We start from the raw sequence: 115,343 nt of genomic DNA on the forward strand, positions 1-115,343 counted from the left end.
TTTGCGCCAGGCGGCGGCGGATGATGGTGTCGTCCTTCTCGAGGCCCATCTCCTGCGCTTCGCGCGCCAGCAGTTTCTCGTTCAGCAGATCCCCAACAAGCCCCTTGAGTTCATCGGCGCTTGGCTCGCGCAGCCATTGGCTCGACCAGGTCTGTTTGAGCCAGCGCACGTCGCCTTCGCCGATCCGGACCGGCTCGGCGGCAGCGGTTTCGACATGCCTGTTGTTCAGCCAGGAATAGCCGCCAAACAGGATCGCACCGACGACAGCAAAATGCAGCAGAGGTTCCCTGAGCAGCGTCATATGATTTTCCCGCGCCCCGCTGTTGCATCCGTGGTTCGGCCTGGACGGCAGCACCTCTCATCAGACAGCTGCTACTCGGGCATTGCCAAATGCCGCGTTGCCTTCGACAATTACTTCCTGCACTCCTTGTGGATGGTACGTCCCAAAGGGCTGGGGGCGGAATGTAAGTTACGTGGGCAAGCATGTAACAGCGCTACAACAAAGCCGCTGCCGAGCTGCGAGAAGCCGCGCCAGAATTTGCGGTGAGCATCGATTACCCGCCAATCGCCTCCTCAGGCGAGGGTCGGCTCAGGCATCAGCTGGGCCATCTTCCTGAGATTCTGTGCAGCGGCTGCGAGGTAGAACCCGTCGCGCGTAGTCGCAGCCGATTGAGCGTCATGTCGCGGGTCGAGCATGGAATCCAGCGCAATGACGCGATGTGCCACAAGCCGACGTGACGTTATCTTACTCGTCAAGTGCCCCCGGTCGACCGGTTTGTCCGCCGAGTTCGCTCGGAATGCCACGTAGAAGCAGACCACCCCAGACGGCAAGAATTGCGTGAAATGCAACCGTGGGCCAAAGCATGACGCCGGTCATCTTCAGGACTGCACCCGCGTACATGAGGAGAATTGACGCGGCCGTATTGTAAATCAGAACGCCGATAAGCAATCCGAATAGTGAATGATTTAACTTGTCTTTCCTCGCCATCCAGCTTGCGACACCTATAGCAAGCAGCGCAGCGCCCGCAATGCGGCCGACAAAAAAAACTTCGACCGTGGCGCTTTCCAATCCAAGCAGGAGTGCAAATGCAACGGAGGGCAGCAAAAGAAGACCGAGACCTGTCGACGCTTCGACCGCCGCAATTACGATCAGGAATAGCTTTCGTGTCGCGTTCATTTGTTGAGTTTGTCCATCGCTGGGCTCGCCGATTGATGCTGGCAGTATCCGAGCGCACGAAACGCGACCGGTCGTTGCTTGGACGATCGTGTCGCCCAGCGCCGACTTGTTGTCGATCAGGTCTGGCCGGCAGCCATCCGCGCCCCAATCAGTTGACCTGCACCACACTGTTGTTCGTTGATGCAGATTTAGGATCTAAAAACGCATGACCAGTCCCATGATCGGTCCTTCTTCAGGATGTCGCTGAAATTCGCATCAACGTCGATGGAGGGCAGACCGAACTGCGCCACTTCCCCCGACATCCCAGCCGCCCAGAAATACGGCGCAACGGAGAACGTCCACCCTTGTTCGGTGACCACCGGCTTCAGGTCCGGCGTCACTGGTGAGACCGCATCCGCGGCTCCAGCGGGATGGGTAAGCCAAAGGAAGGAAAGAACGGCACAACCCAGGGCTGGTGTCCGATAGAAAGTCATCATGTCAGGGTCCCCTCCTGAGTTCGGCCACCATATGCGGATTTGTTGATCTGGGAAACGGGAGTGTTGGTATGTTTCCCGCACTTTCGGCCCGGCACTCATGGCTGTTCATCGTGGCGGCCATGGGTTGATACCCGATTTGCGGGCGGCATCGGTATTCAGCACTGCTGCTCCTACCTCTCCAACCAAGCGATCCACCAGTTCCTGCCATTCGGCTCGTCTGGCTTCGCGCAATGCCAGCGGGGCCTCGTCGACCTTCGAAAGCGCAAACTCTGCATCGGCGAGTTCCTCGCAAATGTCGCGAAAGCTCTCATTTCGATCCATCAGCCGATGGATCGTCAATTCAAACTGGGGGTATCGGCGTACTGCCGCCGAGACCGCTCGGTGTCTGTCAGACGATCCGTCTTTTGTGTTCATGACGCCAGTTCATCGACCTGATGCAATCGTATTGCAAAGAGACGGCAGCAGAAGGTAAGTTACGTGGATAAGCATGTAACCGCACGACAACAAAAACCGCGGTTGCAAGGGACCAAGGGAGGACATGGCGATCCAGGCGGAAACGCCGGCATCAGGGGAGCATGAGCTCCCCATCGAGGCTTGTCGCGCCCAACTTGCCCTTATCCTCGACAGTACGGACTTCGATGCCACCGGCCGCGAGCGCCGCTTCCTCAGCCATGTGGTGGAAGAGGCATTGTCGGGACGCGGCGACCGTATCAAGGCCTATTCCATCGCAGTCGAAGTATTCGGCCGCGGCGAGTCATTTGACCCGCAGACGGATCCGATCGTTCGCATCGAGGCTGGCCACCTCAGGCGTGCGCTCGAGCGCTATTATCTGACGGCCGGACATACAGACCCAATCCTGATCACGATTCCAAAGGGGGGGTATGTCCCTATCTTCCTGCTTCGTTCGCAAGCTTCGTTGCCGCTACCGCGGGTGGCCGTTGTTCCTCAACAAATCACCCACCATCCGGTCCGATGGATAGCGTTCCTCCTGCCGGTGATGCTTGCAGCCATTCTCGCGGCTGGAGCGTCGGTATTGGCGTGGTCGTGGACGTCTGTCAGGTCAAGCGCGCCAGAAACGCCCCGTGTGCTTGTTGAGCCGTTTGACGATCTGACCGGCACCGCCGCGGCGGCAGCCATTGCAAGCGGATTGAAGCAGGAAATTGTCAGCCAACTTTCGAAGTTCAAGGATATCGTGGTCATGGAGTCGGCGCCTGAGGACGACGATGCGTCGACCTCGCCACCACGATTTGCCCTTGCCGGAAGCGTCAGCCTGTCGGTCGATACCTTTCTGCTTCGGGTCAGATTGATCAACCGAGCCAACGGTTCGGTTCTGTGGGCAGACAACTATGATGGCCGGATGAACGTCACGGAACTTGTCGAGGCCCAGTCGGACATCGCGCGGAAAGTATCGACGAACTTGGCTCAAGCCTATGGCGTCATCTTCCAGGCGGATGCCAATCTCCATGTCGACAATCCGCCCGACGATTGGGTGGCATATTCGTGCACCTTGTCCTTCTATGCATATCGCGTCGACCTCAGCCCAGAAACCCGTGCATCCGTGCGTACGTGCCTCGAGAAGGCCGTACAGCGCTTCCCGAATTACGCCACCGCCTGGGGTCTTCTTTCACTTGTCTACATCGATGACTATCGGTTCGAATTTCCAAACGACCCCAAATTGTCCGCCACCACGCTCGAGCGCGCCCTGGCAGCCGCAAGGCAGGCGGTGGAAGTCGACCCACTCAATGTACGAGGGCTTCAGGGAGAAATGCTTGCGCTCTATTTCAGCAAGGAAATCAATCTGGCATTGGGAGTGGGCAAACGGGGTTTGGCCATCAATCCCAACGATACCGAGTTCATGGGTGAATACGGACAGCGCCTGGCGGTCTCCGGAAATTGGCGTGACGGCTGCGCGTTGATAACGGAGGCACGCCAAAAAAATCCGCGGTCGTTGGGCTACTATGAGGTGGAACTGGCTCTTTGCTCTTATTTCAGCGGCGATTATCCGCAGGCGGTCATGTGGATCAAGAAATCGCCGGTTCGATCGAACCCGATCTACCATATTGTCGCGGCTGCCATTCTGGGCGAAGGAGGTTACAAGATCGAGGCTGATCGCGAGCGCGCCTGGCTGGAGCAACATCAACCGGCTTGGGTGCACAACATGCGCCAGGTGGTTACGATGCGCCTAGCCCGTTCGCAAGACGTCGAATTTTTCATCCGTTCACTGAGGAAAGCCGGCTTCGACGTGGCGGACTGACCGCCTTGGCGTCACGACGGGCTTGAGGAGACCACAGGGTGGCACTGCTCGATGACGCGACATGTATGTTTTCGCTATCACCGAAAAAGCGAGACGGACTTCCAGCTCGGAGTTCGTGCTCTCCGAAGATCCAAGTGGTCCAAAGCCGTCGCGCACCGTCTCCTGCATTCTCAGATTGTTCACAAACCGCGGCGATACCCGGAAATGCCGCGCCGCCAGGTACGTTTTGGCCGTGCAAGGCATGGACCGAGTCGTACGGTTGATGATGCGCAAGCCGCTGCCTGGCGAACCGCGTGGCGAACCACCTTATAACCAGTTGAAAAATAACGATAATGGTGGGCCAGCATCGTAGGCGCTGGCCGCCGCCTAGACGATCCGACCGCGGCCTGATCGACTCGATGCGCCGTGCTCCTCAGCTTGGATGATCGAGGGCGCATAATGGCGAGCCACGAGGATGAGAGACTCATCCTGCTTTCGGCAATCTCGTGAGATTAGGCGATCAAGGAGCAGGTCCGAAATATCGCTTATGATGAGATGTGGGTCGTCCGAGCGCTCTGGTGAATATTAGCGCATTTGATAGTATCGCTCCCACTCCGCCGGCCAAGGCACCGTAGCATGTCGGAAAAGCCTCAAGTCGAGCCTCCAGTCGTGTCCCTTGCCAAGGGCGTTCTGAGCAAGGACGACAGTGGTGAGTCCGACGTTCGCAGCGAGCGGCGCGTTATGACAGCTCTCTGTTATGATCTGGTCGGATCAACCGGCCTGCTCGCAGTTCTGGATATCGAGGACTATGAAGAACTGATGTCGGCCTTTCGGCGTGAGGCAAGACAGGCAATCTCATCGTACTCGGGCGTTATCGTGAGCGAGGCCGGCGACGGCGGTGTCGCACTTTTTCCAGCAGAGATGGAGGCAAAGGACGCGGCTTCGCAAGCGATCCGGGCAGGACTCGAAATCATTGAAGCGTGCAAGCGGGTCGGGCTGGAGAAAGACCATACGGACCTGCATGTTCGGGTCGGGATTGCTACATCCATGATCCTCGTTCACGGGGACGGCGGTGACCCGGCGCATGCCAGCGTCACGGGCCCTGCTTTGGCCATGGCGACGCGGCTCCAGGCTATGGCTCAGCAGGATGCAGTATTGGTGTCCGATGAGACCCGAAATCTGGCGCGGCGGTCCCACGTTTTCAGTTTTCGTGGCATTCACGTTATTAAGGGTTTCGCGGAGCCGGAGCGGACTTGGCGTGCCATCAGTCACAAGCGGGACGTTGACCGCTTCTTCGCCTTCGGGCGCTTGAACAATACGTTTATAGGCCGTGGGGACGAACTGGCCACCATCACCGCATGTTGGCATGATGCCGTCGCCGGCAAGGGCGGCGTCATTTTAGTTCAGGGTGAGGCCGGTATCGGCAAGTCCCGCCTGCTTTATGAAGTCCGCAAGAGGACACGCTTTCAACGGGCAAAATTGCTGCTTTTTCAATGTCAGCCCGGCGGTTCCCACTCGGCCCTTTATCCTCTGCTGCAAAATGTTCGGAGTGACCTGGCTGGCAAAGAGGGTCGGCTGGAGACTTCAGACGTAGCGGAGGTCTTCGCGAATCAAAACGTTCACGATGACGAAGTGGTCGACATCTTCTCGTTTCTGCTTGGGGCTGAAGGATCGAGTCCCGCTCTGAAGGAGGCTGATCTCAAGGTCATCCGGGAGAAAGCCACCTGGGCAGTTCGTAGAAGCATCGAAGCCATATGCGAACGCGGACCACTCATCCTGGTGGTCGAAGACATACATTGGATCGACCTCACGTCGGGGCAATTGCTGGCGGAACTTGCACTCTTCATTCATCGGATGCCCGTGCTTCTCATAATGACCGCGCGACCTGGATCTGAGACTTATTCAGGGTTCCGGGACTTGCCACATATTACTCTGAAGCCGCTCGATCGCGAGGAAACGCGACAGGCAATCATGGCCATGCGGCCGGAAATCGGGTCAGCCGCGCATTCGGAACTCATTAGCATGGTGGAAGAGGTAACCGGGGGCGTACCTCTTTTCATCGAGGAAATCTGCCAATGGATCGCCGAGAATGCAGCCTCCATAACGGATCGCCTTGCGCCAGCCGGCTCATCAAGCCGAATATCGGTGTTTGAAGGCATCCTTGAAGCCAGGCTGGAAGCCTTAGGCCCTGCAAAGGATGTGGCGCGAGCGGCCGCCGTCGCCGGCAATCGTTTCAATCTGGAATTGCTCCGGAAGCTGTTGCCGCAATACAGTGACGAGACGATCGGGAATGCACTGGACACCCTCATCGAGGCGGGATTCCTGATCCGGGTCAGGCCTTCCGGCGAGCCCGACTATGGATTTCGTCACGCCCTGATCCGGGAGACAATCTACAACGCATTGCTGCGGAGGAGACGGCAGGCCCTCCATCAGTCGCTTTTCTCCGCTGTCGGCCGCGACCGAAATCTGGCGCCGTGGCTGGACACGGCTGAACTGGCAGAACATGCTGAACGCGCTGGCCTTATCGAGGAAGCGATCGATCAGTTCATCGCAGCCGGGCGGGAAAGTTACGTCCGCTCTGCAATGGCCGAAGCGAGACAGATTCTCGACCATGCCATGACCCTTTGCCAGCGCGTGAGAACGCCGGACAAGCAGGATGTTTTGCGCCTCGCCGCGATGATGCCGCTCGGGCCGATACTTACAGCCACGGAAGGTCCAAACTCGCTGCCGGCACGCAAACTTTACGAGGACGGGGTAGAGATCGCCAGGCGGCGGCCACTCGCCGAGCGTGCGAAGTGGTTTCCGATCTACTGGGGTTGGTGGTTCACCGGTCCCACCATCGACGGGGAACGCGCACGGACCGTCCTCGCCGACCTGAGGGATGTCGACGACCCCGAAGTGCAGTTTCAGGCCAGACACTGCGTTTGGGCAATCGAATTCAATCTTGGGCATCACACGAACTGCATCGCGGCGGTCGACGAAGGACTTGCGCTCTATGGGACGGGCCAAAGGCCAGGGAATGCCACTCTGTTCGGCGGCCACGACGCCAGGGTCTGCGGCCTGTCGCATAGGGGTCTCTCTCAATGGTTTACCGGCCGGGCCGCAAGCGCAGTCCGGTCGTTGGCCGAAGCCAGGCGCTGGGCAATGCAAACGGCGCATGTTGGTAGTATCGCCCATGTCTATATCAACGAAGCGATGCTTGATTGCTATCGCCGCGATTTCTCGGCGCTGCGAGGCGTCATCGCCGATATCCGCGAATTGACGAAGCGACACCATCTGCCCTCCCTTGCCGCCTTGGCGCAAATTCTCGAAGGCTGGTGCGAAGGAAATGCTGCTCGGGTAGAGCAAGGCAGGGACCAGATCAGGGAGGGTCTCGCGATCCACGGCGAACTCCAGACGCCGGAAGACTATCCTGTCTACTACGGCATGCTGGCGGAGCTTCTGGCCCGGACAGGCGAGACTGACGAGGCCCTTGCGCTTGTCTCTTCCGCGGCTGCGGAAGCCGAAGCAGGTGGCAGTCTTTCTTGGCTCGCCGAACTCTATCGGCGAAAGGCCCATCTCCTTCTACTTACAGGTTCCTCAGGCACGGATGTCGTTGCCGCGCTCTCCAAAAGCCTGGCTACTGCCGATGAGCAAAACGCGGTGCCAATCCTGCTCAATGCATACGAGATGCTCAGGACATGGGGCGTATCAGAGGACCTATCCCGGCAGTACCGCAGTCGCGTCAGCCTGGCGGAATCAGCCGTCGAGCAAGGCGCGGCGCTGTTCGTCAATCCAGAACCGAGCCTGCGCCACTAGCCCGCGCGGCGGGGAGATCAGGGAGCCTCCATGCTGGAACGATACGAGCGCTCGGGTCCTCCGCCGCGCGAAGCACTCATGCGGCTAATGACGATGCGCGAGCTCTTGGGCATCACACGGATTGCAGACATTACAGGTCTCGACGTGCTCGACATACCCGTGGTTCAGGCGGTCAGGCCTTTCTCCCTTTTAAATTCCGTTTCGCAAGGCAAGGGGCCGACCAGAACCGAAGCCGCGGTATCGGCCATTCTCGAGGCCGCAGAGTCCTACTTTGCCGAGCGCTTGGCGCACTACGACCCCATCGCGGCCTCCGCAGACTCCCTGAATATTCCGCCTGAAAGATTCGAAGCCCATCTCCAGCCTGGTGTCGACCCGGGCTGGCGCAGCAGGGAGATAGCTTGGATTCATGCCGAGAATATCCTCAAGGGCGGTCTGCAGGATTGGGTCCCATTCGAGCTTGTACACACTGCCTACGTGTTCCCGCCGCGGCCCCACGAGGAAATCTTCGCTTCATCGACGTCCGGCCTGGCGGCCTCCTTCGAGGAAACGGACTCTATCCTGCACGGGATAATGGAATGCATCGAGCGCGACGCACTCACGCGGGCGGAGCGAACCCATGGCTTTTTCCAGCGCCGTCGAATTGACCCGAGAACGATCGACGATCCAACAGTTGCGAGCCTTCTCGAAAGCCTGGAAGCCAAAGGCCTGCTGGTGGGGCTTTGGCACGCCCCCTCACCGCTGGGACTACCGGTGATCTGGTGCCATCTCATGGAGGATCGGCCGCGGGAAACTGCAATTCTTCACCATCCGGCAGAGGGCTCGGCTGCAGGTTTCGATGCCGCGTCCGCGATCGTTCACGCAATCTACGAGGCGGCGCAGTCGCGACTGACGGCGATCTCCGGCGCCCGTGATGACCTGACGCGTGCGTCCTATCCAAAATATCCCGATTGGCAAAAAATTGCGGCGCACCGACGCCTCCTGTCCGACGGCCCTCGCGACGTACATTTCCATGCGATTGCCGGGCAGAATTACACCAGCGCGGGAAATAGGATGTCCGCTCTTCTCGCACAGATCGAGGGCGCAGGAATCGATACAGTGTACATGATTCAGCTCGATACGAGACCGCTCGGCGACCTGTCGGTCGTCAGGATCGTCATACCGGCCTTAACGCCGCTGTTGCATGGCTAGGCAAATGCGCCCCAAGCTGGTCTTTGCCGGTCCCACCCTGTCACAGGGCGAAGTGCTGGAAGTGGTGGAGGCGATCTGCCTTCCGCCGGCTGTGCAGGGTTCGATCATTGTGGCTGTGCAGCATTTTGATCCGAGTGCGATAGTCATCATCGACGGCGGCTTTCAGTCGGAGCCGGCGGTCAGGCACAAGGAAATCCTTTGGGCAATAGCGAAAGGTGTTCCGGTAATAGGCGCAGCGAGCATGGGGGCTCTTCGAGCTGCGGAACTCTTTCCATACATGCAGGGAGTGGGGCTCATCTACCGGTGGTATCGTCGTTTTGCGTTTGCGCCTGACGATGCAGTGGCCGTGCTGCACGGACCATGGGAGGTAAACTCCACGCCCATAACCCACGCGCTGATCGATCTTCGCATGACGGTTCGCAGGGCCTGCCGTCGAGGCATCATTTCGGCTGAATACAGAACCAGCCTGGAGCGCGCCGCGCGAGCTCTCAATTTTCGCGAGCGCACGCTCGCCCGCATGGTCGATGACGCCTTGTCATGCGAAGGTGATCTCGTTGTCGAGAAATATCAGGAAATCCTCGCCGCAGCTTTCGTTCAGCAAAAGAAGCAGGATGCGCGCGATGCCCTCCGGCTATTGCATCACGGTTTATTCAAGGAGCCCGCACCCCTGCCGGATTTTCAATTGACGGCGGCTTTCTCAAGGGATCTCGACGAAGCCGGGTTAGAGATTTGAAAGCATCAGGGCGAGAATTCTCAATCTCAATTTACAATACATGAGATTTTGCTAATGTATGAAAATGAGAGGGGCTGAGCTACTAGGGACGCTCGATCGATCCAACGACCAGAGTCGCTCCGTCGGCACGCGCTTCCTGCTATTTCCCCAGGTGCCCCACCTTGCCGACTACGGCACACCCGAGACCGTCTGGATATCGACCCCGCCGGGCCGGTTAGGCCCCGGTCCGGAGGACCATCGCATCTATGTCCGCGATCCGCTCCTCGACAAGGAACCTTACGAGTATCCCTATCTGCCGCCCTTCGTTGGCGAGGTCTTCCCGCCGGCGGAACCCGCCTACGACGGTCACTTCGACCAGATTTCATTGAATTCACGTCAGTTCCTGGCGGCACACGCCTTCGGGGCAGCCAGCCGGGTCCTGGACATCTGGGAAAGCTACCTTGGGCGGCCGATTACCTGGTATTTCGCCGAAACCTATGAGCGGCTGGAGATCATTCCGTGGGTCGACTGGAACAACGCCCAGTCTGGCTACGGTTATCTGGAACTCGGCGCGGACAGGGCGCCCGACGGTCAGAATTATCCCTATGCCCTCAACTTCGATACGATTGCGCATGAGGTCGGCCATGCGATTCTGTTTTCCCTTTTTGGGGTGCCGGCAAATGGCTTGAAGACCGGCGACTTCGCGTCGTTCCATGAGGCGAGCGCCGACATAACGTCGCTTCTGTCCTTCCTGCACTTCGACAGCGGTCTCGACCGGCTGCTGCGCCACTGCAACGGCAACCTCCTCGTCCTGAACGAGCTCAACCGCATTGCCGAACTGATCGGCGACCGGCAGATTCGCCTTGCCAGCAATTCGCGCCGCATGTCTGAAGTCTCCGACGAGATCCATGACAGGTCGCGGCCCTTCACGGGGGCGGTATTCGATACGATCGTAGACACCTACCACGCGAATCTCGTGGGTGATGGACTAGCCGACGAGCGGCTTCTCGATATCGACATCAGGGATATCGACGAGGCCACCATGCACCGCATCTCGGATTTCACGGCGCTGGCCTTCCGTGCCAGGCCGTTCCTGTTCAAGAGCGCGCTTACCCGGGCGCGTGACGATGTGGCGCTGACCCTTGCCCAGGCTTGGCCCAGCCTCGACGCAGACGATCTGACATTTGAGAATGCCGCGATGGCCGTTGCCGAAGCCGGCAGCCGCATCGCGCCGACGCTGGGCGCTAAGTTCGAGGAAAACTTCAGGTGGCGAGAAATTTCATGAACTGAAATTTCATGAACTGAATTGTCAAAGCGAGGAGGACCAACATGAGCGACTGTCATCACCGGCCCACGCTGACTTTCCCAGGTGGTGCTTATAATGCGACGCAGGTTAGACTTTATGGAATAATTCAAAACACATGGGTTCTTAGCACCAGCGAGCCAAAGAAATCCAGGGTTATTGGCGGAAGTGTTGTGGTGAAAACAACGCTTGAAGCCACCCACCCACTTAGCAATGAAGCCGACGCAGAGGTGAAAAGACTAAGAAAGGGAAAGATGGTCGAAGAGGAGATATATAGAAGTCTACTAAATAAGTATAAAAATGATTTGGACGTGAGGCTTCCAATAGGATATTTAAGTGAAATTTTGATAGATACCAAACAGGCATTTGGAGACGTTTCGATAAGATCTTTCCAGCTGAGTAAAAAAGACGAGCTTTCGTGTGGAATTATTGTAGGGTACTCATATGAGGGCCATTGCTATGATCTTCCGAAGCCGAAGATCATGCTTCTTCCGACAGTTCCGCGTCCGATACCGACAGATGATTGCGGATATACGGAAAGGTATGACTCAAAGTCCGGGGACAAGTATGTGCTCTGGATCGTAGACAAACTCGATGAGTGTGTTGAATTTGAAATGAACCAGGGCTTTATCGAACAGCTTGTTCTCGAGGCCAACCTTCCCGGTAAACGTTCGCCGACCATGTACGCGGCCAGGCAGGCGCTTGGGCACCGCAGTGGCAGGCTGACCGAGTAGTGATAGATCCTGCTACTTCGCGGCCCGTCGAGGGGTTGTGTCAGCCGGCCCGAGCTTGGTGCGGTCGCAAACGATAATTTCGCGGAGCTTGGGGCGTCGAGTTGGCCGCGGCGCTGCCCAATCAACTTCGGGCTTGGCACCCGGGCTCGGTCCGGGTCGCTTGGCTGCAATTGTAGGAGGCGACGGGTTCGTCTTCGAGCTCGACGAAGCATCTCTTTACGAGCGCCTTCGACGGTCGAATATCCCGGTCCTCCCGACGCTAGATAGCGATCTGGCCCGTTGCGACGCCGTAGATCCCGAAAAGGCAGCCGGCTGCTGCGGCCGCAAAGACAATCCATTCCGCGCCGACCAACACCGGCTTGTTCTGCTCCCGTCTGACCTGAACAAAAAGTAAGGTGCCGGGTGCGTAGAGGATGGACGACAGCAAGAGGAATTTCAGGCCGCCTGCGTAGATCATGAACGCGGCATAGAGCGTTGCGGTACCGGCAACGATCAGGTCGCGAGATCGCTCCTGCGGTCTGGTGTCGTAAGTCTCATGGCGCACCGCGAGAAGGAGGCCGTATGCTGCAACGAGCAAGTAAGGAACCAGGATCATGGCGCTGCTCAGCTTCACCATCAGCGCGAATGCGTCTTCCGAGAAAAGAGTGCTGATCAGAAACAACTGAATCACGATATTGGTCAGCCAAAGGGCGGCGGCTGGCACTTTGTGGCGGTTCTCGCTTGCAAAAATCTTTGGCATGTCTCCGCTCTTTGCGGCTGCGAACAACACCTCCACGCAGATCAGTGACCAGGCCAGATAGGCCCCGAGCACCGAAACAATCAGTCCGATGCTGACGAAAATTCCTCCCCACGGTCCGACAAGGGACTCCAGCACGGATGCCATGGATGGCTGTCTCATAGCCGCGATTTCCGTCCGCGCGAGTACGGCGTAGGGCAGCAGCGTAACCAGGACCAGCAGGCACAACACGCCGACGAAACCCAAGATAGTAGCGGCGCCGACGTCCGAGCGTTTTTGTGCGTAGCGGGAATAGACGCTTGCGCCCTCGATTCCGATGAAAACAAATACGGTGATCAGCATGGTCGCGCGGATTTGCTGAAAGAGACTGCCCGCCGATGCGGGCTCTGCGTCCCAGAGGTTCGCGACGAAAAGGTCGGCGTTGAACGCGCTGATCAGAACCACAATGAAGGTAAGGATCGGAACAATTTTTGCGGCGGTGACAACGGTGTTTATGACGGCGGCCTCGCTGATACCCCGCAGGATCGTGAAATGGAACAGCCAGAGGCCGAGCGAAGAGACCAGGACAGCGGGAACCGTGTCGCCATTGCCGAAAAAGGGGAAGAAAGCGCCAAGCGTCGACTTGATCAGGACCCAGTAAGAGACGTCGGCGATACAGGCGACCAGCCAGTACCCAAAGGCAGAGAGAAACCCGGCATAATCACCGAAGCCGGCTTTCGCGTAGGCAAAGATGCCGGCATCGAGTTCGGGCTTGCGCTCCGCGAGCGCCTGAAAGACTCGGGCCAACATATACATCCCGGTCCCGGCGATACACCAGGCGATGATTGCGCCGACCGGTCCGGTGGCGTTGCCGAAGGTGCGAGGCAACGAAAATATGCCGGCCCCGATCATCGATCCGACAACCATCGCCGTCAGCGCGACGAGAGAGAGCTTCTGCGAGGTCTGGGACGCCATGGCCGCATCTCGAGTCGGTCGTCAACTGCACAAGCGAAATCCGTCCGCCAAGACGATCCGGCAGGTCGCTGCACTGGATGCTGCATCGGAGAAAGTCACAAGTCCAGCAGATGTAACTCCGCCGCCGCGATGTACTGCGTCGAAGCTCTGAAATAGAGACGCGGTGCATAGTCATGAGATTCTAAGCTAATTTCACGTCCAAAACGAAAGCATAGGATTTAGTCGCACAGAGGTTGCGGCCCACTTGTTGCTCACGGACTGATGATCTCAGATCGCTCTGGAGAGACACGTGACAAGTAAGTCCGAGCAGAAGCTCTCGCTCTTCGCGCTGACCGCGATGGTTGTCGGATCGATGATCGGGGCCGGCATCTTCAATCTGCCCGGCAGGTTCGCCACCGCGACGGGCCCGTTCGGCGCCATCATCGCTTGGGCGATAGCCGGAACCGGCATGTACATGCTGGCCCGGGTGTTCCAGGCGCTGGCCGAAAAGAAACCCGATATCGACTCCGGTGTCTTCGCCTATGCCAAGGCGGGATTCGGCGACTATATGGGCTTCCTCTCGGCGTTCGGCTATTGGCTCGGAAGCTGCCTCGGAAACGTCTTCTACTGGGTGCTGATCGGATCGACGCTCGGGCGCTTCTTCCCGGAGATTTTCGGGGATGGCAGCACCGCGACCGCGATCATCGTCTCGCTGGTTGGCATCTGGGCTTTCCATTTCATGATCCTGCGTGGCGTCGAGCAGGCCACCTTCATCAATAGCGTCGTGACGGTCGCCAAGATCGTACCGATCATCGTGGCGATCCTCGCCATGGTGTTCGCGTTCAACTACACGCAATTCTCCGAGAACTTCCTCGGCGGCGTGGGCATGCCGGAAAAGACCCTGCTGGCGCAGGTGCGCGACACCATGCTGATCACCATTTTCGTCTTCCTCGGCATCGAGGGGGCGAGCGTCTATTCGCGCTTTGCCGTGAAGCGTTCGGATGTCGGCACCGCCACCATTCTGGGTTTTGTCGGTGTCACCGGCCTGATGGTGGCCATCACCCTTCTGCCCTACGCCACGGCTCCCCGTGCGGCCATCGCCGGAGTCCAGCAGCCCTCGCTTGCCGGCGCGCTCGAACTGGTCGTGGGACATTGGGGCGCGGTGTTCATTTCCATCGGCGTGCTGGTATCAGTGCTCGGCGCCTATCTCGCCTGGTCGCTGATCTGCGCCGAGGTGCTGTTCGCCGCGGCGAAGTCGCAAGACATGCCGAAGCTTTTCGCGGCGCAGAACGGCAACCGGGTTCCCGCCAACGCGCTTTGGCTGACCAATATCGTCGTCTCGCTATTCGTCATCTCAACCTACTGGTCGCGTGACGCCTTCAACTTCATGCTCGACATGACAAGCGTGACGGCGCTGCTGCCCTACCTGCTGGTCGCGGGCTATGGCGTGCTGATCGCCCGCCGCGGCGAGGGGTACGAGACCACGCCTGGCGAGCGTGGGCGCGACCAGGTATTTGCCTGGATGGCCGTCGTCTACACGCTCATCATGTTTGTGGCCGCCGGCTTGAAATACGTACTGCTGGTGGCGGTGCTCTTCGTGCCGGGAACCGTCCTCTACCTCTGGGCGCGGCGCGAACAGAACGCCCGGTTCTTCACATCGGTTGAACTTATCATCTTCGCCGTCACCCTGGTCGCTGGCCTCGCCGGTTTCGTCGGCCTGCTGACCGGCGCCATTACACCTTGACGAGAAAGGCACAAGCCATGGCGATGGAAACGAAATTCGGCGTGCATTCCGAAGTCGGCCAGCTTCGCAAAGTCATGGTGTGCGCTCCCGGACGCGCTCACCAGCGGCTCACGCCGAGCAATTGCGACGCGCTTCTGTTTGATGATGTGCTCTGGGTCGACAACGCGAAACGCGATCATTTTGATTTCATGACCAAGATGCGCGACCGCGGTGTCGAGGTCGTCGAGATGCACAATCTGCTCGCCGAGACTGTCGCCATTCCGGAAGCGAAGAAATGGATCCTCGACAATCAGGTGGTGCCGAACCAGGTCGGCCTTGGCCTCGTCGACGAGGTGCGCTCCTATCTGGAGGGGCTCTCCAACCGCGATCTGGCGGAGACCCTGATCGGTGGCCTTTCGACCCACGAATTCCCCGAATCCATCGGCGGCGAACAGCTCGAGCTGATCCGCGACGCGGCCGGGGTGAACGAGTATCTACTGCCGCCGCTGCCGAACACGCTCTACACCCGCGACACCACCTGCTGGATCTATGGCGGCGTCACGCAGAACCCGCTCTACTGGCCGGCGCGGCATGAGGAGACCATCCTCACCACCTCGATCTACAAGTTCCACCCCGACTTCGCCGGCAAGGTGAACGTGTGGTGGGGCGACCCGACCAAGGATTGGGGCCTCGCCACGCTGGAAGGCGGCGACGTCATGCCGATCGGCAAGGGCAATGTGCTGATCGGCATGAGCGAGCGCACCTCGCGTCAGGCCATCAGCCAGCTCGCGGCGGCGCTGTTCGAGAAGGGCGCGGCCGAGCGCGTCATCGTCGCGGCGATGCCGAAGTTGCGCGCGGCGATGCATCTCGACACGGTGTTCACCTTCGCCGACCGCGACTGCGTGCTGCTCTACCCCGACATCGTCAATGGCATCGAGGCGTTCTCCTACCGGCCGGACGGCAAGGGCGGCGTCGAGTTGCACAAGGACAACGGTACCTTCGTCGAGACGGTGCGCGATTCGCTCGGTCTCAAGCAGATGCGCGTCGTGGAGACCGGCGGCAACGCCTATGTGCGCGAGCGCACCCAGTGGGACAGCGGAGCCAATCTGGTCTGCGCCTCGCCGGGCGTCGTGTTCGCCTATGACCGCAACACCTACACAAACACGCTGCTGCGCAAAGAGGGCATCGAGGTCATTACCATCATCGGTGCAGAACTGGGCCGCGGTCGTGGTGGCGGCCATTGCATGACCTGTCCGATAATCCGCGATCCGGTGGATTACTGACAAGAGAGCGTTCCCGGATATCAGAGATGGGCGCCGCTCATGCAGGAACTCTGGTTAGGCAATCGACAATGAGCGGCGTATCCACGAGCGGAACCGATCACCAGTATAGGGCGGCCTCCCTGCGTTCCAAATGGGGATGGTTTTTCGGGTTGGGTATGACCCTGGCGTCGGCTGGAGTGCTTGCCGTCGCGCTGCCCGCAGTTTCTACATTTGCGGCAAGCGTTGTCCTTGGAATTGTTCTTGCACTCGCGGGCGCCGTGAAGATGCTTCAATCCCTGCAAGTCAAGGAGTGGAGCGGATTCATCTGGCAAGAGTTGACCGGCGCGGTCGAGCTTGTCGGCGGTATCCTAATATATTTTAACCCGTTGAAAGGCGCTCTCGCGATCACTCTCGTGATCGCCCTGGTATTTCTTGTACAGGGCATTCTACAAGTCGCACTCGCGGTGCGGGTGCGGAAGCAAGCTGGTTGGCAGTGGTTCGGCGTTTCGGGCCTGGTCGCACTGGTCGCCAGTGCGACGCTCGCATTGAAGTTGCCGTACACCAGCATTTACACGCCCGGCACGATTGCCGGCATTTCCCTCCTTGTCGCGGGCGGCGCGTACATTGCCATTGCCCTCACTATGCGCAGGGCCGGGTCATGAAGATCTCGCGCAAAACATCTAGGCAACATCGTTCGGTTGAGAAGCCGAGATGATCAGACATTTCTCTTGTGCTTGCTTGTTGATTGCTTGTTTGGCGGGCGTCGCGACCCCTTACGTCAGTTCGACTTCCTTCGCCCAGCAGCCTGGAGCGAGGCAGGGACTTCCGCCGCCTGCTGTTGTCATCGAACAGATCAAGGTTCAGCAGGTGAGCAGCCCCGCGCAATTTACTGGTCGTGTGGAAGCGATCGCAGCAGTCGACATCCGCGCGCGCGTTACCGGCTTTCTGCACTCTGTCAAATTCAAGGATGGGCAAGCGGTAAAGGCTGGGGACGCGCTGTTTGAAATCGAGCCGGATCAACTCGATGCTCTGGTCGCGTCGGCGCGGGCCCAGGTGGCGCGTGCCGAGGCAACACGAATATCGGCCGAACGGACCCTGGCGCGCAACCGGGACCTGTTCGCCCGAAGAACGGTCTCGCAGGCCGCCCTGGACGAGGTTCAGGCCGCATTCGATGTCGCTGCCGCCGATGTGCAGGTTGCTCTGGCGGCCCTGGCCACCGCCGAACTCAACCTGTCCTATGCTCGTATCACAGCACCGATCTCCGGCAACATCGGCCGCGCGACGTTCACGACGGGCAATCTGGTCGGATCGGATTCCGGCTCGCTGGCACGAATAGTCGGCCTGGACACTGTCCGCGTCGCTTTCGCCGTGAAGGAGGGGTTGCTTGTGACGATCCGGCAACAGGAGGCGAGCGGCAGCAACCTCGATCCAAATACGCTGAAACTTTCGCTGCGTCTTGCCAACGGGACGGACTACGACACGCCCGGTCGAATCGAATTTATCGAGAACGAGATCGACCCGCAGACCGGGACGATCGCGGTCCGCGCAGTTTTCCCCAATCCTCGTCACATCCTTCTGCCGGGACAGTTCGTCACCCTCTACGTGCAGGAGAAAGACGTGCCCAGCTTGCCGGTAGTGCCTCAGACAGCGGTGCTGCAGGATCGCGAGGGGCGCTTCGTCTATCTGCTCAGCAAGAGCAACACCGTCTCGCAACGGCGCATCGATACCGGCGCACGCGTCGGCAATGGCTGGGCGGTCACCACAGGCCTGAACGGCGGCGAGCAGGTCGTCGTCCAGGGAATCCAGCGTCTCGCCGAAGGCATGACGGTTCAGCCGAGCGAAGGCCAGCCGGTCGGCGGCGGCTCATGATTTCCGATCTCTTCATCACCCGGACCCGGCTTGCGATCGTTATGTCAATCGTCATTTCGATTGCCGGCGCGATCGCCATTTTTTCGCTGCCGGTGCAGCAATACCCGGAGATCACGCCGCCGACCGTCAGCGTCTCGGCCACCTACCCCGGCGCCAGCGCGGAAGTGATTGCCGATGTGGTCGGTGGGCCTCTGGAGACAGCCATCAATGGCGTCCCCAATATGATGTACATGTCGTCGACGAGTTCGAATGCCGGGCAATATTCGCTGTCCGTGACGTTCGAAGTGGGGACAAATCCTGACATTGCGCAGGTCAATGTCCAGAACAGGGCGCAACTGGCGATTTCCCAGTTGCCGGCCGCGGTAACCCAGCAGGGCGTGTCGGTGCGGTCGCGCTCGCCCGACTTCGTGCTCGGCATCGCCTTCTATTCTCCGGACAGCAAGCTCGACGTGCTGCAGATCACCAATTTCACCTCGACGACAATCGCCGATGCGATCTCGCGCGTCGCTGGCGTCGGCGAGGCTTCCGTGATCGGCGCGTCCGAATACTCGATGCGTGTATGGATAGATCCGGCGCGCATGGATGCGCTCGGCATAACGGCCGATGACGTGGCGGCTGCCATTCAGCGGCAGAACATCCAAGCCTCGCTCGGCCAGGCCGGCGCCCCGCCGGCGCGGGAAGGCACCGAGCTACAATATACGCTCGTGGCCCGCGGCCGGCTCATGAGCACGGATGAATTCGGCGACATCGTCGTCCGCACTGGGGAGGCCGGAGCGATCGTACGACTGCGCGACATCGCCCGCATCGAACTTGGCGCCCGGAATTATTCATCGAGCGCGAGCTTCGCTGGGCATGAAACGGCGATGTTGCAGATAAACCAGGCACCTGGGGCCAACGCCATCCAGACCGCCAATGGCGTGCTCGCCGAGCTCCAGCGCCTTTCATCCGGGTTCCCGCCCGGCCTCCAATACCAGGTCGTCTACGATGCAACGCGTTTCGTCCGGACGAGCCTTTCGCTGATTGTGCGTATCCTCGGCGAGGCTTTCCTCATCGTGCTCGTCGTCACATACCTGTTCCTGCAGGACTGGCGCGCCACCTTGGTTTCGGCGCTGGCCATGCCCGTCTCGATGCTAGGCGCCATCGCCGTCCTGCTGGCGTTTGGATACTCGATAAACTCGATCTCGCTGCTCGCCTTGGTGCTGGCCATTGGACTGGTCGCGGATGACGCGATCCTTGTCGTCGAGAATGTCAAGCATGTCATGGAGGACGACCCCGCGATCGAGACCGCGGCGGCCGCCCGCAAGGCGATGGGGCAGATCACGGGTCCGATCATTTCCACCACGCTCGTGCTCCTTGCCGTGGTCACCCCGACGGCATTTCTGTCCGGCATAAGCGGGCAGCTCTACCGTCAGTTTGCGATCACGTTGTCGGCGGCGCTGGTTCTCTCGTCACTTGTCGGTCTGACGCTCAGCCCGGCACTCAGCGCGATCCTGCTGAAACGCGGACAGCGCGGATACAGGCGCGGTCCACTCGGCTGGTTCGCGCGACTCCTCGATGCGACACGCATCGCGTATGGCCGGGTGGTTGGGTTCTTGGTACGGCTGTGGATCATACCTCTCGCCGCGCTTGCCGCGTGCTTCCTAGGCGCCTACCTGCTGCTCAGCAACCTGCCCACCACCTTTCTCCCGGACGAGGACCAAGGCGCCCTGTTTGTGGACATCCAACTTCCGAACGCAGCCTCCCTTGATCGCACGAGGGCGGTTGTAGGCGAGGTTCAACAGACGCTGTCGGCGACGAAAGGCGTCGAAAACGTCATTTCGGTCGCCGGCTTCAGCATCGTGCAGGGGACGCAATCTCCCAACGGAGCGATGGTGGTCGCGGCGCTGGATCCCTGGGACCAGCGCAATACGCCGGAGCTGCGGCTGGACGCCATCCTCGCAAGATTGCGCGCGCAGTTCTCGACCATTCCGGGCGCAAATGTCGCTGTCTTTTCGCCGCCGGCCATTTCCGGCATCGGCGCGGTCGGCGGCCTCGACCTGCGCCTCCAGGCGTTGCAGGGGCAGTCGCCGGAGGAGATCGCGGAGGTGGTGCGCGGGTTCGTTACAGCGATCAACCAGGCACCGGAAATCGGTGGCGTGGCGACAACCTTCAGCGCCGATGTGCCGCAGATCTACGTCGACGTTGACCGGACCCGCGCAGAAGCGCTTGGCGTGAGCGTATCCGACATCTATTCGACAATCGGCGCCAACTTCGGGTCGCGTTACGTCAATGATTTCACGCTGCAGGGGCGGGTCTTCCAGGTCAATCTTCAGGCCGACGCCGAGCATCGCGGAGACGCCGAGGATATCCTCAATCTCCATGTGCGCAGCCGGACGGGCGCAATGGCGCCGCTCAGGGCGGTGGTGTCGACCAGCACCGTGCTCGCGCCCTTCGTCATCTCTCGCTACAACCTCTCGGTGGCGGCACCGATCAACGGGCAAGTCGCGCCTGGCGGCAGTTCCGGAGCGGCGATGGACGCCGTCGAACACGTGGCGGCTCAGGCACTGCCGGCCGGCTATGGATACGAATGGTCCGGCCTGTCATTCCAGGAGCGGCGCAGCAGCGGGCAGGAGACGATCATCTTCGGACTGGCCTTTCTGTTCGCCTATCTGTTCCTGGTAGCGCAGTACGAGAGCTGGACCTTGCCCATCGCCGTCATAGTGTCGCTCGGAGCCGCCTTGTTCGGCGCGACTGCGGCGCTCACGCTTTTCGGACTGCAAAACAGCCTCTACGCACAGATCGCCATCGTGCTGCTCATCGGGCTGGCGTCCAAGAACGCTATCCTTATCGTTGAGTTCGCTAAGGAGCGCCGTGAGGAGGGACGGCCGATCGCTGAGGCAGCCAGGCTTGGTGCAGAGCAGCGCTTCCGCGCCGTGATGATGACGGCTCTGTCCTTCATTTTGGGCATTGTGCCTCTGGCGATGTCCACCGGCGCCGGCGCCGGCGCGCGCCAAGCGGTGGGTGTCACGATCTTTGGCGGCATGCTGGCCGCAACAACCATCGGCCTTTTTATCATCCCGACCCTGTTCGCGGTGATCCAGCACATGGCGGAATGGGCCGCTTTCCGGCCGAAGGCAGAAATCGAACACCGATGAGGTAGTCACGCAATCAAGGAGGAAAACATGACCGCCTATGAGAATGGAACGGCATCGACTGTGCCACCCACTTCGGTTCGTCTTCTTCTTGGCCTTGTGCTGATTGTCGGGGGAGTGTTCGTTTTGGGGGATATAGCGCTGGCCACCATGATCAGCACCGTGGTCATTGGTGTCACCGCCATCGTCGTGGGTGCGTTCGAGATGATGCACGCCTTCTGGATGAAGGGATGGAGCGGCTTCATATGGCAATTCGTCCTTGGCATCCTCTACGTCGTTTTCGGGGCCATGGTGGTGAATCAGCCTGTGTCAGGCGCCCTTGTCCTGACCTACATCCTCGGACTGCTGCTCGCGGCCTCCGGCATCGTGCGCCTTTTTGTCGGCGTCAAGCACTGGAGCGACGTTGGCTGGACAATGGTTCTGTCCGGAGCATTCGGATTTCTGGCTGGGCTTGTCATCCTGACTGGATGGCCCACGACCGGTCTTTGGGTGCTTGGATTTTTGCTGGGTATTGACCTCATTTCGCATGGCATTGCCTGGCTGGCATACGGCTGGCTCCCGGCGGCCAAGACAGCGTGAATTCCTCGGCGGCCGGGCCCGTCGATTGGTCGCTGGGCAGTCTGTGTTGCCGGTGGGCAGATTGGCCCGTCAATACCAACGGCCATGCCTGGTCATTGCGCCTGTAACCGGTGAAGCAGCTGGTTCAACCGCTGGACAGGAGCGGCCGTCTGCACCTCGTCTGTGTGCCAGTTCGATGGTCCGCTCCTGACACCAGTTCTCACTTCGCTGGGGCAGTATCCGAACTCACGCCTGAAAGCGCGGCTGAACTCTGCGCCATCACAGAAGCCGTGTTCGTCGGCAATGTCGAGAATGCGACGGCGGTCGTTCGGATCACCGAGCGCTGCATGGGCCGCCAGGAGGCGCCGATGCTGGATGTAGTGGACGACCCCTCCGGAAGCGTCAAAAAGCCGGTAGAGCCGGGAACGCGATATCCCAAGCTCGCGCGTCATTTGCTCAATAGACAGATCAGGCTCGAAAAGATGGTGCTGTATGAATCGACGGGCGCGCTCGAGCAAGGTAGCGGAAATCGCGTCATGGGCTTCGGCGAGATAGTCAGGGCATGGTGCGATGCAACCCTGCAGCATGGCTCTGGTCGCATTGAGCAGGCCAGGAAGATCGCCAACATCCAGCGTAGGAAGCCTCTGGACAAGGCTGGTGAGATAGTCGGCAAGCAGCGGCCCCATGCCGCCACGAAGCACGGAGAACTCGACCGCGTCGAGACCCCACCCCATGTCGCGGCAGAAGTCGCGGGGTACGAACAGCAGCAGCATTTCGCTGTCTGTAACGCTTCCCTCGAAGACCCGGCCAAGCGGATGCACCTGCACCGATCCGGCGTCCCCGTCAAAAGACCTGGAGGGAGTAATCGTCTGCGATCTGCCTTCCCGGATAAGGGTCAGCAACCAATGATCGATGGGATCTCGGCGAATGTGCCCTGCCAGGCTGGTGAAGTCCAAGCCATTGGTGCTGACCTGGGCCAGGGCAAGATCGCCCAGATCCCAGGTAACCTGGGTGCCGGCGAAACCCGCCGCCGTATCGCTCGGCTCGGCAAAGTCGAGCATGGTCGCGAAGCTCTGGCGCCACGCGGCAAATTGATCCTTCGGAGGCAACTCGCGGGTCGAGAATTCGAAGCGGGGAACTGGAATTCGTTCCGGGACGACGGACGTAGGCTCGGCCATGATGCGAACCGCGGCTTCTCGGGTCGAATGCGCGTTCAACCCTGCCTGAACCGGCTTCACCGCGTGCGAGATCACCACGAAACCCTCGACGGCGCACACAATGGGCATAGGTTGAGAAGCCGGGACGGCAAGACAACTTCCCGGCTTGAGTCATTCAACAGCCTAACCGCCATGGCGCCATGCCGAAAGCTCTGATGCGTCAGCAGAGCGTCATATATATTTATATTCTTTACTGCGCAGCCAGCGTGCGCCAAAGGCGCAATAACACCCATCGGAGATATCTTTCCGCCAAAGAACATCTCCCCGCATACATATTATATAGCCTGAATTGTTTGGAAGCTCAAGTTGAATTGCCAGACCACTCGCTCTGACCGCAGGGGGGGGGTATAGTTAATGGCGCCGATAAACATCAAGTCGATGGCAGCCCCCGGACAGCAACGTTGCGATCCAGCCTGTTGACTGCTCGTGCGCGCACCATGTGACCACAACAATCAGGATCGGCACGCCCTGACGCGGCGAGTTCTTCGAAGTCGCCCACAAACCCTTCATGACGAAGGACCAGGCTCGGCCGAGGAGTCCCCAGCGGGCCAAACGGGCCATGCGTCGTTCGCGCCCTGCAAGCGTTGAGCAGGGCAAGCGATCACCTGCATCGCGCCTCGAAGATTCGCCCATTCCGATCCCGGTATCGACAGTATCCGCGGCGATCGGCCGACGCTCCGATCAAGGTGCCGGCGACGGCCCCGATTGCACCGCCTACGACCGCATTTCGCACGTCGTTACCGCCAGCTGCTGTTCCGAGCGCGGCACCGCCAACACCCCCGATCACAGCACCTTTTTCCGCGTTGGTGCAGCCCGCCAAACCTGAGGCGACTGCAAGCGCAAGAGCTAATTTCCTCATAATGTTCTCCTCGCCAGTTACTGCGGCAGCGCCCCGGATGGATGGGGCGGAAGGCGTCTGCGTGCGCCGGGCATCTTCTTCATTCGGAGCTGTCAGCCTCGTATGAGTGCCCCGACGAAACCGGCCAGCACAATCAGGACAAGACCTCCCAGCAGCCCTGCTATTCCGGCTCCGATCAACATAGTCGGCGTCAGGCCATCGGCGTGGTGACCGATGAGGCGCCCAACACCCGGAATACGCGCGGAGGGCCATACAAAAAGCACGCCGCCGATACCGCCGATCAAGCCGTCGGCTATCCTGCCAAGGCTGAAACTTGGCACCCAGCGGCCCAGCGCAATTCCGCTTGCTGCGCCGCAAACAAACTCTACGACCAGCATTATGCTTGCGACCGCCGGCATGGCTAAGCGAACTCCTCCATAGAATCCTACGTCGCTGCTTCTGCGGACGCTCGAGCGAGCGCATCGCGCAGGGTCTGTTCCTACAACGTACCGAGTTGTTGCACGCAAGCACTTTATCTGCAGGGACGCGCGAAGAAATTAGCCGAAAATCCCGTGGCTGGGCTCTGCGTCTCTTTGTGAATGGCAACAGCCCAGTGGTCATCCAGCTACGCTGACAGTTTTTCGAGCGGCTCGTGCCGCTTCGATTTCGAAGTTCGCTCGTAGCTCGGTATGAAATCTAGGCGAACTGCGAAGGCACTACACAAGAAGCCAGACGATGTCGCCGTTATAGATACAGGCGATTCCTAATTCTTCGGGCAGCTGACGCGCCGGTCCGCAGTTCGGCTCTTCGAGTTGATCGGACGCGCGATCGAACGACCGCCTCAGACAAGATTATGGCGAGCCCGAAGGGACAGAGTTTCGTATGGAAAATCAAATCTGTTAGCGGCTGGTTCGCCAACCCGTTTCCCTCGTATTCGCTCGTATGGTCTGGCGAACCTAAGAGCAAGAGAGGGACTAGCTTTCTGTCTCTGCCGACGTTTAGCAATTTGCACAGTCTGCTCATTGCAGCACCGCGTGGGCAAAGCCCGCCTCGTGAGTGGCTGCTCAATAAAGATTCCGGCCGTATACTGTGGATTTCTTGGCGAAAGCATTGCGATATTCCTGCGGGCTCGTCTGGAAAACCGCTAAGAAGGCCCTGTAGTACGCGGAGGGTGTCGTATAACCGCTAGCTAGGCCCGTCTCACGGATGCTCATGGAGCTGTAGAGTAGCAGCTCCTTGGCATGCTGAAGCCGCAAAGCGATATACCTCTTCTTGGGGCTGGTGTTCAGATGCCGCTGAAACAGGTACTGCAGCTCCCGAATGGAGATTCCGCACCTTTCAGCAACCGTATCGATATCCAACGGACTTTCCACGTTCTCCTGCATGATACGTTGCGCTCGGTTCAATAGCGGATTCGTCATGAACGGCTGAGGGTTGACGATCTCGCGTTGGCGTAATTCGGCGGACCGAGGCGCCGTGTAGATCAGCTCATTGCCGACGAGGTGGTAGAGCGCATCTCCACACATGTGTCTCAACATGGCCATCGAATAATCGAGGCTGGCTGCCTGTCCGGCGCATGTCGAGCGATTGCGATCGATCAAATAAAGCTGCTCGACGATGCGCGTGTTTGCGGAGATTTCCTTTAGAGAGGCCATGGCGGTCCAATGGCAGGTCGCGTCGTAGCCGTCGAGCAAACCGGCCTCGGCCAAGAGCAGCGGCCCGGTGTCCATCCCACAAAGGTGTGCTCCAGCAGCAGATTGCCTGCGAAGCCATCCGAACAATTTTCCCTTCGCCTCGTCGGCCACGTTGTATGAGACCAGCAAAATGACCAGGTCAAATTTCCGACCCTCATCAAATGTCGCCGTCATGGGAAATGTAATGTCCATGCTGGCGGGTGGAGTATCTGGGTCAGCCGACAAGAGATCTATACTGAAGAGTGTCGATTTGCTCACGCGGTTAGCCGCGCGGAACGGCTCGATGGCAAGGAACGCGCTGTGCAGCGACGGCTCGCGACCAACGACCAGCGCCACCAATCGCTTTCTATCGGCGTCGATCTCGACCTGCCGGGTTTTGCTATCGACCTGTTCCATGCTCCTGCTGACGCAGCTGGAATTGAAACATCGCTGCAAAAAGCTTCATTCGTAAATTGCACGATTGTCTTCGTTTTTGTCAACAATACGCGGCTCTTTCGGTGCCACTATCCTCTCGTCCAGCGAAAAAGAACGTTAGGGAACGTCGCTGCGAAAGCCCCCTTGAATGGCGGTATGGGAGAAAGATATGCAACCAAAACACCTCGATACCCGCGTCGTGGCCGCCCGTCGGCGTGCCGTGATAGTGGCAGCGACGATGCTGACCTCGATCGTCGCATTCCCGACATTGGGATCTACACAAAACGCCGGCAAGCCGATCGTGATTGCCCGCGACATGGATTTGAACTCGCTCGATCCATCACGAGCTTTCTGCGATACGTGCCAGATTTATCTCAGCTCGGTTTACGACCGCTTGGTCGATTTGTCGCCTGACAACAAATCAATTGTGCCGATGCTGGCGAAGGAATGGACTGCAAACAGCGATGCCACTGTTCTGACTTTCAAGCTCGACCCGAAGGCCACGTTCTCAGACGGTTCGCAAGTGGAAGCAAAGGACGTGAAATGGACCTTTGAACGGCTAAAGAACATCAAAGGCGGCATGGCCTATCTTCTCGACAACGTGAAATCCATCGAAACGCCGGACAAGGAAACGGTGGTGATTGCGTTGACGGCGCCGAACTCCGAATTCGTCGGCTCGCTGACGGCACCCTACGCCGGCATTATCAATTCGGATGCGGTGGCCGAACATGGCGGCGAAGCCGGGCCGGAAGCGAGCAGCAAGGACAATGCGGAACAATGGCTGCTTGCCAATTCAGCCGGCGCAGGTCCTTATGTTCTGGAAAGCTATAGCCCCAATCATGAGCTTCGTCTGAAGCGCAATGATAACTACTGGGGCAAGAAGCCGTCTGTCGAAGAATTCGTTTTCTTGCAAACCAAGGACGCGGTCAGCCAGACCCAACTTCTGGAAAATGGCAGCGCCGACATCGCCATGCAGGTGGATCCGACCACCGCGAAGGCCATCAACAACGAAAACGTTATTGTCGAGACCGCGCCTTCCTTCAACATGGTCTACGTCGCTGTCAGCCCCGGAGCAAAGAACCTGCCGCATCCGCTTGACGCGAAAATCCGCGAAGCGATTGCCAGCGCGATCGACTACGATGGCATCATCGACCTGACGGTGGATGGGAAAGGCAAGCGGCTGCCCGCGCCGATCCCCAATGGCTTCCCTGGCGGCGGCATCGGCGAGCCGATCAAGCACGACGTCGAAAAAGCCAAGGGGTTGATGAAGGAAGCCGGTGCCGCTGACGGCTTCACGCTGGCCGCCACATATCCAAACGTCAATCAGTACGGCGTCGACTACACGCTGATGATGCAGAAAATCCAGCAGGATCTGGCAGAGATCAACATCAAGCTCGAGCTCCAGCCAGTTGAATTCTCGGTCTGGCGCGAGAAAGTCAACGGCGACGGAATTCCACTGACCGCCGTCTTCTTCGCGCCGGACTATTACGGATCCTCGCAATATGCCCAATATTTCGCGATGATGGACGGCACGGTTTGGTACAAGCGCGCCGGCGGCAAGAACGACCCTAGCCTCGCCAATCCAGAAACGCCGAAGCTTCTCGCTGCGGCGTTGGCAGCCCAAGGGGAAAAAAGCGGCGAGTTGTTCGGGAAGCTGGCAGGCGTCTTGGCGAATGATCGTATCATTCTTCCGATCGTAAGTCCTGATGCTGTCTTTGTATCCCGCAAGGGCATCAGCGGCCTTCGTTTCAGCGCGTGCTGCAACATGGTGCTTTCAGACATCCAGGCGAAGTAGCGGCGCGCCCAAACTTTCGAGAGATAGACCGGAGGCGATAAGCCTCCGGTACTCGGTGACTCTACCAACAATCGGAACTTGTCATGAGCGAGAATGAGGTCGACGTCGTTGTCGTCGGGGCTGGGCTCTCGGGATCTTACACAGCCCTGCTGCTGAAGGATGCCCACCTTTCCGTGAAACTGCTGGAAGCGCGCGACCGTGTGGGCGGACTGACGTATTCGCCAGAAAGCAAGGCCTATGGTGGCCGGGTCGATCTGGGCGGCCAATGGGTCTCCCCCCAGCACAAGCGCATGAACGCGCTCATAGCCAAATACAAGGTGCCGCTCGTCAAGCAGTTCGTTGCCGGAAGACGCGCTTGCCTGCACGGGGCCGAGGTTTTCTACGGCGAGATGGGCACGGTACCCGGTCTGTCGCCTGAAGAGCAGGCCGACTACAAGGAGGCTTATAGCCGGCTTTATGCGGCTATGGATGGCTTGGCCGAAAATCCTTGGGAGAGCAAGGACGCCAAGGCCCTAGATTCGATCACCTATGCGAGCTGGGTGGACTCAATCTGCAAACCCGGTCGAGTGCATGCCTCGATGTGCCGCATGCCCGGGGCCTATTATGGCGCTCTGCCGGAGGAAATATCCGCGCTCGAATTGCTTCATAAACTCAGGAGTTGCGGCGGTCCGATTTTCATGTCGGACACGGCGACCGGTGGCCAAGCCTTTCACATGATGGGATCAGCCATGGTCTCGGAGGGAATGGCGGGAGAACTGGGTGACGCGCTGATCCTGTCATCACCGGTGCGCCGGGTCGAATGGGACGATAAGGGCGCCACGGTGATCAGCGATAAGATCTCGCTTCGGTGTCGCCATGTCGTCTTCGCCGCTCAGCCCGTCATGATCAGCCAGTTGCAATTCGATCCGCCGCTGCCGGCGAAACGGCGCCTGCTACACCAGCGTTTTCCCAGCGGTCGCAACACCAAGGCAGTGGTCGTCTACGACAAACCTTTCTGGCGCGAACGGAATCTCAACGGAAATATCATCGCCACGGACGGTTCGATGACGGCTGCTTTCGACCTCGGAGGCCAGGACACAGATAAGGGCATCCTAATCACGCTGTTTACCGGTCAGGCGGCCTACGGCGTTGACAGCCTCGCTCCTACCGACCGGCGGAATGTTGTCCTTTCCAAGCTCGCACAGGCTCTCGGCAACGAAGCTCATGAACCCCTCGAATATGTGGATCGCGTGTGGGCGGATGAGGAGTGGTCCGGTGGTGCGTCAAGCCCGTTTCTCGTACCCGGTGCGTTGACCACGATCGGCGCGGAAATTCGTGAGCCCGTCGGGCCGCTGCATTGGGCTGGTACCCACATGGCAACGCAGTACCGGGGATACATGGAAGGCGCTCTTGTGGCGGGAGAAGCGGCCGCGCAGCGTATCATAGTTTCGCCGCGCGCCTGAAGACTGAATGGTTTTCGACCGTCCATCGCAAAAGGCGAGACCGAGAACATCATGACCCAGTATGTGTTCCGACGATTGATCTCCATGCCCCTGCTACTGCTGGGCGTGGCGACGATGGCCTTCTTTCTCTCGCATTTCACCCAGGCGGACCCACTGTCGGCGCTGGTCAGCGAACGACAGATGGGCAATCCAGAGGTGGTCGCTGCGGCCAAGCAAAGATGGGGCCTCGACCGTAGCATGCCCGAGCAATACGCCATCTACGTGAAAAACCTGGTAACGGGCGATCTCGGCGTTTCTTTCCGCACACGCAGACCGGTCCTCACCGACATCGCCGAGCGGCTGCCTGCAACCCTCGAACTTGTGATCTTCGCCATGTTGTTCGGCACGACAAGCGGCATAGTGCTTGGCGTGGTGGCGTCACGCTTTCACGACCGGCCTGCTGACTACGCTGCGCGGTTTTTTGCACTTTTTGGCTCCACGGTGCCAGTCTTCTGGTCCGGATTGCTGCTGCTTTATTTGTTCACGGTGAAGTTCGGATTGATCCCCGGCCCGGGTCGGCTGGATGCACGCGCCGACCAACCACCGTTTGTCACCGGGATGTTTACGCTTGACGCACTCCTTTCCGGCCAGTTCGGCACATTCCTTGATGCGCTGCATCATCTGGTGCTGCCTGCATTCGTGCTGGGATGGTCGGTTACCGGAATCATCTCGCGGCTTGTCCGTGCCAGCATGCTCGACGTCCTTGGCCAAGATTACATCCTGGCCGCGCGGGCAAAAGGCGCGGGCGAAGCCAGAACGCTGCTTCGGCATGCGCTTCCCAACGCAATGATCCCCACGCTCACGATCGTCGGTTATTCTTTTGCCTATCTTATCACCGGTGCAGTGCTGACTGAGGCCGTCTTCGCTTGGCCAGGGATCGGGTCCTATGCGGTCGACTCGGCTCGAACACTGGACTACCCGGCAATCATCGGCGTTTCGCTCATTGGGGCCACTGCATTTCTACTGACGAACCTCGTGACCGACGTGGCTTACGCCTATGCCAACCCACGCATCAAACTGGGGTGATCTGATGTCCATGGTGTTGGGCGCAAAAGCGCAAGGAAAACCGAAGATCACTTTGAGGCCAGTGCTGATCGCCGGCCTGTTGATCGTTGGCTTCTGGATTGTCGTGGCACTGACCATCGATGTCTGGACCGTCTACGATCCCTTGAAACTCGTGGCGCGGAAGCTTCAGCCACCCTCGTTTGAACATTGGCTCGGCACGGACGCGCTTGGACGCGATGTGATGACCCGCACCTTGTACGGTGCACGCTACTCGATCGCCATTTCCATGATCGTTGTAGTCTGCTCAGTCGCCTTCGGCTCTCTCGTGGGCGCGATGGCAGGCTTTTTCGGCGGCTGGACGGACAGCGTCCTGATGCGGCTCGTGGACATCACCCTTTCCTTCCCGCCTGTGCTGTTGGCCATGGCCGTCGCGGCTTCGTTGGGGCCCGGGCTTCAAAATACTGCTATCGCCGTCATAGCCGTGTGGTGGCCGGTCTATGCCAGGCTTATGCGTGGCCAGGTCCTCGATGTGATTTCGCGCGACCATATCGAGGCGGCGCGAGCAGGCGGCGCGTCCTCCTATCGCTTGCTTACAAAGCACATCCTGCCGCTTTCCTGGACGCCGACGATCATCAGCGCAACGATGGATTTTGGCCAGGTCGTGCTGCTTGCGGCCTCGCTGAGCTTCATTGGCCTGGGCGCTCAACCGCCCAGCCCGGAATGGGGTTCGATGATCTCGGACGGGGCCGCGCATTTCTATTCATGGTGGATCGCATTCGGACCCGGCGTTGCCATTCTGTCGCTGGGCCTGGGTTTCAATTTCATCGGCGATGCGCTGCGCGACATTCTCGATCCGAGGGAGCTCTGATCGATGGGAACGAGCCAACAGCCATTGTTGAATGTGCGCAATTTGCGCGTAACACTTCGAAACGGTCTGGAGATTGTGCGCGGTGTCGATTTCGTTGCCGAAGCCGGCAAGGTGCTTGGCATCGTCGGCGAATCCGGCTCGGGCAAATCCATCATGATGCGCGCCGCGATGGGGCTATCACCTTCTCTGTCGACGGTGACGGGCTCGATCAGATTGCGCGGTGAGGAACTCGTCGGGGCGCACGAGCGCCGCATGCAGAAACTGCGCGGCAGCAAGATCGGTCTCGTCTTCCAAGATCCGATGTCTGCCCTCAATCCGGTGATCACCATCGGCAAGCTGATCGCGGAAGCCGTGCGCCTTCACAATCCAGACATGTCGGCAGCAGGCGTGCGGCGAAGAACCATCGAGCTTCTCGACCTGGTAGCTGTTCCACAGCCCGAACTGCGTGCGAACCAGTATGTGCACGAGTTTTCGGGCGGAATGCGGCAACGCGTGATGATTGCGATGGCTATTGCCAACAATCCGGAAGTATTAATCGCCGATGAGCCAACCACGGCTCTTGATGTCACGGTGCAGGCCCAGATTTTGGAGGTCTTGAAGAACCTGCAGACCAGGTTTTCGATCGGACTCATCCTCATCACGCATGATCTTGGCGTGGTCGCGGGGACAGCCGACACGGTGGTCGTCATGTATGCCGGCAAGGTCATGGAGAGCGGGGCGGTTCGAGATATCTTCTATCGTTCCCGGCATCCCTACACGCGTGGCTTACTGTCTTGCCTGCCGACGATTTCGGGCAATCGGTCTCGTCTCGAGCCGATCTCAGGCAGCCCGCCGCTGCTCAGTGCCCGACCTGTAGGCTGCCCCTTCCATCCGCGTTGCTCCATGGCGCAAAACACATGTCGCTCGGAGGAACCGAAACTCAGGCAAGTCGATGATGTGCTGACGGCGTGTCATTTCGCTGAGTCTTTGCGAGGCGTAGCCACCGGTCAATGGACTTCGCGGGCGGAGCACGCATGACGACGATCGCTCCCAAGGCGCAAGAGATCATCTTGTCGGTTCGCGACGTCACCAAGGAGTTCGCCATCAAGGGGGGACTGCCAGGATGGCGGTCCGATCGCAAGGTGAAGGCGGTTGGCGGTATTTCCTTCGATCTGGCAAGGGGGGAAACGCTCGGACTTGTTGGCGAATCCGGCTGCGGCAAGTCGACCCTGGGTCGCTGTCTGCTCAGACTTGTCGAGCCGACATCGGGTGCAGTGCGCTACAAGGACACAGATCTGGCCACACTTCCCGCGCGCGAAATGCGCCAATTCCGGCGTCATCTGCAGATCGTTTTCCAGGACCCCCTTGCTTCACTTCATCCGCGCATGCGGGTTCGTGAGATCATCGCGGAACCCCTGCGCCTCATCGACGTCAAGGGCAAGCCGGCCTTGGAGAGGGCTTCCGAACTTCTGGATCTGGTGGGGCTCGCCCCCGAGCACGGCGACCGGTATCCGCACGAACTGTCAGGCGGGCAAAGGCAGCGAGTGGGCATTGCACGTGCGCTCGTGCTGAATCCTGAAGTCCTGGTGCTGGACGAACCTGTGTCGGCGCTGGATGTGTCGGTGCAGGCAGGCGTGCTCAACCTTTTGGAAGAATTGCAGGCCAGACTTGGCATCGCCTACGTCTTCATCGCGCATGACCTTGCCGTTGTCCGGCATGTCTCCGACCGCGTCGCCGTCATGTATCTCGGCAAAATCGTCGAAATCGGACAGGCTTTCCAAATTTATGGCGCGCCTGCTCACCCCTACACGACAGCTCTGCTGTCAGCGGTACCCCTGCCGGATCCCGATGTCGAACACGCTCGTCAACGCATCACCTTGAAGGGAGACGTGCCAAGCCCCATCAACGTGCCGTCGGGCTGTCCGTTTCGCACCCGCTGCTGGAAGGCGCAGGACATCTGCGCGAAGGTGATCCCGCCACTTGCGGAAATCGAACCTGGGCACCAGGCGGCCTGTCATTTTCCAGAGCAGGCAAAAAGCCGCGTCACCAATCGCAGAAGTGCGACGTCGCAGGTGGTTGAATGACAACCGATCGTTCCGCACGGAAACGACTTGTGTTTGGCGCCATCGCCGACGATCTGACCGGGGGGCTCGAGTTGGCTTCCATGCTGATTGCACGCGGCGTGCCAACCACGCTTTCCATCGGGCCCGGAGCTAACGCACATCTCGGCGCTGCGCATGTCTTCGCACTCAAGTCGAGAGTAGCACCCGTCATGGACGCAGTACGCTCAGTCCTGGAAGCGCTAGAGATTTTGCTGGCGAACAAAGCGCAACAGATTTTCTTCAAATATTGCGCGACATTCGACTCGACGCCAGCGGGCAATATTGGTCCCTGCGCGGAGGCGATTATGGATCGCCTGGGAGCGCACCAGGCACTCTTCGTTCCGGCGCTGTGCGAAACGAGACGAACGGTCTACCAGGGTCATCTGTTTGGCGGCGCACAACTTTTGGCGGAGTCGCCGAAGCGCTTCGATCCCCTGACGCCAATGACGGACTCTAACATCGTCCGCGTCCTTCAGGCGCAAAGCGAGCGAACCGTCGGTCTGGTCGACTATGCGGTGGTGGACCAGGGTCCAGATGCCATACGCACTTACTGTGAGCATCAGCACGAATGTACATCCGAATCCCTTTTCGTCGCAGATACGCTTTATGAGCGTCACCTTGCGACCCTCGCTGCTGCCGCCGTCGATGCGCCGTTCCTGACAGGCAATTCATCCGTCGCCGCGCATTTGCCGCCACTTTGGTTGGAGCAGGGCCTGCTCGAACAGGCTTCCACGATCCGCCTTCGAGGCGTTGACGGGCCTGGCGCGGTTCTGGTGGGGAGCGTGGCATCGCAGACCCTGGCGCAGCTCGAACACTTCGCAGCAGAACATGACGTATGCGTCGTCGATATTGCGCGCGCCTATGCCGGCCACGATCTTGTCGCCGAAGCCCGGCGGTTTGCCGCGGCATCTGTTGCCGCAGGCAGAAGTTTCGCAATCAGCACCGCGCTGCCGCGGGAAAGCGTCGACGCCCTGCAATCCATTCACGGGCGGCTGGAACTTGCTGGCCGGGTAGAAGCGATCCTCTCCGACATCGCCAAATCTGTCGTCTTCGACCTCGGTGTCCGCCGCCTGGTCGTTGCGGGCGGCGAAACATCCGGATCGGTTGTCAGAGCGCTCGGTATCACAGAGCTTGAAGTTGGTCCCTATCGCGAGCCGGGCTTCTCACGTGCGGTCGCGGTTCATCCTTTCCCGATCGCACTACTGCTCAAATCCGGCAAGCTTGGCGGCATCGATATCTTTGCCTCCGCTTTGGACGATATGCGTCGTCCGATCCTCCAAGAGCCATGTCTCACCCGCTGGCCTCCGAAAGGTTAGTCCATGACCATGACCGTTGAAAATCCTCGCCAATCCCTTGTCACCGCAGCGCTCGATGCGGAAGCACAGCGCCTCAACATCGGAACGACCGGCAACATAAGTGCCCGGCTAAACGGCGGCATGCTGATTACGCCGAGCGGGATCCCACCAAAGAAGCTCAAGCCGGAACTCATCGTGGCGATGGACCTCGACGGAGCTTGGTCCGGAGACATTAAGCCATCCACTGAATGGGCACTGCATGCGGCCATTTACAAGAGCCGTCCAGAAGTGAGTGCAGTCATGCATGCCCACCCGGACCACTGCGTGGCCCTTTCCTGCGCGCGAGAGAACCTACCGGCCTTTCATTATATGGTCGCAGGCTTCGGCGGTGATGATGTCCGCTGCTCGAAGTATGCGTCCTTTGGTTCGCCCGAACTTGCCAAGTTCGCGGTCGAGGCGTTGGAAAACAGGACGGCCTGCCTGCTTGCAAACCATGGCATGGTAGCAATTGGCACCTCCGTGGCCGAGGCCTTTAACCGAACGGTAAAACTCGAGACTATGGTCAGGCAGTTTCTGCTTTGCCGCTCCTTCTCGGCGCCGGTTCTGCTGACGGTCAATGAAATGACCGAAGTCGAGCAACGTTACAGGGCGGGCTATGCCCGGCAGGCGGCGCCCGTGGCCTGAAAGACTGCCGCCACCCAATCAGCCGCGACCCCTGCACCGGAATTTCAAGGAGAAAGCCATGAACGACAGAGCGCCTGCCCAATCCTCGGAAAGCATTGCTCACTATCGATTGTCCGATCTTACGCCGGCGCCGTTCAGCCCTCGAGGGGCATCGACGAACGAACTCATGAACGCGGACACCGGAGCGCGCATAGCGAGCGGAATCGTTTATTTCAAAGACTGCGAAATCCCCTTCACCCTTTGGTATGACGAAGTGATGATCTGCCACGCCGTGGAAGAGGAATTCGAGATCATCGTCGGTGACGCCGCCTTTCCGATGAAGCCAGGCGACATGATGTGGATTCCTGCCGGGACATCACTTACCTGGCGCAGTAAGGGGACATCGACTGCTTTCTTTGCGGTCATTCCCGCCGACTGGGCGAAGAGGAAACCCCAGGCTTGAGAATCGAGAACGCTTGGTGATGCCCGCGTGAGGTCGCGGGCATGTCAATCAAGACGAAGCACGCAGCGGCCGTGCAATGAGCTTTCCCTTCGCTAGCAAGGACTTGGTGGTACTCAAATGGAACATAGCCTCATCAATAGCCACGATCATGCCCTGCTATCACGTGCCAGCCGAGTTGTGCCGAACGGCGTCTGGGGCCACATGGCAACCCGCGTCATCGGCCCTGGCTATCCGCAGTTCTTTTCCAAATCCGACGGATGCCGCGTCTGGGATGTCGATGGCAACGAATATATTGATTTCATGTGCGCCTGGGGTCCGAACGTGCTGGGCTACAGGCACGCGGAGGTGGATGCTGCGGCCATCGAACAGATCGGTAAAGGCGACGTCGGTAATGGCCCAACCGAGTTGATGGTCGAGCTTGCGGAAGCGCTCGTCGACACGATCGAATACGCGGACTGGGCTCTGTTCCAGAAAAATGGCACCGACGCGACAACGACCTGCGTCACGGTCGCGCGCGCGGCTACCGGAAAGCGCAAAATCCTGGTCGCCTGCGGCGCCTATCACGGAGCCGTGCCGTGGTGTTCACCCTCCCTCGTCGGCGTTACCGTGGAGGACCGTGCTCATCTCATAACCTTCGAATTCAACGATCTCGCAAGTCTTGACGAAGCCGTGGCGGCCGCCGGCGATGATCTGGCGGCCATTCTGATGACCGCCTACCGCCACGACGTCAATCGTGACCAGGAAATGCCGGATGCTGCATTTTTAAGGCATGCGCGCGCCATCTGCGACCGGTCTGGCGCCGCGCTCATCCTTGATGATGTTCGCGCCGGATTTCGACTGGATGTGCGCGGCAGTTGGGCCAAGTATGGCGTTAAGCCTGACCTTGGCGCTTACTCAAAGGCCATAGCCAACGGATGGCCGCTTGCGGCCGTTGCTGGCAGCCGCACCATGTTGGAGGGTGCTTCGAAAGTGTTCGTCACCGGTTCTTTCTGGTATGGCTCGGCCGCAATGGCCGCTGGTCTCAGGACCCTAAAAATCCTGCGCACCACGGATGCCTTGGCGCACATGGAGGCCATGGGCACGCGGCTTCGCAAAGGTCTTGCCGCCGCGGCGGAACGACATGGATTCCGTTTGAGCCAAACGGGTCCTGTCCAGATGCCGATGGTTCGATTCGAGAACGACCCCGAGCTCGAGACCGCCAATGTCTTCTGCGCTGCAGCGCTTCGTCACGGCATTTATCTACATCCTCGCCACAATATGTTCCTTTGTGCAGCACATCAGGCTGCTGACATTGATCGAGCGCTTGATGCCGCGGATGCCGCGATGCGCGATGCCGCAGCAGCTATCTAACAAGATACCGAATGCCGCTTCGATAATTTTTTGGTCCTGTGCACGTGGACTTAGAGACACAGAAGTTATACGCCGAAGATGAGCGTCTGTAGTTCAAGCTTGCCGTCTGTCGCTATCTTGATCGGCGCTGCCACCCCTCATTGAGGCGTCGACAGCCAATCGACCGCGCCAGTTCTGCCACTTCAACGCGGATTGCTGGGATTCGCGTCATCACCGGGATGCCTGCGAGGGACCAATATTTTGCTGCGCCCTCTTGCCGAGGTAGAGCTCCTGCATGACCGACGACTGTTTCAACTCTTCGATACTGCCTGACGCCACGATGCGCCCGGAATTCATCAGATAGCCTTGTTCGGCCACCGAGAGCGCAAGTCCGGCGTTTTGCTCGACCAGCAGCACCGCCGCGCGGAACTTCTCACGGACATTCATGATGATGCCTTGCAGCTCCGAAACCAGCAATGGCGACAGTCCGAGCGACGGTTCGTCAAGCAAAAGGATGCGCGGTCTTGCCATAAGTCCGCGCGCGATGGCCAGCATCTGCTGCTGGCCGCCGCTGAGTGTGCCGGCCTTGGCACCGCGCTTCTTTGCAAGGATCGTGAAGTAGCTTTCCATCAAGGCGATGTCGGCCTCGATCGCATCCCTGTCCTTGCGGCAATAGGCGCCAAGCAGCAGGTTTTCGCGCACGCTCATGTCGGCAAACACGCGGCGGCCCTCCGGCACCATGACGACGCCGAGCGTTGCCTTTTCGTCGGCGTGAAGCGCAGTGACGTCGCGGCCGTCGAAGAGCACCGTGCCGCGCCGCGGCTTCACGAGACCGGCAATGGAACGCAACAGCGTCGTCTTGCCGGCGCCGTTGGGACCCAGGATGGTGACGATCTGAGTTTGGGCGACCACAAGCGAGACGTCGCGATTGACCGCGACGGGTCCATAGCCGGTGTCAACATGCTCGACGGCAAGAAGGCTCATGGCGCGGCCGCCGTCTTGTCGGGGCCGAGATAGACTTCGCGGACCTTGGGGTCGGCAAGTACCTGGGCCGGCGGGCCTTCCGCGATTTTGGTGCCGAAGTCGAGCACGACAAGGCGGTCGCAAAGGTCGGCCATCATGTCCATGTCATGGTCGATGAGGCAAACGCCAATCCCTTGCGGCGGCAGTTGCGCAATAACTGCCGCGAACGCCTGAGCTTCGCTGTCGTTCAACCCGGCGCCCGGCTCGTCCAGCAGCAACAGTTCGGGCGATACGCCGAGCGCGACCGCCAGGCCAAGGCGCCTGAGGCTGCCGAAGGGCAGCGATCCTGCAATCGCCTTGCCAAGCGGAGCCAGGCCGACAAAGTCGAGGATCATGCCAGGAGAAGCCCACCGGCTGCCGCCTCTCCTGCCCTGCTCCCAGGCGATCTGAACGTTCTCGTTGACGGTCAGGCCCGGGAAGGACATCGCCTGCTGAAACGTCCGCACAAGCCGCTTTCGCGCAATGAGATGGGCGCCGATATTGGTTATGTCCTGCCCCTGCCAGCATACCGTGCCGCCGGTAGCTGGATGAACGCCGGTGACGACGTTGAACAAGGTGGTCTTGCCGGATCCGTTGGGACCGACGATGCCCACGACCCGGTCGGTGTCGATGTCGAGATCGATGCCGTTGAGCGCAACGACGCCGCCGAACTGCTTGCGCAGGCCCCTCACTTCAAGCGCGGCCATTCGAGCCTCCGCCTTGCCCCTCTGACCCACCGGCAATCGCGCAGTAGATGTTCTTGATGCCGGCGCTGACCCCGCCCGGAAGCAGAAGGATCACCAGCAGCAGGCAGACCCCGTAGGCGATGCGGGAATCGACCGGATCAAGGTTCAGCACTTCGGGCAGGAAGTTGACGATGATTGCACCGATCAGCGGCCCGTAGAGGTAGCGGGCACCGCCCAGCATGACCATCAGCGCAAGATAAAGGCTGGGAAAGGCGCCGAACAGGGTCGGTGAGATGTGGCGCAGGTAATAGAGCTGCAGCACGCCGGCCAGGCCTGCAAACAGGCCTGAAACCATGAGCACGCCAAGCTTGTGCAGGTCGACATTGATGCCAACCGAACGCGCCAGTTGTTCGTTCTCCCGGATTGCCCGCAACGTCCGGCCGTAGCGGGAAATGCCGATGAGATAGGTTGCGGCAAGCGCCAGGAAGAGAGCTGCCAGAACCAGGTAGTAATTGTTGGAGAGCTTGTCGAAATTGATGCCGGGCAATGGCGTCACCGATCCGACATCGAGGCCGGTTGCGGATCCGGTGAAGGTGCCGCCATTGGTGAGGACGATGACGAACAGGGCGCAGAAACAGAAGGTGATGATGATGTAATGCTGCCCGCCGACCCTCAGCGTCGGCAAACCGATGACGCCGCCGACGATCGCCGACATGGCCATGGCGAATGGCAGCGTCGTCCAGAAACCCCAGCCAAGCTGCACGGACAGGATTGCCGAGGTATAGGCGCCGATCCCCATCAGTGCCGCATGGCCCACCGACATGATGCCGGCCTGACCGAACTGCAGAGCGAGGCCATAGAGCCCGATTGCCGTATAGATCGTGGTGATGGCGATCGACAGGAACCGGTAGCCGAGGCCGAGCCAGGGCAAGGCTATCAGGAGTGCCGCGAGCAGGATTGCCGTTATCGCCTGAACGCTGGCCGGCAGGGGAACGGAGGCATTGTCCGCTGTCAAAAGCGCGAGGCGCTCCGAAGCTCTGGTGCCTTCTGTCGCGGCGCCCATCTTGCCGGCGCTGTTGTCGGTCGCGGGCATCGACATCTCACGATGCCTTGGGGCCGAGCGTGCCGCCAAGCAGACCCTGGGGGCGCAACACCAGGATCAGGATCATCACGACCAGCGAATAGGCATCGGTCCATTCCGGATAGCCGTAGCCGGCGCTCAGGCCGTCCACCAGGCCGAGCACGAGGCCGCCGACGACCGCGCCGCCGACATTGCCGAGACCGCCGATCAGGGAGACCGCGAAACCACGAATGATGATGACGCTGCCGGTGAAGGGCGTGATCGGAAACAGCGAAATCATCAGGGCGCCGCCGATGCCGGCAAGCAGGCTGCCATAGATGAAGACGCCGGTGACATAGCGGCGCACCGGAATTCCCATCAGCTCTGCGGTGTCGCGGTCCGACACGCTCGCCCGCAAGGCCATGCCATAGCGGCTGCGGGAGATGCCGAAATAGGTAATTGCTACGATAACAGCCGTAATCGCGACGACGATCGCGCGCATCGCGATGATGTCGACACCGCCGATCGTCCAGACTTGGCCGACCGGGTCGGCGATGCTTTTCTGGAATTCGTTGAAAACCCGGATAACCGCGTGCTGCAGGATCACGCTGAGGCCGATCGACATGATGAAGCCGTTCATCGGTCGGTTGAGCGTGAACCGGAACAGGCATCTTTCGGCGGCGAAGCCGAGCGCGCCGACCAGCAGGCCGGCAAAGACGAGCGCCAGGAAGAAGTTCATCCCGGCCCCGACCATGAACCAGGTCGCCATGCCGCCGACCATCAGGAACTCGCCATGCGCGAAATTGACGATCCCGGCCAGGCCGAAGATCAGCGTGATTCCGATGCCGATGAGAATGGTGACGCTGGCAACCGAGAGGCTGTTCACCAGCTGCTGCAGAAGAATGTCCATCATCAAATCCGGTGGCGAACCTACGGTGAGGATGGGCGGGACCGAAAATTTCGCCGCCCATCCTGACGTCAGATATTCTCGCGGGCTACCTCAGCCCCCGTTGTCGCCGGGCGGCGGAGCGGCCGGCGGCTGTTCGACCGCGCATTTGAACTGATCGGATGTGTTGGGCTGCACCATGCAGACCTCGGTCGCAAATGTGACCTGGTGGTGCTTGTTGAACACAAGCGGCACCGGCGACACGACGCCCTTGTAGTCGGACTTCAGGAGTTCGGCGACCACCGCGTCCGGATCGTCGATCTTGCCGACCGTCTCCAGCGCCTTGGCGTACCAGAAGAAGTAATCATAGTAGAGCAGCGAGACCGAGGACTGCGGACCTTTCGCAGCGCCGAGGCCGAAGTACTTGTCGAAATACTGCTTCACCTCGGGGAACGGCGAGGAACCCCAGCAAACCGGCACGCAACTGAGCGTCACTGGCACATCCGCCTTGAGGCTACGCTCCTGGTAGATGCCCGGATCGACGCCGAACAGAAAGTAGGACGGCGCCACACCAAGCTTGAGGGCCTGCGGAAAGGCGGTGAGCGTTGAATCGCCATTGTACCAGAAATGCACGATATCGGGCTTCATGCCCTTTATGCGGGTCAGCAGGGGCGAGAAGTCGGTCGTGTCCGGCGGATACCGCACCAGGTCAACTTTCTGGCCTTCCGCCTCGAGCGCCTTGACGTAGTGAGAGGACAGATACTGCCCGGTTGCGTCGTTGCCGACGAACACCACCGAGTGCTTTGGCGGCGACTTCAGCTGCGGCGTCAGCAAGGACAGCACACCCTTGGCGGTGCTGCCGCTGCGCTGCCATTCCTGCGGCTCGCTCTGGAACGCGTAATGGAGCCAGCCATCGTCGGCGACCGCCTTGTCGTCGAGCACGGCTCCGAGCGAGCTGTTGCCGGAAAACTGCAGCACCTTGGCCGGGCCTGTGATCTTGGCCATGGATACCGAGAAGTCATGCGTCTCCGTACCCCAGATTGCCTTGACGCCGATGTCGTTGACCAGCTCGCGCGCGGCCGCGATGCTGACGTTCACATCCGTTCTGTTATCGCGGATATAGAGCTTGATCTTGTAGGTCTTGTCGCCAACCTTGATGCCGCCGGCGTCGTTGATCTGCTGCGCCGCCAGGTTGGCGGCGCCGACAATGGTGTTGCCGGCCGAAACGAATGAGCCCGATTGCGCGGCGATCACGCCGATGGGCAGTTCCTCGTCGGCGCGGGCCGTCTGCAAAGCCATGGCGAGCCCAGCGGCCGCCACGGCCAACCCAAGTCCTAGCTGTCTCATGCACGTTCCTCCCTTACATGGCCAACTTGTCATACAACCCTATTACCATGTAACACAGCTGTCAATATGAACCCGGCCCGAAGGAACCTGGAGAGAGGCATCGTGTCGCCGCCTTCGTTCGTCCTCGCGGATCTCAGCCTGGGCGAGGAAATTCACGCAGGTTGGGGATCGGGTCCGGCAGAAGGGTCGGGCCGAAAGCCAGCCCCGGAGCCATGCGCCGTGATCAGCAGGGTCGTCTCTGATGCGCCCCGTGAGGGTGCGGTCGCCAAAGTCAGGAGACGGTCAGCGCCCTGTCACTATGAGGGCACGGACAAGCGATATGCTTCGACGGCGGAAGCGCCAAAAACCTGGGACCGTTCCTCCTCCGTCAGCCCGGAAAGACAATCGCTGAGGGTGCGTTTGACCGACTGATAGTCGGCAGCGACCAGGCAGACCGGCCAGTCCGAGCCGAACAGGCATCGCGACGGCCCGAAGATCGAAAGGACCTTGTCGACATAAGGCTGCAGATCCTGGCTTTTCCAATGCCGCCAGTCGGCTTCCGTGACCATCCCGGAGAGCTTGCACCAGACATGGTCACGATGGACCCTGAAGCCTTGCATGAGTTCGGCCCACGGCTCCATCGCGTGCTGCCGGATGCGCGGTTTTGCGATGTGGTCGACCACGAAACGCATGGTAGGATGCCGTTCCACCGTCCGCAAGGCCGCGGGAATCTGCGGCTCCTTCAAAAGCAGATCATAAGCGAGCCCCGCCGCGGCGACCGCGGCCAGCCCGCGCTGGACATCTTCGCGCAGCAGCCAGTTCGGATTCGCCTCGTTGTGGACAAGGTGACGGATGCCGACCAGGTAGCGGCCTTCCGGCCGTGCTTTCAGCTCCGCCAGCGTGACTCCGACCTGAGGATCCGTGAGGTCGACCCATCCGACGACGCCGGCGACGAAATCGGTCCGGCTTGCCGTGGCCAGGAACGCCAGCGTCTCGTCAAGCGAATGCCATGTCTGAACAAGGACAGTCCTGTCCACGCCGGCCTCTGCAAGCACCGGCCGCAGGTCGTTGGGCGAGAACACCCGTCGGATGGCGGCGTAATCCTCCGTCATCCAGCCGCAGGACCCATCCGCCGGATCCCAGAAATGCTGATGCCCGTCGATGACCAGGGGCCTACGGGCAACCAGGCGCTCACCAGTGCCCATGGCGCTCACCAGCGTTGATGCACGGCGGCCTTGATGCGCCGCTCGTAAATGTCGGCGATGCGCTCCATGATTTGCGGCGACAGCTGCGGCAGGTCGGACGCGGCGGCGTTTTCCTGCGCCTGCCGGACGGTCTTGGCGCCTGGGATGGTCACCGTCACAGCCGGGTTCATCAGGATCCAACGCAACGCCCATTGCGCCATCGTCGCCCCGGGCGGCAGCAGAGGCCGCAATTCCTCGACTGCCTGCAGGCCTTCCTCATAATTCACGCCGGAGAATGTCTCGCCGACGTCGAAGGCCTCGCCTTGCCGGTTGTAGTTGCGGTGGTCCTTGGCGCTGAAACTGGAATCGCTCCGGAACTTGCCGGACAAGAGGCCGCTGGCCAGCGGCACCCTGACGATGATCGCGACATCCTTCTGGCGCGCCATGTCGAAGAACAGCTCCGCCGGGCGCTGCCGGAACATGTTGTAGATGATCTGGACGCTGACGACGCCGGGATACTGCAGCGCCTTGATGCCTTCCTCGACCTTTTCGACGCTGACGCCGTAATGGCGGATCTTGCCTTCCTCGACCAGCTTCTCGAGTGCCTCGAATGTTTCGGGCTGGTAGAAGACCTCCGTCATGGGACAGTGCAGTTGCACCAGATCGAGGACGTCGACTTCAAGATAGCGCAAGCTGCGCTCGACGAAACTGGTCAGGTTCTTGCGATTGTAGCCGGAGGCAACATGCGGGTTGAGCCGCTTGCCGGCCTTGGTGGCGACGATCGGTCTCTCGCCGCCCCGCGCCTTGAGTGTCTTTGCGATCAGTTTCTCCGCCCGGCCATCGCCATAGACGTCGGCCGTATCGATCATGCTCACGCCTGCATCGAGCGCGGCGTTGAGCGCCGCGATCGCGTCTTTCTCCTCGACATCTCCCCAGTCGGCCCCGATCGCCCAACTGCCAAAGCCAATCTCCGACACTTGCCAGCCGGCGCGGCCAAATCGCCTTTGATGCATGCAAACCACTCCTCAAAGCCCCGTGTCATCTTGACGGGTCGTTCCGACAGGAATATCAGACGGAATAGTTGTATGACAACCCTGTAAGCATGCAAAAGGTTACGACGGATACCGCCGTCGGAGCGTTGTCGGGAGGTTGGATGGGCGACGAGATGTTGCCGGCATTCGTGCGTGGCGCCAATCGACGCCGGCATGGCCGTGAGGGCCCGGTGGCGGTGGCCGCAGCCGGACTGTCTGTCATTCGCGATCTGTCGTTGGATTTATTTCAGATGTCCAGCGCCGCCGCGAAGCTGCTCGAAGCGCTTGTAGGAACGGGTCAGGTGAAGCCGCATCGCGTGCTGCGCCGCCTTGGCATCGCCCGTCGCTATGGCCTCGTAGATTGCCCGGTGCTCGCGCCGCGTCCGCTCGAAATGCCGCTCGCGTTCGTCAGGCTCCAGGCGATCAAATTGCGTCCATTGGCGCGGGATCATGGCGGCGCCGAACGTGTCGAAGAGCCGGCTGAAATAGGCGTTGTGCGTGGCGAGCGAAATCGCGCGATGGAAACCCGCATCTTCAGTCGCGGCAAGGCCGGTCTCTGCAATCGCCCGGTCGATGGCGTCGAGCTGCTTGGCCATGAAGGCAAGGTCCCTGGCGGTGCGACGCATGGCGGCCAGCGCCGCCGCTTCCACTTCGACACCCATGCGCAGTTCCAGCACGGCCAGGATCTCGTCGATCGATTCGATATCTGTCGGCACGATCGAAAAGGTCTTGGGCGGAGGCTCCCGGGCCACGAAGGCGCCCAGGCCTTGTCTTGTCGTGATAAGCCCGCGCGCGCGCAAAGAGGCAAGCGCCTCGCGAACCACGGTCCGGCTCACACCGGTGGCGTTGACAATCTCCTGCTCGGTGGGAAGCCGCTGACCAGGCGCAAGATCGCCCGCTTCAATCTGCGCGGCAAACTTGTCCACCAGTTCGCCCCTCAGATTGGGGGACTGGCGAATGGCACCGAACATTGCTCCCCCGCGATCCGACATCGGAAAACCCGCCCTTTAAATCGATTCCTGTCGCAAGGATCGCACCGGTTGGTTGCAACGGCAATCTTTCGTTTCTTTGGGCCCATAGTACTGGAAGACCAACATGAAGCAGCAAATAGGCTTTATCGGACTGGGCGCAATGGGCTCAGGCATGGCGGCAAACATCCTGGCCAAGGGCTGGCCCCTGACGGTCTGGGCGCACCGTAACCAGGAGGCGGCATTGAAGCTTGTCGGTGCCGGCGCCCGCCAGGCGGCGACGCCGCGCGCGCTCGCCGAAGGCTGCGACATCATTCTCATCTGTGTTACCGGATCGCGTGAGGTGGAAGCGGTCGTGAAGGGACCAGAGGGGCTTGCCGCCGCAACGGACGGACATGCCGCCGCAGGCAAGGCGCTGCTGATCATCGACTGCTCGACCTCCAACCCATCATCGACGACAGCGCTTGCCACCGAACTTGCCGCGCAAGGCGTGACGCTGATCGACGCGCCGTTGGCGCGCACGCCCAAGGAAGCGGCCGAAGGCAAGCTCGACGTCATGGTCGGCGGCGCGGCGGAAGTGGTCGCCCGCGCCCGCCCGGTGCTCGAAGCCTTCGCCGCTCGCGTCGTCCATACCGGCCCGACCGGCAGCGGCCACACCATGAAGCTGCTCAACAATTTCGTCTCGATGGGCTATTCCGCCATCTATTCGGAGGCGCTGACGCTGGGCGCCAAGGCCGGGCTGACACCGCAGGTCTTCAACAGCGTCATCTCGGGCAGCCGCATGGATTGCGGCTTCTACCAGGCCTTCTTCGATTTCGTGCTGAACCGCAACGAGAATGCGCAGCGTTTTGCCATCGCCAACGCGCTGAAGGACATGACCTATCTCGCCTCCTTCGCGCAAGCTGCCGGCATCGCCAACCCGATCGGTGCAGCGGTGCGCAACGGCTTTGCCACGGCGGTTACGACGGGTCATGGCGACAAGTTCGTGCCGGCGTTGTCGGATATTGTTGCGGGATTGAATGGGGTATCGCTGGTTGAGCCGCCCACAGAGTGAAATCACGTAGGCGGGCGCCGCCATAGGCGATTGGCCCGGCTGAGGGTGAATTACAGATAAAGACGAAGCGAAACCGCTACCCCGCAGTCCGATTGCGCACAGCCTTCCGCAGCCGTGAATGCCGCACCGGAGACGCGACTTCCTGCGGCGATACCGACTCAGCAGCCGCCTCACCCTCATGCAATCCCACACGCAGGGCCGCGCCCGCCAGATGGTCGCGCATGGCCGCTTGCGCGCCTTCGACATCGCCGGCGCGGATGGCGGCGAGGATGCGTTCGTGCTCGCCGAGCGTAATGCGCGCCATGTCGTCCGACTTCTGCTGGTTGCCGGCGGCGAGGATGCTTTCGCGCACGCGCTCGGAAACGAAGGCCAGGAACTGGCCCATGTAGCTGTTGCGCGTCGCCTCGGCGACGGTGCGATGGAATTCGAGGTCGCTGCGCAGCCAGGCGACACTGCCATAGGGGGCAGCGCGCATGCCAGAAAGCGCATTGGTCATCGCGGTAAGGTCGGCCTTGGTGCGCCTTTTGGCGGCAAGGGCCGCCGCCTGGACTTCCAGGATGCCGCGCAGCTCGAACAGGTTGCGAAAGGAATCAGCGCGCTGCAGCGCATCATAGTCGATCGTCAGCACCGTGGCATTGGTCGCGTCGGCGACGAAGGCGCCCCTGCCCTGCTGCGACCAGATCCGGCCCTCGGACCGGAGCCTTGCGATCGCCTCGCGCACGACATTGCGGCTGACCCCGAATGTGGTCGCCAGCGCCTGCTCGGTCGGCAGCTGATCGCCGGGTTTCAGGCGCCCCTGGGCGATCTCGCGCGAGATCGAACTCGCAACCAGGGTTGAGAGGTGCGGGCCGCGATTGACCTTGTCGAGCTTCAGCGTCATCGCTCACCTATAGTCGACGGCGGATGTCGGCGCCAGAATGCGGCCGTTGCTTAGGATATGGCGTGGATCGAACGCTTGCTTGATGCCGGTCGCCAGATCAAGCGTCACCGGATCGATGCGCTCGAGGAACGCCTTCTGCTTGACGCGGCCAATGCCGTGCTCGGCGCTGATCGAGCCGCCATAGCGGTCGACAATTGCAAAGATCTCCGCCTCCGCCTCCTCGAACAGATGTTCCACCGTTTCCGGTTCCATGCCTTCCGGCGGCACGATATTGAGATGGATGTTGCCGTCGCCGACATGGCCATAGGTGACGGCCAGCGCCTCCGGCCGCGCCTGCTTCAGCGCCGCCAGTGCATCAGTGACGAAATCCGCGAGTTTCGAGATCGGCACCGAAACGTCGGTGCGCAGATAGCGGCCCCCGCGCCCCTGACGCTCGACCATGATCTCGCGATAGAGCCACAGCCGCTCGGCCTGCGCCCGCGTCGATGCGACGATGCCGTCCTCGACGATGTCGGCGACGCCGCCGAGAAAACCCATGAGCATGGCGGACAAGTCGATCAGCCCGCCGGAGGAAATCTCGATCAGCACATAGGCCGGATAGGCTTTTGTCAGCGGATCGGGAAAATCCGCGCCCTCGCGCATGGTGATTTCGATACCCTGGCGCAGGATCAGTTCGAAGGCGGTGAGCAGGTCGCTGCAGTCGCGTCGTGCCCGTGCATAGAGCGCCATCGCATCCTCGACCGAGCGCAGCCCGACCAGTGCCGTCTCGATCTGCGTCGGCTTGGGAAAGAGCTTTAGCGCCGCGGCGGTGACGATGCCGAGCGTGCCTTCCGAGCCGATGAAGATCTGCTTGAGGTCATAGCCGCGATTGTCCTTGCGCAACACCTTGAGCCCGTTCCAGATGCGGCCATCGGCCAGCACGACTTCGAGGCCGAGCACAAGGTCGCGCGTCATGCCGTAACGCAGCACGTTGAAACCGCCGGCATTAGTCGCGACGTTGCCGCCGATGCGGCAACTGCCTTGCGCGCCGAAGGTGATCGGCAAGATACAGTCGCTCTGCTCGGCGGCACGCTTGGCGTCCTCGAGGATACAGCCGGCCTCGACCACCATGGCGAAGTCGATCGGGCTGACCGAGCGGATCCGGTTCATGCGCTCCAGCGAGATGACGACCTCGCCGCCGGCCGCTACGGCCGCGCCGACAAGGCCGGTCAACCCGCCTTGCGGCACGACGGGAATGCGCTCCTTATGGCAGTGCCGCAGCAGCGCCGACATCTCTTCCACCGAAGCCGGCCGCGCCACCGCCAGCGGCAGCCCGAAATGATCGCCGGACCAGTCACGGCTGTAGCGCGAAAGATCGTCGGCTTCGGTCAGCAGCCCGCCATCGGACAGCAGGCCGGCCAAGGCTGCGATCAGCGATGCGGAGGTGGGCGGCACGGCATTCATGAGTGGATACTAGAGCCTTTCGGAAAACGACTGGACAAGCACCAATCTTGTCGTGTTATCATACAACCCTGATTTAGAACATCAAGCGGGACGGCCTCGCCGCCAACCGTTTGATGTGGATGGTCAGACCCGCAAATCACCGAATTTGGAGGACTTTCACGATGAGCGCCGCCCCGGGCTTTCGCTATATGCACACCATGATCAGGGTGCTCGACCTCGACAAGTCGATCGCCTTCTACACCGAGGTCCTCGGCATGACCTTGCTGCGCCGGGACGACTACCCCGGCGGCAAGTTCACCAACGCCTTTGTCGGCTACGGTCCGGAGGACAAGGAAGCCGTCGTCGAACTGACGCTGAACTGGGGCCGTGAGGAACCCTACGAGATCGGCACCGGCTTCGGCCATCTGGCGCTCGGCGTCAACGACATCTACGCCGTCTGCGCGGAACTGGAAAAGCGCGGCGCCAAGATCCCGCGCAAGCCCGGCCCGATGCAGCACGGCACCACCCACATCGCTTTCGTCGAAGATCCCGATGGCTACAAGATCGAGCTGATCGGCCTCGACACAATGCAATGATTGCAGGCCGGACCGCATCGGCCTCGCACCGATGCGGTCCCTCCCTGTCCGCGCTTGCTTGGGAGGCGGTGCGGATATCACTTGATGACCGCGATCTTGCTGCGGTCGATGGTGATGGCGACGGCGGCAATCAGCACCGCGCCGAACACCATGTTTTCCAGGAAAATGTTGACGCCGACGAAAGTCATGCCGATGCGCACGATCGAGATGATCAGCGCGCCGACCGCCGTGCGGGCAACGCCGCCCAACCCGCCGGTAATCGCCGTGCCGCCGACGATGACAGCGGCGATGGCGGGAAGCAGCAGCTGGTTGGCCAGCACCGGCGAACCGCTCGACAGGCGCGCCGCCAGCACGACGCCAGCGATTGCCGCCAGCATGCCGGAGGCGGCGAATGCGATGATCTTGGTGCGGTCGACATTGATGCCCGCCGCCCACGCCGCCGGTTCGCCGGCGCCCACAGCGATCGCCTGGCGACCAAAGCGCGTGTAGCGCAGCGCCAGGAAGCTGGCGATGCCGATGACCGCCGAAATCAGCACCACCATCGGCAGGCCGGCAATCGTGGCGTTGATCCAGGCGGTTTTCTCGCGGCCGCCTTCCTCGATGGTGATGGCGCGGCCGTTGGAGACCCAGAGCGCCAGGCCCGTGACCACGCCGCCGGTGGCGAGCGTCGCCACGAAGGACGGCACGCGCAGCTTGACGTGGACGATGCCGCTCAGGATGCCGAAGACGAGGCCCGACAGGATTGCCACCGGAAAGGCGGCAAAGCCGAGCGAAGGCAGCAATTGCGCCAGCATCACGCTCGCCAGCGAGGCGACGGCCTGGATCGACAGGTCGATGCCGCCGAGCAGGATAGCGAAGGTGACGCCCGTCGCCAGGATGAACAGCACGGCGGTGTTGGCAAAGAGCAGCGCCAGCGTCTCGCCAGTCATGAAGCCGGGCGCGGCGATCTCGATGATCAGCAAGAGCCCGACAAGCAGGATCAGCGGGATGGCGCCTTGCGTCCACTTGCCCTCGAATATCCGCCTGATGGAGAACGTTTCATTCATAGCCGGCCTCCAGCGTAGGTTTCCGAACGGCCTCTCATACCATCGCTCGCAATAGATCGACCTGGTCCGGTTTGTGGCCAGGGCTGGCGTCGAAGCGCGCGGTGATCTCGCCGTCGCGCATCACCAGCACCTGATGCGACAGGCCGATCGTCTCCTCCAGTGTGTCGGAGATCAAAAGGATCGCCACACCCTGCGCGGAGAGATCGCGGACCAGTTCGTAGACTTCCTCCTTGGCGCCGACATCGAGGCCGCGCGTCGGATGGTCGAGCACCAGGATGCGCGAGCCAGCCGTCATCCAGCGCGCCAGCACCACCTTCTGCTGGTTGCCGCCGCTGAGCTTGCGGCAGGCGGCGTCAGGGCCGGGCGCCTTGATGCGCAGCCGCTTGATCCAGTCGGCGGCAAGCTGGCGCTCCTTGCCGTAGTCGATGGTGCCATGGCGCATGACGCTTGACAGATCGGCCAGCGAAATGTTTTCGGCTATCGACAGGAACATCACCAGGCCCTCAAGCCTGCGTTCGCGCGGCACATAGCCGATGCCCTTGCGCACTGCCGGTTCCGGCGAGCCGAAACGCACCGTCTCGCCGGCGATTTTCATTTCGCCGGCATCATGCGGCAGGAAGCCGCCGATGGTGCGCGTCACCTCCTCACGGCCGGAGCCAACGACGCCGGCGATGCCGACGATCTCGCCGGCCCGGATCGAAAGATCGACGCCGTGATAAAAACCATTCGCGGCAAGTCCCTTGGCCTCGACCATGATCTTCTGGCTTGGCGGCTGCTGGCGGGCCTCGCGGTAATATTCGGCCTGCAGGCCGCGCCCGACCATGATCTCGTGCAGTTCCGGCGCGGTCACTTCCGAGGCGCGATGCTCGGCCACGACCGCGCCATCCTTCATCGTGTAGACGCGGTCGGAGATCGCAAGCACCTCGTCGAGGCGGTGCGAGACGAAGACGAAGCTGGCGCGGGATTTGAGCGAGCGCACGCGCGCGAACAGCACCTCAATGTCGGCGGCGTTGAGCACCGAGGTCGGCTCGTCGAGCAGGATGAGCAACTGCCGCTCGACCACTTCCTCAAGCGTCAGCGCCTTGGCCAATTCGACCATCTGGCGTGCGGCGAAGGTGAGCTCGGAGGTGCGCGCGGTGACGTCGATGTCGATGCCGATCTTGGCCAACTGGCGGCGCGCCGCCGCGTTCATGGCGCGCCAGTTGACGATGCCAAAGCGGGTGAAGCGGTCTTCCTCGCCGAGATAGATGTTTTCGGCGACCGTCAGGTTGAGCACCAGCGACTGTTCCTGGAACACCATGCCGATGCCATGCCGGGCCGCGTCGCGCGGGTTGCGCATGCGCAGTTGCTCGCCATCAAGGGTAAGGCTGCCGCCGTCCAGCCGGTAGCTGCCGGCCAGCACCCGCATCAGCGTCGACTTGCCGGCGCCGTTTTCGCCGATCAGCCCGACCACCTCGTTGGGCCGGACCTCGATCGAGACGTCGCGCAAGGCCTGTACACCGGGAAAATTCTTGATGATGCCGGATGCGTTCAGCATGGCGGTCACTTAACGATTCTGAGGCGGACGCGGTCGAGCGACAGCGCCACGGCAGCAATGATCATCAGGCCCTGCACCGTCTGCTGGACGTAGGGCGAAATGCCGAGCAGGATCATGCCGTTGGCGAGCACGGTGACGATCAGCACGCCGATCAACGTGTTGACGACGCCACCTTCGCCGCCGGTCAGGGCCGTGCCGCCGACCACCACGGCCGTCACGGCGGCAAACAGCCTGCCGTCGCCGATGACGGCATGCGACTGGCCGAGCTGCGCCGCGGCAAGGACGCCTGATATGCCGAAGAAGAACCCGGCGAGCGCAAAGGCAGTGATGCGCACGCGCGTGACGTTGACCCCGGAGAGCTTGGTCACGTCCTCGTCGCCGCCGATCGCCAATATGTGGCGGCCGAGCCGGGTGTAATACTGGATGACGGCCGCAAGCAGGAACGCTCCAATCGCAACCCACACCGCCAGCGGCAGGCCGAGGAAACGGTGCAACGCCAGGTCGCGGATCGAGGCGTCGTTGAGGCGGATGGCCGAGCCGCCCAGCATATAGACCGAGAGGCCAAGGCCGATGAACCACATGCCGAGCGTCGCCATGAAGGACGGGATGCGCAGCGTCGTCTGGACGAGACCGCTGATGAGACCCATGATTGTGCCTGAGGCGATCGCCGCCAGCACCGCCCACCAGCCATAGTCGTTGCCATTGCTGTCATTGGCGGCGAGCAGCACCACCACCATCGCCGACACCGATAGCGTGCCCTCGACCGAGAGGTCGATGCTGCCCATCAGGATGATGAAGGTCAGCCCCATCGCCAGCGTCAGCGGTACGGCGGCCGAGTTGGCCAGCCGCACCAGGTTGCGCAATTCGATGAAATTGGGATTGGCAATGGCGATCAGTATGCACAGCACGATCAGCACCGCCAGCGGCGCCAGGCTGCGCCAGCGCCTGCCGCCGAACACGGTAGCGATGCGGCCGGGGAGAAGTGTCATAAGCGTCGTCCGCTCAATGTCTGAAACGGACTTCAGGGGTTCTGTATCGATTGTCAAGAAACCGCTTCCCGTCAGCTGATGACAGTCGCCGCGCATGTGAAGCGGCGACTGCAAGAGGAGGCGGGCCGCCAGGGAGCAGCAGCCCGCCCGGCGGTCAGGTGCGGATGGCTCCGGTCACCCGGCCCCACAGGTCGTTCCAGTCGATCTCCGGTTTGGACTCGACGTTGGTCTTGTAATATTCCTCGACGTTGTCGTGCGAGATCAGCACCGCCTTGCCGTAGAATTCGCGGTGTTCCGGCGGTTCCTTGGTCGGATCGAACTTGCCGATCTTGGCGTTGTAGCCGATGGCGAGCCCCATGCCGCCCTGCCAGAACGGATCGGAGGTGACGGTGCAAGCGAACTCGCCGGTGCGCACCGCATCGACCGCCGTCTTGATGCCGTCGACGCCGACGATCGGCACCTTGCCGGCGAGGTTTTCGGCGCGCAGCGCTTCAAGCGCGCCGGAGCCCATATCGTCGTTGGCGGCCCAGATACCCTTGATGTCGTCGCCGAAGCGGGTGAGCAGATTGCCCATCAGGTCGAAGGCCTCGGTCGATTTCCAGTTGGCGACCTGGAAGTCGAGCAGCTTGATGTCGGGATTGGCGGCAAGAGCGGCATCGAGGCCCTTCTTGCGCTCGATCGCCGCCGTGGTCGAGATCAGGCCGCCGAGCGCGACGATGCCGCCCTTGCCGCCGATGGTCTTGAACAGGATCTCGGCAATGGTCTTGCCGCTGGCGATGCCGTCGAACTCGATGTGTGAGACATAGTTCGGGTTGAAGTCCTTGGGGTGCAGATCCGCCGGCTTGTTCCACTGCGTCACCACATAGGCGCCTGCCTTGGCGCAGGCCTCGACGATCGGCCGCGCGTCGGGCGTGTCGTTGGGGTCGGAGTTGAGCACCATGTTGCCGTTGGTCTTGGCGAGCATCGCCTTGATGTCGGCGATGCCCTTCTCGCTGTTGCCTTCCGAAACCAGCGTGACGTGCTCCAGCCCGGCCCATTTGGCATAGGCCTCGGCGCCCGTCTTCCAAACCGCGTGATAGGGGTTGGACAACGAGCGGATCGACGTCACCAGCGTCGGCTTTTCCTGCGCGCGCAAAACTTTTGGCATGGCTAGTGCCGCCACGCCGGCGGTGGCGCCCAGCACCAGCGTCCGGCGGCTGACATTGCCGGAAAGCGTAAGACTGTTCCTGTCCTTCATTTTTTGAACCTCCCGATTGAATCTGTTTCCCGCCCGGCGCTTGCGCAGGCAGCGCGACCGGGCCCTCCGGTTGATGGATCATCAAGCTCCTCACTTGTACGACAACCCTTCAACACGATAACCTTACCCTTTCTCTTGACGCGACACAAGCGACTTGAGATCGTCACGCGCGGGAGAGCGGGGGGCCTGATTTCGGCCTTGCAAGGGAGTGAGAATGTCTGATTTCATCATCGTCGGCGGCGGTTCCGCTGGCTGCGTTCTTGCCGCCAGGCTGAGCGAGGACCCCGACCTGTCGGTGGTCCTGCTGGAGGCCGGTCCGCCCGACACCGACCGCTACATCCACATGCCGGTCGGCTTCTTCAAGATGACGTCGGGACCGCTGATCTGGGGCTATGCCGCGGCACCCGGCAAAGAGATCGACGGCCGCGTCATGGTCTATCCGCAGGCGCGCGTGCTGGGCGGCGGCTCCTCGATCAACGCCCAGGTGTTCACACGCGGATGTCCGCAGGACTATGACGGCTGGGCGGCAGATGATGGTTGCGCGGGGTGGAGCTACGCCGAGGTGCTGCCCTATTTCATCCGTTCCGAGGGCAACGACACCTTCGCCGGTCCTCAGCACGGCACCGATGGCCCGCTCGGTGCTTCCAGCGGCGCGCCGCATCCGCTGACCCGGGTTTTCGTCAGGGCGGCGCAGCAAGCCGGTCTTCCCTTCCGTGCCGACTTCAACGCCGGTGAGCAGGAAGGTGCCGGCTTCTACCAGACAACGACGCGCAGCGGGAAGCGAAGCAGCACGGCGGTCGCCTATCTGAAGCCGGCGCTTGGCCGCAGGAATCTGACGCTGCGCACCGATGCAACGGTGAGCCGGGTCGTCGTCGAGAACGGCCGCGCCATCGGCGTCGAGATCATCGCCAACGGCCGCACCGAACTGCTCAGGGCCGAACGCGAGGTGATCGTCACCGCCGGCGCCATCGGCTCGCCCAAACTTCTGATGCTGTCGGGCATCGGCCTGCCCGCGCATCTGGACACCCACGGCATCAAGGTGGTCCACGATCTGGCCGGCGTCGGCCAGAACCTGCACGATCACATGGATGTCGATGTCGTCGCCGAGCTCAACGGACCGCACGGCATCGACCGCTACAAAAAGAAACGCTGGCAGGCTCTCGCCGGTCTTGAATACGCCCTGTTCGGCAAGGGGCCGGTCGCTTCGAACATCGTCGAGGCCGGCGGCTTCTGGTGGGGTGACCGCGCTGAAAAGACGCCTGACATCCAGTTTCATTTCCTGCCGGGCGCCGGCGTCGAGGAAGGCATAGGCTCGGTCCCCGGCGGCAATGGCTGCACGCTGAACTCCTACCATGTCCGCCCCCGCTCCCGCGGCAGCGTCACGCTGCGGTCGGCGGACCTGCGCGATCCACCCGTCATCGATCCCAATCCCTTCGCCGAGCGCTACGACCTGGAGCGGGCCATCGACGGCATCGAGATCAGCCGCGAGATTCTCTCTCAGCCGGCTTTCGCCAAATACATCAGCCGCGAGCATCTTCCGGGCCCAGCGACTCAAGGGCGCGCGGCGCTCGAAGCGTTCGCCCGAGAGCATAGCCGCAGCGCCTACCATCCGGTCGGCACCTGCCGCATGGGTGGTGATGCCGACAGCGTCGTCGATCCCGAGCTTCGTGTGCGAGGGTTACAGGGCCTGCGCGTCTGCGACAGCTCGGTCATGCCGCGCATCGTATCTTCCAACACCAACGCCGCCGTCATCATGATCGCCGAAAAGGCGGCCGATACGATCACTGGCAGGGCACTGCCGACGTAGCTCAGCCGTCCTCAAACATCGAGCGACGACGATGAACTTTCCGCCCTGGTAGCGCTCCACCACCGGGTTGTCGGTCACCTTGCCAGATCGAGGCGGTTTGCGCCCGCCATTGCGTATCGCTGCCGGCGGCGCTGCAGTTCCCGCTGGCCATCCGCTGGTATAGAGCGTCATTCCCGGCGCCCGATCGGCAGAAGGGCTCAAGCAGAACCTGGCCTATCTGCGCGAGGATATTCCATCCAGGTTGTGGACTGATCTCAAAGACGACGGATTAGTTGCGGAGGGCGCTCCCCTTCCATGACCGAGAAGGATTGATGCCATCCAGCAACGCCGTTGCTGGCGATGCTTGCATGCCACAATCAGGCTTTCCAACCGCTCGGTCCCGACAGGCACAATGCGTTGATGTACCCAGCATCGCTCGCCACGATCTTCTTCGATGGACCTCGACAGCCCACCATAAGTCAACAAATCAAAGCGATTTGAGGAAGGCCCGGAGGGGCGTCGTCTTTGATCACTGGGAGTCCCCAGCGATCAATATCGTGGAGGATGACCAGACGGCTCTGCGCAATGGTGCTTTATCGAAGCGGCATCGCTACCGGCCGCATCGGCGTTCCCGTTGCGCCGCGCAGCTTGATGCAGGCGCCGAAAAAGGCAAACTCGTAGACCTTTTCCGCCGCCAGTTCCTCCAGCTGGGCCATTTCCAGGATGGGAACGCCGGCTTCGGCCAGAAGATAGGTGTGAACGGGGAAGAAATTCTCCGGATGTGCCGAGGGTGTTTGTTCCAGTGTCAGATTGTCGGCGCCGATCATGATCACGCCGTGCTTGGCGAGATACTCGGCACCTTCGCGATTCAGCCCTGGCGTGTTGCTGGCGAACGCACTGTCGGGCCATAGCAGCATTTGCCCCGTGCGAAGCAGAACGACATCGCCGGGCTTGATCGACAGGCCCTGCTTCTTCAGGCAGCCCTCGATATCGGCCTTGCCGATCGGGTGGCTCGGGGGCAGCGTATTGACGCCGTGAAGAGCCGCGACATCAAGCAGAATGCCGCGCGCAAAGATCGGCGGATATTTTTCCGGTCCGCATTTTTGCCACGCGCGGCTGCCGAGATGGTCCTGCGCGGTAAAGCCGTTGAAAATCTCGCCATTATAGCCGAAATGGTTGAAGGCATCGATGTGGGTACCGCAATGGGTGTACATCGATATTGCATCGCCGGAATAACCGACGAGCTTGTTGGCTTCGGGGGTGACACCCATGGCGTTGGCAACGATTTCGCCCTGCGGCGTGTGCGTCATCCAGATCTGGTACGGCTGATCGCCGGCACCGAACCAGCCTGGCATGCCGATGAAATGATCCACCGACAGATCGAAAACCTTGGATGGATCGGTGCGGCTCATGATGGCCGAGCGAGACTCGGCATCGATAAGGTTCAGCATGCCGATCTCGTCGTCGCTGCCGTAAGGGCTCTTGGTGACCTTATGGAATTCGGCATTGTAGGCAATGATCTTGCTCTTCATTGCCTCATCGACGTAACAGGCCATGCACATTGCCGTTCTCCATGTTCTTCAGTTGAGAAATCCGTATTCATCCAAACGACAGCGCTATTGGCCGCGAATGACCGCTTCGGCAGAAAGCGCTACCGACAGCAGCTGCTCGTCGCGCGCCGCCAGCGCCGACAGCAGGAAGCCGACCGGCATGCCTGCCTCACCCATGCCGCAAGGTATGGAAACGCCGCACCAGTCCAGGAAATTGCCGATCATCGTATTGCGGAGGGTGCGCGCATTGGTTTTGACGAACAGGTCGTCGTCGGTTTTCAACGGCTCCAGCGGCGGGGCCACGTGGACGACTGTCGGAAACGCGATCAGCGCCCCGGCATCCACAAGTCGAGCGACCTCCCCGATCAGGCGGGTGCGCGAATTGATGATCTTCAGATAGTCGACAAGCGTAATCTTTGCGCCGAGCCGCGTCCGCGCCACCACGCGCGGATCCATCTCCGCGGCCTCCGGGCCGGAAAGCCGGTGCTGATGCAGGGCATAGGCTTCCGCTGTCACCAGCGCACCGTGCTGCGCCATCAGATCCAGAAGCTCATCGAGGGCGGGAATAGCAAACCGCGCGATTTTGACGCCTGCCTTTGCCAGGCGGGTGATTGCCGCCTCGAACGCGTCCGATACGCCGGGCTGGACATCGTCGAACACCACATTGTGCGGGATCACTATGGTCAGGTCCTGGAGGGAACCGCTGCCTATAGAGGGTGCCGACAGGCCGCGCATGGCGGCATCGATCCAGACCACATCCTGCACCGTGCGGCAGAGCGGCCCCAGTGCATCGAGGCTTCCCGCCAGCGGAAAGGCGCCGCGCATCGAGTAGCGCCCGCGGGTGGCCTTGTATCCGACAATCCCGTTGAAGGCGGCGGGGATGCGCACGGAGCCGCCGGTGTCGGTGCCGATCGAGACCGGAACCAGACCGGCCGCGACGGCAACACCCGAGCCCGACGACGAGCCGCCCGGAATACGCGGCACATCCGTACTTCTGGGGTTCTTCGGTGTGCCGTAGTGGGGATTGATACCGAGTCCCGAAAAGGCAAACTCGCTCATATTGACGCGGCCGGTGGCAACCATGCCCGCCGCCTTCAAATGCGAGACCACATCGGCATCGTTGAGTGCCGGCGTATCATGCGCAAGAACCTTGGAGCCCGCCGTTGTTGCCAAGCCGGTGATGTCGAACAGGTCCTTCCAGGCAACCGGAATGCCATCGAGAAGGCCGAGTGACCGGCCATCCTTGATCCGCCTTGAGGCGGCACCGGCCTCGCTCATTGCCCGGTCGCGCAGCAGGCTGATGAAAACGGCCGGATCGGCATGGGCGGCAATTGCGTCGAACGTCGCCTCGGCCACCTCGATCGGGTCAATCGAACCGGTCTGGATCATCGCCGAGAGTTGGGCAACAGACAGGGAATTCAGTTCTTTTGTGATGGCTATGCTTCCTTTTCCGAGGCGCTCTCAGGCCGCGACAAACTGCATCCAGCGGCGCACGAGATAATTGTGTTCGTCCATGGTCGTGTTCCAGACGGCAATGGAATTGGCACGTTGCCAGTAGGAGCCGCCGCTTCTTACCGCGCCCGCCTTGACCCGAAGCAATCCATCCGGCCCCGGAAGGTCGTTCGCTGCCGGCAGCCCCTGGTACCAATAGTCCCACTCGGCAGGCGTCATGTGCGCCCGGGACCGTTCCGGCGTCGACATGTAGTAGCCCTGGCGCGCGACCACGGCACCTGGCCATCCCGACAGCCACCAGTTCAGATATTCGTAAGCCGCGTCCAGCATGCGTCCGTTCAGCCGCTTGGACAGGCATAGCCCGCCATGCCACGCGCGGTAGCCCTCCACCGGATTTGCCAGCTCCACGGGAACGCCACGCAGGTCCAGCTTGCTGATGCCGAGCGACCACATGCTTTCGATGACGGCGTCGCCGCAGGTCATCAGATCGGCGGCGTCTTCGGCAGACTTCCAGAACCCCTTGAAAAATCCGGATTTCTTGCGTGCCTCCAGAATATCCATCAGCTTGTCGATTTCCTCGACCGACATGTTGCCGAGATTTTTGAATGTCATCAGGCCCGCCGCCTGGGCTGCAAGCGCCGCGTCGAAAATACCGATCGCCGGCTCGTTGACCAGCGCCGCATGTCCCTGAAATTCCTCGTCGAGCAGCGCTGCCCACGAGGTCATTTGCACGGAGTTTTTGTTTATGACCTCGGGGCTGTAGGCAAAGCTGTCGAAATTGTGGGTTGTCGGTAGCATGGAAATCCAGCGCGACGGCTTTTCGTCCAGGGCAAGGTTCGGTTGTACGAAAAGCTTGGTGACCGGCGCATCGCCCTGGCCGATCCGCGCGTTCGGACCGATGCGCCCCGTCTTGGTCAGATCGGTGATTTCATCCCAGAGGCCGATCCGGTCGATATCGATCGGCTGCACCGCCCGCCAGTACCAGACGATATCGAGATTATGAAAGCACTGGTCGTAAATATCATAGGTGTCCGGTTCCAGCGCCGCCTTGTGCTGCGCCGTCATAAAATCCTGATTGTCGAATTCGATATCCATGCCGAGATCGCGCTCGGCGCCGAGCCGCAGTTCCTCCAGCAGGGAAATGGCGGTGCCGAGAATGCGAAGCTTCGGCCGGCCCTCCGTGTGAAGTGCGGGCGACGACAGTGCCGATGACTTGTGATGCTTGTTCATGGCCTCTACGCGGTCTCGGTGATCTTCACTGCGGGCTGTGGCAATCCGAGCCGGTTGAAGGCAGAAAAAGAGCGTCTGATCAGATCGGCATCCAGTCCCTCAACAATGAAAACGATGCGGGAGCGGCGATCATCGGATGGCCATCCGGTCATGTGAACGGGGGTATGGACGAGATGCTGGACGCCGTGGATGGCGACGGGGTTATCCTCGCCCTCGATATTGAGGATGCCCTTGACCCGCAAAACCTTGTCGCCGTGCCGGTTGAGCAGCATGGTCAACCACAGTCCGAAGGCGGTCCAGTCGATACGAGCGTCGATGGTCATGACGAAGGAATGCACCGGCTTCTGATGAGCGCTGCCGGCTTCGCCAATGGCGCACACCGGCTCCTCGCAATAAAAGCCGCCCTTCGAAGGCGCGCCCTCGCCCGAAACCGATGCTCCGCTCAGCAGGTGATCGACATCGAAGTGATCGCCTTGCGCATCGACAAAGGGCGCATCCGGATTGATCCGGCGCATGCGCTCTATCAGCCGGGCGATCGCTGGCTCATCGGCCAGATCGGTCTTGGTCAAAACGATCACATCGGCGATTGCCGCTTGCCGCACCGATTCGCCATGGGTTTCGAGCTGTACCAAGCCATTCACCGCATCGAGGGTGGTGATCACATTTGCCGCCTTGAAATGATGGCGCAGGACAGGGTCGGACTTGAGGGTGGACAAAACCGGGAACGGATCGGCAAGCCCGGTGCTTTCCATGATCAGCCGCCGGAAGGGCGGCACGATGCCGCGCTCGCGCTTTGACTGCAGATCCCGCATCGCCTGCGCCAGCTCCCCACGGATGGTGCAGCACACGCAGCCCGATTGCAGCAGCACCATGGTATCGTCGATCCGCTCGAGCAGATGATGGTCGAGGCCGACTTCACCGAACTCGTTGATCAGCACCGCCGTATCGGAGAGCGCCGGATCGTGCAGCAGACGGCGCAGAAGCGTGGTCTTGCCGGAGCCTAGAAATCCGGTCAGCAGATTGACCGGCGTGAAGTCGGGGAAAGCATCAGGCATCGCCGCCGCCTTCCAGCTTCTCGATCAGCGAATGCGACAGCGGATCGCAGACGCGGCCGGATATCTTTTCCGCCAACGGCCACAGATGCCCAAGATCCTCGACCATCTCCGTCTTGCCCGTGCGGGTCGACAGAAGGAACGAACTACCCTGCCAGTCCGACAGGGTCATGCCGAACTCGGTGAGAATACGGCCGGCGATACGGACGCGGTTCGCCCGTTCCCGGCGGCGGTCGACACGCTCGGTGTTGCGTGTAAACACGCCAGGACGCGCGACCGCATCGGCCCAGTGCTCATTGCTTCCGAGAATTCCGCACAGCGAACACATGACGACGACCTCATAGCGGACAAAGCGCCGGCGGGCCAAGCCTGCCAGCATCATCGACCTTATTTCCGACGCGGAAAGCGCTTGGCGAAATCATCGGCGATCTCGTTCATCGTAACGAATTTGACACCGGGATGACCGCTGATATGGGCGTAAAGCCGTTCCAGCATCATCAGAACCTGCGGCCTGCCGGCGACATCGGGATGGATGGTGATCGGGAAGACCGCGTAATCCATCTCCCGGTAGACCCAGTCGAACTGCGCCTTCCACATGTCCTCGATATCGCGCGGATTGACGAAGCCGTGACTGTTGGGCGACTTCTTGATGAACATCATCGGCGGCAGATCGTCGAGATACCAGGATGCCGGGATTTCGATCAGGTCCGTTTCGTGGCCGCGCTTCAGCGGCACCATCCAGTCGGCGGGCTTTTTGGAATAGTCGATCTTGGTCCAACTGTCGCCGACACGCACGTAGTACGGCGTGAAATCATTGTGCATCAGCGAGTGATCGTACTTGATGCCGCGCTCCAGCAGAAGTTCGTTGGTGACGGTCGAAAACTCCCACCATGGCGCCACATAGCCGGTTGGGCGTTTGCCGGACAGTTTCGTCACCAGTTCGATACACTTGTCGAGGACCTCGATCTCCTGTTCGCGTGTCATCGCGATCGGGTTTTCGTGGGTGTAGCCGTGAATGCCAATTTCATGGCCCGCGTCCGCCACGGCCTGCATCTGTTCCGGGAACGTCTCGATCGAGTGGCCGGGAATAAACCATGTGGTCTTGATGCCGAACCGTTCGAACAGTTTCAGCAGGCGCATGCTGCCGACTTCACCGGCAAACAGGCCGCGTGAAATATCGTCCGGCGAATCCTCGCCGCCATAAGACCCGAGCCAGCCGGCCACCGCATCGACATCGACGCCAAAGCTGCACAGAATTTCCTTTGCCACGGTCATTTTCTCCTTGGGGTTTTCCGGTCCATTTTATGGGCTCGATGTTTTTCAGGTCGCCGGGATGACCGTTGCCTGGCCAGGCTGCCAGGCAAGCAAGACATCCGACCCCGCGGGAAAGACGCCCGGCGGATACTTGTCGATATGCGCCTCGAGCGCGATCGCCCGCCCATCCGGCAACTCGACTGAAAGATGGGAAATGTGGCCGACGACGTCGAAGCGGTTGACCTTTGCGTCGATGACATTGCCGCCGGACTGCCTGGAGATCGTGTCGCGCATAGTGCGGTTCAGCGTATGAACTTCCATGGCTTCGGCCGGAATGACGACATTGACGGCAGCACCTAGGCTCATGTCGCCATTGGCACCACCGGCAAGCGTTCCAAACGGCGTATCGACGATGATGCGGCCGTCCTCAACGCCCCTGACCGCACCCTGGAAGATCGTGTTGCGGCCGATAAACCGGGCAACAAATGGAGTATTGGGGCGTGTATAAAGCTGATGCGGTGGGCTGATCTGTTCGACCCTGCCTTGGTTCATCACCACGATGCGGTCGGAGAGCGCCAGTGCTTCCGACTGCGCATGGGTCACGAACACGAAGGTGATGCCAAGCGTCCTTTGCAGCAGCTTCAACTCGTTCTGGATGGCTTTGCGCAAGTTCGCATCGAGCGCGCCCAGCGGTTCGTCCAGAAGAAGAATATCGGGCTCGACCACCAGACCGCGGGCAAGTGCGATGCGCTGGCGCTGGCCGCCGGAAAGCCTGTCGGTTTTTTTTTCGGCAATATCGTCCAGGCCAAGCGTCGAAAGCATGCGATCAACCTTGGCATCGCGCTCGACCTTCGCCATCCCCTTGACCTCGAGGCCATAGCCGACATTGCGGCGGACCGTCATGTGTGGGAACAAGGCGTAATTCTGAAAGATCATCGATGTCGGGCGGTCAGCGGGCCGCATATCGTTGATGCGAACGCCCTTGACCATCATGTTGCCGGAGGAAATGCTCTCGAACCCGGCGATCATTCGCAGGGTCGTCGTCTTGCCGCAGCCTGACGGACCGAGGAATGCGATGAACTCGCCCTTGTTGACGGACAGGTTGAAGTCGATCACGGCTGGCGTGCCGTTGTCGTAAACCTTGCCGATCTTGTACAGTTCGAGATCGTAAATCATCGCACTCACTTCGCGAAAATGGACGCGGGCAAAAACAGGCGTGGGGCGGGCAAAGCAAGGCTGACTGCCCGCCCGCCCGTCAGACATCAGGCGCTCAGGAATTCATCCCACTTCTGGACGAGGTGATCATATTCTTCCGGCCACTGGTGCCAGTAAGCGACGTTGGCCGCGCGTGTTTCGAGTGAACCGCCATCACGCAGATCGCCTTCCTTGATGCCGCGCTCCTCAGCACCGACCCAGGGCTTGCCTTCATACCAGAAGGCATATTTTTCAGGCGACATGACCTCCTTGATATTGGTCGTCGGCGAATAATAGCCCTGCTCCGAAACGGTGATGCCGGGTGTGCCCGACAGCCAGTAATCGGCATAGGCTTCGACGGCGGCTTTGTTCGGCGTGCCCTTCAGCATGGTGTTGCCGATCGACCACCCGCGATAGCCTTCCTTGGGGATGGCGTATTTGCACGCCTTCCCCTGAGCCTTGACGGCCATGACGGCCGGCTGCCAGGCGTCGCACACGACGATTTCACCGGAAGCGAGGAAGTTGACGAGTTCGCCGAAATCGCCCCAAAGGGCGCGGAACTGGCCGTCCTTCTTCTTGGAAACCAGGAATTTCGCTGCTTCATCGATCTCAGCGGCCGATGGATTGCCCGGGTTCTTCACATCCGAGAGGCCAAGCGTGTTCATCGCCATCACGGCTTGGCCGAAGGCGGTCAACGGGTCGGTGTTGAGGCCGGACTTGCCCTTCCACTTGGAATCGAAAATAGCCGTCCAGCTGTTTGCTTCTTCTTCGGAAACGATTTCCGGATTGTAGCCAACGGAATCGAAGTTGAAGACAGAAGGCACCATCCACAACGCCGTCTGTGTTTCGTCCGTCCAGATCTGGCCGACGATCTGCGCCGAGGCAGGCCACTTCGGGTCGGGCTTCTTGAAGATGTCGCGGATGTTCGACCAGTTCTTCAGCGCCGACGTCGCGATCGGATCGGCATTGTCGGTCATCACGACGGACGGCAGACGCTCACCAATGGTTTCCCAGACGTCATAGTCCTTGGAACCGGACAGGATCTTGGTCTGTGCATCCGGAAAGGTTGCCGCCGTACCCGAGGTCGAGCCGACGCCGCTTGCCTTCTTGAAGTCGGCCAGAATGCGTTCCTGAACGGTCACCGAAAGACCGATGGTGCGCAGCTGCTCGGATGCAAGCGCAGTGCTTTGCGCGAAAGCGGCGCTGGAAGACAGGAAATGCGTACCACCTCCCATTGCAAGCGCCATTGCACCTGCGGAACGCTTCAGCAGCGAACGACGATTCATTTCTGATGAAACTGACATTGCTTTATCTCCAGTTGTTCTTGTGTTCCCCGGAGCATCCCCCTGTGGACACTCCTAATCTGTTGTTCTGGCGTAGTAATTCCGAAAACCCGTTCGGGGTTTTCGGGGACGTCGTGTGCTAGTATCGGCCTACAAGGAGGCCACCATCCACGACCAGCGTCTGACCGGTCATGTATCTCGCGCCGCGTGATGCGAGGAATGTGATCACGTCGGCAATCTCTTCGGGTTCACCGATGCGCCCCATTGGAATGAAGGCGCCTGCGGCTTCGGCGCCCGCGGCCCCCAGCGAATTTTCCTCCGACAAAAGCTGGGCGGTGCGGATATAGCCAGGCGCCATGCCGTTGACGCGGATACCGTCACGAGCAAGTTCCACCGCAAGGCCGCGCACCAGGCCGACGACGCCGGCCTTGGCGGCGGAATAGTGCACATGTTCGTCCCAGCCATAGGACGTCCCCATGATCGAGGAGAGCGCGACGATGGCGCCGGATTTGCGCGCCTTCATTCCGGGAACAGCGGCACGCGCAACGCGGAAAATACCCTTCAGATCGATATCGAACGTCAGGTCCCACTTGTCGTCGTCAAGCGTTTCGAGCGGCGCCTTGTGGGCGATGCCGGCATTGGCAACGAGCACATCTATCCGGCCCAAACGCGCCTCCACATCGGCGACCAGCGCGTCGACGGCGGACGTCGAGCGCACGTCCAGCAAATGGAATTCAGCCGACCCGCCAGCCATTCGAATTGCCTCAACCGTGTCGTTGCCTTCGCGCTCCAGCACATCGGTGACGACGACATGGTCGCCAAGCGCTGCGAAGGCTTTGGCTGTCGCATGCCCGATGCCGATGCCGGCACCGGTGATGAGAACGACGCGGGAAGAAAGCTGCGTGTCAGTCATGATCTTCATTTCCCTGTTCACAGCATCACATCGCCGGAATTCGGACCGAGCGTCTGTCCGACAAACAGGCTGGCCTGCGGCGAAGCGAGAAAGGCAACGGTTGCCGCCACTTCCTCAGGCTCGCCGAAACGGCCAAGCGGCAGTTCGGATGCCTTGCGGGTGCGCCATTCCAGCGACAGTTCCCGAACGAGCGGTGTGTTGATAGGCCCAGGCGCAACCGCATTGATGCGCACGCCGCGGCTCGACACCTCTCGGGCCAGCGACTTGGTCATGCCGATGATCGCCGATTTGGCGGCCGCGTAATGCGAAAGCTCGACGCCGCCGATCTGGCCAAGCTGCGACGCGACATTGATGACGGCGCCCCTGCCGGCCCTCAGCATCGCCGGCAGAACCATCTTCGTCATCAGGAAGGTTCCGCGCACATGCACCGCAAACATCCGGTCGAAATCCTCTATCTCGAGATTTTCAAACAGCGACTGATGCACGATGCCGGCATTGTTGATCAGCAGATCCGTGTCGCCGAAGGCTGCGACGGCCGCCGCATGGATGGCCTTTGCGTCCTCTTGGGACGAGACGTCGCCGGCGGCTGCGGTGGCTTTTGCGCCGGAGGCGGCAATTTCCGCGACCACGACCTGCGCGCGCTCAAGATTGAGGTCGTTCACCAGGACGGCATAACCATCGGCGGCGAGCCGGACGGCTATCGCCCTGCCTATGCCGGAACCGGCGCCGGTGACGATTGCGCTCGCTGTTTCGGCGGGCATCATGCCTCCTCCTGGATGGCGACCCGGCGGGCGCGGCGGATCGACAGCATCATCAGCGCCGCGTAGGTTCCGAGCAGTGCGAAGGAAAACAGCGTCGTCAGCACGCCGAAGGCGAAGACGTTCGGATGGACCTCCACCGAGAAGGTTCCATAGATAGCGAGCGGCAGCGTCAGGTCACGGCCTGACGCAAACAGGGTGCGCGAAAACTCATCATAGGACAGCGTGAAGGCGAACAGCATGGCCGAGAGGACGCCAGGAAAAATCAGCGGAAACGTCACCTTGCGGAACGTTTTCACCGGCGACACGCCAAGCGACCAGGAGGCCTCCTCTACGTTCTGGTCGAAGCGGTTGAGGATTGCCAGCATCACGAGGAACGCGAAGGGATAGGTATAGACGACGTGAAGGACGAAGGTCGTTCCCCACCAGTGCCGGTCGACACCCAGCGCATTGGCGACCAGCGCCATGCCAAGCCCGACAAGCACGCCCGGAACCATCATACCGAGCACGATCAGGTAGAAAGCAAAACCGGAGCCCGTAAACTTCTTGCGGAATGCCTGTGCGGAGGTAACCCCGAGAACGGTCGAGACGATCATCGTCATCACTGCCAGGAGGAGGGAGCGGACGAGCGCCTCCTCGATCGGCAGCGGTGCGATGCGCGTCGGCGGTGTCAGGCCGAAAAGATGCTTGTACCAATAGGTCGACCATTCGATGATCGGAAACTGCGGACCGCCTTCCGGTCCCGTCTGGAAGGACAGGATGGCAAGAACCACCATCGGGCCATAGAGAAACACGAGAAACAGCGTCGTATAGATGCCAAGAGCCAGTTTTGTTCCGCTTGCCTGCATGATCAGAGCTCTTTCCTGAGATCAACCACACGCAGCAACGCGGCGACGACGATGCCCATCAGGATGGTCAGAACCACGCCTGCGACCGCCGCAAAGGCCCATTTCAACGATCCGACCTGTGTCACGATAATATTGCCCAGAAGATTGACCTTGCGACCGGACAGAGCCGCCGACGTCGCGAATTCGCCAAGCACCATCACCGACACGAAGATCGCGCCGACCACGACGCCTGGCATCGACAACGGCAGGATGATGGTGCGGAAAATCCGCCAGAAGCCGGCACCGAGATCCTGTGCGGCTTCAATGACGCTTTGGTCGATGCGGCCCATCATGAAGGCGATTGGCCCAACCATGAACACGCAATAGATCTGTGTCATGCCGATGATAACCGACAGCTCGGAAAACAGCAGCACCTCGATCGGCTTGTTGATGAGGCCTACACCCTGAAGAATGAGATTGATCGCACCCTCCTTGCCGAGCATCGGACGCCAGGCAAGAACGCGGATCAGAAACGACGTCCAGAACGGAATAACGCAGAGCACCAAGAGCACCGTCTGCAGGGTCTTGTTGCGCACGAACAGCCCGACAAAAAGGGCAGCCGGATAACCGATGATCAGGGTGGCTGCCAGGACGATGAGCCAGATACGAATTGTCGTCCAGAGGGCGCTGAGATAGGTGTCGCTGGAGAAGAACGTCACCCAGCTCTTGATCGTCAGCGTCGGCGTTATCGCAAACGTGGTCTGCGTCCAGAACGAGACGTAGACCATCATCAGGATCGGCACGACGAGAAAGAGAACCATCCAGATCACGCCAGGCGCAAGCAGCCAAAGCGTCTTGTCGGCCATCTTCCTTGCGGGCCGGTCGGCGGACACAGGTTCAGCTGTGGCGGCGGTCATCGCCATCCTTCAATCTCCACGGCGCAAACAAAAACCAAAAACATTGCCCGGGCGCGATTCATGCATAAACAAGTGCATTCTGGCGTTTCCAGACGAGGGCGTAGCGGCTGTGCGGCACGCAGGTCTGCGGTGCAGCCTGGCTGAGGTGGGACTCAACCTCGATCACTCGCCCGTCATCGAGCGAGAAAAAGGAGTTGATGGCCGCGCCTGAATATTCGTCGGCAATGAATGTTCCCTCGAGGCGGACTTCCTCTGCTGTAACGGGGGATGCGAGCGGCCTGACGGAGATTCGATCGTAACGGATGGCATAGGCCGGCTGACCGCGCGCATCAGCCTTCTGACCCTGCAACGGAAATTTTCCCACCGAAGTGACAAACTCATCGTTCGAGAGCTGTCCTTCGAAGAGATTGTAGCAATTGAGAAATCTTGCCACGGAGGCGGACCGCGGCTGGTTGTAGACAGTGTCGGCGTCGTCAGCCTGCGCGATGCGCCCGCGATCCAGCACGAGCACGGCGTCACCCATCGCCAGGGCCTCGGTCTCACTGCCGGTCACATGGAGAAACGTTACGCCGCAGCGCTCGCGGATTGTGCGCAACTCAGCGCGCATGCGCGTGCGCAAATTGGCATCGAGCGCACCAAGCGGCTCATCCAGCAGGACCAGCGACGGCTCGGTTATCAAAGTTCGGGCCAGCGCCACGCGCTGACGCTGGCCGCCGGAAATCTGCGTGACGCCACGGTCTTCAAGACCGGTCAGACCGACGAGAGCAACGATATCCTTGACCCTGGCGCGGACGACGGTCGAATCCGTGATCGGATTCAATTCCCGGTTCTCCAGGCCGAAAGCAATATTCTTTGCGACGGACAGATGCGGAAACAGAGCGAAATTCTGGAATACGAAGCCGATGTTGCGGCGATGCGGCGGGACCGCTTCGACGCGTTCACCCTTGAAAAGGACGCTGCCACTATCGGGAGTCTCGAAACCGGCGATCACGCGCAACAGGATCGTCTTGCCCGATCCGCTCGGACCGAGAAGCGAGATATAGGCATTGTCCGGCAGTGAGATATCTATGCCGTCGAGCGCCCGCAGCGCGCCGTAAGCCTTTGTCACCTGAGAGAGTTGCAAAACTGCTGCCACGATTTCCCTGCCGGTTTCTCGCAAGTAAACTGTCGCTTACGTCACCGCGCGTGCCGCGGAAACGTTTCCGCGAACGGGCAAGCCGGTAGCGGGCTGCGCGCATGATTAGCGCGCGCATCGAAGCATTCGTTTCTTGTGGTTTGTGGTCATCCACCTCGGGATGCTTCTTCCGGCATCCGCGTCAAAATTTATGGCATAAATGATTTTTGTATTCAATAGGCTTTTTAGCATTTCGCTATTTTGTGCGCTGTGGGGCAAATGGCTGACAGGCGTTGGCGCCTGAATCGAAATTTCACAAACGCTTTCACCCACTGAAATGGGCCTTGGCTTTGTAACAAAGTAACAATCTACCGCTCAGGCAACACGAAAACGCTGCCTGTTTGGAGCAAACAGAGCCTAAATTTACGGCAGAAATCCATTCTCCAGCGCAGATTCGCTGGCCACCATGGCTTCAAAGCAAGCGTCATGCCAACAACGCGGGCACCGAAATTCCAGCGCTGTCGGTCAAAATTTTCAGATTTTGTATGCAAAAGTCATTATTTGTCGATGTGAAACGTTCGCAAAATAGCGTACACACAGACATCCAGTTTTCCTGTGCTCATCAGGATCAAGACGGAGAATGCCTCTCGCGATGACACGCAGCAATGCAGGCCAGAACACCCAGCGGCGCTACGAAATTGCCGAAGATGTGCTGCGCAACAACATAAGGGATGGGTTGCTTCCCGACGGGCTGGTTCTTCTCGAAGGGCCGATCGCGGAAATCCTGCAGACCTCGCGGGCTCCCGTTCAGCGCGCGCTTCTTCGCCTCGAAGCTGAAGGACTTGTCCACCGCTTCAAGGGCAGAGGATTTCTTGTCGGCCCGCAAGGTCGGGATATCATGCCCAATCGCACCGACATAAAGTCGTTCGGCCTTGTCGTTCAGCAGCATGCCGATGAAGCGCTTCAAAGCCGCTCGTCCTGGGAGCGCATCTACAATACGGTCGAAGCCGACGTTGCCGGGTGCGTCGTGTTCGGCAAGTACCGGATCATCGAGATAGAAATCGCCAATCACTTCAATGTCAGCCGCACGGTGGTGCGAGACGTCCTTAGCCGCCTGCAGGAACGTGGCCTTGTGCGCAAGAACCAGAGTTCCCATTGGATGGCCGGCCCCCTGACCGCCCAGACGATCAAGGATCACTTTGCACTCCGCCGTGTGCTGGAGCCGTCGTCGCTGCTGGCGGGTGCACCGCTCATTGACCGCGACAGGCTGACGGAGCTTTTCAGCCAGCTTGTGACCCTTGGGGACCTGAATACCACCGATCACCTCAAGAACATCGAGGAGCTGCAAACGCGACTGATCGAAACCTGCATACTGACCACGGCGAACGAGCAGCTGCGCGAGCTTATCCGCAACAACCTGCTTCCCGTCGGCGCGTCCGAGCGGCTGCTGCGCAAGCTCGGGCTTCCAGGCGATCCGACGGTCATCACCGAACTGCGTCTGATTGTTGAGCTTCTCATCCGCGGTGCGGTGACAGCCGCGGCCGCGATGCTGGAAACACATCTCGACGCCGCGATGAAACGGATGATTGCCCAGATGAAAATCGTCGCGATCATTCCAGGCCCGAGTGTGACCGCCGGTTACCTAACGCGGGTCGAGTAGCGGGGCCACAATTATCTCCCGCGCACTCAAGCGAACACGCTTCTGATCCGATTCAGCAATGCTAGAGCAATTCCAGGAAAAGTGTGAAACGGTTTTCCGTCCGGAATTGCGCAAAAACAAAGAGATAGAGCGGTTCAGCGTTTCCGTGAAACGATGAACCGCTCTAGTCTAGTGCCTGACCATCCCGGCGTCGACATTCAGCGTCTGGCCGGTGATCCAGCGGGCGTCCTCGCTCGCCAGGAACGACACGACATCGGCGATGTGTTCGGGCTGGCCCTTGCCCTTCATCGCCTGCAGCATCTCGACGAAGCCGAACGCCTCGTTGTGCGGGCTCGCCTTGACGCCATCGCTCTCGATCAGGCCGGGCGTCACCGCATTCGCCGTGATGTTGTACTTGCCAAGCTCCGTGGCCAGCGCCCGGGTGAAGCCGATGACGCCGCCCTTGGCCGCGACATAGGCCGCCATGTTCGGCGTGCCGGCAAAGAAGGTGTTGGAGGCGATGCTGATCACCCGCCCTGCCTTGCCTGCCGCACGCATCTGGTCCGTGCCGGCGCGGGTGACAATGAAGGTGCCGGTCAGATTGACGTCGATGATCTTGCGCCAATGGTCGAGATCGACGTCGTCCCAGGCGACGAACGGCACGATGCTGGCATTGTTGACCAGAATATCGATGCCTCCGGTCAGGGCCTGGATTTCAGCGAAGAGTGCTTTGACGGATGCCGGATCGGCAATGTCGGCGGCGATCGCCCTCGCCTTTCCGCCTATCGCCGCGGCCGCCGCCTTGGCGCCTTCGGCGTTGATGTCGCTGACGATGACGGTCGCACCGTCGGCGGCAAGCCGCGCCGCGATCGCCTTGCCGATACCCTGCGCGGCGCCCGTAACCAGGGCCGTCTTTCCCGCAAGTCGTTCAGTCATGAAAATGCTCCCTCAATCCGTGATCCGATGATGTCTGTTCAGGCGTCGGCGTCGATAACGGCCAGCGCCGCCTCGATGCCTTTGCCGATCGTCAGTTTCTGGCCGGCCGCGTTCATGGCGCCGCCAAGTGCCGTCAGCGCCGCGATCGCATAGATCGGCTGGGCGGTCGGTCCCATATGGCCAATGCGCGTCAGCTTCCCCAATGTTTCGCCGCGGCCCGACGAAAACACCACGCCGTAGCGGGCGCGGGCGGCCTGGCGAAGCGCCTTCTCGTCAATACCTTCGGGGGTGCGAACGGCGGTCGTGGTTGGCGACGCGATCCTGTCGCTGGCAGCCCAGATTGACAGGCCCATCGCGGTGACGCCCGCGCGCATGGCCTTGGCGGTGAGCGCGTGGCGCGCCCATACCGCCTCCGGTCCCTCATTGAGATAGAGGTCGAGCGCGACGTCGAGCCCGTTCATCTCCGCGACGGACGGCGTGAACGGAAACGGCTGGTCCTTCGACCACGCATGCTCCCAGTCGACGATGCTGAGCATCGACGCGCGTGGCGCTGCCTTGTTGGCTTTCATCTTGGCCCAGGCCCGCTCGCTGATGCCCATCATCGTGAGGCCGGGAGGCGCGCCCAGGCATTTGTTCGGGCCGGTGACATAGATGTCGGCCTTGCAGTCTTCCGGATGCGTCTTCATGCCGCCGAAGGACGAAACGGCATCGACGATGAGATAACCGCCATGCGCCGAAACCAGCGCGCCGATGGCGTCGATCGGATTGATGGTGCCCGATGGCGTGTCGTGGTGACAGACGGAAACAACGGTGATTTCCGGATGCGCCTTGAGCATGTCGGCGACCGCCTGCGGGTCGATCGCCTCGTTGTAGGGCACTTCGATCTCGAGCAGATGCGGCGAATAGCGTTTCGCCCAATAGCCAAACCCCTTGCCGTAAACTCCGGAGGCAAGGTTGAGCACGACGTCGTCTGGCGTGATCAGCGACGCCGCCGCCGCCTCGAGGCCGAGCACCGGCTCGCCATGCAGGATGACCGGCTTGTTCGACAGCCGCATCGCTTTCTGCGCCTTGTCGACCACCTTCTCGTAGAAGAGCTGGAACGCCGGGTCGTAGTCGTAAAGCACGGTGCGGCCGAGGCCATGCAGCACTTCGGCATAGGCATTCACCGGCCCCGCGGTCAGGGTGATGACCGGATCGGCGTGTTCGGGATAGCGCATCATCTTGTCTCCGGATTGGCGAGGGATCAGCCGTAGAATCGCGTGCCGGTCCTGTAGGTCTTGAAGTTTTCCATATCGTGGGAATACATCAGTTCGGCGCCATGGTCCTCGGCCAGCTTCTTCACTTTGCGCATCGACTTGACGCCCGCCACCGGGTCGATGTGGAAGGCCGCCTGGCACAGCGTTTCAAGGCTCTTCTGGGTGTAGGCGGCGTCGATGGTGAACATGATCGGCTTGCGCTTGGGGAACTCGACCAGCAAGCTGTAGTGGCCGATCGAATGGCCGGGCGTCGAGATCAGCTTTACGCCCTTGGCGAGATCGACGTCGCCCTCGATGCCCTCGAAAGTCGAGTTGGCGCGCGTCGTGCCTTCCAGCAGTTGCGCGGTCGCGCCACGCGCTTCCGCGGCCTCCGCCGAGAAGCTCAGGTCCGAATAGCCGAGATGTTCGAAAGTCTCCGGATTGCAGGCCTGCGGCACTTCCGAGCGATGGCAGATCTTCTTGGCGTGTGGAAAATACTTGTTGCCGCCGCAATGGTCGAAATGAAAATGCGAGTTGACGACGACGTCGATGTCCTTGGGCTCGAGCCCGAGCAAGGCAAGCGCGCCGGGAATGGTCTGGTGCTTCTCCTGGATCGGCTTCTCGAAGGGCAGCACCTTCATGACGTGATCGTAGTCGTAGCCGGTATCGATGAGGAAGCGGCCCTCGGCATGCTCGATCAGGATCGAATAGACCGGAAAGCGCACTTCGCCGCCCGGGCCGCGATTCCAGAACACATGATAGCCGTCGAGAACGAGCGAGCCGCCATCGAGCAGGTAGACCTTGGTATCCGACATTGTTGCCTCCTGTTTTGGCGCGGGTCCCTTCCGCGCATCTGATTGTTGTCAGCGCGCGCCGCGCTCGTATGGAATGCCAAGTGCTGCCGGCAGGCTGGCCCGCCGACCGAACAACACCAGCATGATCATAACCGCCAGGAATGGCAGCATCTGGATGACGTCGGTCGGTATGTTGATGCCAGCCACCTGCATGGCCGTCGTCAGCGACAGGCAGACGCCGAACAAAAGGGCGCCGAACAGTACCCAGACCGGACGGCCGCGCGCCAGCATGGCCAGCACGATGCCGAGAAAACCGGCACCGTTGGTGATGAACGGAATGAACAGGCCCGCCCCGACATTGGCGAGATAGGCGCCGCCGAGCCCGGCCAGCGCGCCGGTCGTCAGCACCGCGATGGTCCGGGTCCTGATGACGTCGATACCGGCGACGTCGAGCGCGGCCGGCTTGTCGCCTGCTGCCTGCAGGTTGAGGCCGAGTTGAGTGCGCCGATAGAGGTAGCCCATGCCGAACACCAGCGCGATCGCCAGATAAACGATGAGGTGATGCTTGAAGAAGGCGGGCCCGATGACAGGAATATCCGACAGCAGCGGAATGACGGTGGCGTCCGCCGCCGGCAGGCGGGGATAGCTGCGCGAGAATTGGAAATGATGAAGCAGCGCCGTCAGGCCTTCGAGACCGAGCGTCAGCGCGATGCCGATGACGATCTGGTTCAGCCCGATGCGCACGCAGAGCAGCGCCATGATCAGCGCCACCGCGACGCCGCCGGCGGCACCGGCGAGGAACCCCAGCCACAGCGACCCGGAATAGAAGGCGCCGACGAAACCAAGATAGGCACCGGCCAGCATCATGCCCTCGATGCCGATGTTGAGCACGCCGGCCTTTTCCGACATCTGTTCGCCGAGGCCGGCCAGCAGCAGCGGGATCGCCGCGGTGACCGCGCCGAACAAGAGCGCGCTGAGAAAGACTTCGCTGAACAGCCCGGTCATGCCCTAGGCCCTCCGCGACTGGTTGTAGCGATGATCGAAATATTCGGCGAGCGCGAGCATGATCAGCACGATGGAAACCAGCACCAGGGTGAAATGATTGGGCACGCCGAGCCGCCGAGCCGCGCTCTCGCCGCCGATCGACAGCACCGAGAGCAGGAACACGAAACCTATCGCGGCAAAGCCGTTCATGCGGGCGAGGAACACGGCCGGAATGACCGCCAGCCCGTAGGCAGGATTCCAGTCGGCGCGGACATTGCCCTGGACGCCGATGATGTCGACGGCGCCGGCAACGCCGGCCAGCCCGGCCGAAATGGCGAAGACAGCGATGGTCAGGCCAGGCACGCCCAGCCCCGCATGGATCGCCGCTCGCGGATTGGCGCCGACGATCCGCAATTTCAGCCCGAACGCCGTGCGCGTCATCACCAGATGCACGATGACGATCGCCGCCAGGCCGAGCAGCAGACCGCTGGTGATGGTCGTATCAAACAGGCGCGGCAGCCGGTCTTCCACCGGCAGCGTGCGGGTCTGGGGAACGGTCGTGCCGGGATCGCGAAATACAAGCTTGACCAGGACATTGGCGAGCGATGTACCAAGGAACGTCATCATCAGCGTGGTGATGATCTCGTTGACGCCCTGATAGGCGCGCAGCAGAGCCGGCACCAGCGACCAGATCATCGCCACCACCATGGCGATGAGGAACGAGCAGGTCAGCGCCAGCCAGGACGGCATGATCTGAACGAACACGGGAGCGCTGGCCGCCGCCGTCACCGCGCCAAGCAGGAACTGGCCGTCGCCGCCGAGGTTCCACATGCCGGCGCGAAAAGCCACGATGAGGCCGGCGGCGAGAAACAGCAGCGGCGCCATGCGGGTCAGCGTCTGCTGTATGCCGAGCGGCGAGAACAGCCCCTTCTCCAGCACGAAGCCATAATAGGCGAGCGGGTCGACGCCAACGGCAAGCAGGATACAACCGGCTATAACGAGAGCGGCAAGGATCGGGCCGAGCGTCATCAGCAGCCGATGCAGGATGTCGCGGCGCGTCGCCGCTCCGCTCGTGGCATCGAGTGCGGTTGCACTGACTGTGGGTGCGGTGTCGATGCTCATGCGGCAAGTCCGATCATCAGGCGGCCGACCTTGGTACGGGCGTCGTCGGCATTCTTGACGGTGCCTACGAGCGCGCCATTGGCGATCACCGCGATACGGTCGCACATGCTGAGCAATTCCTCGAGATCGGTGGAGATCAAGAGCACGGCAAGGCCGCGTGCCGCCGTGTCGCGGATGCGCTGGCGCGACGCCAGCGTGTTGGCGAGGTCGAGCCCGTAGGTGGGCTTGTTGAAGATCACCACCTTGGCGCCTTCGGCCAGTTCGCGCGCCAGCAACACCTTCTGGATATTGCCGCCGGACAGCCGGGCGACCGGCGTCTTCAGGCTTGGCGTGCGCACATCGTATTCGCGCACGAGCTGGGCGGCGCGCTTCTCGATCTCGGCACGCTGCTCGACGCCTTTGCGCCAGAACGGGGCCGCGCCGACCTGCTTGAGGAAGAAGTTGATCGAGACCGGGAAGGTGCCGACAGTACCTTCGCCGAGCCGGTCGTCGGTCAGGTAGCGTAGACCGCGCCGACGGCGTTCGCCGACGCTCAGCGCCTCTATGGCAACGCCCTCCAGCTGCACCGAACCGCCAGTCGCCGCGCGCTGGCCAGCCAGCGCTTCCGCCAGCTGCTTCTGCCCGTTACCATCGATGCCGGCGATGCCAAGGATCTCGCCTGGACGAATGTCAAAGGAGATCGACGACAGGCCCGGCGCGTTGTCCGTCGGCGCGACCGCGAGATCCGCGACCTGAAGCAGCGGAGCGGCTTCGGCGCGGACTGTGCGGATGGGGCGCTCGACCGCTTCCGGATCGTCCTTCTGCTTGCCGAACATCAATTCCACGATCTCCGAGATGATCGCCTGTTCGCCCAGCGCGCGAAACCGCTCGGGCGGAATCTCGCCGACCTTGCGGCCGAGCTTCAGCACTGAGATGCGGTCGCCGAAGGCCGCCGCCTCCTTGAGCTTGTGGGTGATGAAGACAATCGCCAGGCCCTGCTCGACAAGGCGACGCATCAACGCGCCCAGCTCGTCGATGCCTTTCGGCGTCAGCATAGAGGTGGACTCGTCGAGGATCAGCAACCGGCTGTTGCGCACCATCGCGCGCAGGATTTCGACCTGCTGCTGCTCGCCGAGCGAAAGCTCCGATACCTTGGCATGCAGCTTGACGGTGATGCCAAGCGTGCTGGTGATCTCGGCGACGCGCGCTGCCAGTTCCTCGGTCCTGGGGCGCTGCCACCACGGTCCGCCAAGCAATAGGTTTTCCGCTACCGTCAGCGTCGGCACCAGCATCATGTGCTGGAACACGGTGCCGATGCCCAGTGCCAGCGCATGGCGCGGCGAGGTGATCGGTGTCGGTTTGCCGTCGACCAGTATGCGTCCCTCGTCCGGCTGCAACAGGCCAGACAGCATGCCGATCAACGTCGATTTTCCGGCCCCGTTCTCACCGAGCAGCACATGCACCTCGCCCTGGCGGATCGACAGATCGACGCTGTCATTGGCGACGATGCCGGGAAACCGTTTGGTCGCGCCTTCAAGCGCGACGATGTCGCGCGCGGCAACGGACGATGAAGAAAGACTGCTCATGAAAGCCCAGTACAAAAAAATGGGAATCGTCCGGAGGGATGAACGGATCACCCCTCCGGCGGCCACCTTGATCGCCCTACTGGGCGACGCTGGTCATCAGCGCCCTGACGGCCGCTGCATCATAGACCGGCTCGACCGGAATCTTGCCGGAAATGACGTCGTCGCGCAGTGCCTGGATCTCGGTCCAGACATTGTCCGGGATCGCAGCGGTCTTCAGAAGCTTGACCGAATCGTCCTTGAGGCCGATCGAGTAGCTCTTGGTGCCGAACGTGTCGGCCTTCAGGTCGGCGATCATCGCCGCATAGACCGGTTCAATGTTCCAGACCACCGACGAAAGCAGGAAGCCCTTGTCGATCGGCGTCTTGTCGCCGATGACGTCGATGAAATAGACCTTGCCGCCGTCGCCTGCCTTGGTCGTCTCGACCGCCTGTAGCATCCCGAAGCTCGAGCCGTTGCCCTGGCCGAAGATGATGTCGGCGCCCGACGCGATCACACTTTCGGTGACGCGCTTGCCGCCGGCTGCGTCGCTATAGGCGGCGGGTCCGATCACCGCATAGGTGATCTTGACGTCCGGGTTCTCGGCCTTCACGCCCTGCGCGAACGCAGCCGACTGCGAGTTCCACGAGGGCGGCTCGCCCGAAACGACGATGCCGACCGACTTCGAGCGCGACATCTTGGCGGCAAGACGGCCGGCGAGATAGGCGCCCTGGTGACCGCTCAGCGTGTAGTCGGCGACGAGGCCCTTCTCCAGGCCGGTGGGCGTGTCGACGATCGCCACCGGGACCTTCAATTCCTTGGCGATTTCAGGCGCCGAAGTGTTGTAACCGCTGGCGTGGGCGATCAGCAGGCTGGCGCCATCGGATGCCAGTTCGCGCAAGGTCGGGCGAACGTCGCCATAGCCGAGGCCCTGGGCCACGACCACTTCGACGCCGGCGACCTTGCCCGCCGCCTTGGCGGCGTCGATGCCTTGCTGGTTCCAGCCATAATCGGTGCCCTCTTCAGGCGTCAGAATGGCGATCGACTTGACTTCGCCGGCAAGTGCGTTGCCCAGTAAGACGCCGCTCAATATAGCTGCACTCACACTACTCTTCAGAATCTTTAACATTTTACCCTCTCTGTTTGATTTACCAATCAATATTCTTGTTGTTATTGCGCATATGCGAGGTAGATTGCCTAAGAAAATTTATCCGTGGAGCTCAGGCAAAGTGAAGATTCGTTATGTTCTCCCTGTGGCGCTGGCGTTCACATCCTTCGTCAACGCGGTTGAGTTGCACCATGTCATCGTCCGAAAGGGCACCGACGGGCTCGACATGGTGCCGTTGACGATTTCGAATGCGGGCAATGAAGGGCTGTCCTGCAATGCCGACTTCGCCCACTGGTATTCGGCCGGGATCGCGACGGTCGAGCCGGGCAAGAGCGCTCGCCTCGAACTCTGGTTCGACCCCAAGACGGGCACGTTCACGATCCTCAACGACAAGCGCGAGAACCTGCCCGTCGAGCGGCTGTGGTGCGGCCTGTCGGGTCGTGCATATGCCACACGCGTGCAGATCACGCTCGACCGCACCGACGCGGCGAAAGGCGAACGCGCCGTATCCTGCGCCATGGGGCAGGACAGTCTGGTCTGCCGGTAGGCGCTCATCGACTTGCCCGCCCCAACACCACGCGCCTCTTACTTCTTTGCCAGGAACTTGTCGGTGAAGACATCGTCCGCCGAGAGAGCCGTCTTGAGCACGCCCTGATCGGTGAGCGTCTTCAGCGTTTCCTCCCACTGCGTCTTCGTCATCCAGCCAAGCCCGTGTTCCTTCGTCGCTGGGCTGTTGAACGTCGAGGCGATGTCGGCCTTGAGCTGGGCCAGCAGGACGTCCTTCTTTTCCGCATAGCCCGGAACAGCCTTGGCCGTGATCTCGGCAGCTTCTTCCGGATGAGCAGCGACATAGTCGAAAGCTTCCCTGTAGGCCTTCACGAACCGGCGCACGACATCAGGCTTGTCTTTGATCATCTCCTCGGACGTGAACAGCCCCGAGCCGTACGCTTTCCAGCCGTGGTCGGCACCGAGCATGATGCTTAGCGAACCCGGACCGCCGGCCTTGGCTTCAAGTTCGGGAACTTCAGCATCGAGATAGCCGACCACCGTCTGCACACGTCCGAGCAGCAGGTAGCTTTCGTAAGGTGGTGAGACGCTGTTGAGCGTCATATCCTTCTCGCTCATGCCGTTGGCGGCAAGAAAACCCCTGAAGAAAATGTAAGTGGAGCCGGCCGGATGGATGCCGATGGTCAGGCCCTTGAGGTCGGACGGCTTGGTCAGCTTGATCGTCTTGGCGAGCGAGATAATGCCCAGTGGCGACTGCTGGTTGACCGCCGCCAACGCTACGACTGGAACATTCTGGGACCTTGCAACGGCAAGCGTAGGGAAATCGCCGAAGCCGAATTCAGCAGTACCGTTGCCCACGAAGCGCATTGCGTCGGGTGAACCGGAGCCCTTGCGGATCTCGGCGACGTCGATATCGTTTTTGGCGAAGAAGCCCTTTTCCTTACCTACGAAGAACATAGCGTGATTACCGCGCACCACCCAGTCGAGTTGGACGTTGACCTTGTCCGCCGCCAGTGCTGCGCCGGAGAAGCCAAGCGCGCCGGCAAACGCTGCAAGCGTGGCTGCCTTGATGAGTGAGCGTCTCAGCATTGATCGATCCTTCCTGTCGTTGACTGTCCTAGGGAACCTAGGCGTGGCTGAATTTCGGTGCCCATGGCACCATGATGCGTTCGAGAACTTCGGCTGCGTAGTAGAAGGCGATGCCCAGAACCGAAACGAGGAGCAGGGCCGCGAAGACCAGCGCGGTGTCGAGCTGGGTCGAGGCGAACTGGATGACATAGCCGAGCCCATCCGAGGCGCCGGCGAATTCGCCGACAATTGCGCCGATGACGCTGAGCGTCGCGGCAATCTTGGTTCCGGCCATCAGGTTCGGCAGCGAATGCGGAACGCGAATCCTGAACAGGATCTGCGTGCGGCTGGCTCCGACCGAATTCATCAGCGACAGCAGCGATCGATCGACCGACTGCATGCCCGCCAGCATCGACAATGTCACCGGGAAGAAGGCGATGACCAGGATCAGGCCGATCTTGGGCGCGAGCCCATAGCCGAACCAGAGGATGAAGATCGGCGCCAAGGCCACCTTGGGCACGTTCTGGAACAGCACCACCAGCGGATAAAGCGCTCGCCCCAGCCAGTCGAAGCGCACGATGACCAGCGCAATGGCAATGCCGACCACGACAGAGACAAGGAAGCCAAACAGGATCTCGCCCGCCGTCACCAGTGTCGCCTGCATCAGCGTTCCCCATTGCGCGACCAGCGATCGCGCGATCTCGGATGGGGCGGGAATGATGAAGGCGGATATGGCGAAAATCCGCACCACGGCTTCCCATATCCCGATCGTTGCCAGCAGAAGGATGACCGCTGGAAGCCAGCTGCGTGTTGCGGCACCCCAGCTTGATACAAGCCGCGACCCGGAGGAATTGGCGACAGTTTGATCGCTCACGACACACCTCCCGGTTGATGGCTGGCGCGCAGCATCGTCCGCAGCTGAACCGCCAGCCTGACGAACTCCGGATCTTCCGCCACCGACAGATCGCGCGGATAGGGCAGACCAATGTCGAGGCTCTCGGTGATCCGCCCAGGCTTGATCCCCATCACGTGGACATGGCGCGACAGGTGAATGGCCTCGTCTATCGAATGGGTTACGAGTACGATGGTCTTGCCGGTGCGCTGCCAGATCTCCAGCAGCGACTGGCCCATCGAATCGCGGGTAATGGCGTCGAGCGCGCCGAACGGCTCGTCCATCAGCAGCACCGCCGGATCGAGCGCCAGGGCCCGCGCGATAGCGACGCGCTGGCGCATGCCGCCGGACAATTCATGGGGGCGCTTGTGGGCGCTGTCGCCCAATCCCACCAGTTCCAGCATCTCCTGCCCGCGCGCCCGCAAATCCGCGCGCGAGAGCGACTTGTCGGCGATGCCAAGCAGCATCGATGCGTTGTCGACGGCATTCTTCCAGGGAAGCAGGTTGGCGTCCTGGAAAACGAGGCCGATCATTCGCTTGCGCGCCGCCTCGACCGGCGAAAGCCCGGCGATCGAAACGCTGCCGCTCGTCGGATTTACAAGCCCGGCCAGAACCTTGAGCAAGGTGCTCTTGCCGCAACCGGAAGGACCAATAAGGGAGACAAACGACCCCTTCGGTACCGAAAGATCGATATTCTGCAGAACCAGCTGCCTGGCCATGACCACCGAAACGCCCTTGGCGGAGATCAGGTCGTCATGGCGGATATGGGCCGGCCGGCCGCCGCCGGCTGCTCGAATGGTTTCAACGCGCATGGCTTGCCACCCCATGCGCTGTCGTCAACCGTGGCCGCACCGTCCGGTCCGTGAGGGCGCGCTTGGCACCAACAGCCGCCGTTACGAACTCCCCAACCCAGCCGGCCTTGTGATCACGATGAACCATTGGCTACCCCCGGCCTTCGAGGATACGCCGCACCGCGACGAGTTTGCGCGCCCGTTCGCCTTGCAGCGCCTTGGTCTGCTCGGGCGTATAGGAGAACATGCCCTCGCCCGACTTGATGCCGAACTTCGACGCGTTCGTCTTTTCCAGCACCATGGGCGCGACATCGTCCCGATTGGAGAGATCCGCGTTGAGGAAGGACGAGACGGACTTGTAGATATCGAGGCCCGCCATATCGAGCAGCGCCATCGGACCGATCACGGCGATCTTGTAGCCGATGCCCCATGACACGCAGGTATCCAGATCTTCCGGATCGATGACGCCGCGCTCGACAAGGTCGACCGCCTCTCGCAGCAGCGCATAGAGCACGCGGTTTTCGACGAAGCCGGGAACGTCCTTCTTCACCACCACCGGCAGCAAGCCGATCGAGCGGATCAGGTCGCGGACCGTCGCCACGGTTTGCGGCGCGGTCCTCTCGCCGCCGATCACCTCGATCATCGGGATGATGTGCGGCGGGTTCGACCAGTGCATGCCCACCATCCGCTCGGGATGCGAGATATGCGCCTGCAGCTTGGTGATCGGGATACCCGACGTGTCGGACGCGACAATCGTGTCCGATTCTATCAGGCCATCGATCTTGCGATAGACATCGGCCTTGACCGAAATGTTTTCAGGAACGTTCTCGATGACGAGGTCGGCACCGGATACCGCATCGCCGATATCATCGGTGAAGCGAACCGTTCCGACGCCGGCCGGCGGTGAGGCGATAGCCAAGGCGTCGAGAACGGTCTCGGCCACGCTCAGCATGGATCGCGCGCGCTCGATCGCTGCCGGGGCAACATCGTAGGCGACGACCTGCAGGCCGCCTCTGGCGAGCCGGGCGGCCATGCCCGGCCCCATCGTACCCATACCGATGATGGCGATACGTCGGATCATTGCACTGTCCCGCTTTGTTTTGAGCTGGCGATGAAGTCAGCGGCTTTCTCGGCAATCATGATCACTGCCGCATTGATGTTTCCGCAGACCAGGTCGGGCATGACGGAAGCGTCCACCACTCTCAGGCCTTCGACGCCGCGAACCCGCAATTCCGGGTCAACGACCGAGACAGCGTCGGCGCCCATCCGGCAGGTTCCGGCCGGATGATGCACGGTGATGGAGGTCTTGCGGATATGCTCGTCGATCTCGTCGTCGCTCTGGCACTTCGGACCAGGAAAAAACTCCGCCTCGATGAAGGGCTGCATGGAGGGCTGCGCCGCGAGATCCCTTGCCACCCGGAAGCCGGCCCGAAGGGACTCCCAATCCTTCGGCGAGGCGAGGAAATTCTGGTGGATCAGGGGCGCCGCGGAAGGATCGGCCGATGCCAGTTTCACCGCTCCCCGGCTTTCAGGTTGTGTCGCCACGACCCGGGTCGCGAAGCCGTCCGCAAAAGGCGCCTTGAACGGCTTGAGATATGGCCATGCGGCGAGCGGAGCCGCCGTGAAGAGCAATTGCACATCGGGCAACGGCCGCTCCGGGCCGCTCTTCAGGAAGGCGACAACCCCGCCGGGCACATCCCCCGAAAAACCTCGTCCCGTCAGGTAGGTCTTGACGAAATCGAAACCAATCCGATCGGCACGCATGTTGCGCAGGAAAGGGCCGCCCGGAGCCCGGCGCCGGTACATAAGGATGACCGAGACGTGATCCTGCAGGTTCTTGCCGACCGCCGGCAGATTGACCCGCGTCTGGATACCATGCGCGGCAAGCTCATCCTGCGCCCCTATGCCCGACAGCATCATGAGTTGCGGCGTGTTGATCACACCGCCGGCAAGCAGCACTTCCTTACGGGCGACGATCGCGCGTTCGCCCCCGCGATGGTTGATGGTGACGCCGGTGGCGCGGGCACCCTCCAGCACGATCTTCGTTGCGCTCGCTTCCGTCAAAACGGTCAGATTGGGCCGCTTCAGCACCGGCCGCAGATAGGCTGACGCAGTCGAGGAGCGCCGGCCTTTTGAAATCGTCATCTGGAGGCGGCCGAAACCTTCCTGCCGCTCGCCATTGTAGTCGTTCGTCTGCGCATAGCCTGCTTGCACGCTGGCTTGCGCAAAGGCGTCGATCAGCGTGTCCTTGTAGCGGCAGAATTGGGTGCTGACCGGACCGTTGCCGCCACGATATTGGTTCTCTCCGCCTTCCCAGCTTTCCTGCTTGCGGAAATACGGCAGGACCTTGTCATATGACCAGTCGCTGAGCCCTGTGGCTGCCCAACGATCGTAGTCCCCGCGATTTCCCCGCACATAGGCCATGGCGTTGGTAGACGATGATCCGCCGACAACCTTCCCGCGCGCGCACTCGACCCTGCGTCCGCCCACATTGTCTTCCGGCTCGCAGAAATACATCCAGTCATGGCGCCGCTCGGTCAGGATCTTACCCCATCCAAGCGGTATATGGATCATGGGATCGCGGTCCCAGCCGCCGGCCTCCAGCAACAGCACCGAACATCTCGGGTCGGCACTCAGCCGGTTGGCGAGCACGCAACCGGCTGATCCGGCCCCGACGATAATGTAATCGTAACTTTCCGCGTGCGGCATGGTGTGTTTCATTGCCTTCGTCTGACGCTCCTGCGTCAGGGAACTATTGAAACCGAGCCTGGAAAATCCTGGCAAAAGACCAGGACGCTCCGGGTAATCTTCAAGGCAGCGGCACTAAGCCAGGCCGGCCTGCCTGAGACGCTGCGACCAGTGATCCCATCCTCGATCGATCTGCGCGCCGACAAGCTTTCCCGCCGTCTTGATCTCGCCCGGCGACAGATACTTGATCGTGCCGATCCGCAGGCCGGCCGTAAGCGCTGCCGCTTCCTGCTCGAGATAGAAGGCTCGGAAGACAACCTCCCTGACGGAATTGCCCACATTGACGACGCCATGACGCGCCATGAGAACGACAGGATAGCTTCCGAGGCTTTCGGCGATGTCCCGGCAGACGCTCGGGCTGCCACCGAAGAGATCCGTGTCGTCCCCGTGCTTGTCGCGGATCTCGTAGACGGGAACGGCATCGCCGAGAAAAGCGCCCATATGGGTGACTGGCCGAAGCGGCTGGTCGACGAAGCAGTAAGGCAGGACAGCCGGAGAATGGGTGTGGAGCACGCATTGAACGTCGGGACGCGCCTTGTAGATTTCGCTGTGGATATAGCGCTCCAGATAGGAGGGGCGGTTGTCTGACGTCTCACCGTCAAGGTTGAAGCGCTGGATGTCATTGACCGTTATCACGCTCGGAGCAAGCTTCTGCGCCAGGAAGAAGCTTTGAGGATCCTCCGGAACACGGGCACTGATATGGCCGAATGTATCCATGATCCCTTCGTTTATGAGGATTTTCGTGGCCGTAACCAGCTCCTCGAAAATCTTGTCGTGAGCGGAGTTATTCTCTGTCATTTTCAAATTCTCCCATTGCATGGCATCTGCGATCATATTTATTGTTGTTATTGATCGCCGATGCGGGAATTCACTTGTTTTCGTAGATGCCGACGATCCGGTTTTGCTCGATGACATTTCCGGCATATTTCTGGAGGAACTCCTCCCTGGTGGGCGTCCCTTCGACCTTCGTGTCCAGGGCATAGACCCAGAAGTAGTAGTGATGTTCTCCATGGCCAGCGGGCGGCTGAGGCCCGTAATATTGCATGCCGCCGGCGCCGTTGGGGCCAACGCGAAACTTTTCCTGCGCGTCCGAGAGGTCGGTGGTCGACGGATCGATGCCGTAGACGACCCAGTGCGTGAAACCGTTGGGCAATGGCGCGTCCGGATCGTGGCAGATGACGGCGAGCTCTGTCGTTCCTGCCGGGACGCCGCTAACCTTTAGCTTTGGCAATACATTGCCTTTGTCGCCAGCGTGCTCGTCGCGCAATTTCCCGAGCGGCTGGAAATCCGACGAGGTGATCTTCAAGTCCTTGATATTAAGCGGCATGGAAACTTCGTCCTTTCACCAATTTCGATCGAACTAGACGGCGGCGGCCTTGAGGTCAGCGACGGATTTGCCGCCGACGCGCTGATGCACGCGCGGACCCGATGCGACGGCGACGCAGATCAAAAGCTCGTCCGGGCGCGGGGCATCCGGCACGGAAAAGGTGACGGCATCATAGTGGGAACGGATGTAGAGTTCGTCCTTGTGGGCGAGCGGGATGTCGATAGCAGTGCCGGCGACAGCGACCTTGCTCACCGACGAGATCCAGGCCTTGCCACCGCCCACCTGCTGCCGCAGCGGATCTCCGAATACCGTGGTGATGCAGGCAACGACATGTTCCTGTTCGCCGGCCGTGCCTGCGATACCGCCTTTGCCATAGCTTTCGACCGGCCTGTTGCCGAGCAGCGCCACGGCTCGCTCGCCAAGCGCATGACCGATGGCTGAACTCGGATTTGTCAGATCGGACAGTTCGGCGACGAACTTTCCGGCGAACGGATTGCGTATAACAACGCCTGTCGCGACTTTGACGAGGGTTTCGCCAGGTTTGCCGCCGTCATGCCGGCTTTCCTGGACTGAGGAGTACCATCCCCTGACATCATAGTCTCTTTCGACTTCACTGGAATAGTTCATCTTCATCTCCTGAAGGGAGCGCGCAGCTTCTGCACGCGCCAATTAATTCATTGACCGGCTTGTCCGAAGCTACTGCGGCCATGAGTAGACCCGGCGCAGCGGATCGTACCGGGCAGCTTCCAGTGCAGCCGGCGTGAACATGTTTCCCTTCGAGAGCGAGCGGTTCGCCGCATAGTCGCCAGACAGGGCCTGGCAGCGATCCGTGATCGGGCGAATGCGCTTCTCCCACGCGACCAGCGCGTCCTCGACCGAGGAGCCTTCCTCAAGTTCCTGGGACAAGCTGAAGGCGTTGACCATCGCACAGCCGGCGCCCTGCGCAAGAGCCGGGCACATTGCGTGTGCGGCATCGCCCACAAGCGCAACCTTGCCTCTCGTCCAACTGTCCAGCTTCGTGGTTTCGTACTTGTCGTACCTAGCGGTTTTCAGCTTCGCCGCTTCGATCAGGCATGGCTCCAGGAAAGGAAACATCTCGACCCAGACTTCGAGATCGATCGGAACGCTTGATCCGCGAGGATCGGCGGCCGGAGCCATGAGGCCCAGATAGAGCTCATTCTCATTACAGGGCGAGTAGAGAATGCGCTGAACACGCGGCCAGAAGTTCCACATGTCAATGGTATTGTCCCACTCGCCATGACCGAGATCTTTCTTCATGCGCGGGACAATCAGTCGGATGAGACCATCTTTTGAAACCCATCGATCCTGTTTGAAGCCGATGGAATCCCTGACCTTGGAGCCAACGCCATCAGCGCCGACGATCAGGTCGGCTTCGAGAACCTCGCCGCTCTGGAGGGTTACACGTCCGTCCGGATCGGCGGCGACTGCTTCGGAATTGACGCGGATGTCGACACCCAGGGCACGGGCCCGGTTGACCAAGGCATCGTGCAGGTGGCTGCGAGTCATGATGCGCCAGGGGAGACCGTTGAACGTCTCCTTGGAAACCGACTTGTTATGCATCCAGGTCTCGTAGGTCGGAGGCGTGTGTGAGCCCAGGAGAACATCGTCCAAGGCGCCCAGCCCTTCGAGCACGCGAAGGCCATTGTGCCAGAGATAGATGCCCGCTCCGAATGCCCGGAGCTCCGAGCTCTTTTCGTGCAGCCTGACATCCCAACCGTTCTGCCTGAGAGCGATGGCGGCTGTCAGGCCGGCAAAGCCGCCACCGGCGACCTCGGCACGACGCGTTTTGCCCGAAGTATTGTTTACGTTGGCCATTGTCTGGATCCTGCTGCGTACAAGAAGACGGCGCGCTTGGCCGTCAGGCGTCTATGAAGTTGGTGATGGCTTTCAGCGTGATCTCGGGAGAGACCTCGTTGACGTAATGGTCGGCGCCCGGAACGACGACGACAGGCAGATCAGGCCGCAGCCGACTCGTCTTCGCCAGCGCCGCCGCCGAAACCAATTTGCTCGTCTCGCCTCGCACGATGAGGACTGGCTTTGTCACGTCCCGGTAGGCCGGCACCAAGTCCGATCGCAGGCCTCTGGCGGTCTGCGCCATGGCCGCGGGCGAGGCCAATGGACGCAATCCGCCGTCGACCGGCTGATACCCGCTTTCAGCCCTGATCTTGATGGCGTCGGCCGGGATATTCGGATAGCGGCCGGCGAGGTATGCTTCGACGGCCTTTACATTCTCGAAAAGCTGGTCCCCCGCATTCACTCGCAATTCCAACGCGTCCAACACTTCGGTCTCAATGTATGGCGTAAAGTCGATTGCAACGACGGACCGCACCAAATCCGGGTATTTCACCGCGGCCGCGACCGAATTTCGAGCACCAAGCGAATGTCCGACGAGGACGGCGTGGCCTCGATCGAGAGTGCGTATCAGGCCGGCGATGTCGTCCGCATAGTCATTCGCCTCGTAGCCGGTTTGCGGTTTGTCGCTGAGGCCATGCCCCCTCTGGTCAACCGCAATCGTCGTGAACCGATCCGAGAGTCGGGCCATCAACGGCTCGAAGACGGCAGAGTTGGAGGTGATGCCGTGGAAGAACAGCATCAATGGGCCGTTGCCCATCTCGCGCACGTTCAAGGTGATGCGGCCAGTGTCGATGCGTCGCGAGATGAAGTGGTCGGAAGGTATGTCTGCCGCCATGTCCATGATCCTCGCCTCCGCTGCCCGTCTCCTGCAAAAGGATCATATAAGCTGGGGTCGCGTCAAGCCGATTGTCTGACATTCTTGCAATCTTCAGATTTGACAATCTGACTATCCTGCTGTCAAATTTCCACAGCGTGGCGTATGCTGCTTCAGCTTGCGACTCAAAAGCCCATGAGACGTTATCGATGCCTCCAGATTTGAATTTGCGAATTTCGCCACGGACCGTGCAACGGGAGACCGTCGACAAATTGCGGCTCGCGATCTTCTCCGGGTTGTTCCAGCCGGGAAGCCGTCTTGTCGAAAGTCAACTGTGCACCCAACTCGGCATCAGCCGCCCCTCGCTGAGGGAGGCTTTGCGCAGTCTTGAGGCCGAGCGCCTGATCGAGATTGTACCCAACCGCGGGCCGTCGATACCGGCACTTTCGTGGGAGGTGGCAACCGCCATCTACGAGGTTCGAGAGCTGTTGGAAGTCGAGGCAGCGGGACGATGCGCCTTGAGAATTTCCCCGGAACAGTTGCGTGAACTTGAGAAATCTCTTTCCGCATTCGAAGAAGCGGCATCCAGCAATGACAGCCTGGCGCAGGTCATGACCGCCGCAGACTTCTATTCAATCATACTCGCGAATTGCGGGAATCCGATCCTGGAGGAAGTGCATCGCGGTCTGGTGGCCAGGATAAGCTTCTTTCGCGGACGATCGATGTCATTGGACGGCAGAGCACAAAGCAGCCTGGCGGAGATGAGGGAGATATTCGAATCCATCGCCGCCGGCGATGAGAAAGCCGCCCGCAAAGCCTCGAAACAGCATGTCTTGAAGGCGAAAGCGGCAGCGAAGATATCCATGGATAACGGGATTTGAGCGCTTCGAGACTGTAGTTCCGCCTGAAGACTCGAAGTCCTTCATGACGTTTCGGATCGGGTATCTGCCGAACGCAGATCAGTGCGCGCGGTCTTCACCATGTCGGTGTCAGACATGCCGGCTATCGAAGCCAGCAAGTGGCAGATGGAGCGATGATGACCAGGGCCAATGTTGAGCGCAAACCGAATTCCGATATCGTCATCGTCGGCGGTGGGTCGGCCGGCACGTTGCTTGCCGCGCGACTGAGTGAAGAGCCGGACAGTCGCGTTCTGCTGATCGAGGCAGGCGAAGAGGCGGCAGACCCCGACATCTGGAACCCCGCTGCCTGGCCGACGCTTCAGGGCCGCAGCTACGATTGGGACTATCGCACGGAGCCGCAAGCCGGCACCGCAGGCCGGGTGCATCATTGGGCGCGCGGGCGGTTGATCGGCGGCTCGAGTTGCCTGCACGCGATGGGCTACATGCGCGGTCATCCTTCCGATTTCCAGGCTTGGGTCGACGCGACTGGGGATCGCCGATGGAGTTGGGATGAACTGCTGTCCGTTTTCCAGGCTATCGAAAACCACCCGCTTGGTGGCGACGGCATTCACGGCAAGGGCGGGCCGTTGCCGATCCATTTACCGGCGGACGAAGTAAGCCCGCTTGCTCGTGCCTTCATCGAGGCAGGCGCAGCGTTAGGTCTGCCTCGCCTTGAGGGCCACAACAGCGGAGAGATGATCGGTGTCACCCCGAACTCCTTGAACATTCGCGACGGGCGGCGGGTTACGACGGCGGACGCCTGGCTCACAAAGGCGGTTCGAGGTCGCAAGAACCTAACCATCCTTACGGGGTCCCGGGTGCGGCGGCTCAACTTGGAGGGCAATCAGGTTCGCAGCCTCGAGGTCGTAGGGCGACAGGGTTCGGTCGAAGTCTTTGCGGATCAAATTGTACTTTGTGCCGGAGCGCTGGAAAGTCCGGCTTTGCTGATGCGTTCGGGTATCGGTCCGCACGATGTGCTCGATGCCGCGGGCGTTGGCTGCTTGATCGATATGCCTGAAATCGGTCGAAACCTTCAGGACCACCTGCTTGGTGCCGGCAACCTCTATGCCGCCCGCGAGCCGGTTCCTCCATCGCGCCTCCAACATTCGGAGTCGATGGCCTATATGCGAGCTGACAACTTCACCGCTACCGGGCGGCCTGAAATAGTCGTTGGTTGCGGCATCGCGCCGATCGTGTCCGAATGCTTCCAGGCGCCTGCCGCCGGCACGGCTTACACGCTGCTGTTCGGGATCACCCATCCGACGAGCCGCGGCAGCGTGCGAATAAGTGGGCCTGAGCTCGGTGATCGATTGATCATCGACCCGGCATACCTGCAAACCGGTCAGGACCGCGAGCTGTTTCGCCAAGCTCTCGAGGCAGCACGGACGATCGGGCATAGAGATGAACTCGCCGGCTGGCGAGAGCGCGAACTCCTGCCAGGCACCCTGAACAGTGCGGCCAAGATGGACGACTTCATCGCGCAGTCGGTCATCACACACCATCATCCCTGCGGTACTTGCAGGATGGGTAAGGACTCGGACGCTGTCGTCGATGCAAATCTGCGACTCAAGGCGCTCGACAATCTTTTTGTCGTGGACGCGTCGATTATGCCCAACCTCACCGCAGGACCGATTCATGCTGCGGTCCTCGCGATCGCCGAGACTTTCGCTCGATGGCACCGGGAAACCCTACAATCTTGACCCGAAGGGCTGATGTTCTTGACCGGTTCATCTCATCATTCCTCGCGAAGATCGCAGCCGTTGCAGGCTCGTCCTTCGGGACAAGATTGCTTTGAGTCCTACATGCAGGCACGGCAGATGCGCGCGGATCTTGCCGGCCAGCGTGCGGTCGGTGAGCGCGATCGCCGCGGCGAGCGGTTCGGCAACGTCGGCGAGCGGCACGGAAATTTTGCGGCTGCGCGGATGTTAAGCCGATCAGACCAAAGCCGAGGGGATTGATCTATTGGACCTAGGCGTCACCGACACTTCGGCGGCGCCGCGCCCTCGGCCAGAGATTGCGAGGTTTGCCCGAAGAAGGCGGTCTCGGAAGCCCACCATAAATCAACAATATCAATGCGATGCACGGAGGTTCGCCAGCCATGACTTGGCTAACCGAACCAAAATATACCGCTAAAGCATTGATAAATAACGACAATGGTGGTGGAAGCAGTCCGGAGCGAACCCGTCTCGGCCAAATTCCCTGATAAATGGCGAAAAACAGGGAAACTTCGCGAAAAGCAGCGAAAACAGAGACTGCCTGTCTAGATAGCGAAGTAATTTCAGTATCTTACAACGAAAATTCCCTACGCAAGCTATCAGGGTATTTGTTTTGACGAACTGGGAAACGAAAGCGTTCTTCCAGGTAAAATGCAGAGCGATACCTTTGATCCAATGTCACGCAACCTCATCTGCTCACCGATGTACTCTCTGGTGAATCTAGAAGCATGCTTAGGAAACTCTGCCAATGGAGGATAGGAGCTCCCGCGCAACAGCACGATGAGCGGGAGGAACTTTCATATTCGGGCAGCAGACGGTTATCCCCTCGCCTATCGATGCCGGCATGTCCAAACTATTGCGCTGCCGATTTGCTTTTCACTATGGCTGGAAGTGGATTTGGCTTGCCAGGCGTATCGCAAGCCTAAGACTTGCGCCTGTCACGATTATGATTTCCGGCAGCGTCAGCCATTCGAGGGTCCAGGCGGCGCCGGAGCGCTCGTTCTCATGGACGAGCGACTGGTGCAGCGTGCCGACCAAGCCAGCGTTATAGCGAGCCAGCGCGACCAGCACTTCGGCATTCACCGGGTTGGACTTATGCGCCATGGTCGAGGAGCCGCCGCCACCGGAGAGTTTGATCGAAGCAACTTCAGTCTGCGTCATCAGCGTCACGTCGGCGCCGATCTTGCCTAGCGATCCCGTAATGAGTGAAAGCAGCGATCCGAAGGCCACGATCGGATCGCGGGTCGCGTGCCACGGCTCCGCAATGCCAAGGTCAAGCAGCCGAGCCAATCCTCGGGCAACCTGAGCGCCCTTTCCACTGAAACTCGACCGGTCGCCGATCGGTCCGCCGAGCTGAACGACCAGCAGCTGGCGCCGAATGCCCGACAGGGACGCATGATGACGGCCGAGAGGGTCCAGCCAGGTGCTCAGCTTGTCGGCGACGGTGAATGGCAGCGCCGCCTGCATCCTGGTGTGGGCCATCAACGGCTTCGCTGCGGATGCAGCCGAGAGCGCGGCAAGTGTCGATTGCAGCACGGCGATCCGCTCGAGAAACAGTGCGACGATCTTGGCCAATTGCAGCACCAGCGCCGTGTCGATGACATCCTGGCTCGTCGCGCCGTGATGGACGAAGTGACCGTGGGGTTCGCCGACCGCGGCGCGCAACTGCCGCACCAGCGCCGGCACGACCACACCGTCCTGCGCAAGGCCGGCCGCAAGGTCGTCCCAATCGACGGCGAACCTGTCGATCGCCGAGGCAATCGCCACTGCGGCATCGTTTCCGATTAGCCCGGCATCGGCTTCGGCCTCCGCAAGGGCGCGCTCGAAGGCGAGCATCGCTGCGAGTTGTGCCTCGTCGCCGAGCAGCGCTTCGGTCCCGTCGTCGCCAACAAGCGCGTCCAGCAATCGGCGCCGAGGCGCGTGCATCGAAGGCTTCATTCAGGTGATCTCCAGACGCAGCCCGACATCGATACACATGGCGGAGCACTTAACCGCATCAACGGAATGGAGAGGCTCCGGCACATCATCTTAGATGTCGAAGAAGACCGTTTCGTCGCCGCCTTGAAGGCGGATGTCGAAGGTGTAAACGGTCTTGCCGTCCGCGTCGGAGCGGACCGCGATCAGGGTCTTGCGGCGGCGCACGTCCATAATCCGATTGAGCACGAAGTCCGTCTCGTTGGCCTCGGCTTCATCCTCGAAATAGACCCGGGTGTGGAGGCCGATATTGATGCCGCGGGCAACGATCCAGAGTGTCAAATGCGGTGCCATGAGTTTGCCGTCCGGCCCGCCGACCCGGCCCGGCTTGACCGTGTCGAAGCGGTAGGCGCCGGTACCGTCGCACGCGACGCGGCCGAACGCGTTGCCGTGGTTGCCGTCGGCATCGGCCTGCCACAGCTCGACGACCGCGTCACTCACCGGTGCCGCCGATCCGTCGAAGACACGGCCGGCGACAATGATGCGGGGGCCAAAGCCGGGCACCGGGCCGGCTCCGAGGTCGGGGACATTGGCTTCGGTAATACGTTCGAGGCTTGGCGTGAGCCCGATGTGGACATAGGGTCCGGCCGTCTGCGACGGCGATTCCTTGAGAGGCGGGAGCTTGTTGAGCATCAATTGCCCTCTACCCTGTTTTCGAAGAATGTCGAACGCCGACCCCTGAGGACGATGTCGAAACGATAGGCCAGCGTATCCATTGGCGTGGTGTTATGCCTATCGAGGCGCGCGATCAATTGCTCGACTGCCGTGCGATCCGGAATGCTGAGCGCGATAGGGTCCTGCCAAATCATCGGGTCGCCCTCAAAGTACATCTGGGTGATCAGGCGTTGCGCGAACGCATGACCGAACACCGAAAAGTGGATATGAGCCGGCCGCCAGTCGTTGCCACCGTTCGGCCAGGGATAAGCGCCAGGCTTGATCGTCCGAAAGTGGTAATATCCGTCGGCGTCGGTTATCGCTCGACCGCATCCGCCAAAATTGGGGTCGAGCGCCGCGATATAGCCCTCGCGCTTGTGCCGGTAGCGACCGCCGGCATTCGCCTGCCAGAATTCCACCAGCGTATTGGGCACCGGCCGGGCGTTCTCGTCCATGATCTGCCCGTAGACGACCAATCGCTGGCCGATCGCGTCTGAACCATCCTGGCTGAAATTCCGGATCAGGTCGTTGTCGAGCGGATTAAGAATATCGTGTCCGAAAGCGGGCCCGGTGAGTTCGGACCTGGTCTGGCCGAGCGAAAGCAGGGCATGCCGCGGCGCGCGTAGGGTTGTGCTTTTGTAGGCCGGACTGGCCACCGGCGGATGCCAGGCGCGGTCGCGGGCGTAGAAACCGCCCTCGCCGCCGGCGAACGGTTGGATAGCCATTATCAGCCCTCCCTGTCCCCGCCAAGTTCGCGCTTGGCGATCCTGAAAGCTCGGTTCGCCGCCGGTACGCCGGCGTAGACGGCAACATGCATCAGCGCTTCCCGGATATCGCTGGCGCTGGTGCCGGTATTGATCGTGGCGCGCACATGCATGGCGACCTCATCATCGTGTCCCATTGCCGCCAGAAGCGCGATGGTGATCATGGAGCGTTCACGCCTAGTGAGACCCGGGCGCGACCAAACGCTGCCCCAGGCGCCTTCGGTGATGAAATCCTGGAAATCGGAGTCGAAGTCCGTTCTTGCGGCCTCGGCGCGATCAACATGGGCATCGCCCAGTACGGAGCGTCGTGTGATCATGCCCTGTGTGCGAAGGGGCGCTTTCTCAGACATATCCCACCTCTTTCATGAAGTCCGTGACAAGAGCCGCCAGAGCCGCGGGCTGCTCGATCGACGGGATATGACCCGCGCCGCGGATGATCTCGAACCGCGATGCCCGGATTAGCGCCGCCGTCTCCCGCACAAGGTCGGGCGGCGTGCTGAGATCATGCTCGCCGGCCAGAACAAGGCTCGGAACGCCGATGGTCGCGGTTTCGGCGGTCAGATCGGTGTCGCGAAGTGTCGAGCAGGTCGACGCATACCCCCAGCGATCGGCCCGAACCAGCATGTTGCGCCAGCCTGCCAGTTCGGCGGGCCGCTCCCGACGAAATCCCGGGCTGAACCAGCGCTCCATGACGGAATCGGCAATGGCGATGGTACCGCCTGCCATCACCGCCCTGATCCGGTCGTCCCAGGAACTGGCGGTACCGATCTTTGCCGCCGTATCGCAAAGGACCAGCGCGCGGATGCGGGCGCCGTGGCGGGCAGCCGCTCCTTGCGCGATCAGACCGCCGACTGATACGCCGGCCAGGGCGAAGCCGCCGATACCGAGGAAATCCGCGAGACCGAAGAGATCGTCGAGATGATCTTCGAGCCGGTAGGGGCCGCTCACGGCATCGGACAGCCCGTGGCCTCGCTTGTCGTAAGACAGCACGCAATAGCGGCCGGCAAGTATCGCGATGAAATCGTCCCAGATGCGGGCGTCGGTACCCAGCGAATTGACGAGCACGAGCGGCGGCGCGGCCGACGGCCCGTCGATGCGATAGTGCAGCGTGACCCCCTTGATGCGAGCGAAATTCATAATGGGACCATCACCGGCGCAAATCGTGGGGCATGCCCTTCGGCCGCAGATGCCGTTTCTGGGCTGCGATGCGGAACGGCGCGTTGGGCGCGCCGTAGCCCTTGTAGCCGCCACGGCGTTCCACCACCTCGACGATGAAGCCTTCGCCGAAGGTCGGCGCGTAGAGCTGGAAGAATTCGCCGTTGTCGTCGCGGTCGTAGAGGATGTTTTCGGCGCGCAACCGGTCGGCGAGATCCGGTTCGAGACCGAACCGCGCCTCGACGTCGTCGTAGTAGTTCGGCGAGATGGCGAGCGGCGCGAAGCCGTTTTGTCTCAACGCCGCAGCGGTGGCAAAGATATCGCCGGTCAGAAACGCCAAATGCTGCACGGCCGGGCCGAAACTTTCGGCGATGAAGCGCCCGGCCAGCGTCTGCCGGTTCTCGGCCCCGTTCAATGTCAGCCGCAGCTGGCCGTCATCGCTTTCGATCGCTTGGCTCCTGACGATGCCGGACGGATCAATGACATCTACCATCGGCGTCTTCCTGGTCCGGAATATCGATGTGTAGAAGAGCAGCCAGGTGAGCATCTCGCCATACTCCATCGTCTGCCCGACATGGTCGATCCGCGTCAGACCAGCGGGCTCGCAAGGACTGGCGTCGTCGACGGGCAGGAACTCGATGTCCCAGACATTGGAGAGTTCCGACGTGCCGTCAATGAAGTAGACGACGCCGCCGCCGACCCCGCGTATTGCCGGAATCTGCAGTTCGCCCGGTCCGACTGCCTGCTCGAACGGCTCGGCGCCGAGCGCCTGCGCGCGTTTGACCGTCGCCTTCGCGTCCTCGACCTTGAGGCCGATCGCGTAGACAGAAGTCCCGTGGACCAGGAATGAGGAGTGAGCCAGACCCTCGCGCTCGGTGTTGACGACGATGTTGATCTCGCCCTGCCGGTAGAGACTGACATCCTTCGACACATGCCGTCCCGCCAATTTGAAGCCCAGCGCGTGCAGCAGCGCTGCTAACGTGGCGGCGCCAGCGGCGTCGGCCGCGAATTCGACGAACGCCACGCCCGCGACGCCGACCCGGTCCGGCATCTCCGGCATCTCGAGCGCCAGCCCGGGTTCGTCGCGCCGCACCTGATCCATCAGCGCAAGCAGCGACCGGCGGCCGTCGACGGCGATGGATTTCGGCGACCCGCCACGGAACTGATCGTTGAAAATCTCCAGCGACAGGTATCCGTCATAGCCCGTCGCGGCGACCGCGCCGACGAAAGCCTTGACCGGCAGGTCGCCTTCGCCAGGCATGTTGCGGAAGTGCCGGCTCCAGTAGAGCAGGTCCATCTCGATCAGCGGCGCGTCGGCCAGTTGCACGATGAAGATCCTGTCCTTCGGGATCGAGCGGATCGAGCCGACGTCAATCTTCCGTGCCAGAGTGTGAAACGAGTCTAGAATAAGCCCGACATTGGGATGGTCGGCACGGCGAACGATCTCCCAGGCGTCGCGATGGTCGTTGATGTGCTTTCCCCAGGCAAGCGCCTCGTAGCCGACGCGCAAGCCATGCCTTGCCGCGCGCTCGCCGAGTTCGCGGAAATCCGCCGCCGCGCGGTCGATGCCGCCGAGCGCCACCGGCGAGACGCTGGAACAGATCAGCATCAGATCGGTGCCAAGCTCCTGCATGACGTCGAATTTGCGCTCGGCGCGGTCGAATGCTCGACTGCGCTGCGGCTCCGGCAGGCCCTCGAAATCGCGGAAGGGCTGGAACAGCGTGATGGCGAGCCCGGCATCGCGCGCCATGTTGCCGACGTCGGCGGGCGAGCCGTCGAAGCCCAGGAAATCGTTTTCGAAGATCTCGACGCCGTCGAAGCCGGCGGCGGCGATCGCGGCGAGCTTCTCGGGGAAGTCGCCGCTGATCGAGACCGTGGCGATCGAAGTTTTCATCCCTTTGCGGACCTGCGCTGGAACGCCCTCGACCCGAAAGGATCGAGGGAAAAAACGACAGACTCGACGCGATCTTGCGGCGTCATAGGAGCGCGATTACCCGGGTAGGACCGCCCGTGGCGCCCTTTACCTTGGGGATGCCGAGGAAGAGACGCGCTCCGGATTCCGGAATCGCGTCGAGATTCGCCAGGCATTCCACGCCCCAGCGGCCGCTTCCCAACCATTCATAGTGAACCGGGAACGCTCCGCCCGAATTCATCCCGGTGTCGAGCGACAGTGTGTCGACACCGATGCCCTTCACCTTGCGCTCTTTGATCAGCATCTGTGCGGTTTCGATGTGGAGGCCGGGTGTGTGATTCTTCTTCTGGTCGTCATTGCCGGTGAATTTCGGATCGCCGACCAGTCTGTGCCAGCCGGAATTCATGACCACGCAGCATCCCTCCGGCAGCGGCCCGTTTTTCGATTCCCACGCCTTGACGTCATCTGGCGTCAGCGACGTGTCGACATTGTCGGCGGCGCGGGCGGCGATGTTGATGACAGCGACCGGAACGATGAGATCCGAGATCGGGATCAGGTCGGCCGTCAAGCCGTCGGCGGAGAAATGGATCGGCGCGTCCATATGCGTGCCGCTGTGCTCGACGATCGTCCAGCGATTGAGGTTCACCTTGTCCTTGGCGAAGGTGACGAGTTGCTCGACGGTGAACCATTTGTCACCGCTGAAGGTCGGAAATCCTTCGTAGAGGGCATGGGAAAGATCGACCGTGTCCGTGAAACCTGCTTGCGCGGCGCGTGCCGGCTGAACCGTCGGTAGCGTTGCCGCGGCGGCGGCGCCGAGGCCGAGGGTGAATCCCGCCTTGAGCAGGCCGCGTCGCGTCGCGTTTTCGCAGATCGAATGAAGGCACCCTGGAGGACACATGTGGCTTTTTCCTTCCCCTGTTTCGTTTGAGATCGTGAGTACCGACGGCGCTCCGGCAACGCTGAGTGTGCCGGCGCGCCGCTCACGCCGTCGTCATCTCCATCAGCGACTGCACGGCGACGCGATATCCCCTGGGTCCAAGCCCGGCCAAGACGGCGGTCGCGACCTTCGACACCAGCGAATGGTGGTAGATCTCCTCGCGCCTGTGAATGTTTGAGATATGAAGCTCGATGATCGGCCCGGAAAACATCTTCAGCGCATCGAGGATCGGGATCGATCTGAAACTCAGCCCGGCCGGGTTGATGACGATGCCGACGCCCTCGTCGATCGCTTCATGGATCCAGTCGACAAGCTGGTGCTCCGCATTCGACTGGTGGAAGCGGATCGGTCGCTGGCCAGCCGCCTCCCGGCACATCGCCTCGATCTCGGCGAGCGTGGTCGTGCCGTAGATTTCCGGCTCGCGCTTTCCCAACCGGTTCAAATTGGGGCCGTTGAGGATGAAGATGGGTTTCACGGCGGTCACCCCTGGTATCCGAACAGCCGCGGCAGCCACAGCACCAGCCCCGGAAAGAATGTGATCAGCACCAGCGAGCCGATCATCGCCCACAGGAACGGCAGCACGTCGCGCACCAAGTCGCGCAGTGGCACTTCGGCGATGCGTGTCATGATGAAGAGCAGCAGCCCGTACGGCGGGGTAACCAGGCCGAGCATGATGTTGACGACCACCATCACGCCGAAATGCACCATGTCGATGCCGAGCGCGTGCGCCGTCGGGATCAGCACCGGAACCACGACCAGCAGGATCGTCGTGCCCTCGAGCACGCAGCCGAGAATCAGCAGGATGACGTTGACGAGGACTAGGAAGCCGATGGAGGAAAGGTCCCACGCCTGCAAGATCACTGTCAGGGATTTCGGAATGTTCTCGACCGTCACCACGTAGTTGAACACCAGCGCACCAGCGATCAGCATGCCGATCGAGGCGGTGGTGCGCGCGCTGGCCAGTATCGATCGGTAGAAATCGGCGAAGCTGACGCTGCGGTAGAGCACCACGGAGATGGTCAACGCGTAGGCCGCCGCCACGGCTGCCGCTTCGGTCGGTGTTGTGACGCCGCTGTAGATGCCGCCCAGCAGCACCACTGGCATCATCAGCGAGGGGAAGGCCCGCCAGGTGATCAGCGGCAGCTCGCGCAGCGGGGTCGGCTCTTCGACGGGGAAACCCTTCCGCCTGGCGTCGAACCAGACGATGATCATCTGCGACAGCGCCATCAGCAGGCCAGGGATGACCCCGCCGAGGAACAGATAGCCGATCGAGGCGTCAGACACCAAGGCGTAGATCACCATAGGAATCGACGGCGGAATGATCGGGCCGATCACGGCCGTTACGGCTGTCAGCGCCGCGGCATAGCTCGCCGGATACTTGCCGTCCTTGGTCATCATCTGCTGCATCATCTTGCCGGTGCCGGCGGCGTCCGCGATGGCCGAGCCGGACATGCCGGCGAAGATGATGGACTGGACGATGTTGACGTAGGCGAGACCACCCCGGAAGCGACCGACGATGGCATTGCAGAACGCCATCAGCCGGTCGGTCATCGACCCGATATTCATCAACTCGGCGGCCAGGATGAACAGCGGCACGGCGAGGATGATGTAGTTGGAATACATGCCGTTGAGGAATTGCTCGGCGGCTGTCCCCATGTCGAGGCCGGCCAGCGCCAGATAGAGGATGGACCCGGCGATCATCGAATGGCCGATCGGCAGGCCAAGGAAGGCCAGCGCGGTCATGGCGATGACGCAGAGCGAAAAGGGACTTGCGAGGTTCATACGCCCGACCCAGCCTTGGTCGGATCGAACTCCTTCGGCGCCCGCCCGAACATCGCCTGCCAGGACAGCCAGAGATAGCGCGCGATCACGGCGATGACGAAGACGATGTAGATCGAAAACAACCAGTCGAAGCGGATCTTGAGATAGGCCGTCTTCTCGACCTTCATGAAGGTGACGTAGTCGAGGGTCGCCCGGAACGAAACGAGGTAGAGGGTGATCAGCGCAGCCGCCGAGATCAGGAACATGACACGCCGCGCGTTCGGTCCGACCGCCGCGTAGATCAGGTCGAAGCGGATCTCCTCCTCTTCGCGCACCACAAAGGCCGCGCCGAACAGCACGATCCATATCCACAGGACGACGCTGATCTCGTTGGTCCAGCCGATCGACAGGTTGAGGAGATAGCGGAAGACGATTTGCAGGATAAAAGCTGCAAACATCGCCAGCAGCATCAGCGCCAGCAGGTTTTCCGCGCGCCGGTAGAGCCAGCGGCCGGCGTATTTCAATCGTGTGTCCACGGGTCCTCATCCTGTCTCGACGATGGCCGGCGCCGCCATTCCTAGATCAGTCCGGTCGGTCATGAACCAGGCCGGAACTATCCCAAGCGCTCAAAGTGCGTTGATCTTGTCGACCATGCCGGCAGGCCAGTCCTTGGCGAGATCCGACGCCAGATACTGCTCCTGCACATGCTTGCGGAACGCCGCCACGTCCGGCTCGTAGATTTTGAGGCCCTTGGCCTTGAAGACCTCCACGAGCTCCTTTTCGTGCGCGAGATGCTTTTGCGTGCTCATCTCGATGGCGGCGTCGGCGGCGGCCTGGAACTTGGCCTGTTTCTCCGCACTCATCTCGTCCCAAACCTTCTTGGACACGGTCAGGAGATCGAAGCCGACAAGATGCGAGGTCATGACGATCTGCGTCATGACCTCATAGAACTTCATGTTCTCGACATTGGGCAGCGGGTTGTCCTGGCCGTCGATAGCGCCGGTCTGCAGGCCGGTGTAGACCTCGGCATAGGCCATCGGCGTCGGGTTGGCGCCAAGCGCGGTGCCGAGGAACTGCCAGGCGTCGCCACCTGGCATGCGCAGTTTTATTCCCGCCATGTCGGCGGGCGTCTTGATCTCCTTGTCGGGCTTCAAGCCAACCTGCCGGACGCCGAAATAGGTCGGACCCAGTACCTTCACCCCGAGTTGGTCTTCCGTCATTTTCTTCAGCTCGGCACCGGCCTCGCTTGCGAAAAACGCCTTGAGGTGCGCCGCGTCGCGGAAAAGGTAGCCGGCGGTGACAATGGACCAAGCCGGAATCTGCTTGGATATGTCCTGCGGCGCGATGTTGCCCATTTCGAGGTTGCCGCGCTGCAGCGCAACGAGTTCGGTGCCCTGCTTGAAGAGGTTACCGCCATAGTAGCCTTCAAAGGCGAAGTCGTCCTTGATGGCATCGGCGAACATCTTCATCATCTCGGCGCGGATGTCCTGCTCCGAGAAAACGGCCGAAAAGCGCAGTTTCGGCTTGTCCTGAGCGAAGGCCGGAAAGGAGCCGGCGGCGAGAATTCCAGCCCCAACCAGGAACCGGCGACGTGTTGTTGTAAAGTTCATTTTAGTCCTTCCTCCCTTTACGATACGAAGAAACTCCGCTTGAATCCGGCTGCTAGTCGGCGAGCACGCCGTCGAAGGCAGAGAACACCGCCTTCATCCGATCCGCGTCCGGCGCGATGCCGGTGAAGAGTTCGAAAGCGCGAACGGCCTGGAACAAGGCCATACCCTCGCCGCCGAGCGTGCGGCAGCCCAGCCTGCGCGCCGCGGCAAGCAGCTGGGTTTCGAGTGGAAAGTAAATGATGTCGGCCACCCAGCAGCCGCGCCTCAGCAGAGCGGAATCGATGGGCATGCCGGGAAGCTTGTCCATGCCTACGGGGCTTGCGTTGACGATCCCGTCGGCCGCTTGCGACGCCACGACGATGTCGGTTACGGCGTCGACCTTGTCTGCGCCGAACCGCGACGACAACCGGTCGGCAAGCGTGGTCGCGCGAGCCGTATCGATATCACCGATCATCAGCCTGCCGACGCCGCTCTCAAGCAGAGCGTAGCCGACCGCCGCGCCCGCGCCACCAGCGCCGAGCATCACCACGCGGTCACGTGGAGCGAGCGCCATGCCGAGGCGGAAGCTTTCCTTGAAACCCCACATGTCGGTGTTGTGGCCGACGCGCCGTCCGTGCCGCAGGACGACCGTGTTCACCGAGCCGATAGCCTGCGCCGCATTGGACAGCTCATCGAGAAGCGGAATGATTTCCTGCTTGTATGGGAAAGTGACGTTGAAGCCGTCAAAGCCGAAGTACTCGGCAAAGTCGACGACCTCTGAAAGCGGCGGAGGCGTAGCGCCCATTCGATCGGTATCGAGCAGGCGATAGATATAGGCGATGCCGTTCGCACGGCCCTCAGCCTCATGCATGGCCGGTGTGCGGGACTGTTGAATGCCGCGACCAAGCAGCCCGACCAGAATCGGTCGGGGAGTGGCGACCGCCTCCCTCTCCGTCACTACCGCGCTGGCGGCTGCTGGTGCCAATCGGACCTCCGGAATGGCAACCACGCTTTCGCATGCTCCTCGTGCCATCGCGAAGCACTTTGTACTGTTTAGTTAATTTCGTCAACGGCTTTGTACGAACCGGTTAATTTCATTATGTCAGCGCTCGGTGTAACGTTCGCGCGGTGAGGGCAAGGTCATTCATGGACGACAAGACGAGCGGCAGAAACGGCTGGAAGCAGGATCCGGCGGGAGTTCGGAAGAATATCCTCGCGGTGGCAATGGCGGAATTCGCTGCCAACGGCCTCTCGGGAGCGCGCATCGACGAGATCGCGGCGAAGACGAATACGTCAAAGCGCATGATCTATTACTATTTTGGCGACAAGGAGGGTCTGTACGGTCGCGTCCTGGAGGAAGCCTACCGGGAGGTGCGGGCCGGGGAACAGGAACTGGAACTCGATCACCTACCGCCCGTCGATGCCCTGAGACACCTGGCCGAGTTCACCTTCGACCATCATAACCGCAATCCCGATTTCATTCGCATCGTCATGATCGAGAATATCCATCACGGGGCGTATCTGGAGAAATCCGACCTGATCCGCTCGCTTAATGCCGGCGCGATCCAGAAGCTGGAGGCAATCTGCCGCCGCGGGCGGGAGGCAGGCCTGTTCCGGGACGATGTTGAACCGCTGGAGTTGCACTGGCATATCAGTGCCCTGAGTTTCTTCAACGTGTCCAACCGGGCAACCTTCTCCCACATCTTCGGCGACAGGCTCTTCAGCGCCGACAGGCAACAGTTGCTTAAAAAGCATTTAGTCAAAATGGTCGTCGGCCTCGCTCTAATCTGACCGGCGGTCACAGCGCTAATTTCGAATGGGAAAATGAGAAGGTAGCGTAATAGCTCAATTGCAACACGAATTATCGAGCCCGCATTGGATCACCCCACCACCCATTGAATCATCTGTTTGGGCTTCGTCGATTGGTTGGGATGTGCCGGAAGTCGTTGTCACGCGCGCCCTTGTGCCTCCCGAAGGATCATGCGTGCCGCCTTTTCGGCGATCATCAGGGTTGGTGCGTTGGTGTTTCCGCTGGTTATGCTTGGCATGATGCCGGCGTCGACGACGCGCAGGCCCTGCATGCCCCTGACGCGCAGCCGGCTGTCAACCACGGCCATCCCGTCGCCGTCGTGCCCCATTCTTGTCGTGCCGACCGGGTGGAAGATGGTGTTGGCAATATCACCCGCGAGCTTCGCCAGTTCCGCATCGCTCTGGAACTCGATGCCCGGCTTCCATTCGACGGGCTGGTACTTTGCAAGTGCCTGCTGTGATACGATGGTGCGGATCTGCCGGATGCTGTCGGCGGCGATCTCACGGTCTTCCTCGGTGCTCAGATAATTCAGTGCGATCGCCGGAGCTTCGCCGCAGTGTTTCGAGCGGATACGCACGCTGCCACGGCTGGGACGACGCCCGCAGCGCTTTTGCCCTTGCGGTCCTGGCTCGATTAGCAGCCTTTCAACCTGGGCCTCGGTCCAGATGACCAGATTGGCCCGGTTGCGTGCCGGACGCAGAAAGGCCTTGGACGTGTTCCATCGCCAGCCGGATTTCTGATTGACCTCGAAATACCCCACACCTTCATTGTCGCCGCTATTGAAATCAGTTGACCGCGGAATACCGGCCTCGATGGCCGCCTCCGCGAAGGTCTCCAGAATCTCCCAGCTCAGGCTAAGGTAAGTCGATCCATCCAGGAGCTGCAGGCAATGGGAATTGGCTATGTCATCGACTCCCCCGCTCTGCTCACACGCTTCATCGGCGCGATGGAATTGCTCGGCGTTTTAGGGATCATGGTCCCAATGTTGACTGGCGTCATGCGGTATCTTACGCCACTCGCCGCGCTGGGATTGTCGTTGATCCAGGTCCTTGTGATTGCCTTGCATGCATGGCGTGGGGAACTTGCTGAATCGCTACCGTCCAACCTTGTGCTTCTGTCCTTGTCGGTCTTCGTTCTTTGGGGTCGCCGGGCAGAGTTTTCCGCCCGCGTCGCGCGGGACACCGTTAGCACAAGCATCACGCAATCGGGCGTTGGCGTCGACAGGCTCGATTGCAGCAACATTTCTTAACATTTTCAAATCCCGCCCAGCCGAGGTTCGGGCGACAGTGGCCTCGGCACCGATACCAGTTCTCAACCGCGCAAATACTGCGCCAGCGTTCGCCTTCCGATGAGGAGTTTCCCTTTCCATGTCATTCTTCCCACCAATTTCAGTCAGGCGGCATCAGACTCGGTCCATAATTCTGCATCTGCGCCGTGGCCATGAACGTCGTGATCGCGGGGTCCACGTCAGCGGCGAAGGCGGTGGGGAATTTAGCCGGATCTACCATCAGATATCCGTCGGTCGGCGGCAGCAGGGGTGCGCTGGGCTCGCCCGGGGTGGGCGGCGGCTTAGCACAGATTCGCGACTCCGCGATACCGATGAGACCCTTACATCGCTCTTGACTCGTGCTGCCCACACGCTAAAGGTCAATTGGCCAGACCAATTTACCAAATTGGATAGAAAACGACTTCGGGAGCAGGGAGCGATGCCTATTCAGGCTGTTGAGCCGCGTCGGCTCTATCGACAGGTCGCCGATCAACTGAGGCAGCTGATCGGCTCTGGCGAGTTTGGCGTTGGCGATCGTCTGCCGACGGAACGGGAATTGGCCGACCAGTTGGGGATCTCGCGTCCGACGGTCCGTGAAGCGCTAATTGCGCTCGAGGTTGAGGGCCGCATACGCATTCGCGTCGGCTCCGGCATCTACGTCACTGCCCCGCCGCGCGCCGAAATACTCGCCGCAGAAACGGATGAAGGCCCGTTCGAACTGCTGCGGGCGCGGGAGTTCATCGAAGGTGCAATCGCCGCGGAAGCCGCTCTCCAGGTTCGGCCGACCGATCTCGATCTGCTGGACGATGCGCTGCGCCGGATGGACGACATAAGCCTGCCCGCCACGACGACCGTCATGCTTGACCGGGAATTCCATACGACGGTGGCGGGCATCCTCGGCAACGCGGTGCTAGTGCGTTTTATCGGCGAGATGTTCGACCAGCGCATGAACCCCTATTTCGAACGTCTCTCGAGCTATTTCGAGAACAAGGACTCATGGCGGGCCGCCGCGGCAGAGCATCGCGCGGTGCGCGACGCAATTGCGGCGCGCGATCCGGAAAGGGCAAAGGCGGCGATGCAGGAGCATCTGCGTCGGTCGCAACTTCGATTCTCACGCAATTTCGGTGAGAGCCCCGCAACCATGGAGGTTGCGGAATAGAACCGGCCGGGAGGAGATCCGGCCGTCATCGGTCCAATCACAGGGAGGAATGAAGATGTTTTCAAGGTATACCGCACTGCTCTGCGCGATCGCCACGATCGCTCTGCCCATGGCTTCGGCCTCGGCACAAACGGCGTTGAAATGGGCGCATGTGTATGAAACATCCGAGCCCTTCCACACGGAGGCCGTGTGGGCGGCAGAAGAAATTAAGAAGCGCACCGACGGCCGCTATACGATCGACGTGTTTCCGGCGTCCCAACTCGGCAAGGAAGCCGATATCAATCAGGGTCTGACCCTGGGCACGGTCGACATCATCATTTCCGGATCAAGCTTCGCGGCGCGCGAATTCCCGCCGATCGGGGTGACCTATTTTCCGTTCACCTTCCGCGACGCCGACCACCTGCTTGCTTACGCAAAAAGCGACAAATACAAGGAACTGACCGGCGGCTACGAGGAAGCATCCGGCCATCACATCACAGCAACGACCTACTACGGCACGCGCCATACCACCTCGAACCGGCCTATCGCGAAATGCGCGGACATGGCGGGCCTGAAGATCCGGGTGCCGGATGTACCGGCCTACCTCGCAATGCCGCGCGCCTGCGGTGCCAACACTGCGCCGATCGCCTTCGCCGAGGTCTATCTGGCTCTGCAGCAGGGCACGGTCGAGGCACAGGAAAACCCGCTGACGACGATCGACGCGAAGAAATTCTACGAGGTGCAGAAGCACATCGTCCTGACCGGTCATATCGTCGACCATCTCAACACGATCGTGTCGAAATCGCGCTGGGCCGAGCTCTCTGACGCGGACAAGGCGATCTTCACCGAAGTGATGCAGGAAGCCGCCGCGCGCGCCACCAAGATCATCGTGGATCGCGAGAAGGCCCTCGTTCAGACCTTCAAGGACCGCGGCCTGACCGTGACCGAAGTCGATCGGGCCGACTTCGAGAAGAACGTGATGGAAAAAGTGACATTCGAGGAGTTCGGCTACCGCAAGGCAGATTGGGAGGCGATCCGCGCCATCAAGTAATCGCTTTCAAACCGGTCCGGCGTATATGCGTCCGGACCGGTTTGGAAAATGACAGCGCAGGTCGTTCAACCCGGAGCCATGCCGATGAATGAAGAGATTCACAACCCGGTGACAGCCGAAGAACTGGCGCATGCCTTCGAGGAGGAGACCGCGCCCGTCGACCTCTCTCGCTACGCAGTCGAGGACTGGGCGACGCTCGCCGTGTTCTGGGGCATGTCGTTCTGCGTCTTCCTGCAGTTCTTCACCCGCTATGTCCTCAACAACAGTTATGCCTGGACCGAAGAGATCGCGATCAACTGCCTTGTCGTCGTCGTGTTTCTGGGTTCCGTGATGTGCACCCGCATGTCGCGCCACATCCAGGTCGATGTGCTCTACCACTATCTGCCGGCGCGGGTCGGGCGCTATCTGGCGCTTGCGGTGAACCTGATCACCATCGGCTTTTTCGCCTACATGTCCTGGCTTCTGTGGCGCTATGTCGGGATCGTCCACCGCGAGCGGATGGTCACGATCAACCTGCCGCGCAACATCGTCTTCTACTCCGTGTTCGCCGGCTTCGTGCTGATGATGCTTCGCGCGGTCCAGGTGTTCGTCGGCAATGTTCGCCGCGGCTACTCGGTGCTCGAGCGTCCCGCCGCATTCGACAGGTTGGGGGAGTAGGCGATGCTGCTTTTGATCGGTGCCTTTCTCGTCCTGATGCTAATCGGTGTGCCCGTCGCCGTGTCGATGGCCGTCTCGTCGCTGCTTTACCTCGTCTTCTACGGTGTGGCGCCCGACATCATCGCCGCGCAGCGCATGATCGCCGGCGTCGAGAGTTTTCCGCTGCTCGCCGTGCCCTTCTTCATCTTTGCCGGCAATCTCATGAACATCGCCGGCGTCACCGGGCGCATCTATTCGTTCGCGCTGGCGCTTGTCGGCTGGATGAAGGGCGGCCTCGCCCAGGTAAACATTATCGGATCGGTGGTTTTCGCTGGCATGTCCGGCGCGGCCCTCGCAGATGCTGCCGGGATCGGCACGATCGAGATCAAGGCCATGCGCGATCACGGCTATCCGGTCGAGGCAGCGGTCGGCGTCACCGCGGCATCCTCGACGCTCGGCCCGATCTTTCCGCCGTCGCTGCCCTTTGTCATCTACGGTATGATGGCCAACGTCTCCATCGGTGCGCTGTTCATGGCAGGCATCCTGCCCGGCGTCGTCATGACGGTGCTGATGATGGTGACGGTCGCCGTCTTCGCCTATCGCCGCGGCTGGGGCTCCGACACGCCGTTCGAACTGCGCAAACTCGGCGCCGCGTCTCTCGAGATCCTGGTCGTCGCCTGCTTTCCGGTCCTGGTCTACATATTGGTCAGCGCCGGGTTGTCGCTCAACATCTCCGTCGGCATCGCTCTCGCGGTTCTGATCGCCTGCGACTGGTATTTCGACTTCTCCGCCGTGATGGCTTTGATGACGCCCATCATCCTGATCGGCGGCATGACAATGGGTTGGTTCACGCCAACCGAGGCGGCCATGGCCGCGGTCATCTGGTCGCTGTTCCTGGGGCTCGTGCGCTATCGCACGATGACTTTCGCAACGCTGGCCAAGGCCAGCTTCGACACGATTGAGACGACGGCGTCGGTTCTGTTCATCGTCACCGCGGCGTCGATCTTCGCGTGGCTGCTAACCGTCAGCCAAGCGGCGCAGATGTTCTCGATATTCATCACCTCGCTGACAGAGAACAAATGGGTGTTCCTGATTCTGATCAACATTCTGATGCTGGTGGTGGGATGCTTTCTTGATACCATCGCCGCGATCACCATCCTCGTGCCGATCCTGTTGCCCATCGTCGTCCTGTACGGCATCGACCCCGTGCACTTCGGCCTGATCATGACGCTCAACCTGATGATCGGCCTGCTGCATCCGCCGCTCGGCATGGTGCTGTTCGTTCTCTCGCGGATCGCCAAGCTGTCGGTCGAGCGCACGACGATGGCGATCCTGCCCTGGCTCGTGCCGTTGCTGGTCGCGCTGATCCTGATCACCTTCATTCCGGCCATCACGCTGTGGCTGCCGACACAAATGGGACTGATCAAATGACCGGCAATGTGATCGCCGCGACGTTGTTCAGCCCCGAAGACCTGCGCATGGTGGAGCGTCCGCTCGAACCCCTTGCGTCGGGCATGGTGCGCGTGCGTTTCGGCGCTGGCGGCATATGCGGCTCCGACCTGCACTATTTTCGCCATGCGCGGACCGGCGATTTCGTCGTCACATCTCCGCTCGTACTCGGTCACGAGGTTGCTGGAGAGATTGTCGAGATCAACGCAGCAGCGTCCGGACTTGCCATCGGTGACCGCGTTGCGGTCAACCCCTCGCGGTGGTGCGGGCACTGTGCGCGATGCGCCGAAGGCCGCGCCAATCTCTGCGAGAACATCTACTTCATGGGTTCGGCTTCCAGGACGCCGCATATGCAAGGGGGGTTCGCCAGCGTCTTCGACGCCATGCCGGCGCAATGCGTCAAGGTCCCGCAGCATGTGGCATATCAAGCGGCGGCGCTCGCCGAGCCGCTCGCCGTCAGCCTGCACGCAGTGGCGCGAGCCGGCGCGATCGCTGACAGGAATGTCATCCTCTTCGGCGCCGGGCCGATCGGACTTCTCACCATGCTCGCGGCCAGGTTCAAAGGTTGCGGCGGGATAACTGTCGCCGACATAGCCGAGGCGCCGCTCGCCTTCGCCACCCGGCTGGGTGCAGATCAGACGATCGATCTTTCCGGCGGAGATGCCGAACTCAAGGCGCTTGCCGCCGACAGACCATTCGATATTGCTTTCGAAATTTCAGGCACCGCGGCCGGCCTCACCGCGGCGATCACCAGCGTCCGGCGCGGCGGCGTCGTCGTCCAGGTCGGCAATCTGCCGGGCGGCCAGATCCCTGTACCGGCCAACGCCGTCATGGCCAAGGAGATCGACCTGAAGGGGTCATTCCGTTTCGACGCCGAATTCAATCAGGCGGTCGCTCTCATCGTCGATGGAGAAGTCGACGTCTTGAAGCTGGTTACCGCCGAACGCGTCCTTTCGTCCGCGCCCGAGGCCTTCCGCCTCGCCGCCGACCGCTCCCAAAGCGTCAAGGTAGTTCTGACTGCAGAGTGACCGAGGCGCATGCTGCGGTGCCGGGATCGCCTGGCGTCGCCATTGGTGTTCGGGCATTGAAAGCAAAAGCAGCCGCCGGTACCGCGAGGCCGGGGGTCAGGAGGACCTGAACCCCAGATCAAGGAACCAGTCCACACCAGGTTGACAGCTACGGAGAGCAAAGCGATCGAGCCGGCCGGAAGTAACGGCGTGATGTCGCCATAGGCAGGCTCACTGCTTTCGCTTGTCACACTGCGGATAAACAAGCCGGACGTTGCTCGCCATGGTATTCCTTCACGAGTGAGGCCATGGCGCGCCATTTGGCTACACCGATGCGCATGATTGTCCAACGTCGTCCAAACTATTGCGCTGCCGATTTGCTTTTCACTATGGCTGGAAGTGGATTTGGCTTGCCAGGCGTATCGCAAGCCTAAGACTTGCGCCTGTCACGATTATGATTTCCGGCAGCGTCAGCCATTCGAGGGTCCAGGCGGCGCCGGAGCGCTCGTTCTCATGGACGAGCGACTGGTGCAGCGTGCCGACCAAGCCAGCGTTATAGCGAGCCAGCGCGACCAGCACTTCGGCATTCACCGGGTTGAACTTATGCGCCATGGTCGAGGAGCCGCCGCCACCGGAGAGTTTGATCGAAGCAACTTCAGTCTGCGTCATCAGCGTCACGTCGGCGCCGATCTTGCCTAGCGATCCCGTAATGAGTGAAAGCAGCGATCCGAAGGCCACGATCGGATCGCGGGTCGCGTGCCACGGCTCCGCAATGCCAAGGTCAAGCAGCCGAGCCAATCCTCGGGCAACCTGAGCGCCCTTTCCACTGAAACTCGACCGGTCGCCGATCGGTCCGCCGGTTGTCTCAGCGGATCATGTCCGCGGCTTTCTCCGCGATCATCACGACGGGCGATGCCGTGTTGCCCGAGACGATCGTCGGCATGATCGAGGCATCGACGACACGCAGCCCGTCGAGCCCGTGAACCTTGAGGTCGCTGCCGACCACCGCCCGGTCGTCCTGTCCCATCTTGCAGGTGCCGACCGGGTGGAAGATCGTCGTCGCGATGTTGCCGATCTGGTGCGTCAGGCCCTCGTCCGACTGGTGCGCTGGGCCGGGCAGGATTTCTTCCGGCCGGTAGCGGGCGAGCGCCCTCGCCGTCATGATCCGCCGCGCCTGGTGTACGGCCAGTAGCGCGACATGCCGGTCGTTCGGCGCCGAGAGGTAGTTCAACCTGATCTCCGGCTGCTGGTCGGGCGCGGTGGAAACCGCATGCACGCTGCCGACGCTTTCCGGCCGCAGGTTGCAGACCGAGACCGTGATGGCCGGGAACGGGTGCAGCGGATCGCCCAGCCTGTCCGTCGACAGCGGCTGCACGTGGTATTCGAGGTCGGGTGTCGCGCGTGAGGAGTCCGACTTCGTGAACATGCCGAACTGGCTCGGCGCCATCGACATAGGCCCCGATTGCATCAGCGCATACTGCAGCGCGATGCGCGCCTTGCCGAGGCGGCTGTTGACCATGGTGTTGAGCGTTGTGGTGCCTGAAACCTTGTAGACGGTGCGGATCTGCAGATGGTCCTGTAGGTTCTCGCCGACGCCCTGGCTCGCATGGACGACGTCGATGCCGAGCTCGTACAGCACGTCGGGTCGACCGACGCCGGAGAGTTCAAGCAACCGCGGCGAGTTGATCGTGCCGGCGGCGAGCAGGACCTCGCGATCGGTGCGCGCCTCGTATTGCCTCCCGTCTCGGAGGAAGCGCACTCCCGTCACGCGGCGGCCTTCGAATACGACGCTCTGCGTCATCGCATTGGTTATCAGGCGCAGGTTGGGCCGCTTCAGTGCCGGCCGCAGGAAGCCCTTGGCGGCGTTCCAGCGGAAGCCGCGCTGCTGGTTGACCTCGAAGAAGCCGGAGCCCTCGTTGTTTCCGTCGTTGAAGTCGGCGCGCGGCATGACGCCGAACTCCTTGGCGCCCTCCTGCACCGCGCGCAGGATGTCCCAAGTCAGGCGCTGCTTTGCCACTTTCCACTCGCCGCCGCTGCCGTGGAGATCGGTCTTGCCGCCATGATGGTCTTCGGACCTCAGGAAATAGGGCAACACGTCGTCCCAGCCCCAGCCGACATTCCCCATCTGGCGCCAGCCGTCGTAGTCGGCGGCCTGGCCGCGCATGTAAATCATGCCGTTGACCGAGGAGCAGCCGCCCAGCACCTTGCCGCGCGGATAGACCAGCGAGCGTCCGTTGAGACCCGGCTCCGGCGCCGTCTTCATCATCCAGTCGGTGCGCGGATTGCCGATGCAGTAGAGATAGCCGACCGGGATATGCACCCAGTGATAGTTGTCCGAGCCGCCGGCCTCGAGCAGCAGGACGCGCGTGGCGGGGTTCTGCGTCAGGCGGTTGGCCAGCACGCAGCCGGCCGTGCCGGCGCCGACGATGATGTAGTCGTAGCGTCCGTCGATCATGACGCAACCGGCGCCGGCGATGCCAGGTCCCGCCACAGCGGGTCGACCGCTTCGGTCAGCCGCCTCCAGATCGCGTAACGCCGGTCATAATGCGCGCGCATCGCCAAATCGGGGCTGAAGGCACCTGCCGGCCTCGTCATGGCGGCCACCGCCTCGGCCTCGTTCGAATAGAGCCGCACTCCGATCGCCGCCGCCATCGCCGCGCCGAGCGCGCCCGTCTCCCGCACCTCCGCCACGGTCACCGGAACGCCCAGACCGTCGGCGAACATCTGCGCCCAGTGCGCCGAGCGGGAGCCACCGCCCGAGAGCGTGGCGGTCGAGAACGTCACGCCGGCCTCGACCAGCACGCCGACGTGGCGGCGATGCTCGAACATCACACCCTCGAAGATCGAGCGCAGCAGGTGCCCCTCGCCGTGCCAGCCGGCAACCCCGAAAAAGCCGCCGCGCTGATGCGCGCCCAGCCGTCCGCCGTAGAGGAACGGATGGAACAAGGGATCGTCATGGGCCGGGACAACGCCACCGACGGCGTCGTTGACGAAGCCGAACGGGTCGTCGTGGCGACCACCGCGCTCGACCAGGGCGCGCACATACCATTCGAGGTTCGCGGCCGATGTCGCGCTGTTTTCCATGTTGACGAAGCGGCCGGGCCCGTAGGCGGCGACCATGAACACGCGATCGTCGCGCACGGGTGCATCCGAGAATACTTGATTGATCGACCAGCTGCCGACGACGACCGATGCCGCACCCACTCCGACCGCGCCAGAACCTAGCGCCGATGCAACAACGTCGAAATAGCCGGCGACCACGGGCGTGCCTTGAGCCAGCCCGGTAGCCGCGGCTGCCTCGGGCGTCACGACGCCAACGATGCTGGACGGCTGGAGCAACGGCGGCAGAAGCCTCGTGGCGTCCTCCAGACCGAAGAGAGCCAGGAGGCGGGTATCATATTCGGCCTCCGGCAGCCGCAGCAGACCGGCGCCGGACATGTCGGAGATCTCGCTGGCGCGGTGACCGGTCAGGCGCCACGTCAGAATATCCTTGGCGAAGAGCAGCGTTCCGGCGCGTCCGTAGACCTCCGGCCGGTGCCGCTTGAGCCAGGCGAGCAGAGTAGGCGTCTGCGACGGCCAGGGCCTTTGCAACGCGATTGCGTGCATGTCGGGGCCGGCCGCCATGTCCAGTTCTGCGGCAAGCGCGGCGGCCCGCGTGTCGAGCGATTGTATGCCGATCAGAGCCGCACCGTCGCGGTCGAGCAGGTAGAGGCCGTTGCCATGTCCTGCCGTGCCGATTGCGGCGATAGCGCCGGGGTCGATGCCGGCCGCGCCAATGCAGCCGGAGATCGCAGCCTTTGCGTTCTCCCACAGCTCCGGGACGGAGCGCTCCACCATCCCCGCCGACGGTTTATGGGTCGCACCGTCGATACCGTGGGCAGCTAATTGCCGGCCGTGTGCATCGAACAGAACCGCCTTGATGACGGTGTTGCCGGCATCGAGACCGAGCAGGTAGGGGCCGCCGTCAGCCATTATTGTAGATGTCCCAGGCTTCTTCGCCACCGATACCCTGATGGATCATGGCCATCAGGGCATTGACCACGGCCTTCGGGTTGGAATGCTGGTAGATGTTGCGGCCGTAGACCATGCCCTTGGCGCCCTGCTGCATCAAGGCGGCTGACTTCGCCAGCACCGCCTTGAGATCCTCTTTGCCCCCGCCGCGCACGAGCACCGGCACCCTCGCCGCCTCGACGACGCGATGGAACTCCTCCGGATCGTCGGTCGGGTCGGCCTTGATGATGTCGGCACCCATTTCCGAGGCGAGTCGGACCAGCGTGACGATCTTCTCAGCATTGCCGTCGACCTGGTAGCCGCCACGCACCTCGTTGGGCAGCATGACCAGCGGTTCGATCATGAGCGGCATGCCGTAGCGATGGCAAGCTGCGCGGACCTTGCTGATGTTCTCGACGCATTGGCGGAACAGGTCCGGTTCGTCGGGCAGCATGAACAGGTTGACAACCACGCAGGCAGCGTCCATCTCCAGCGCGCCGACGATCGGCTCGTCATGGTTCTGCAGCAGCGACCACATCACTTTGTGGCGCTGCACATTGTATGGATTGCCCATGTCGATGCGCATGACCAGCGCAGGCTTGTCCTTCTCCGGCCTGCCCTGCAGCAGATCGGCCTGCCCGTAGGTCATCTGGATCGCGTCGGGTTTCACGCGAATCAACGTATCGACCACGCCTGCCATGTCCTCCAGCCCGACCAGGAAGCCGGGCTCGTTGCAGACCCCGTGGTCGAGCGCCACGTCCAGGCAGCCTCCATTCGTGAACAGCCGGTTCATGCGGGCCTTGGTACTCAGACGCATGTGTTGCTCCTGTCGCGGGTTCGTCGTTCGAGCATCTCCAGCGAGACGCCATGGTATTTCGCCAGATTGCGGATGACCGTCGCCACCTCCCGGGCCTGCCGCTCGACGCTCCAGCCTAGTTCCTTCGCCATCGCCGTGGCGACGCTCCCGATGAGGGCGGTCGACACGTCGCCGCGGATCGCCAGCGGCGTGCGGCGCAGCAGCATGTCCTCTAGCCCGACGACAAG

Annotated in this window: 103 protein-coding genes and 4 pseudogenes (1 of these 107 running past the window's edge); 36 read left to right on the forward strand and 71 right to left on the reverse strand. The window is 61.2% G+C overall.

Annotation, left to right across the window (positions count from 1 at the left end; all coding sequences use genetic code 11):
• The 4 genes and pseudogenes from OHD62_RS31145 to OHD62_RS31160 form a co-directional block, all read right to left on the reverse strand.
• Positions 1-301: pseudogene (locus OHD62_RS31145) on the reverse strand (peptidyl-prolyl cis-trans isomerase); the annotation flags it as partial.
• A gap of 444 nt (positions 302-745) precedes the next feature.
• Positions 746-1,177: a hypothetical protein gene (locus OHD62_RS31150; protein WP_263790961.1), complete on the reverse strand. Its 432-nt coding sequence runs from the start codon at positions 1,175-1,177 to the stop codon at positions 746-748.
• Positions 1,178-1,413: 236 nt separating this feature from the next.
• Positions 1,414-1,653: pseudogene (locus tag OHD62_RS31155) on the reverse strand (hypothetical protein); the annotation flags it as partial.
• Positions 1,654-1,758: 105 nt separating this feature from the next.
• Entirely contained in the window at positions 1,759-2,067 is a 309-nt protein-coding gene (locus OHD62_RS31160) for a hypothetical protein (protein ID WP_263790962.1), read from the reverse strand.
• Positions 2,068-2,191: 124 nt separating this feature from the next.
• Between OHD62_RS31160 and OHD62_RS31165 the strand changes: the two genes are divergently transcribed.
• The 6 genes from OHD62_RS31165 to OHD62_RS31190 all read left to right on the forward strand — a co-directional run bounded on the left by OHD62_RS31165 (position 2,192) and on the right by OHD62_RS31190 (position 11,621).
• Positions 2,192-3,907, forward strand: a complete 1,716-nt coding sequence (locus tag OHD62_RS31165) for a hypothetical protein (protein WP_263790964.1) — start codon at positions 2,192-2,194, stop codon at positions 3,905-3,907.
• Positions 3,908-4,522: 615 nt separating this feature from the next.
• Positions 4,523-7,684: an ATP-binding protein gene (locus OHD62_RS31170; protein WP_263790966.1), complete on the forward strand. Its 3,162-nt coding sequence runs from the start codon at positions 4,523-4,525 to the stop codon at positions 7,682-7,684.
• A 30-nt stretch (positions 7,685-7,714) separates the two neighbouring features.
• On the forward strand, positions 7,715-8,872 hold the full coding sequence (locus tag OHD62_RS31175; protein ID WP_263790969.1) for a YcaO-like family protein: 1,158 nt from the start codon (positions 7,715-7,717) through the stop codon (positions 8,870-8,872).
• 4 nt (positions 8,873-8,876) lie between these two features.
• On the forward strand, positions 8,877-9,605 hold the full coding sequence (locus tag OHD62_RS31180) for a TfuA-like protein (RefSeq protein ID WP_263790971.1): 729 nt from the start codon (positions 8,877-8,879) through the stop codon (positions 9,603-9,605).
• A 58-nt stretch (positions 9,606-9,663) separates the two neighbouring features.
• Complete coding sequence (locus OHD62_RS31185) at positions 9,664-10,869, forward strand: hypothetical protein (RefSeq protein WP_263807390.1); 1,206 nt, start codon at positions 9,664-9,666, stop codon at positions 10,867-10,869.
• Positions 10,870-10,913: 44 nt separating this feature from the next.
• Positions 10,914-11,621: a hypothetical protein gene (locus OHD62_RS31190; RefSeq protein ID WP_263790975.1), complete on the forward strand. Its 708-nt coding sequence runs from the start codon at positions 10,914-10,916 to the stop codon at positions 11,619-11,621.
• 259 nt (positions 11,622-11,880) lie between these two features.
• On the opposite strand, the gene OHD62_RS31195 is transcribed toward OHD62_RS31190, so the two are convergent.
• Positions 11,881-13,311: a basic amino acid/polyamine antiporter gene (locus tag OHD62_RS31195; RefSeq protein ID WP_263790977.1), complete on the reverse strand. Its 1,431-nt coding sequence runs from the start codon at positions 13,309-13,311 to the stop codon at positions 11,881-11,883.
• A gap of 289 nt (positions 13,312-13,600) precedes the next feature.
• Between OHD62_RS31195 and OHD62_RS31200 the strand changes: the two genes are divergently transcribed.
• From OHD62_RS31200 to OHD62_RS31225, 6 genes are all read left to right on the forward strand, one after another.
• Complete coding sequence (locus OHD62_RS31200; RefSeq protein WP_263790979.1) at positions 13,601-15,034, forward strand: basic amino acid/polyamine antiporter; 1,434 nt, start codon at positions 13,601-13,603, stop codon at positions 15,032-15,034.
• Between the two features lie 23 nt (positions 15,035-15,057).
• Positions 15,058-16,296, forward strand: coding sequence for an arginine deiminase (locus OHD62_RS31205; RefSeq protein WP_263791146.1), 1,239 nt, complete (start codon positions 15,058-15,060; stop codon positions 16,294-16,296).
• A gap of 68 nt (positions 16,297-16,364) precedes the next feature.
• Positions 16,365-16,937, forward strand: coding sequence for an HdeD family acid-resistance protein (locus tag OHD62_RS31210; RefSeq protein WP_263790980.1), 573 nt, complete (start codon positions 16,365-16,367; stop codon positions 16,935-16,937).
• A gap of 49 nt (positions 16,938-16,986) precedes the next feature.
• Entirely contained in the window at positions 16,987-18,144 is a 1,158-nt protein-coding gene (locus OHD62_RS31215; RefSeq protein WP_263790983.1) for an efflux RND transporter periplasmic adaptor subunit, read from the forward strand.
• A complete protein-coding gene (locus tag OHD62_RS31220) occupies positions 18,141-21,278 on the forward strand; it encodes an efflux RND transporter permease subunit (protein WP_263790985.1) in 3,138 nt (1,045 codons plus the stop codon). The genes OHD62_RS31215 and OHD62_RS31220 overlap by 4 nt, the downstream gene beginning before the upstream one ends.
• 27 nt (positions 21,279-21,305) lie before the next feature.
• Positions 21,306-21,854: an HdeD family acid-resistance protein gene (locus tag OHD62_RS31225; protein ID WP_263790987.1), complete on the forward strand. Its 549-nt coding sequence runs from the start codon at positions 21,306-21,308 to the stop codon at positions 21,852-21,854.
• 92 nt (positions 21,855-21,946) lie between these two features.
• On the opposite strand, the gene OHD62_RS31230 is transcribed toward OHD62_RS31225, so the two are convergent.
• The 3 genes from OHD62_RS31230 to OHD62_RS31245 all read right to left on the reverse strand — a co-directional run bounded on the left by OHD62_RS31230 (position 21,947) and on the right by OHD62_RS31245 (position 25,978).
• A complete protein-coding gene (locus OHD62_RS31230; RefSeq protein ID WP_263790989.1) occupies positions 21,947-23,119 on the reverse strand; it encodes a helix-turn-helix domain-containing protein in 1,173 nt (390 codons plus the stop codon).
• Positions 23,120-24,001: 882 nt separating this feature from the next.
• Entirely contained in the window at positions 24,002-24,307 is a 306-nt protein-coding gene (locus tag OHD62_RS31240; RefSeq protein ID WP_263790993.1) for a hypothetical protein, read from the reverse strand.
• A 645-nt stretch (positions 24,308-24,952) separates the two neighbouring features.
• Positions 24,953-25,978 (reverse strand): GlxA family transcriptional regulator, encoded by a 1,026-nt coding sequence (locus OHD62_RS31245; RefSeq protein WP_263790994.1) that lies wholly within the window; start codon positions 25,976-25,978, stop codon positions 24,953-24,955.
• A 187-nt stretch (positions 25,979-26,165) separates the two neighbouring features.
• Here OHD62_RS31245 and OHD62_RS31250 point away from each other — a divergent pair, with 187 nt between their 5' ends.
• The 10 genes from OHD62_RS31250 to OHD62_RS31295 all read left to right on the forward strand — a co-directional run bounded on the left by OHD62_RS31250 (position 26,166) and on the right by OHD62_RS31295 (position 36,997).
• Positions 26,166-27,791 carry an ABC transporter substrate-binding protein gene (locus tag OHD62_RS31250; RefSeq protein ID WP_263790996.1) on the forward strand — a complete coding sequence of 542 codons (1,626 nt, stop codon included), beginning with the start codon at positions 26,166-26,168 and terminating at the stop codon, positions 27,789-27,791.
• Positions 27,792-27,874: 83 nt separating this feature from the next.
• Complete coding sequence (locus OHD62_RS31255; protein ID WP_263790997.1) at positions 27,875-29,233, forward strand: flavin monoamine oxidase family protein; 1,359 nt, start codon at positions 27,875-27,877, stop codon at positions 29,231-29,233.
• A gap of 51 nt (positions 29,234-29,284) precedes the next feature.
• Entirely contained in the window at positions 29,285-30,298 is a 1,014-nt protein-coding gene (locus tag OHD62_RS31260; protein WP_263790999.1) for an ABC transporter permease, read from the forward strand.
• Between the two features lie 4 nt (positions 30,299-30,302).
• Positions 30,303-31,145, forward strand: coding sequence for an ABC transporter permease (locus tag OHD62_RS31265; RefSeq protein WP_263791000.1), 843 nt, complete (start codon positions 30,303-30,305; stop codon positions 31,143-31,145).
• A 3-nt stretch (positions 31,146-31,148) separates the two neighbouring features.
• Positions 31,149-32,162: an ABC transporter ATP-binding protein gene (locus OHD62_RS31270; RefSeq protein WP_263791002.1), complete on the forward strand. Its 1,014-nt coding sequence runs from the start codon at positions 31,149-31,151 to the stop codon at positions 32,160-32,162.
• A gap of 5 nt (positions 32,163-32,167) precedes the next feature.
• Positions 32,168-33,208, forward strand: a complete 1,041-nt coding sequence (locus tag OHD62_RS31275) for an ABC transporter ATP-binding protein (RefSeq protein WP_263791148.1) — start codon at positions 32,168-32,170, stop codon at positions 33,206-33,208.
• 29 nt (positions 33,209-33,237) lie between these two features.
• Positions 33,238-34,542 carry a 3-oxo-tetronate kinase gene (gene otnK / locus OHD62_RS31280; protein WP_263791003.1) on the forward strand — a complete coding sequence of 435 codons (1,305 nt, stop codon included), beginning with the start codon at positions 33,238-33,240 and terminating at the stop codon, positions 34,540-34,542.
• Between the two features lie 3 nt (positions 34,543-34,545).
• Entirely contained in the window at positions 34,546-35,205 is a 660-nt protein-coding gene (locus tag OHD62_RS31285) for a class II aldolase/adducin family protein (RefSeq protein ID WP_263791005.1), read from the forward strand.
• A gap of 58 nt (positions 35,206-35,263) precedes the next feature.
• Complete coding sequence (locus tag OHD62_RS31290; protein ID WP_263791006.1) at positions 35,264-35,647, forward strand: hypothetical protein; 384 nt, start codon at positions 35,264-35,266, stop codon at positions 35,645-35,647.
• A 117-nt stretch (positions 35,648-35,764) separates the two neighbouring features.
• On the forward strand, positions 35,765-36,997 hold the full coding sequence (locus OHD62_RS31295; RefSeq protein WP_263791007.1) for an aminotransferase class III-fold pyridoxal phosphate-dependent enzyme: 1,233 nt from the start codon (positions 35,765-35,767) through the stop codon (positions 36,995-36,997).
• A gap of 210 nt (positions 36,998-37,207) precedes the next feature.
• Here OHD62_RS31295 and OHD62_RS31300 read toward each other — a convergent pair whose 3' ends face one another.
• The 8 genes from OHD62_RS31300 to OHD62_RS31335 all read right to left on the reverse strand — a co-directional run bounded on the left by OHD62_RS31300 (position 37,208) and on the right by OHD62_RS31335 (position 45,143).
• Positions 37,208-37,960 carry an ABC transporter ATP-binding protein gene (locus OHD62_RS31300; RefSeq protein WP_263791008.1) on the reverse strand — a complete coding sequence of 251 codons (753 nt, stop codon included), beginning with the start codon at positions 37,958-37,960 and terminating at the stop codon, positions 37,208-37,210.
• On the reverse strand, positions 37,957-38,685 hold the full coding sequence (locus OHD62_RS31305; protein WP_263791009.1) for an ABC transporter ATP-binding protein: 729 nt from the start codon (positions 38,683-38,685) through the stop codon (positions 37,957-37,959). The genes OHD62_RS31300 and OHD62_RS31305 overlap by 4 nt, the downstream gene beginning before the upstream one ends.
• Positions 38,672-39,757 (reverse strand): branched-chain amino acid ABC transporter permease, encoded by a 1,086-nt coding sequence (locus OHD62_RS31310; protein ID WP_263791010.1) that lies wholly within the window; start codon positions 39,755-39,757, stop codon positions 38,672-38,674. The genes OHD62_RS31305 and OHD62_RS31310 overlap by 14 nt, the downstream gene beginning before the upstream one ends.
• A 7-nt stretch (positions 39,758-39,764) precedes the next feature.
• Entirely contained in the window at positions 39,765-40,634 is an 870-nt protein-coding gene (locus tag OHD62_RS31315) for a branched-chain amino acid ABC transporter permease (protein ID WP_263791011.1), read from the reverse strand.
• A 90-nt stretch (positions 40,635-40,724) separates the two neighbouring features.
• Positions 40,725-41,957, reverse strand: a complete 1,233-nt coding sequence (locus OHD62_RS31320) for an ABC transporter substrate-binding protein (RefSeq protein ID WP_263791013.1) — start codon at positions 41,955-41,957, stop codon at positions 40,725-40,727.
• 296 nt (positions 41,958-42,253) lie between these two features.
• Positions 42,254-43,141, reverse strand: a complete 888-nt coding sequence (locus tag OHD62_RS31325) for an amidohydrolase family protein (RefSeq protein WP_263791014.1) — start codon at positions 43,139-43,141, stop codon at positions 42,254-42,256.
• 5 nt (positions 43,142-43,146) lie between these two features.
• Positions 43,147-44,133 carry an aldo/keto reductase gene (locus OHD62_RS31330; RefSeq protein ID WP_263791015.1) on the reverse strand — a complete coding sequence of 329 codons (987 nt, stop codon included), beginning with the start codon at positions 44,131-44,133 and terminating at the stop codon, positions 43,147-43,149.
• Between the two features lie 260 nt (positions 44,134-44,393).
• Entirely contained in the window at positions 44,394-45,143 is a 750-nt protein-coding gene (locus OHD62_RS31335; RefSeq protein WP_263791016.1) for a FadR/GntR family transcriptional regulator, read from the reverse strand.
• A gap of 103 nt (positions 45,144-45,246) precedes the next feature.
• Between OHD62_RS31335 and OHD62_RS31340 the strand changes: the two genes are divergently transcribed.
• Complete coding sequence (locus OHD62_RS31340; protein WP_263791017.1) at positions 45,247-46,173, forward strand: NAD(P)-dependent oxidoreductase; 927 nt, start codon at positions 45,247-45,249, stop codon at positions 46,171-46,173.
• A gap of 76 nt (positions 46,174-46,249) precedes the next feature.
• On the opposite strand, the gene OHD62_RS31345 is transcribed toward OHD62_RS31340, so the two are convergent.
• Entirely contained in the window at positions 46,250-47,053 is an 804-nt protein-coding gene (locus OHD62_RS31345) for a FadR/GntR family transcriptional regulator (protein WP_263791018.1), read from the reverse strand.
• 3 nt (positions 47,054-47,056) lie between these two features.
• Positions 47,057-48,496: an FAD-binding oxidoreductase gene (locus OHD62_RS31350; protein ID WP_263791019.1), complete on the reverse strand. Its 1,440-nt coding sequence runs from the start codon at positions 48,494-48,496 to the stop codon at positions 47,057-47,059.
• A gap of 161 nt (positions 48,497-48,657) precedes the next feature.
• Between OHD62_RS31350 and gloA the strand changes: the two genes are divergently transcribed.
• Positions 48,658-49,071: a lactoylglutathione lyase gene (gene gloA / locus OHD62_RS31355; RefSeq protein ID WP_263791020.1), complete on the forward strand. Its 414-nt coding sequence runs from the start codon at positions 48,658-48,660 to the stop codon at positions 49,069-49,071.
• A 77-nt stretch (positions 49,072-49,148) separates the two neighbouring features.
• Here the strand turns inward: gloA and OHD62_RS31360 are convergent, their stop codons facing one another.
• The 4 genes from OHD62_RS31360 to OHD62_RS31375 form a co-directional block, all read right to left on the reverse strand.
• Positions 49,149-50,117, reverse strand: coding sequence for an ABC transporter permease (locus OHD62_RS31360; RefSeq protein WP_263791021.1), 969 nt, complete (start codon positions 50,115-50,117; stop codon positions 49,149-49,151).
• Positions 50,118-50,151: 34 nt separating this feature from the next.
• On the reverse strand, positions 50,152-51,654 hold the full coding sequence (locus tag OHD62_RS31365) for a sugar ABC transporter ATP-binding protein (RefSeq protein WP_263791022.1): 1,503 nt from the start codon (positions 51,652-51,654) through the stop codon (positions 50,152-50,154).
• A 5-nt stretch (positions 51,655-51,659) separates the two neighbouring features.
• Positions 51,660-52,643 (reverse strand): ABC transporter permease, encoded by a 984-nt coding sequence (locus tag OHD62_RS31370; RefSeq protein ID WP_263791023.1) that lies wholly within the window; start codon positions 52,641-52,643, stop codon positions 51,660-51,662.
• Positions 52,644-52,797: 154 nt separating this feature from the next.
• The gene (locus tag OHD62_RS31375) at positions 52,798-53,880 is read right to left on the reverse strand and encodes a sugar ABC transporter substrate-binding protein (RefSeq protein ID WP_263791024.1); all 1,083 of its coding nucleotides are present in this window, start codon (positions 53,878-53,880) and stop codon (positions 52,798-52,800) included.
• 214 nt (positions 53,881-54,094) lie between these two features.
• Between OHD62_RS31375 and OHD62_RS31380 the strand changes: the two genes are divergently transcribed.
• The gene (locus tag OHD62_RS31380; RefSeq protein WP_263791026.1) at positions 54,095-55,687 is read left to right on the forward strand and encodes a GMC family oxidoreductase; all 1,593 of its coding nucleotides are present in this window, start codon (positions 54,095-54,097) and stop codon (positions 55,685-55,687) included.
• A gap of 572 nt (positions 55,688-56,259) precedes the next feature.
• Here OHD62_RS31380 and OHD62_RS31385 read toward each other — a convergent pair.
• The 13 genes from OHD62_RS31385 to OHD62_RS31445 all read right to left on the reverse strand — a co-directional run bounded on the left by OHD62_RS31385 (position 56,260) and on the right by OHD62_RS31445 (position 69,231).
• Complete coding sequence (locus OHD62_RS31385; RefSeq protein WP_263791028.1) at positions 56,260-57,228, reverse strand: cyclase family protein; 969 nt, start codon at positions 57,226-57,228, stop codon at positions 56,260-56,262.
• 54 nt (positions 57,229-57,282) lie between these two features.
• Positions 57,283-58,650, reverse strand: a complete 1,368-nt coding sequence (locus tag OHD62_RS31390) for an amidase (RefSeq protein ID WP_263791149.1) — start codon at positions 58,648-58,650, stop codon at positions 57,283-57,285.
• A 27-nt stretch (positions 58,651-58,677) separates the two neighbouring features.
• Positions 58,678-59,898: an ABC transporter substrate-binding protein gene (locus tag OHD62_RS31395; protein ID WP_263791030.1), complete on the reverse strand. Its 1,221-nt coding sequence runs from the start codon at positions 59,896-59,898 to the stop codon at positions 58,678-58,680.
• A gap of 5 nt (positions 59,899-59,903) precedes the next feature.
• On the reverse strand, positions 59,904-60,953 hold the full coding sequence (locus tag OHD62_RS31400) for a CobW family GTP-binding protein (RefSeq protein ID WP_263791031.1): 1,050 nt from the start codon (positions 60,951-60,953) through the stop codon (positions 59,904-59,906).
• Positions 60,946-61,278, reverse strand: a complete 333-nt coding sequence (locus OHD62_RS31405; protein ID WP_263791150.1) for a hypothetical protein — start codon at positions 61,276-61,278, stop codon at positions 60,946-60,948. The genes OHD62_RS31400 and OHD62_RS31405 overlap by 8 nt, the downstream gene beginning before the upstream one ends.
• Before the next feature lie 59 nt (positions 61,279-61,337).
• Positions 61,338-62,219 carry a polysaccharide deacetylase family protein gene (locus tag OHD62_RS31410; RefSeq protein WP_263791033.1) on the reverse strand — a complete coding sequence of 294 codons (882 nt, stop codon included), beginning with the start codon at positions 62,217-62,219 and terminating at the stop codon, positions 61,338-61,340.
• Positions 62,220-62,270: 51 nt separating this feature from the next.
• Complete coding sequence (locus OHD62_RS31415; protein WP_263791035.1) at positions 62,271-63,380, reverse strand: ABC transporter ATP-binding protein; 1,110 nt, start codon at positions 63,378-63,380, stop codon at positions 62,271-62,273.
• A gap of 86 nt (positions 63,381-63,466) precedes the next feature.
• Complete coding sequence (locus OHD62_RS31420) at positions 63,467-64,702, reverse strand: ABC transporter substrate-binding protein (protein WP_263791037.1); 1,236 nt, start codon at positions 64,700-64,702, stop codon at positions 63,467-63,469.
• 118 nt (positions 64,703-64,820) lie between these two features.
• Complete coding sequence (locus tag OHD62_RS31425) at positions 64,821-65,594, reverse strand: SDR family NAD(P)-dependent oxidoreductase (protein WP_263791040.1); 774 nt, start codon at positions 65,592-65,594, stop codon at positions 64,821-64,823.
• A 17-nt stretch (positions 65,595-65,611) separates the two neighbouring features.
• Positions 65,612-66,358 (reverse strand): SDR family NAD(P)-dependent oxidoreductase, encoded by a 747-nt coding sequence (locus OHD62_RS31430; protein ID WP_263791043.1) that lies wholly within the window; start codon positions 66,356-66,358, stop codon positions 65,612-65,614.
• Positions 66,355-67,200, reverse strand: coding sequence for an ABC transporter permease (locus OHD62_RS31435; RefSeq protein WP_263791045.1), 846 nt, complete (start codon positions 67,198-67,200; stop codon positions 66,355-66,357). The genes OHD62_RS31430 and OHD62_RS31435 overlap by 4 nt, the downstream gene beginning before the upstream one ends.
• A 2-nt stretch (positions 67,201-67,202) precedes the next feature.
• On the reverse strand, positions 67,203-68,102 hold the full coding sequence (locus tag OHD62_RS31440; RefSeq protein ID WP_263791047.1) for an ABC transporter permease: 900 nt from the start codon (positions 68,100-68,102) through the stop codon (positions 67,203-67,205).
• A gap of 52 nt (positions 68,103-68,154) precedes the next feature.
• On the reverse strand, positions 68,155-69,231 hold the full coding sequence (locus OHD62_RS31445; protein WP_263791048.1) for an ABC transporter ATP-binding protein: 1,077 nt from the start codon (positions 69,229-69,231) through the stop codon (positions 68,155-68,157).
• A 619-nt stretch (positions 69,232-69,850) separates the two neighbouring features.
• On the opposite strand from OHD62_RS31445, the gene OHD62_RS31450 reads away from it, so the two are divergent.
• On the forward strand, positions 69,851-70,870 hold the full coding sequence (locus tag OHD62_RS31450) for a GntR family transcriptional regulator (protein ID WP_412177442.1): 1,020 nt from the start codon (positions 69,851-69,853) through the stop codon (positions 70,868-70,870).
• A 168-nt stretch (positions 70,871-71,038) separates the two neighbouring features.
• Here OHD62_RS31450 and pldH read toward each other — a convergent pair whose 3' ends face one another.
• From pldH to OHD62_RS31485, 7 genes are all read right to left on the reverse strand, one after another.
• The gene (gene pldH / locus OHD62_RS31455) at positions 71,039-71,785 is read right to left on the reverse strand and encodes a pyridoxal 4-dehydrogenase, SDR-type (RefSeq protein WP_263791051.1); all 747 of its coding nucleotides are present in this window, start codon (positions 71,783-71,785) and stop codon (positions 71,039-71,041) included.
• 38 nt (positions 71,786-71,823) lie between these two features.
• On the reverse strand, positions 71,824-73,002 hold the full coding sequence (ppaT, locus tag OHD62_RS31460) for a pyridoxamine--pyruvate transaminase (protein ID WP_318528661.1): 1,179 nt from the start codon (positions 73,000-73,002) through the stop codon (positions 71,824-71,826).
• A 26-nt stretch (positions 73,003-73,028) separates the two neighbouring features.
• Complete coding sequence (gene pldA / locus OHD62_RS31465) at positions 73,029-73,835, reverse strand: 4-pyridoxolactonase (protein ID WP_263791057.1); 807 nt, start codon at positions 73,833-73,835, stop codon at positions 73,029-73,031.
• 48 nt (positions 73,836-73,883) lie between these two features.
• Positions 73,884-74,819 carry a putative B6 ABC transporter permease subunit 1 gene (locus OHD62_RS31470; protein ID WP_263791059.1) on the reverse strand — a complete coding sequence of 312 codons (936 nt, stop codon included), beginning with the start codon at positions 74,817-74,819 and terminating at the stop codon, positions 73,884-73,886.
• 3 nt (positions 74,820-74,822) lie between these two features.
• Positions 74,823-75,920, reverse strand: coding sequence for a putative B6 ABC transporter permease subunit 2 (locus OHD62_RS31475; RefSeq protein WP_263791061.1), 1,098 nt, complete (start codon positions 75,918-75,920; stop codon positions 74,823-74,825).
• Positions 75,917-77,485: a putative B6 ABC transporter ATP-binding protein gene (locus tag OHD62_RS31480; protein ID WP_263791064.1), complete on the reverse strand. Its 1,569-nt coding sequence runs from the start codon at positions 77,483-77,485 to the stop codon at positions 75,917-75,919. Before OHD62_RS31480 ends, OHD62_RS31475 begins: the two co-directional genes overlap by 4 nt.
• A 76-nt stretch (positions 77,486-77,561) precedes the next feature.
• The gene (locus tag OHD62_RS31485; protein WP_263791065.1) at positions 77,562-78,566 is read right to left on the reverse strand and encodes a putative B6 ABC transporter substrate-binding protein; all 1,005 of its coding nucleotides are present in this window, start codon (positions 78,564-78,566) and stop codon (positions 77,562-77,564) included.
• A gap of 124 nt (positions 78,567-78,690) precedes the next feature.
• Between OHD62_RS31485 and OHD62_RS31490 the strand changes: the two genes are divergently transcribed.
• On the forward strand, positions 78,691-79,116 hold the full coding sequence (locus OHD62_RS31490; RefSeq protein ID WP_263791067.1) for a hypothetical protein: 426 nt from the start codon (positions 78,691-78,693) through the stop codon (positions 79,114-79,116).
• Positions 79,117-79,154: 38 nt separating this feature from the next.
• On the opposite strand, the gene OHD62_RS31495 is transcribed toward OHD62_RS31490, so the two are convergent.
• The 10 genes from OHD62_RS31495 to OHD62_RS31540 all read right to left on the reverse strand — a co-directional run bounded on the left by OHD62_RS31495 (position 79,155) and on the right by OHD62_RS31540 (position 88,618).
• Entirely contained in the window at positions 79,155-80,165 is a 1,011-nt protein-coding gene (locus tag OHD62_RS31495) for an ABC transporter substrate-binding protein (RefSeq protein WP_263791069.1), read from the reverse strand.
• A 37-nt stretch (positions 80,166-80,202) separates the two neighbouring features.
• Positions 80,203-81,018 carry an ABC transporter permease gene (locus tag OHD62_RS31500; protein WP_263791070.1) on the reverse strand — a complete coding sequence of 272 codons (816 nt, stop codon included), beginning with the start codon at positions 81,016-81,018 and terminating at the stop codon, positions 80,203-80,205.
• A complete protein-coding gene (locus OHD62_RS31505; RefSeq protein ID WP_263791072.1) occupies positions 81,015-81,848 on the reverse strand; it encodes an ABC transporter ATP-binding protein in 834 nt (277 codons plus the stop codon). Before OHD62_RS31505 ends, OHD62_RS31500 begins: the two co-directional genes overlap by 4 nt.
• 130 nt (positions 81,849-81,978) lie before the next feature.
• Positions 81,979-82,908 carry a 5-formyl-3-hydroxy-2-methylpyridine 4-carboxylate 5-dehydrogenase gene (fhmpcd1, locus tag OHD62_RS31510; protein WP_263791074.1) on the reverse strand — a complete coding sequence of 310 codons (930 nt, stop codon included), beginning with the start codon at positions 82,906-82,908 and terminating at the stop codon, positions 81,979-81,981.
• A complete protein-coding gene (locus OHD62_RS31515; RefSeq protein ID WP_263791076.1) occupies positions 82,905-84,536 on the reverse strand; it encodes a GMC family oxidoreductase in 1,632 nt (543 codons plus the stop codon). Before OHD62_RS31515 ends, fhmpcd1 begins: the two co-directional genes overlap by 4 nt.
• 114 nt (positions 84,537-84,650) lie before the next feature.
• Complete coding sequence (locus tag OHD62_RS31520; RefSeq protein WP_263791078.1) at positions 84,651-85,373, reverse strand: class II aldolase/adducin family protein; 723 nt, start codon at positions 85,371-85,373, stop codon at positions 84,651-84,653.
• A gap of 70 nt (positions 85,374-85,443) precedes the next feature.
• The gene (locus OHD62_RS31525; protein WP_263791080.1) at positions 85,444-85,902 is read right to left on the reverse strand and encodes a YbhB/YbcL family Raf kinase inhibitor-like protein; all 459 of its coding nucleotides are present in this window, start codon (positions 85,900-85,902) and stop codon (positions 85,444-85,446) included.
• A 33-nt stretch (positions 85,903-85,935) separates the two neighbouring features.
• Positions 85,936-86,529, reverse strand: a complete 594-nt coding sequence (locus OHD62_RS31530; protein ID WP_263791082.1) for an amino acid synthesis family protein — start codon at positions 86,527-86,529, stop codon at positions 85,936-85,938.
• A gap of 69 nt (positions 86,530-86,598) precedes the next feature.
• On the reverse strand, positions 86,599-87,738 hold the full coding sequence (locus tag OHD62_RS31535) for an FAD-dependent oxidoreductase (protein WP_263791083.1): 1,140 nt from the start codon (positions 87,736-87,738) through the stop codon (positions 86,599-86,601).
• A gap of 43 nt (positions 87,739-87,781) precedes the next feature.
• A complete protein-coding gene (locus OHD62_RS31540) occupies positions 87,782-88,618 on the reverse strand; it encodes an alpha/beta fold hydrolase (protein ID WP_263791085.1) in 837 nt (278 codons plus the stop codon).
• 65 nt (positions 88,619-88,683) lie between these two features.
• Between OHD62_RS31540 and OHD62_RS31545 the strand changes: the two genes are divergently transcribed.
• A complete protein-coding gene (locus tag OHD62_RS31545) occupies positions 88,684-89,472 on the forward strand; it encodes a GntR family transcriptional regulator (protein ID WP_263791087.1) in 789 nt (262 codons plus the stop codon).
• A gap of 155 nt (positions 89,473-89,627) precedes the next feature.
• Positions 89,628-91,190, forward strand: a complete 1,563-nt coding sequence (locus tag OHD62_RS31550; RefSeq protein ID WP_263791090.1) for a GMC family oxidoreductase — start codon at positions 89,628-89,630, stop codon at positions 91,188-91,190.
• Positions 91,191-91,217: 27 nt separating this feature from the next.
• Here OHD62_RS31550 and OHD62_RS31555 read toward each other — a convergent pair whose 3' ends face one another.
• The 13 genes from OHD62_RS31555 to OHD62_RS31615 form a co-directional block, all read right to left on the reverse strand.
• Positions 91,218-91,391: a hypothetical protein gene (locus OHD62_RS31555; protein ID WP_263791091.1), complete on the reverse strand. Its 174-nt coding sequence runs from the start codon at positions 91,389-91,391 to the stop codon at positions 91,218-91,220.
• 693 nt (positions 91,392-92,084) lie between these two features.
• Complete coding sequence (locus OHD62_RS31560; RefSeq protein ID WP_263791094.1) at positions 92,085-93,143, reverse strand: 3-carboxy-cis,cis-muconate cycloisomerase; 1,059 nt, start codon at positions 93,141-93,143, stop codon at positions 92,085-92,087.
• A 90-nt stretch (positions 93,144-93,233) separates the two neighbouring features.
• Positions 93,234-93,812 carry a protocatechuate 3,4-dioxygenase subunit alpha gene (pcaG, locus tag OHD62_RS31565; protein WP_263791095.1) on the reverse strand — a complete coding sequence of 193 codons (579 nt, stop codon included), beginning with the start codon at positions 93,810-93,812 and terminating at the stop codon, positions 93,234-93,236.
• Positions 93,812-94,558, reverse strand: a complete 747-nt coding sequence (gene pcaH / locus OHD62_RS31570; protein ID WP_263791097.1) for a protocatechuate 3,4-dioxygenase subunit beta — start codon at positions 94,556-94,558, stop codon at positions 93,812-93,814. The genes pcaG and pcaH overlap by 1 nt, the downstream gene beginning before the upstream one ends.
• A gap of 2 nt (positions 94,559-94,560) precedes the next feature.
• Positions 94,561-94,947: a 4-carboxymuconolactone decarboxylase gene (pcaC, locus tag OHD62_RS31575; protein ID WP_263791099.1), complete on the reverse strand. Its 387-nt coding sequence runs from the start codon at positions 94,945-94,947 to the stop codon at positions 94,561-94,563.
• The gene (gene pcaD, locus OHD62_RS31580; protein WP_263791101.1) at positions 94,940-95,734 is read right to left on the reverse strand and encodes a 3-oxoadipate enol-lactonase; all 795 of its coding nucleotides are present in this window, start codon (positions 95,732-95,734) and stop codon (positions 94,940-94,942) included. Before pcaD ends, pcaC begins: the two co-directional genes overlap by 8 nt.
• Before the next feature lie 10 nt (positions 95,735-95,744).
• Positions 95,745-97,646, reverse strand: coding sequence for a bifunctional sugar phosphate isomerase/epimerase/4-hydroxyphenylpyruvate dioxygenase family protein (locus OHD62_RS31585; protein WP_263791103.1), 1,902 nt, complete (start codon positions 97,644-97,646; stop codon positions 95,745-95,747).
• Between the two features lie 82 nt (positions 97,647-97,728).
• Positions 97,729-98,562: a cyclase family protein gene (locus OHD62_RS31590; protein WP_263791105.1), complete on the reverse strand. Its 834-nt coding sequence runs from the start codon at positions 98,560-98,562 to the stop codon at positions 97,729-97,731.
• Between the two features lie 82 nt (positions 98,563-98,644).
• Positions 98,645-99,076: a type II 3-dehydroquinate dehydratase gene (locus OHD62_RS31595; RefSeq protein ID WP_263791152.1), complete on the reverse strand. Its 432-nt coding sequence runs from the start codon at positions 99,074-99,076 to the stop codon at positions 98,645-98,647.
• Between the two features lie 5 nt (positions 99,077-99,081).
• Entirely contained in the window at positions 99,082-100,383 is a 1,302-nt protein-coding gene (locus OHD62_RS31600) for a TRAP transporter large permease (RefSeq protein ID WP_263791106.1), read from the reverse strand.
• The gene (locus OHD62_RS31605) at positions 100,380-100,898 is read right to left on the reverse strand and encodes a TRAP transporter small permease (protein ID WP_263791108.1); all 519 of its coding nucleotides are present in this window, start codon (positions 100,896-100,898) and stop codon (positions 100,380-100,382) included. Before OHD62_RS31605 ends, OHD62_RS31600 begins: the two co-directional genes overlap by 4 nt.
• Positions 100,899-100,988: 90 nt before the next feature.
• Positions 100,989-101,972, reverse strand: coding sequence for a TRAP transporter substrate-binding protein DctP (dctP, locus tag OHD62_RS31610; protein WP_263791109.1), 984 nt, complete (start codon positions 101,970-101,972; stop codon positions 100,989-100,991).
• Between the two features lie 52 nt (positions 101,973-102,024).
• Entirely contained in the window at positions 102,025-102,936 is a 912-nt protein-coding gene (locus OHD62_RS31615) for a shikimate dehydrogenase (protein WP_263791110.1), read from the reverse strand.
• A 161-nt stretch (positions 102,937-103,097) separates the two neighbouring features.
• Between OHD62_RS31615 and OHD62_RS31620 the strand changes: the two genes are divergently transcribed.
• Positions 103,098-103,742 (forward strand): TetR/AcrR family transcriptional regulator, encoded by a 645-nt coding sequence (locus OHD62_RS31620; protein ID WP_263791112.1) that lies wholly within the window; start codon positions 103,098-103,100, stop codon positions 103,740-103,742.
• A 158-nt stretch (positions 103,743-103,900) separates the two neighbouring features.
• Here the strand turns inward: OHD62_RS31620 and OHD62_RS31625 are convergent.
• Positions 103,901-104,614: pseudogene (locus OHD62_RS31625) on the reverse strand (GMC family oxidoreductase); the annotation flags it as partial.
• Between the two features lie 15 nt (positions 104,615-104,629).
• Between OHD62_RS31625 and OHD62_RS31630 the strand changes: the two are divergent.
• The 6 genes and pseudogenes from OHD62_RS31630 to OHD62_RS31655 form a co-directional block, all read left to right on the forward strand.
• A pseudogene (locus OHD62_RS31630) lies at positions 104,630-105,010 on the forward strand (DoxX family protein); the annotation flags it as partial.
• Between the two features lie 457 nt (positions 105,011-105,467).
• Positions 105,468-106,187 carry a FadR/GntR family transcriptional regulator gene (locus OHD62_RS31635; RefSeq protein ID WP_263791114.1) on the forward strand — a complete coding sequence of 240 codons (720 nt, stop codon included), beginning with the start codon at positions 105,468-105,470 and terminating at the stop codon, positions 106,185-106,187.
• Positions 106,188-106,242: 55 nt separating this feature from the next.
• Entirely contained in the window at positions 106,243-107,217 is a 975-nt protein-coding gene (locus tag OHD62_RS31640) for a sialic acid TRAP transporter substrate-binding protein SiaP (RefSeq protein ID WP_263791116.1), read from the forward strand.
• 84 nt (positions 107,218-107,301) lie between these two features.
• Positions 107,302-107,874 (forward strand): TRAP transporter small permease, encoded by a 573-nt coding sequence (locus OHD62_RS31645; RefSeq protein WP_263791118.1) that lies wholly within the window; start codon positions 107,302-107,304, stop codon positions 107,872-107,874.
• A gap of 3 nt (positions 107,875-107,877) precedes the next feature.
• On the forward strand, positions 107,878-109,284 hold the full coding sequence (locus OHD62_RS31650; RefSeq protein WP_263791119.1) for a TRAP transporter large permease: 1,407 nt from the start codon (positions 107,878-107,880) through the stop codon (positions 109,282-109,284).
• Complete coding sequence (locus OHD62_RS31655; RefSeq protein WP_263791122.1) at positions 109,281-110,330, forward strand: L-idonate 5-dehydrogenase; 1,050 nt, start codon at positions 109,281-109,283, stop codon at positions 110,328-110,330. Before OHD62_RS31650 ends, OHD62_RS31655 begins: the two co-directional genes overlap by 4 nt.
• Positions 110,331-110,696: 366 nt before the next feature.
• On the opposite strand, the gene OHD62_RS31660 is transcribed toward OHD62_RS31655, so the two are convergent.
• The 5 genes from OHD62_RS31660 to OHD62_RS31680 form a co-directional block, all read right to left on the reverse strand.
• Complete coding sequence (locus tag OHD62_RS31660; protein WP_318528660.1) at positions 110,697-111,107, reverse strand: lyase family protein; 411 nt, start codon at positions 111,105-111,107, stop codon at positions 110,697-110,699.
• Between the two features lie 67 nt (positions 111,108-111,174).
• Complete coding sequence (locus OHD62_RS31665; RefSeq protein ID WP_263791123.1) at positions 111,175-112,764, reverse strand: GMC family oxidoreductase; 1,590 nt, start codon at positions 112,762-112,764, stop codon at positions 111,175-111,177.
• Entirely contained in the window at positions 112,761-114,281 is a 1,521-nt protein-coding gene (locus OHD62_RS31670) for an FGGY-family carbohydrate kinase (protein WP_263791124.1), read from the reverse strand. The genes OHD62_RS31665 and OHD62_RS31670 overlap by 4 nt, the downstream gene beginning before the upstream one ends.
• Complete coding sequence (locus OHD62_RS31675) at positions 114,274-115,116, reverse strand: class I fructose-bisphosphate aldolase (RefSeq protein WP_263791126.1); 843 nt, start codon at positions 115,114-115,116, stop codon at positions 114,274-114,276. The genes OHD62_RS31670 and OHD62_RS31675 overlap by 8 nt, the downstream gene beginning before the upstream one ends.
• Positions 115,107-115,343, reverse strand: partial view of a glycerol-3-phosphate dehydrogenase/oxidase gene (locus tag OHD62_RS31680; protein WP_263791127.1) — the final stretch only. It continues 1,494 nt past the right edge of the window; the window shows 237 of its 1,731 coding nt (coding positions 1,495-1,731); the start codon falls outside the window, past its right edge; the stop codon is at positions 115,107-115,109. Before OHD62_RS31680 ends, OHD62_RS31675 begins: the two co-directional genes overlap by 10 nt.

Origin of the sequence: Mesorhizobium sp. YC-39, assembly GCF_025753795.1 — a bacterium.
Classification (GTDB): domain Bacteria; phylum Pseudomonadota; class Alphaproteobacteria; order Rhizobiales; family Rhizobiaceae; genus Mesorhizobium.

Bases quoted from the DNA above. Each gene is read 5' to 3' on its own strand.
- OHD62_RS31160 (WP_263790962.1), bottom strand. From the start codon at position 2,067: ATGAACACAAAAGACGGATCGTCTGACAGACACCGAGCGGTCTCGGCG.
- OHD62_RS31635 (WP_263791114.1), top strand. From the start codon at position 105,468: ATGCCTATTCAGGCTGTTGAGCCGCGTCGGCTCTATCGACAGGTCGCC.
- OHD62_RS31335 (WP_263791016.1), bottom strand. From the start codon at position 45,143: ATGTCGGATCGCGGGGGAGCAATGTTCGGTGCCATTCGCCAGTCCCCC.
- OHD62_RS31295 (WP_263791007.1), top strand. From the start codon at position 35,765: ATGGAACATAGCCTCATCAATAGCCACGATCATGCCCTGCTATCACGT.
- OHD62_RS31315 (WP_263791011.1), bottom strand. From the start codon at position 40,634: ATGGACATTCTTCTGCAGCAGCTGGTGAACAGCCTCTCGGTTGCCAGC.
- OHD62_RS31430 (WP_263791043.1), bottom strand. From the start codon at position 66,358: ATGATGCCCGCCGAAACAGCGAGCGCAATCGTCACCGGCGCCGGTTCC.
- OHD62_RS31520 (WP_263791078.1), bottom strand. From the start codon at position 85,373: ATGACAGAGAATAACTCCGCTCACGACAAGATTTTCGAGGAGCTGGTT.
- OHD62_RS31285 (WP_263791005.1), top strand. From the start codon at position 34,546: ATGACCATGACCGTTGAAAATCCTCGCCAATCCCTTGTCACCGCAGCG.
- OHD62_RS31185 (WP_263807390.1), top strand. From the start codon at position 9,664: ATGAAAATGAGAGGGGCTGAGCTACTAGGGACGCTCGATCGATCCAAC.
- OHD62_RS31240 (WP_263790993.1), bottom strand. From the start codon at position 24,307: ATGCCGGCGGTCGCAAGCATAATGCTGGTCGTAGAGTTTGTTTGCGGC.
- pcaH (WP_263791097.1), bottom strand. From the start codon at position 94,558: ATGGCTATCCAACCGTTCGCCGGCGGCGAGGGCGGTTTCTACGCCCGC.
- OHD62_RS31320 (WP_263791013.1), bottom strand. From the start codon at position 41,957: ATGAGACAGCTAGGACTTGGGTTGGCCGTGGCGGCCGCTGGGCTCGCC.
- OHD62_RS31195 (WP_263790977.1), bottom strand. From the start codon at position 13,311: ATGGCGTCCCAGACCTCGCAGAAGCTCTCTCTCGTCGCGCTGACGGCG.
- pcaC (WP_263791099.1), bottom strand. From the start codon at position 94,947: ATGTCTGAGAAAGCGCCCCTTCGCACACAGGGCATGATCACACGACGC.
- OHD62_RS31535 (WP_263791083.1), bottom strand. From the start codon at position 87,738: ATGGCCAACGTAAACAATACTTCGGGCAAAACGCGTCGTGCCGAGGTC.
- OHD62_RS31650 (WP_263791119.1), top strand. From the start codon at position 107,878: ATGCTGCTTTTGATCGGTGCCTTTCTCGTCCTGATGCTAATCGGTGTG.
- OHD62_RS31180 (WP_263790971.1), top strand. From the start codon at position 8,877: ATGCGCCCCAAGCTGGTCTTTGCCGGTCCCACCCTGTCACAGGGCGAA.
- OHD62_RS31230 (WP_263790989.1), bottom strand. From the start codon at position 23,119: ATGCCCATTGTGTGCGCCGTCGAGGGTTTCGTGGTGATCTCGCACGCG.
- OHD62_RS31400 (WP_263791031.1), bottom strand. From the start codon at position 60,953: ATGCCTGATGCTTTCCCCGACTTCACGCCGGTCAATCTGCTGACCGGA.
- OHD62_RS31415 (WP_263791035.1), bottom strand. From the start codon at position 63,380: ATGATTTACGATCTCGAACTGTACAAGATCGGCAAGGTTTACGACAAC.
- OHD62_RS31215 (WP_263790983.1), top strand. From the start codon at position 16,987: ATGATCAGACATTTCTCTTGTGCTTGCTTGTTGATTGCTTGTTTGGCG.
- OHD62_RS31150 (WP_263790961.1), bottom strand. From the start codon at position 1,177: ATGAACGCGACACGAAAGCTATTCCTGATCGTAATTGCGGCGGTCGAA.
- OHD62_RS31270 (WP_263791002.1), top strand. From the start codon at position 31,149: ATGGGAACGAGCCAACAGCCATTGTTGAATGTGCGCAATTTGCGCGTA.
- OHD62_RS31340 (WP_263791017.1), top strand. From the start codon at position 45,247: ATGAAGCAGCAAATAGGCTTTATCGGACTGGGCGCAATGGGCTCAGGC.
- OHD62_RS31495 (WP_263791069.1), bottom strand. From the start codon at position 80,165: ATGCTGAGACGCTCACTCATCAAGGCAGCCACGCTTGCAGCGTTTGCC.
- OHD62_RS31385 (WP_263791028.1), bottom strand. From the start codon at position 57,228: ATGTGCATGGCCTGTTACGTCGATGAGGCAATGAAGAGCAAGATCATT.
- OHD62_RS31310 (WP_263791010.1), bottom strand. From the start codon at position 39,757: ATGCCCGCGACCGACAACAGCGCCGGCAAGATGGGCGCCGCGACAGAA.
- OHD62_RS31325 (WP_263791014.1), bottom strand. From the start codon at position 43,141: ATGGGCACTGGTGAGCGCCTGGTTGCCCGTAGGCCCCTGGTCATCGAC.
- OHD62_RS31205 (WP_263791146.1), top strand. From the start codon at position 15,058: ATGGAAACGAAATTCGGCGTGCATTCCGAAGTCGGCCAGCTTCGCAAA.
- OHD62_RS31585 (WP_263791103.1), bottom strand. From the start codon at position 97,646: ATGAAAACTTCGATCGCCACGGTCTCGATCAGCGGCGACTTCCCCGAG.
- OHD62_RS31435 (WP_263791045.1), bottom strand. From the start codon at position 67,200: ATGCAGGCAAGCGGAACAAAACTGGCTCTTGGCATCTATACGACGCTG.
- OHD62_RS31550 (WP_263791090.1), top strand. From the start codon at position 89,628: ATGACCAGGGCCAATGTTGAGCGCAAACCGAATTCCGATATCGTCATC.
- OHD62_RS31525 (WP_263791080.1), bottom strand. From the start codon at position 85,902: ATGCCGCTTAATATCAAGGACTTGAAGATCACCTCGTCGGATTTCCAG.
- dctP (WP_263791109.1), bottom strand. From the start codon at position 101,972: ATGAACTTTACAACAACACGTCGCCGGTTCCTGGTTGGGGCTGGAATT.
- OHD62_RS31620 (WP_263791112.1), top strand. From the start codon at position 103,098: ATGGACGACAAGACGAGCGGCAGAAACGGCTGGAAGCAGGATCCGGCG.
- OHD62_RS31655 (WP_263791122.1), top strand. From the start codon at position 109,281: ATGACCGGCAATGTGATCGCCGCGACGTTGTTCAGCCCCGAAGACCTG.
- OHD62_RS31440 (WP_263791047.1), bottom strand. From the start codon at position 68,102: ATGGCGATGACCGCCGCCACAGCTGAACCTGTGTCCGCCGACCGGCCC.
- OHD62_RS31175 (WP_263790969.1), top strand. From the start codon at position 7,715: ATGCTGGAACGATACGAGCGCTCGGGTCCTCCGCCGCGCGAAGCACTC.
- OHD62_RS31370 (WP_263791023.1), bottom strand. From the start codon at position 52,643: ATGACACTTCTCCCCGGCCGCATCGCTACCGTGTTCGGCGGCAGGCGC.
- OHD62_RS31365 (WP_263791022.1), bottom strand. From the start codon at position 51,654: ATGCTGAACGCATCCGGCATCATCAAGAATTTTCCCGGTGTACAGGCC.
- OHD62_RS31375 (WP_263791024.1), bottom strand. From the start codon at position 53,880: ATGAAGGACAGGAACAGTCTTACGCTTTCCGGCAATGTCAGCCGCCGG.
- OHD62_RS31475 (WP_263791061.1), bottom strand. From the start codon at position 75,920: ATGAGCATCGACACCGCACCCACAGTCAGTGCAACCGCACTCGATGCC.
- OHD62_RS31255 (WP_263790997.1), top strand. From the start codon at position 27,875: ATGAGCGAGAATGAGGTCGACGTCGTTGTCGTCGGGGCTGGGCTCTCG.
- OHD62_RS31300 (WP_263791008.1), bottom strand. From the start codon at position 37,960: ATGAGCCTTCTTGCCGTCGAGCATGTTGACACCGGCTATGGACCCGTC.
- OHD62_RS31220 (WP_263790985.1), top strand. From the start codon at position 18,141: ATGATTTCCGATCTCTTCATCACCCGGACCCGGCTTGCGATCGTTATG.
- OHD62_RS31395 (WP_263791030.1), bottom strand. From the start codon at position 59,898: ATGAACAAGCATCACAAGTCATCGGCACTGTCGTCGCCCGCACTTCAC.
- OHD62_RS31560 (WP_263791094.1), bottom strand. From the start codon at position 93,143: ATGAAGCCTTCGATGCACGCGCCTCGGCGCCGATTGCTGGACGCGCTT.
- OHD62_RS31260 (WP_263790999.1), top strand. From the start codon at position 29,285: ATGACCCAGTATGTGTTCCGACGATTGATCTCCATGCCCCTGCTACTG.
- OHD62_RS31245 (WP_263790994.1), bottom strand. From the start codon at position 25,978: ATGGAACAGGTCGATAGCAAAACCCGGCAGGTCGAGATCGACGCCGAT.
- OHD62_RS31670 (WP_263791124.1), bottom strand. From the start codon at position 114,281: ATGGCTGACGGCGGCCCCTACCTGCTCGGTCTCGATGCCGGCAACACC.
- pcaG (WP_263791095.1), bottom strand. From the start codon at position 93,812: ATGCTCAACAAGCTCCCGCCTCTCAAGGAATCGCCGTCGCAGACGGCC.
- OHD62_RS31305 (WP_263791009.1), bottom strand. From the start codon at position 38,685: ATGGCCGCGCTTGAAGTGAGGGGCCTGCGCAAGCAGTTCGGCGGCGTC.
- OHD62_RS31645 (WP_263791118.1), top strand. From the start codon at position 107,302: ATGAATGAAGAGATTCACAACCCGGTGACAGCCGAAGAACTGGCGCAT.
- OHD62_RS31330 (WP_263791015.1), bottom strand. From the start codon at position 44,133: ATGCATCAAAGGCGATTTGGCCGCGCCGGCTGGCAAGTGTCGGAGATT.
- OHD62_RS31290 (WP_263791006.1), top strand. From the start codon at position 35,264: ATGAACGACAGAGCGCCTGCCCAATCCTCGGAAAGCATTGCTCACTAT.
- OHD62_RS31590 (WP_263791105.1), bottom strand. From the start codon at position 98,562: ATGTGTCCTCCAGGGTGCCTTCATTCGATCTGCGAAAACGCGACGCGA.
- OHD62_RS31640 (WP_263791116.1), top strand. From the start codon at position 106,243: ATGTTTTCAAGGTATACCGCACTGCTCTGCGCGATCGCCACGATCGCT.
- OHD62_RS31540 (WP_263791085.1), bottom strand. From the start codon at position 88,618: ATGGACATGGCGGCAGACATACCTTCCGACCACTTCATCTCGCGACGC.
- OHD62_RS31225 (WP_263790987.1), top strand. From the start codon at position 21,306: ATGACCGCCTATGAGAATGGAACGGCATCGACTGTGCCACCCACTTCG.
- OHD62_RS31505 (WP_263791072.1), bottom strand. From the start codon at position 81,848: ATGCGCGTTGAAACCATTCGAGCAGCCGGCGGCGGCCGGCCGGCCCAT.
- OHD62_RS31265 (WP_263791000.1), top strand. From the start codon at position 30,303: ATGTCCATGGTGTTGGGCGCAAAAGCGCAAGGAAAACCGAAGATCACT.
- OHD62_RS31675 (WP_263791126.1), bottom strand. From the start codon at position 115,116: ATGCGTCTGAGTACCAAGGCCCGCATGAACCGGCTGTTCACGAATGGA.
- gloA (WP_263791020.1), top strand. From the start codon at position 48,658: ATGAGCGCCGCCCCGGGCTTTCGCTATATGCACACCATGATCAGGGTG.
- OHD62_RS31345 (WP_263791018.1), bottom strand. From the start codon at position 47,053: ATGACGCTGAAGCTCGACAAGGTCAATCGCGGCCCGCACCTCTCAACC.
- OHD62_RS31210 (WP_263790980.1), top strand. From the start codon at position 16,365: ATGAGCGGCGTATCCACGAGCGGAACCGATCACCAGTATAGGGCGGCC.
- OHD62_RS31470 (WP_263791059.1), bottom strand. From the start codon at position 74,819: ATGACCGGGCTGTTCAGCGAAGTCTTTCTCAGCGCGCTCTTGTTCGGC.
- OHD62_RS31350 (WP_263791019.1), bottom strand. From the start codon at position 48,496: ATGAATGCCGTGCCGCCCACCTCCGCATCGCTGATCGCAGCCTTGGCC.
- OHD62_RS31450 (WP_412177442.1), top strand. From the start codon at position 69,851: ATGCCTCTCGCGATGACACGCAGCAATGCAGGCCAGAACACCCAGCGG.
- pldA (WP_263791057.1), bottom strand. From the start codon at position 73,835: ATGTCGGATACCAAGGTCTACCTGCTCGATGGCGGCTCGCTCGTTCTC.
- OHD62_RS31600 (WP_263791106.1), bottom strand. From the start codon at position 100,383: ATGAACCTCGCAAGTCCCTTTTCGCTCTGCGTCATCGCCATGACCGCG.
- OHD62_RS31420 (WP_263791037.1), bottom strand. From the start codon at position 64,702: ATGTCAGTTTCATCAGAAATGAATCGTCGTTCGCTGCTGAAGCGTTCC.
- OHD62_RS31515 (WP_263791076.1), bottom strand. From the start codon at position 84,536: ATGCCGCACGCGGAAAGTTACGATTACATTATCGTCGGGGCCGGATCA.
- OHD62_RS31250 (WP_263790996.1), top strand. From the start codon at position 26,166: ATGCAACCAAAACACCTCGATACCCGCGTCGTGGCCGCCCGTCGGCGT.
- fhmpcd1 (WP_263791074.1), bottom strand. From the start codon at position 82,908: ATGATCCGACGTATCGCCATCATCGGTATGGGTACGATGGGGCCGGGC.
- OHD62_RS31480 (WP_263791064.1), bottom strand. From the start codon at position 77,485: ATGAGCAGTCTTTCTTCATCGTCCGTTGCCGCGCGCGACATCGTCGCG.
- OHD62_RS31170 (WP_263790966.1), top strand. From the start codon at position 4,523: ATGTCGGAAAAGCCTCAAGTCGAGCCTCCAGTCGTGTCCCTTGCCAAG.
- OHD62_RS31165 (WP_263790964.1), top strand. From the start codon at position 2,192: ATGGCGATCCAGGCGGAAACGCCGGCATCAGGGGAGCATGAGCTCCCC.
- pcaD (WP_263791101.1), bottom strand. From the start codon at position 95,734: ATGAATTTCGCTCGCATCAAGGGGGTCACGCTGCACTATCGCATCGAC.
- OHD62_RS31665 (WP_263791123.1), bottom strand. From the start codon at position 112,764: ATGATCGACGGACGCTACGACTACATCATCGTCGGCGCCGGCACGGCC.
- OHD62_RS31190 (WP_263790975.1), top strand. From the start codon at position 10,914: ATGAGCGACTGTCATCACCGGCCCACGCTGACTTTCCCAGGTGGTGCT.
- pldH (WP_263791051.1), bottom strand. From the start codon at position 71,785: ATGACTGAACGACTTGCGGGAAAGACGGCCCTGGTTACGGGCGCCGCG.
- OHD62_RS31380 (WP_263791026.1), top strand. From the start codon at position 54,095: ATGTCTGATTTCATCATCGTCGGCGGCGGTTCCGCTGGCTGCGTTCTT.
- OHD62_RS31425 (WP_263791040.1), bottom strand. From the start codon at position 65,594: ATGACTGACACGCAGCTTTCTTCCCGCGTCGTTCTCATCACCGGTGCC.
- OHD62_RS31530 (WP_263791082.1), bottom strand. From the start codon at position 86,529: ATGAACTATTCCAGTGAAGTCGAAAGAGACTATGATGTCAGGGGATGG.
- OHD62_RS31360 (WP_263791021.1), bottom strand. From the start codon at position 50,117: ATGAATGAAACGTTCTCCATCAGGCGGATATTCGAGGGCAAGTGGACG.
- OHD62_RS31405 (WP_263791150.1), bottom strand. From the start codon at position 61,278: ATGTGTTCGCTGTGCGGAATTCTCGGAAGCAATGAGCACTGGGCCGAT.
- ppaT (WP_318528661.1), bottom strand. From the start codon at position 73,002: ATGCGCTATCCCGAACACGCCGATCCGGTCATCACCCTGACCGCGGGG.